This is a genomic window from Veillonella sp. T14073-2, assembly GCF_002959875.1.
GTDB lineage: Bacteria > Bacillota > Negativicutes > Veillonellales > Veillonellaceae > Veillonella > Veillonella infantium.
The window spans coordinates 519,045-634,387 of sequence record NZ_PPDC01000006.1; the positions used below are offsets into that span (position 1 = coordinate 519,045).

The window sequence follows — 115,343 nt, forward strand, 5'->3', positions numbered from 1 at the left end:
TCCTCATAAGGTTGTTCAGTTAGTTTATATGCATCCAATCGCCAGTCAGTATCACTATATCGTGATAGCGTTTGAATAGGGTATTTACCACTACAAATGAACATTACATCGCCACTTTGGATGCAGTTTAATTCGCTTACAATGTCCGCCTCAAATGGTGTAGCTACTTCAACATTAGTATACACACCATTTCGCCACACCCTAACATACCTATCACCAAATTCAAGCATGAATGATTGGTTCTTATTGGTGGTAAACTCAAACAGTCTAACAGGCTTATCATGGTATTTAGCATAACCGATAAACTGTGAACCTTGCCTACGTGCCACCGCTCCATAAGGTCTAATCACCGCATTTTCAGCAAGCAATAATGCACTTTTATATTGTTCTAAGTCAAATCGACTAGATACATCTGGGGATACTTCGCCAGTAGTAAATGCGACTTGTCCGATATACATAGGTTGCATATCACCAACTCCTTGCTTTTAGATAATTAGACACATAAGGCATATCTAATCTACGTTCTTTAGCACTCATAGATTTTGCCTCTTGTATTGCTGCTTGATACAGTTTGTACGCTTGGTCGAATAAACCACTATTACCAGTTAGTGGCATAGCCAAATCAGATGCCATCTTACACACTAACGCTTTAACGAATATAGGGTTCATTACATCTGCATCGGTTACATCGTACACATAATCAATGTGCATGAGTGGTACATCAGATACGATGTACTTTGTATTGTTATCAGTTAAGTACACATCATATTCACGTTGCTTTTCCGCTCGGTATCGTTCACCCTGTGGAATGACTGCCAAGATGCGAACGCACTTTTCAGGGTATGCATACACATAACCCCAACCATCTATCTTGTGTTCAGATAGTACCGCTCGTTCACGCTTGCGTGCAAAGTTCCATTCATATTGTTCTAACAATACTTTGCGTGTTAGATCATAATGCAATCTACATTGTCTAGCAGGTTCTGTTTCTTCCGTCATTGAACGGATGCGACCTGCATTGATAAGCGATAATGCTTGATTACAAACATCAGTAGGTGTCATATTTCCACCTTTCTATAAAAAAAGAGGGATGCATAAGCACCCCTCGTTCAATTATTCAGCAGTTTCTTCCGCTTTTTTACCACGTTTCTTTGGTGTAGTTTCCTCTACAGTTTCTTCTGCAGGTTCTACTTCTGCGGATGCATCACCTACAGGCTCAAATAAAGAGTTGAAATAGTCCTTATCGTATTCATCTACTTCATCTTTTGTGAATGTTACTGTTTCACCCTCGTGTAATAAGCCTAAGGTGTTGTGATAGCATTTTGCTTTAACAATATATTCCATTTATAACTCCTATACTAAACGAACATCAGGTGTTAAGAATGCGGTAATTGTACCTGCAGTCATGTTATTGGCATTTAGTTTTAAGTATTTCTTAGCACCGCTAGACAATCGCACCGCAACTTTAGTTCCAGCCTTAGCATTAGCTGCTAACGTAATGCCATGCAACAATACTGCATTGGCGATGTTTTCAGTATTGGATGTATACAAGTTAAATAATGGTGTACCAGTTACATCTTTGTCGATGCGAATTACTAACCACAAAGACTCTTCAGCATCACCGCCATTACCGTTCATAACTACATCAGATCCAGTATTAGCAGTTACAGCTTGTTTGTAGAAAAAAGTATTTTGTTTATCGATATACATATTTTATCCCCCTATTATTGTACACGTGCTTCTGTAGAGATTAACGCATCAGTCTTACGTACAGGAATGCCATTAGCACGTACTACTGTATGACCCATTTCTTGGTCTTCGGAAATAGTGTATTTGTGTGCCTCGTTCTTTTGCATACGTAAGAATGTACGTACAGTTGGGTTCATGTACCATACCGCACGACCCATACCCATATTAGGAATAAGTTCTTCCGCTTTAATCATCAAGTTGATTAAGTCAGCACCAGTTTTAGCATCTTTAGTTAATGCATTAACATCGATATTAGCGATACGTACAACATATCTCCAATCACGTACAGTCAAACCTGTATCAAGTTTGTAGTGTGTACGATAGCCTTGGTAGCGACCGCCATCAGCATCAAACAATGTTTGTTCACCTAAGTCTTTATGGGAAATACCACCCATAGAACCTTTAGGATAGATACCATGTACTGTGTTTTTACCCCATACTACAAGGTAGATAGATGTAAGATTTGCAGTACCGCCTGCATCGATAATGTTTTTACCACTTTCTGCAGCTTTGTCATTGTAGCGTGCTGCCAAGCCTACAAACTTTTCAGGGGAATTTTCATCACCATAGAAAAGAGTAGATGCCCATTCTTGGTTCATTGCTTCCAAGAAAGCGTAATCTTCTGACAAGCGGAACGCTGCGGAGTTGCCGTTAAGGTCTGCCAAAGATTTATCAATCTCTGCATACGCTTCCAACATACCGCAAGTATCTGTTACTTGTTTTGTTTTAGATTTACTAGGTTTAACACCATAGTTAAGCATACGCCATGTAGCTTCTGGCAAGCCAGTACGTACAGTTGTTTTATGACCTGTAGGTAAGTTGCCCTCAACCATAGTCATATCTTGTACGATTTCATTTGTTTGGTTCATCATTTCAATAATTTGTGCAACTGCATTATTAGGATCTAATCTAGATTGCACATCCAAAAGTGTTGGGTTCATAGTACCGATTGTAGCCATGTATTACTCCTTTTAATCAATTACTTACTCATAGATGGGTAAAGCATTTTTGCTCGTTCTTCTTCTGTGATATACGTATTACCAGCTTTACCATTGTTAGAATTGTTATCCTCACCTGCCATATTGGCGATGTGTGCGAATAATTGAATTACCTCTAAACGATTACCTAGTCCGTTTTGAGATAAGATTTCACGAATGTTTGGAATTTCCTTTTCTACTGCTTCCACACCTACAGATGCTTGCGCTACTGTTTCGTCAAACTTAGCACCTAGCACCTCTTTGGTATGTGCTGCATAGTCCGCATATTGTTTCTGTTCTGCTTGTTGCCGTTGTTCCTCGTAAGCGGTTACAAGGTTTGTACCATATTTAGAACCAAATTTAGCTAACTCTACAGCTTGTTCCTGTGTTGCATTTACACCATGCAATAGCTTGGTAAATTCATTAGCGATGTTTTCATCAACTACACCATCTTCAAATGCTGGTGCAAAATCATATTTGATTTGTTCTGCTGGTGCAGTTTCTTGGTTAGCACCATCAGGGTTGCTACCTAGCAAAGTACCGCTATCATTCGTGTTTTGTTCTTGTGGTGTACCACTTTCCGCACTCGTTGTGTTATCATTCGTGCCTTGTTCTAATTCTTCTGCCATTGTGGTTATTCACCTTTCTTTGTTAATTCTTCAAATATTTTTTGTTGTTCGATATATTCAAGTTGTGCTTGGTGATATTTCTTAACACCCTCTACCCCATCACCAATACTTCCTAAATCATTCATGTACGCTAACCCTACTTTTCGTTTTCCCTCGTTGAAGAATGTTTCGGAATTACCTGTGAATGATTGTTTTAAAATATTGGTTCGGTCTAAAAGCCTACAAAAAAACCACCTACCAAGTTCAGAACTTAGTACGTGGTTAAGTGCATCAATATCACGATCACGAATATATTCTTGTTTTGTTTTCATCTACACCCCCATACCCATTAACTGTTGCATTACTGGGTTTCCATCATTGGCTGCATCTGTTGCTTGTTTAGCAGCACCAGCCATTTGAGGTGCTAGTTGTGCCATTTGTAATGCTTGTGCTTGTTCCTCTTGCTCTTGTTGTGCTTGTTGTTGTTGTTCCATGATTTGTTGATACTCATCGTTGGAACGAATAACCTTAATAGGTACACCCAAGTTCACACCATAAATATCGGCTGCTTCTTCAAAGTTGAATTTCTGAACGATGTTAGCATTGCCCTGTGCTAATGACATGATGAACGCATAGTACTGTTCAATATTAACCAAGGATGACATTTTCTGTGCTTGTGCTAATGGTGAAATGTATTCAATCTTCACATCCAAACCATTTAGCATTTCCGCTGCTTCATCGTCAATCGGTGGAAATATTCCAGCTCTATCCAAGATGCCATAAGTACGTTCAATGATTGGGTTTAAAAACTCACTTTGTAATCGTTCAACGACAGGACCTAATTGTTGCATCTTTTCTTGTGTGCGCTCCATAACCTCACGTGCGGTCATTTGCCCTGCATCAAGGTTATCAAGCATTAAGAATAAGTCAGCACTATAAGCACGTTTAATGCTTTCAGATACAAACTGTATCTTAGCTTGTACGTTAGCAACATCAATTCCTACATTGAAGATTGGTTCTACCTTTTCGTTAGTGTCTACTTCCGTTACACCGCCCGGAAATAGATTTACACTACCGATTACACCAGATGATGCACTCATAGGTGGTTTAATACCAAGTTCAATAGCCGTTACTAAATCTTTCTCTAAGAGTTGTAACATCTGTGCATCTGACTGTGCGAACCATGCACACCCTTTACCATAACCGCTTAGATCATGTGTAGTGTGTCTTGCGATTGGTATTGCCCATTCCTCAAACCCACTATGTCGCAAAATTTCATCTGTGTTACTACCCTCTACCCAATAGATAGAGGAATAAGGCATATTCTTATTGCCTAGTTTTCCGTTGCGGTCTTTGTTAGGCATAACCAACCAGCATACAACAAAAGTACTTGCATTACCTTTGCCATCGTCATATGCACGTTTGACTTTATCAGGGCAAGCATCATAACCAAACTCTTCCACTAATTGGTCAGTAGTCATGCGGTATCGTCTACCAAATGTATTTACATCACCATTACTGCCACACTCTAATGCATATGTACCGATAGGGTAAGATGTGAACCGCACACCTACTTTTGCATCTGGCATGATACTCATAGGTGCTTGGCCAAATGGCAACTCCATATAGGTTTGATGTACTGTGTTGTAGAAATTAGACTTAGCAAATACTGCGTATAATATCTGTTCCCTATCGTCTAATACTTCCGCCACCTTACTATTAGCAGCTAATTCAGCGTTTTCTAGCGTGAGTTTAAACCACTTACGGCTAGGCGGTGTCATGCCACTCATTACACCACTAGCAAATATTTGGCAACTTTCCCAAGCCACACCATTATTAATCTTATCGGTGTAGACTTTCGATTGGTCTTGTTCATCATCAAACACACCTAGGAAAGGCAACTGATAATCTCGAATGTCTTTCCACCTAGATATGTACTTCTGACGATTATCGAACATCGACTTAAACTTCGCTTTGATTTTGCTATAGTCTTTCTTCTGCGGTAGTTTGTCCGTAGGTTGTCTAGCAAGCGTTGATAAAATAGTACCTTGCATTATTAACCCCCTAATGTTGTTTTAGTGCCAGTTGCCGTAGATAAGATAGTACTATCAAAGCCTTTCTTATTCTTCTTTTTCTTGGAATACCATTCCTCACCAGTTGTTGTAGTAGCATCATCTGTTTGTACAGTCGGTGCTGGTGCTGGCATTGGCGTATCAGGCATCTTATTTTTCATGCACATTTAATCACCCCTTATCTTTTAAATGGATCATACTCTGTGTTAGCATGAACCCTACTCCCTGCATTCACTTTTTTATTGACCTTGAATGCAAAGGTCAAGGCTAACGCATCGCCTTTGTTTGGAGATGGTAAGCCACGTTCTTTCATATCCTTTTTACTTTCAAGTTGTATTCGTCCATTCTTATCGATAATAGCCTCTGGACTTGTTAAATCGTCATATAACCCTTGGTCATTAGGTGGAATAGAACCGCCCTCTTTTAGCCAGTCTTTCATTTCGCCCCACATATACGCTCTCATGTTGAGATACATATCATTAGGTGCCTTACCCCCAAACGCAACTAACCGCCACTTTCTACCCATTGATTTACCGATACTGTATATACCAGTTCCGTAGCCTTGGTCAATGAACACCGCATCTGCTTTGTATTCATCCTCGAATTGTGCTATTAGGTTAGCCATTCGCATATCATCGTCATTCTTTTCAATGGTTGCCAAACACTTCATTGAATAGCCTTGTCGCATTACGATTTCTAACGTATCGCCACCAGTCCATGCTGGGTCAACACCAATAATCGTTGGTAGATTAACAAAATCAGTAGGCTTATATATTCGCCTTTGTGCTTCATCTACGATTGATGCGGATATAAACTGTGTATCAGATGCACTAGGGAATAACCCTCTAACACGCACCTTTACAAAGTCGCTATCCTCACCATGTATATCCACCCATTCTTGCAATTTGGCTTTGTTTGAGATTTTAACAGTACGGCTATCAATTTGATAAGTAGTCCAATAGTTACGATGTTTTCTGAAACATTCTCTAAACCTACCACTATTACGTGTAGGGTTACCAAATACACACCAGATAATTTCTGTTTCCTTATCTGTTAATGCACCCTCTGTTACTTCCCATATCTTGTCAGATATTGCGGATGCTTCGTCAAAGATGATAAGTATTCTGTTACCTTGATTGTGTAAGCCTGCAAATGCTTCAGGGTTGCTTTCACTCCACGGAATAGCATCTATCCGCCATGTTTTCTCATACTGTTTATCAGCACTAAACAAAGCGGTTGCAGTATAGGTGAATAGTTCCTTACCTATAAACAAGTTGTACCACTTATTTAACTCAGCCCAAGTCTTAGACTTTAACTGTGTATCAGTATTAGCAGTAACTACACCCCTTGTATTCTCATGCGTAGCAATAGCAAACAAAATTAACAATGAAGAAAAAGCGGACTTCCCAATACCATGACCTGATGCAACTGCAATTTGTATTGCTTTAGCTAATGACTTTCCCTTACGTAGTTCTTCACTTATTTTCTTGAAAGTCTTAACTTGCCATTCGTCAGGACCATCAAAGTTTTCTAAGGGTGTTCCTTTTTCACCCCAAGGGAAAGCGAAATATACAAAGCCTAATGGATCATGAGTAAACGAACCCAACGCATCAATCAGTTGTGCCTTGTTGTACTTCATCTGATTTCACCCTTGCTTGTTTCATCCTATCGGATATATCAATCTCTATTTCTGCATCTAGTTTCACCTTATCAGTAAATAGCATATGCCGTTTGCCTAATAATTCCGCTGCTTTTGTTCTATCCGCTACAGATACATCTAGTCCAAATGCATCTTTTTCTTCGCCGTTCATAACCTTAGTTAGGTACTCCAATACTTCGTCAGCCGTTGCGATTGTGTTTTTACTACGTTCTGACATCACCGCATCTATATATTGGCGTACCTTAGGTTTTCTTAGCATCTTACTCCCTGTTACACTTGCACTATTTTCTGCATATCCAGCCTTAATAGCACTCTGTGTTGCGTTGGTAGTCTTGATATATTCATCTGCAAATATTCGTTCTTTTTTTGTTAGTTTACTAGCATCTGCCATATATCAATCACCACCTTTATATGTTCTAACTAAAAATAGCAGTACTTCATGTTGCTTAGTACTGCTATACTCACTTTCTTTCTTATAGAGTTGTTTCTCTTTAAAGGTCTTACCTTTTTTGTACTTATGAGGAAATGTTAGTTTGTACTCTTCCTCTGTGTACATTCGACTGACAATATATATCTTGCACGGCTTATCGTATTTACTCCATGATTGCCTTGTATCGACTACATATCGTCTACCATTCATCCGTAATGCGGTTAATAGTTTCTTTATCGTTGGTTGATAATTCACATCCAACACCACACAATGCCGATTAAGATTAGTACCGCACATACAATAGCTAGTCCATCGATGATTGTAATCATGTTATCGCCACGATGTTCGTATGCGTATTTAGCTTTAGCCTGTAGTTCTTTATCGTTTAAGTTCTTTGCTGCTTGTTTGAATAGTTTTCTATCTTCAATGAATTGTTTAATTGCTTTAATCATTTCAGTACTTCGCCACCTTTCCTTTTTAGTTTGCCATGTGATCTAACACATAAGCCACATTTATTTTTGCTTGCGCCACTATGCGCAATATATGTTTGGCATCTTCCGTTGTATTCGATTACGTTGGCAGTACAGATGCCATATTTGTCATTGTTTAGACAATGTTTTCTATCGCAATGTATCTGTGTCATTTTGCGCCCTCTGATAGATTTATACAAAAAATGAGATATATCCACGTAGATATACCCCATTTTGTGATAAGTTTATTCATTTTGTTTATGTTAATTATTCAAAACCGAAGTTATACCATCGCTCTCTTGTCGATGTAACACATAGGAATTAGCATTTCTTCTAAAACTCTATATCGTGTGTTAAGTACCTAGGAAACAAATATAACTCCAGTTTTCAATAATCACTCAAAACTAGGTGTGTTGATGATATGACAATTTACGCAATTTGGAGTTCAACTGTGAATAAAGAAATACAAAGTTGGAAATAACACACCTAGTTTTCAACAATCATTACACACTCAATACCAACAACTAACAATTTGATGGATCGTAATCGTGTTAGGTTAAGTAACAACAAGAATATGAATAAGTTTCTTTTGGAGGCTGCTAGTTGTCAGTATTCAATGTGTAACCAATAAAGGGTAAGTTCGTATCTGTAAATGTATAATGTATAAGCTATGCTCGATGATATTCGACTCACCCTGTATCAGTTTGCAGTAAAATTCACATATAAAGTTTTTGTCTTAACACATACTTCAAAATTGAAATTAGAAAAAAGTATAGTGTTGTTTCCTTAGTAATCAATTATGGTTGCGCTGCTACTCTGTGTCCATCGATGAATTTTTCTACACCACATTTCGCCCATATACAACAAAGGCACGCTCTTTTATGGGCGTGCTTGTTGTTGTGTTTGATGTCCTAAGGAAAGAGTGAGTAGTAGTCGCTTAGTGGCAACTTCTACATATATATTATACCTAATAGCAAACTATAGGTATATGGACATTCACGGACATTTGCGGACATTACTGGACAAGTTTTCGCCCAAACTCCAATAATGCTTTTTGCTTGTATCGTTTCGCCTGTTTAGTTGAGTAACACCCAATCATCTTATAAGCATCTTCTGTTGTATTGTTGAGTACAAACTCATAACGCAAGATGATTGCCCCCAGCTTTTCGTCTAGGCTATCTATCTTAGTGATCGCATCGCATTTTAACTTTGATAATTCATCAATACGCTTATCACGTTCAGCGACTGTATCAAGAAATCTAGCTATGCTACCCTCTAAGCCTTGCGGAGTTCCACCGCCTGTTACTCGGTCTTTTGAGTAATCAATAGCACCTATGGATGTAAGGTTCGCTCTTAGTTGATTGATTTCTTCCTTGATAGATGCAATCTGTACATCAATTAGCTTTACTGGTTGTAGGTACTCAACCGCCATTTCTATTAGTTTCTTTTCGTCATATTCTCCCAAACACTTCACCTCACCCTTTAAATGCTAACTCCGCATATCCCCAAGCAACAGGTCTATCAGATACTACATTGCTCCAAGATGTCTTTCCATCACGCCACGTATACACTTTTCCATCTTCATATTCGGCAAAATACCTACACTTCCACACTTCGGCAATGCTATTTCTTACAAAAATCGGTGTATCAACTTCTACTTTCGACCAATCAACAATACCTAATTCTTCTGCAATGTCTAACACTTCATTACGCTCTATTTTAGGCATTATTTTGCTTATGTTATTAATACACTTCACATGACCGCCACTATTTATATCTAATATGCCGTCATTCATAATTGGTCTTTTGGTTGTTACAAATGCAGTATCACCGATATTCTTAACATAATATTTCCAGCCATCATCATATAACTTTTGAAGTAACCACTCTCTACCTTGTTTATCTGTGATCATACTTTTTTCACTCTCCTTTACAAAGAACCCTTTGGCAAATTGTTTGATACTTTCAACTTTTTCATCAGTTGCATTTTCAATACCACACAACAAACACTCAAATCTAACCCACTTTTCTTTATGTTTATAGAAGAATATGCACTTACACACATCTTCTTTTATGGTTGGTTTACATACTTCACCATTAATATCTATTGCGAATTTATCGTTATTGAAAAAAATTCTATCTCCAATCAAGTCCTCACCCACGCTCCTTTATCCTCATTCCAAACAAACATCACTTCATCTTCCAAGTAAAAATCATATCCATCATCTACAACTTTACCGATATAAAATGTATTCTCATCACTCTCTACCGCAAGCTGGCACAAGAAATCAAATGCATCTTGGTAACTTTGAGGTCTTATGTAAAAGTCGGAGTGTTCAACATAACCGCTATAGTTCGTCATCTAACAATATACCTTTCTGACATAGAGTTGTAGATTTGGTGTTTTATTTTAAGAGTAACTTTTTCTACAAAGAAATCTAACCTAAAACATTGTTCTATTTCAAACACAGTCGATAACTCTGTGATAGTCATCCCTGAAAACTCATATATGATTTTTACACTACCATCATTAACTTCAATTTTAGGTTTAATAATGGTATCTGCTATAACTATTGTTAAAGCACTAGATAACAACTCTAAATTAATCATACACACCGCCATATTGTTTATCGATTTCATATCTATATTGTGATATAACTCGTTTCTTTATATCCAACGCAAGCTGCTCTAATGTAAGATTTAAACCTCTTAATTCAATCAGCGGTAATTCTATACCTATATTTATATTGCCGTATTTGTAGATTAACCTAAATCTATCAAATTCATGGATAATTTTAGGTTCTAGCAACTCATCGTTATAAACAAATGTCAAAGCACGTTGCAATGTGTAAATCGTATCTTTTATGCCAATTCTTTCTATATCGTTATAAATTCTCATACTCACCTATTATGATAGGGCGGATATTTCACCGCCCATATCCTTTACTTAAATAATGGTAGAAACATCATGATTGTTATACAAATCAATAACACGAACACCCATATCAATGCACCTGTTGATAAAAGCGTAAACAAGTTTTCATTTCTACACTTTCGTTCTGCATCAAGCATTGCTAAATTTCTTGCCATTGCAAGTCTTGATATTCTACGTTCATTTTCTAACCTTGCGATTTCACATTCAATATTTATTTTTCTAATATCTCGTTCAATATCATTCATTATTTACTCGCTTTCAATGTTTCCACTTCTGCTACTAATTGATTAACCAAGGTTTCAAGTTCTTTGATTTTGCCTTTGTGGTTAAGTTCATATTCAGAACCTTTACCAAGTCGGAAGTTTACACTAGCATTTACCATACGTTCACTACCTAATGTTGTACCTACGCTAAACATTACGTGTTCATTTGGTGCATAGAAACCACCAAGTGCTACTGCGCTATGTCCTTTGTAATGACCATACCCTACGGAGAATGTCATTTTATCGTCTTTGTTGTAGCCTAGATAGTGCAATGCGGATAACGCTGCATTGGCTGCACCAGCTTTACCAATTTCACGGTCTACATTGTTAGTCAAACCACGTTCTAAACTTGTAATGCGGTTTTCATGGTCTGCAATAGCGTTTCCGTGGTCAACTAATGTTTGTTCGTGAGATTGTAAAACTTGTGCATGGTTGTTAATGATCGTTGTGTGATTATTAATAGCATCTGTATTCGCCTTGATGTTGCCAGCGTTTACTTTAATTGCATCAGTATTAGCATTAATTAATGCTCTATTCCCTTGAATAGCTTTAGAATTTACCCCTACACGCTCGTTTGTTGCGTTGATAGAGTTAGTAATCGTTGTGTAATTGTTATCCACCTTATCGGTTAAATTCTTGATGTTATTTACATTGCGGTCTACACGGATATTCAAGCACTTAATATCTTTATCGTGTTTCGCAAGTTTTGCACCCATAGATGCGATTTCATCATATGCAGCGTATAGTTGACTACCATTTACCGCATCTGTAGATGCTGCATCAACTTGTCCTGCTGCTACATTTGTAATTTGGCGATTGTAATATTTCACACCACCGAACCCTGCTCTGTCTTTAGAACCTACACTCACTACAGATTGAGGGTTTTCCCCAGCGAATACATGGGTTACCCCATTCAATACTACTTGTTGTGTAGGTACTGGGTCATCTGTTACGGAATTAGTACCCAATGCTACACTATTACTTTTATCTGCTACTGTGTTATTACCAATAGCGTAAGCATCCCATGCCGTAGCTTTACCATGAGTGCCTACTACTGTTGCACCTTGACCAGCGGTTTCAGAATTAGCACCAATCACCACTTGCTCTTGGTTGCTATTTGTTTTGTTATTATAACCAATGATTGTCGTTTGGTTCGCACTTACTGTGCCATTGTTAGCACCGATAACTGTTGTATCGTTACCGCTAACTTTATTATCTCGACCTAAAACGATTGTACTTGTACCTGTAACTACTGTATTTACACCTAATGCAGCGGAGTTATAACCGCTAACTACTGGTGCGGTAGTGTTCGGTTCCACTTGACCTACCACCAAACCATTTGCAAACGTGCTACCTGTTACTGCCATTACTGCCATTGTTGCTACTACTAATTTTTTGTTCATGTTAATTTCTCCTTTTATGTTAATTAATTTATTTACCAGTACTGCCATAACCGCCAGAACCTCGTTCTGTTTCGGTTAATTCATCTACTTCTAATACATCAACCATTGCTACAGGTACGATGATTAATTGTGCGATGCGATCACATCTAAAGATTGTGTAGTCATTACAAGATACGTTTTCATATGCAATGCTTAGTTCACCTCTATAGTCAGCATCAATAATGCCTACACTATTGGCACATCTTAGCGGTGTTTTGCTCATACTGCTACGTGGCACTAATAACCCCATATGCCCCTTTGGTATTTCTACCGCCACTCCTAGCGGTATTTTCTTTTGACTATCTGCAGGCACTTTAATATGAAATGGACAATACAAATCTAAACCAGCTGCATCTTCACTACCTCTTGTTGGTAGTTGTGCGTATTCACTAACCAATTTTACTTTTATTTGTTCAATCAAAATTCCACCCCTAACATCATCAATGCACGTTTTACTGTTTTATAATCTGCTCCTACTTGATAGCTAATTGCCCTTAATGACATTCCAGCGTTGTGCATTTGCAATAATGAATTTCCATCTAAATCACTTACACGTGTATATGTTTTCTGTGGTTTTGTGCCTTTTAAGCCTAAACAACACAACGCTCTGCCAGCACTTATATTTCCGTATACACAAGCTGCTAGTGCTAACCAGTTAAGGTTATTGTCAGGCACAAACTCACTCATATTAACCGCCATTGCTCCACTCACTTTCCTTATATAATCTAAACCAATCATCTGCACTCATGATTACAAGCCATTTCTGATTGCTTTTCTTCCATGCCACAATAGGTATATCTCCATTATCAGCAGCTATTGCATCGTGTTCCGCTTGTTCATAGGCTTTACGCACATTTAGGTTTTCAACGAATTTGACCTCTTGATGTATGTTAGGTAGTCCGATGCAGTCGCTGGCATCGCCTGTGTTACCGCAATATTGTGCAGTTCGCCGTACTTTATCGAACCCATTGGCTCTACATACATCACGCCACATTCGTTCGCCACGTTTACCTTTATCCTTACTGTTTATTGGCAATGATCATCACACCTCTTTAAAATATCCTTTACTAACTCCAACGGAATATGCGACCTCATGTTGTATCGATTTATCCCTTTTATGTTCAACTTGTTAAATTTGATTTGGTTTTTCATATCATCTTTGAGTAGTTTCAAATCGATATTACTACCAAACTTTGTAGGTTTCTTAACTGGGTAATCGTAGTTGTTGTAATATGTTAGGTTCTCATAAGGAATATCGAACCCTATTACATTCTCGATATACTCCCATATCCGCCCATATGCTGGGTTTTCAATCACGAATACCCTAGGCTGGTATCGCTCAATGATTTTCAATGTATTATAGATACACATTTCACCATTGATGCGTGTTAAGAATGACTTGTCATACTTGAATTGGTAGTTTTCATAGTCAGCATGATTTCTGATTGTGAATTTACTGCCTTGTTCATATTCACCAAACAAGTTGATAGTCATATCCTTTTCTTGTTTCCAACACGCATTGCCACCTTTCATGGCACTTGCTACGCTCCAACTTTCACAAGGCGGACTTGCTAGAATAACATCTGGTCTATCTAGCTTGTCCAACTGTTCCCATAGTGCGTTAGGTTTATGTAGCGTATTAACTGCAAGGTCTTGGTTGATACACGCATCACCAATACCTATTGATGTGATTGAGTGTTGCCCCCCCCCACATTCACGTTATATTCATCTACCGCTTGACGATAGCAGCCGTTGCCATCATCAAATAACCCCCATATATGCATCCTCTGTTTCACTCACCTCTAGTCATTCACAGTACATCCATATTTCGCCTTACGCATACGATGTTTAACTTTCTTTACGTTATTTCCCAAGTACGCTATTACATCGTTTCGTTTGATTGCGTTTTCTTACATCGTTTCCCTTTTCTGCTTATACATTCGGTAAGCTGGACACTTAACGTGGCAAGCTACCTCTCTGTATTCGCATCCCTTACATGGTGCATTCATTTTTCAGACCTTATCATTAAAAGGGTTTATAGTTTCAAATACTACAAATGAAGTATTGGTGTATCCATGGCGTTTTTCCCACTTACGAAATACATCGGTTAATTCCTTTTGCAATTCGTCTATATGTTCTTGTTTTACATCTAGCAAATAATCTTCCGACCATTCCGCAATTTCATCGTCAAGATCACTACTATAAATATCTTCAATTACACGCTCTGCATCAACAGTAGGAACATAATAATACGGGTTCCCAACTCTAAGTTTTGGTATCTCATCAGCTGGGTAAGTATCCGTAACTTCCTTGACCGCATCTTCAATGCTTTTATGCGGATATCCTACATACTCATCAATGCACCAACACCACTCATTCTCGTTTTTTACTAGCATATTTTCACCTCTTAAAACGGAACGTTTTCATCTTGTGGTTGCTCAAAACTATCAAAGTTACTAGATGCACCATCATCATTTGTTAGTGATGTACCTACAAAGTTTGCCACTACTTCTGTTACATATCGTTTTTGTCCATCTTGTGTTTCGTATGAACGTGTTTGAAGTCTACCCTCAACGAACACTCTATTGCCTTTACGCAAATTACCAATGCTTTCTCCTAGCTTTCCCCATGCTACACAGTTGATGAAAGCGGTTTGTTCTTTTGTTTCACCATCGCTCGATGTGAAAGTATTGGTTGCTGCTACGTTGAAAGTGGCTACTGCTTTTCCAGATTGTGTGTAGCGCACTTCTGGATCACGTGTTAAATTACCTAAGATTTGTACTGTATTCATTCATTACTCCTTTAAATCTTTTGTTCGATGCACATTGTGCCTTTGTATACCTTGATGATTTCCTCTAGGCTTTCAAAGGTTCTTGCATCCGCTTTCATAATCATTTGCATCTGTTGAGTTGCCTCTTCTTGTGTTTCCACGTTTAGAGGTATCTCAATAGTTATAACCATTTTTCTTTTTTTACTTAGCATTTATCCCCCTAAACATAATCTGCGATACGATATATTTTTGTTCCTAGCACTACATACCCTATATTCTCGTATCTATGGCGTTTTTCCCATGCTTGGAATACCTTTGTTAATTCTTCACTTAGTTCATCAATATGTTCTTTTTTAACATCTTTCATGTAATCGTCTGACCATTCTGCGATTTCATCATCCAAGTCATAATCACATACATTCCAAATTACACGCTCGCCGTCTACTTCTGGCACATAATGATAAGGATGACCTATTCTTACTGACACAATATCATTTTCACCTAAATAACCACGATCACTATCACACGCACCAAACGAATCTTTATTGTATTCTAAATAATCTTCAATAGCCTCTTTAATGCTATCTTGTGGTTCGCCAGCTACTTCATCCTCAACCCAGCAATATTTTGTTTCATCTTTAACTAACATAATCTATCACTCCTCACCAATAACTAAGCTGGTTTAGTTCAGCTTCACAATCATCTACGTACACATCATAGTTAGGATGAATGTGGCAATCGACTGTTGCTTCGTTACGCATGATTTCAAGTAGGTTTTCAATCTTTACCATCGCTTGTGCCTCGTTATTTGCCAACACTTGAAAGATAACATTGAAATTAACATTCACGCTTACATCAAACTCTTTCACTCTTTCCCTCATGTTTACCCCCCTATTGCCTGTTTAAGTAACGCTTTCCCTTTATCGGATATTTTGCTTTTATTGATTATTTCTGCTACATCAACTGGCTCTTTTGCGACCTCTACCAAATTTCCAGTAGAGGTCATTTCTATTTTCTTTTGACCTGCACCAATCAATGCACGTTCACGTTCTGCTTTTTCTCTTGCTTTTAATAACAAGTGATTATCTTTAATTGAGTTAGACAATCTCAATCGTTCACGTTCTCTTGTTTCTTGCACTTCGTAGTTTTTAACAAACTGCGCCCTGCATGATGTTTCGTTGAAGTTATCGCCGTTTTGAGGGTCAAACGATTTCCAAATTGCTTTGGCACATTGTTTTGTTATCCCCTCTAATTTGTCTAACCCCTTTTCGTAGCCATATGATCGTGCTACTTGATACACCCTTTCCCATGCATCTTGTGCAGTCGGTAGTTCCTCATGTGCATTTACAAAGGCACTTAATGCGGAACATTCCTCTCTAATTTCTGCAATCGTAGGCAAGAATTTACATCTATCAATCAGATTGCTGATTGCCTGTTCAAGTGTTACATGGTTCACATTAGATAACTTTGTTACATATAACATCATGCGTTGTTCTGACATATCAGTAGACCACGCTATCTGTAACATCGATAGTGCTTTCAAAGTCTGTTGTTGGTTGTTCAGTATCTACACCCCCTAACTTATTCATCAAGTTATTAACTACATTGATTGCATCTTCCTTGCTATTCTTTTTAGAATTAGGTTTTCTGTATTCACTACGTTCCCAAGTCCGAACGGCTGCTTTCCAATCTTTCATGGAGTTCTTTCCTACTTTCCAACCGTTGCTTTCATAGTAGTCAAAGAATTGTTCAGCGTTTACATTGTTATTTCTTTCAATGCAGTATGCTTTTATTTCAGATAGAGTAGGTTTTTCAAAACGCTTGCGTTTTGTTGTAGTGCTTTTTGCACTACTATCTATCTCTATCTCTAACTCTTTCTCTAACTCTTTCTCTATCTCTCCGTTACACAAATGTTTCACTTGTGTTACATCGGTGTTACATTGTAACGCTTTTTTCTTTTCTCGATGCCTACGAACCCTGCTAGCTACTGCGGTTTCGCACCCTGTACTATCTTTGGTATCTGGTAGATAGTATTCTTCATCAGAACGTATTTCTAACAATCCTGTTTTTAATAGGTATTGTATGGTGATTTTTACGTTTTCTTCATCTTCATCTAGGTCTAATGCTAGTTCAGATGCGAAATCATCTTCTAAGCCGTCAAAGAATAGTTTGCCATCATCCATGATTGAACGGAGCATCATTTCTAGGTATATGATCGTGTATGTATCACCGCCAGCAATCTTACGTAATCGCTTTATCTCTTTTCTTTTGAAGAAATCTTTATGCAACTTCAACCAAAAATATCTTTTAGGTTCTGCCATAGGCTATTCCTTACTTAATTTTTCTTCTACAACTTCACGTAAGAATGAGTTCAACCCAGCATAGACAACTTCATTGATACACTCTAATTCGTCGATAATATCTTGATGAAATGTTTTATCTCCTTGTTTACGTTTGTAATAACCAAGTCTTGCATTGATTAATGCTCTTACCATATCCAATTTTTCATATCCATTAATTTTGCATTTTTTCATATTCATCAGTCCTCTTTTCTATTTCCTCTAATAAGTGCTTGCGTATCTCTTTTGCAAACACTCCATGTGCTTGATTGTGGCATTGCATACACAAGCAAGCTAGATTTCTTAAATCACTTAAACCACCTTGTGAACGGAATACTATGTGATGGCATTGTTCTGCTCTGTAGCCACATATAACGCATTGTCCATTATCACGTTCATAGGCTTGTTTTCGTGTTACTGAATATAATTTGTTATCCCTTTTCTTTCTGTTGTTCACTCTCCCACCCCTCTATGAGTGATTGAATGTACTCACTAGGTTCTAACTTAATACCTAGTTGTTCACATTCATCCGTTAAACAATCAATAAGCCTTGCCATTTCTTTTGTGTTGTATACGCTGCTGCCGTGGTAACACATTATGTTGTGATACCCTTTTAGACTTTGGCATTCGCCAGCATCTTCGGCTATCCACCCTATTCCGTGTCCTTGCCATATTTGGATGTATCTCTCTATGGCATCTTCACGTACTGGCACATAACTAAAGTGGCTACAATCTTTAATTGCTTTTCTATACACATCTTCTTTTGATGTGTACCCTGTCTTACTTAACTCTTCCGCTATCTTTTGACATAGAACCCAGCAGTATGAATTAGCGTTCATACTACGTGATTTTGATTTCTTTTTAATCTCAATCACGTATTCTTTGTCTTTATCTAGCTTGTTTAGATCATTGTCATGTGGTGCTGGTATTACTACCATTACACCAAGCGGACTTCTTAATGTTTCGATGTTATTTGTTGTCCACTTCATAACCTTTTACCCAGTCATAAAGTTTTGACATTTGATTTCTTGTAATGTTATCAATCACACCAACACCAAACATTTCTGTTAATTGGTGTGCTACTTGCTCTTCGTTTAACCCATGTTCATTTGCCATCTTCAATATGATTGCGTATGCATTGTGAGGGTCAAATTCTTTTTCTTTCTTTTCTTTTTCGGCTGCTGCATTGATTTTCGTATCTTGTAAACCTCGGTATACATCAGCACCTACACCAATCATTTTTGCTGCAGTACCTAGTGCATCTGTAACAGCCATTTTGAAAGCCTCATCATTTCCGTGGTAACCATTTTTATCTTTGTATATTAAGAAATCACCACCATAACCGGGAATTGGTTTACTCCACTCATTCCCCTCTTTGATATATAGATTTACTTTTACATAAAGCATTGTTTCGCCAGTAGCCTCGACAAATACTTGTTCTGTATCTACAATGTCAAAGTACCAACCAACACCACACATCCCATAAACTTCGGTTAATATTTCCCATCGCCATTGAGGAGAAATGTCATATTTCCCTTTCAATTTCCCAAAGTCAATTATCTTTAATGCTGATTGCGGTACAGTTTTTACCGCATTATATCTACTATCCATTTATACCTCTTTGTACTTGTAACCACGCATTTCTAAGAAATCAGTTAAATCTTTTACATCATCTTCCGTTAAATCATAAACAGTTACTGTAAAACCAGTTTTAGTTTCTACAACTTCGATTTTTTCAACTGTTTCATTTGTGATGCTTGCTCGTGCAGCCTCTTCCATTTCGTTGCGTTCAGCAAATTTTGCATTAATCAATTCTCTTGCTTGATCTAGTGGCATATCTTTTACAACATCCCAACATTCATCAAATGTAATTGGTGTTGCTAATTCGTATTGTTGGTTGCAAGTATCTACAACAAACTCAATCATGCCTTTTTTCTCTGCTAAGATTTGTTTGTAATCATCATCCGATTGTTGTCTTTTTGAAATCTCAATCATCATTCCCTCAATAGAGATTTCAATGTCTTTCATCTTTGCAGTTTTATTTAACCAGCGTTTATCGTGTTGAAGTTGATTTGCGTATTCTTCACGCACTCCATATTTTTCAACCATCTTTTCGATAAACTTATTGATAGCATCCGTTTTAGCTTGTGCCTCTTTTTCATCAAAGTATTTGATTTGTTCTGCAAGTGGTTTTTCTGCATCGTAAACAACTTTCAATACTTCGTTTACTTCTTCCTCAAACAACTCAATCGGTCTTTTGAGTTCTCGTTTTTTCTCTTTACAGAATTTATCAAGTGTTGTTCTGTATTTAACGATTTCATTTTTAGCACTTACCATCTCTTTATAGTTATCTTCTGTAACTACAAGTCCTTTGTATTTTTCTAATTGTGCCTCAAAGTAAGATTTGATTTCATCTTTATTCCACTTGAATACTTGTTGATTTTGACTAACAATCGGCGTTAAATTAATTTCCATTTAATTCTCCTTATATCTGTGCTAAAATATAAGTAGAGATATTTCACATATTCTCTACCAAGTCCGCTAAACTTCTTCTAACACTTTTCATAGCGGACTTTTTTCTTTTCATAAAATTTACATTCATCTAACCAATAGCCAGTTAATAGCCATGTGGTTATACCTAACATCATTTGTAAAAACCCAGTCCATAAACCTATTTGGTCTAGTTCTATACTTCCTACCGCACCAATAGCAAGTAACCCTGTTATTGTTCTTAGTGCGTAACACAACTTAATCATCTAAATCATCTCCTACAATCACTAGCATTTGGCTGGTGATTTTTTTTATTTCACTCTTTAACTTATGATTTTCTTTTCTTAGGCTTTCCACCTCGCTTTGTAGTTTCCTGTAACCGATTGCGTTATATTCATCTTCAACACCTGCTAGTGCTTCAACCTCTCTTCTGTTAAATCTCACACCACTTATATTTGGTAGTTGTGTTAGCTTTCCATCATTTCTTAGGTTGTATACAGATGTTGTTGAGATTTGTAACAGTTCGGCTACTTGCTCTACTGTGTATACAAGGCTCTCCATATCTCATCCCCTTATGTGAATTTAATTCACTATTTTATTTAAAAAAAATATCTTTAGTTTCCTTGCTAGTTAGTTTCAATAATTCAACCAACTTTGCAATTTCAGATGCCTTAAACTCTGTATCACCTCTCAACTTCTTGTAAAACCCCTCTCTAGTAAGGCTTAACTCACTAGCTACATGGGATAACTTATACCCCTTGTTATCAATTATTTGCTTTAAGATGTTCATTCTACACCCCCTTTTCGTATTTTGTTATGTGTGAATTTAATTCACACTCATAATATAACATTATGGTGAATATGTGTCAACACTTTTTATTATAAAAGTTGATTTTTTTTCACGTTACATTTAAAATCATAATAGATAATAGCGTTAAGAGGTGATACGACATGACATTATATGACAATATAAAAACATTAAGAGAAAACTTAAAAATGTCGCAAGATGATTTAGCAAGAAAAGTCGGTTATAAAGATAGAACCAGCATCGCTAAAATTGAAAGCGGTAAAATTGATTTAGCTCAATCTAAAATATTTGCTTTCGCTAGAGCTTTAAATACAACACCAGAAGATTTAATGGGTTTGAAATATTATGATGATCGTGAAGTATCTGAATACGCACAAGCGGTAAAAGATAACCCTAATTTGAAATTACTATTTGATGCTAGTAAGGATATGTCCAAAGATGATATTGATTTTGTAATTAATACGATTGAGATGTTAAAGAAACGTGAGGGCAAATAATATGGAATTACTATTCTCTGTTATATCTATTGTGGCTTATTTCTTTGGTTACCCTACTGTTGCAGGTGTTGTAGGTATCGTAGCCACTATATTATTTATATTACTCTATTCCAAGCTAGAAAAATCATATACTGCATTCGTTCCGTGGTTGGTTATTTCTGTACTATTAAACGTATTATTTATTAATTACAAACCCAACTTTGTATTAAGTATAGGCATAGTTTCTTCAATGTCTATATGGCTAACTTCTGTATTGGTTTGGATATTCCATTCAATCACAAATAAATAATGCGAAAAATTATACACATAAGATGATATACAATACTCCCATAAGGGGGAATGTATATGAATATAGTTTTGATTTACACAAAGTTAAGACCAACTCAAAATGCAGTATTAAAACTAAACGATGATAGCACTTATACCATTTTAGTTAATAGTGATAAACCTATTGATGTACAACGAAAAGGTATATTACATGAGATAGGTCATATTCTAAATGATGATATGTTCAGCCACGCTAACATTGATTTATTAGAAAAAATGGCACACGCAAGGGAAATAGAGTTTGAGGGTATCAACTTCTACACGCATATATTATGAGGTGAATTATGCAATACAATTTCACTATCAGAAAAAAGGATAAAGGCTTTCAAATCATTGTAGCCTATAAAGACGGCTATAAATGGAAACAAAAGTCTAAACAAGGTTTTAAAACTAAACGTGAGGCTAAGGAATACGGACACGTTATAGTTAAAGAGTTGGACAAAACTGCACTCTTAACCAAAGATACAGAATTGAAAGAATTAACTTTCAAGGAATTTGCGGATATGTTCCTTGAAATAAAAAAGGCACACGTTACGCACAATACATTAGTTATGTATCGTCATGCGGTGTGTGCTTTCAAATCTATCCATGATATGAAGTTATCAGATGTTAAACCGCTACATATTCAAAATGTGGTAAATAAAATGGCTAACTCACCTACTACCATTAATTCGTATTATAAGGTAGTGGAAAGGATATTCTATATAGCTATCAACCCATACAATATAATTAGTGATAACCCATGTGATGGTGTTAGGTTGCCACGTATTGAACGAAAGAGTATGATCCATACAATCTCTGATGATGATTTAAACCAATTCGCCAAGTACATAAGGGAAAAATATCCACAAGCATATTACTTTTTACAAATAGCACGATATACTGGCATGAGGTTTAGTGAGGTGTACGGACTAACTTGGAATGATATATCCCTAGAAAATCGCCAAATTCACATCAACAAGCAACTTTCTTTCAGAAAAGGTGTTATCACCTTTGAGAAAACTAAAACCGCCAATTCGGTGCGAATTTTGCCAATTCCACCTATATTAGAAAACATACTTATAGAGTATAAATCTCATGAATTAGAATTTGAATATGGTTTAGTTTTGAACCCCTATAAGAAAAATGGTGTTAAATGGCAAATAAACACATACTTAAAACGCTTTGGAGATAACCTATCAGCACATAACCTAAGACATACCTATGCTACAAAGCTATTAGCTAATGGACTAGATGTGAAAACTGTATCATCATTACTAGGCGATACACCTGCAATGGTGATGAAAACGTATGTGCATTACAATGAAGAAATGAAAGCAGCAGCATCAAATGCAGTTGCTAAAATTTTTGAATAATTTTTTGACGATTTTTGACGAATTGGATATTCAACCATTAAAAGATACTGTGATTAAGCACTTCTTAATACATACATCTTTAACGATCATATAGAGCTGCGTTGCATTTTTAATTATTTGAATATCTGCCGTTTCCTTCGCATTTCGTGCTCTATCAGCAGCCGATAAGAATTGAGGCATCGCAATAGCTGCCAATATGGCAATAACGGCTACCACAACCATTAACTCAACAAGGGTAAAGCCCCCTTTTCTCGACTTCTTGAGATTTTCCCGAACACGAGAAATATGTAAGTGGTCTAAAACCCATTGACCACATAGTTCTAATCGAGAATTTAAACCATGAACCATATGTATAACAGAACTCATAATATCCTCCTTATAATGATTAAATAACAGCTATCCATTTATATTGACCTCTATTGTGCTAACTATAAATAGCTATTGTCCTCCCAACTTAGCAATAGACGTAAATAATGGATACATAACAGATACAACTAAAACGGCTACACCAATTCCCATTACAGTTAGCAAAATTGGTTCTAAAAGTCTCTCTAGTCGGGCGATATATTTTGAAAGTATAGATTCATAGTAATATCCACAATGATGTAGCATCTTAACGAGCTCTCCACTTTCCTCGCCAATAGAAATCATTTGCCATATAAAGGAATTTCCAATATTCTCAGTTCTAAGGCTTTCTTCAAAAGAATGGCCAGTTAATAACTTTGCCTCTACTTTCTCACTACATTCGGCTCCATACATATTGCCCCATAAAGGTCTTGTGATATTCATAGTATGAATAATAGAAATTCCAGAGTCTAACAAAAGGGCCCAAACCTTTAGCATACTTGTATAGTAAATGCAGGTCATCCATTGGTATCGGTGAGCCAACAGCCAAAGCCAACGATGTACTTTGCGTTTTATACTATGTTGATGGTATGCAAAGACCAAAGCACCTATCCCTACACACTGCATAATAAAGACTAATATAGGATGACTCTTTAACCCTTGTCCTAATGCAAAAAGGGCTCGCGTCATCAATGGTAATGTAATATGCATGGTAGTAAAAACCTTTTCAAAGGATGGGATAATAAACAAGATGGTAACAAGAAAAAATATATTCATTAATACAAGTAGAAATAACGGATAAGAAATAGCACTGATAACCTTTTGCCGCAATTGTCGTTCCCAGTCATAGTGACGTGAAATGTATTGTAAGCTTTCACCTAAAGTGCCTGCTGCCTCTCCACTTTCTAGTAGTGCTAAGGCTATTGCAGGGCAGCCTTCACTACGCAATGCTTGTGATAAGGTTTGGCCTCTCTCAATCGATTCATAGAGGGCTGTGTATAAAAGCCCTCGCTTCCCATTACATAGTAACTGTAATGCCCTCCGTAAAGGCACACCAGACTCGATGAGTAGTCCTAATTGATAGGTTACATCTACCACCATGGTATGATCCCACTTATGCTTGTTCTTATTTACTTGTAAAGTGATTTTATAAATCTTGTATCCATCGCGCTTTAACCGTGTACCGACCTCCTGTTCTGAATCTGCCCACATTAAACCTTTTACTGTTTCATTATTCTCATTTTTTACGACATATTCATAAGCCTCCATATCTGCACCTACGATAATTGTTGATCTAATAGCGTATGTAGTTGATGCTGCGTTCCATATTGTGCTTTTACATCTCGTACGGCCATTTCTAGTGTTTTCATAGGCAGTTGTGTTTCTTGAATAGAGATAATTTGCGGTTCCTTACGAGTGCGTATTAAATTTGCTACTGCATGAGTGTTTAACAAAATATCACGAATGGTAATAAACTTTTTATTCCACCTAAGGAGTCGTTGACATATAACAGCACGTAACACTTGAGATATTTGACTGCGAATCTCCTCTTGTTGTTCACCAGGAAATAGTGAAATCATGCGGTGAACAGCCATCACAGCCCTTTGCGTATGCATAGTGGCCATCACAAGATGCCCCGTTTCAGCCGCATGAAGTGCAGCCTCCAAGGTTTCTCTATCGCGCAGTTCCCCTACCATAATGACATCTGGGTCCTCCCGCAATGCATCTCGAATGCCGTCAGACATAGACTTAATATCGGCACCTAATTGACGTTGATGAATTAAAGATTTCTTAGGCTTAAACTCAAATTCTATGGGGTCTTCTAAGGTAATGATATGGCGCTCCATAGTTTGATTTATATAGTCAATACAACAGGCTAAGGTAAAACTTTTCCCACTACCTGTAGGTCCGCATACAAGCAATAGACCATCATGTGCTTCACATAGTTTTTGAAGTAAATGTCCTTCACTGTTATCCTCTAGCTTAAGTTGTTGATGGCACAATAACCGCAGTGTCCCACATATCGTTTGATTAGCCTTATATAGATGAACACGTATACGCACGCCACAACAGGAACAAGCTTCATCGAGAGATTGCCATTCATAAGAGGCTATACCACAACGTCGTAAAATATCTTCAATTAAGATAGTAGTACATATAAACGAAGTAGCCTTCAATCCATCACCATGTCGCAAATAGATAGGCTCACCACATTGTAGATGAATATCTGTGGATGATAATTGTATTGCTTGTTCAACAATGGTTTCTAAATTTCCACTATTACAGCATGAGTCCACAACGATGCACCTCCTCTATCGATGTAACATGCTGAGATACAGCTTCACGAGCGGAATCCTCTAGTGATAAAAGTAAATGTGCTTCTAATTGATCCCAGTGAACTGAATTGGTTGGTATTTCTAAATATTCAAAGAGCGCAGTCCGTCCATGATACGTGGTGCCATCAAATTTTCGAACTAAACGTTGCGCTATTGCCCCCATTAAAGTAGCCCGTATTAAATACGGTTCTACCCCCATATCCATGAGACGCGTTACAACACCAATAGCTGTGTTAGTATGAATTGTAGATAACACTCGATGCCCTGTTAAAGCAGACTTAACGGCCAGCTCTGCAGTCTCCTTATCCCTGATTTCACCAATCATAATCGTATCTGGATCTTGCCGTAGCACTGATCTAAGCCCTTTGGCAAATGTAAAGCCAATCTTCTCATTAATGCCAATTTGTATGGCTCCTTTAATTTCAGCCTCTACGGGATCTTCAAGACATATGAGCTTTGTTTCCTCTAGATTTAACATGCGTAACATGGCATATAAAGTAGCCGTTTTACCACTACCTGTAGGTCCACAGATTAGAAGTAAGCCATAAGGACGTTTTAGTAATTGTTTAATATGCTCAAAAATATCTGCACGCATACCTAATGCTGTTAAGTCTTTGTGACTTCCTTCATTTCCCATAAGTCGGCAGACCAAAGTCTCACCATATAAGCTGGGCAAAGTAGATACGCGCATAGTTACGGCTTTGTCCTTATGGCTCCAAGCCCATCGACCATCTTGAGGCAATCTCTTTTCACTAATATCTAATGCACTACAAACCTTGATGCGGTTGATAATAAGTTCAGCCTCTTCAGAAGACACAGTCATATTTGTTCGTAGTAATCCATCTTGTCGTAACCGAACTTGGACACCACTTTTTGTGGGATCAAAGTGAATATCGCTGACATGATGTTCTAAAGCATATAGGATAATGTCGTCTAATGTTACGTCTACATACATGGTCACCTCCTATACCTTGCGGTATGTTTTTACCTCACACTAGCGTATGGCGTTATAGGTTTCGACATCATCCCCAAAATCCCTTTTTTATTTTTAAAAATCCACGAAGCGAAAACTTTTCTATTTTAGGACATATAAAAAAGGCGCCCCGAAGGGCGCCATTATTGGACTTTTAGATAAGACGATTTTTATTTTAAGTTATAGAAAACGTCATTACCTTTATATTGTGCTGTTTCATATAACATTTCTTCAATGCGAAGCAATTGGTTGTATTTTGCTACACGTTCAGAGCGCGCTGGTGCACCAGTCTTAATTTGACCAGCATTTACAGCTACTGCAATATCAGCGATAAATGTATCTTCTGTTTCGCCAGAGCGGTGAGATACTACACATGTATAACCTGCGCGTTTAGCAAGTTCCATAGCGTCGAATGCTTCTGTTAAAGTACCGATTTGGTTTACTTTTACAAGAATAGAGTTACCTACACCAAGCTCAATACCGCGAGCCAAACGTTTTGTATTAGTTACGAATAAATCGTCACCAACGAGTTGTACGCGATCGCCAAGGCGTTCTGTCAACAATTTCCAACCATCCCAATCTTCTTCAGCAAGACCATCTTCGATGGATACGATTGGGTATTTGCCTACTAAGTATTCGTAGAATTCCACCATTTCAGCAGCTGTTTTAACTTTGCCTTCGCCAGCTAAATTGTATTTGCCATCTTCATAGAATTCAGAAGATGCAGAATCAAGAGCTAATTTAAAGTCTTTACCAGGTTCATAACCTGCCGCTTTAATAGCTTCACAAATTACTTCTAATGCTTCTTCGTTGGATGCCAAGTTAGGAGCAAAACCACCTTCGTCACCTACGGCGGTGCTAAGACCTTTATCATGAAGTACAGATTTCAATGTATGATATACTTCTGCACAGCTACGAAGAGCTTCAGCGAAAGATTCCGCACCTACAGGCATAATCATAAATTCTTGAATATCTACGTTATTATCCGCATGTGCGCCGCCATTCAAGATATTCATCATAGGAACTGGCAATTCTTTTGCGTTGAAACCGCCAAGGTATGCAAACAATGGCAAATCTAAAGATTCAGCTGCTGCACGAGCTACTGCCATAGATACACCAAGGATTGCATTAGCACCTAAGTTAGATTTATTGTCTGTACCATCTAATTTCAACATCAAGTTATCGATTGCTACTTGTTCAGTCGCATCATAACCAATAATGGCAGGACCGATTTTAGCATTTACATTATCGATAGCTGTTAATACACCTTTACCGGAGTAACGGGATTTATCACCATCACGTAATTCTACAGCTTCAAATTTTCCTGTGGAAGCACCAGATGGAACGGCTGCTGTAGCAATAGTGCCATCTTCTAAACATACTTCAACTTCAACAGTTGGGTTACCGCGGGAATCTAAAATTTCTCTTGCAATGACTTGTTCAATTACTGCCATTTCTTCACCTCATAAAAATCTAATGGGATAACTGTCATGCGACAGATATTATATATTGAGCAAAACCATATAGGTTATAACTCTAGTTAACCACTAATATAGTGAAAGTTCTATATTATGCTTTTTGTACTAAACTATGACCTGTCATAGATTCTGGTTGTTCTATACCAGCCAAGTCTAATAATGTAGGAGCAATATCACATAATTTGCCAGCCTCTAATGTAGCTGTTTTTAAGGTATCACTCATTAAAATTAAAGGAACCAAGTTTGTTGTATGCGCCGTATGAACTTTGCCAGTTTCATGATTAACCATAAGCTCAGCATTACCATGGTCTGCCGTAATTAACAAGTGGCCATTCTTACTGCGTATAGCCTCTACAATGCGACCTAAACAAGTATCTACAGCCTGAACTGCTTTAACAGCTGCTTCAAAACTACCTGTATGACCTACCATATCTGGATTTGCAAAGTTCAAGATAATCATGTCATACGTTTCATCTTGAATGGCTTCTACAACCTTATCAGTTACTTCATAAGCACTCATTTCCGGTTGCAAATCATAGGTTGCCACTTGAGGAGATTTCACAAGTATGCGGTCCTCACCTTCAAATGGATCCTCTTTACCACCATTGAAGAAATACGTTACATGAGCGTATTTCTCTGTTTCAGCAATACGCAATTGACGGTAGCCACCTACGCTTAGTACTTCGCCTAGTGTTTCGGATAAAATGTCCTTTTCATACACAATATGAACTGGTAAATCATCTTCATATTTGGTCATAGTAGCCATGTATAAAGATAATGGTTCACGGTTAAAGCCATCAAAGTCTGGCAACACTAAGGCTTTTGTAAGTTCTCTGCCCCGATCTGGGCGGAAATTACAGAAGATAACAGCATCGCCATTCTTGATCGTTCCTTCAGCATCAATTACTGTAGGAAGAACAAACTCATCTGCTGCATCTTTATCATAGGACTGTTGCACCGCTTCACAAGCAGAACCTGCCGTTTCGCCTTGACCATGCACAATGGCATTGTATGCTAATTCAACACGATCCCATCGATTATCGCGGTCCATCGCATAGTAACGACCGCTCACGGTAGCAATCTTGCCACAATTTAGCTCTGCCATATACGCTTCTAAGTCTTTTAAATAGCCTTGTGCACATTGAGGGGCTACATCACGACCATCGAGCAAGGCATGTACATAAACGTGCTCAATACCATGATCATGAGCCCCTTTGATAACTGCCTTAATGTGCTCTAAGGAGCAATGTACATTGCCATCTGATACTAGACCGATAAGATGTAAGCTTTGTTTTTTACCGACTTTGTATAGTTCCTTTATAACAGGGCGATTATAAAACTCTCCAGATTCAACGTCTTTAGTAATACGTGTCAAATCTTGGTACACAATGCGACCAGAACCAAGGTTTAAATGGCCCACCTCAGAATTCCCCATCTGTCCTTCTGGAAGTCCTACTGCTAGCCCTGATGCTTCTAATTTTGTATGTGGATACATATCCCACAATTGATTAAAACAGTGCGGCTTCGCCTGTACTACAGCATTGGTTGTATCTGATTGATCTCCCATGCCAAAGCCATCTAGGATGACTAGCATTACGGGAGCCTTTAATTTAGCCATTTTTAACCTCATATTAAGCGCTTACTTGATTCGCCGCTTTAATAATATCAATAAATTCATCAACTACTAAGGATGCACCACCTACTAGGGCACCATCAATATTTGGTTCCCCAAGGATTTCACGGGCATTTTCGGATTTAACACTACCACCATATTGGATACGCACGGCATCAGCAGTTTCATCATCGTACAAAGAGCGAATATACTCGCGAATTTCTTTACATACTTCTTCTGCTTGATCAGCGGTTGCTGTTTTTCCAGTGCCTATAGCCCAAATTGGTTCGTACGCAATAATCAATTGGCTAACTTGTTCCTTTGGAACGTCAACCAGAGCCCCTTTAAGTTGAGACGTAATCCAGTCAAGCGTATGACCGGATTCACGTTGTTCTAAACTTTCACCAACACATACAATAGGAGTCAAATTATGATGGAATGCACTTTTGATTTTTGCATTTACCGTCTCATCTGTTTCACCATAATATTCACGGCGTTCAGAGTGACCAATAATAACATAATTGACGCCTACCTCTGTAAGCATAAGTGGTGAAATTTCACCAGTGAATGCACCAGCATCATGATAATCCATAGTTTGTGCGCCTACTTCAATAGCTGTATCTCGTGTTAGTGCTACAGCACGTTCAATAGCTGTGAAAGGAGGGCAAACAACTACATCACAGGATAATTCCATATCTTGTAACACGCTGTTAAACGCTTCGATCAGAATTGATCCAGACGCAATGGTGCCATTCATTTTCCAATTTCCTGCAATAATGGGTTTTCTCATATTATGCCTCAGACAATGCAGCAATACCTGGTAGAATTTTGCCTTCTAAGAATTCTAAAGATGCACCACCACCTGTGGAGATATGGCTAATTTTATCTGCTAAGCCACTTTTTTCAATAGCCGCTACAGAGTCGCCACCACCAACGATAGTCATCGCATCGGATTCAGCTACAGCTTTTGCTACTGCATTAGTACCAGCTGCAAAGTTTTCCATTTCAAATACGCCCATAGGACCATTCCAAATAATAGTCTTCATTGGCGCCAATGCTTCTACATAGAGCTCCCGTGTTTTTGGACCAATATCTAGAATCATCCACCCATCTTCAATATTTTCAACGTCAACGATTTTAGTGTTTGCGTCGTTGCTGAAAGCATCAGCTACTACAGCATCGATAGGTGTCAATAATTTAGCACCTGCTACGCGAGCTTCCATAACAAGATCTGTAGCAATAGCTTCTTGACCTTCTTCAAATAAAGAGCTACCAATGTTGCAGCCTTGTGCTTTTATGAAAGCATTTGCCATACCACCGCCGATAATCATTACATCAACTTTAGGCAAAAGGTTTGAAATAACAGAAATTTTATCTGTTACCTTAGCACCGCCGATAATAGCTGCCATAGGTGTTTTAGGATGAACTACAGCTGCACTTAATGCATCAATTTCTTTTTTTAGCAAGAAACCTGCTGCCATAGGGATATAGTCTGCAATACCAACTACGGATGCTGCATTTCGGTGAGATACACCGAATGCATCATTGATTGCTACATCAGCAAGAGATGCCAATTGTTTAGCAAATTCAGGGTCGTTTTTAGTTTCTTCATTATGGTAACGCAAGTTTTCAAGCATCAATACATCGCCTGGTTGTAATGCTTTTACAGCCTCTTCAACCTTAGGGCCAATGCAGTCATCTACGAATGCTACTGGCTTGTTGATAAGCTCAGATAAATGTTTTGCACATGGTGCCAAAGACATTTCAGGTTTGCGTTCCCCTTTTGGACGACCAAAGTGAGAAGCAAGAATTACCTTTGCCCCTTTTTCAATTAAATAATTGATAGTAGGTAATGCACTACGAATACGAGTGTCATCAGTGATGACACCGTCTTTCATAGGAACATTAAAATCAACACGAACAAATACTGTTTTATTATCTACTTGTAAACCTTCGATTGTTTGTTTCATCAAAGCCTCCCGATTATAAGCCTTTGCTTGCTACGAATGCTGCCATGTCGATAAGACGTTCGGAGTAACCCCATTCGTTATCATACCAAGAAACAACTTTTACCATGTTTCCATCCATAACCATTGTTAAATCAGCGTCAACAATGGAGCTACGTGGATCGGAGCTGAAGTCACAAGATACTAATGGCACATCAGATACACCTAAGATACCTTTTAATTCGCCAGCTGCTGCTTTGCGGAATGCTTCATTGATTTCTTCTTTAGTTGCAGGTTTTTCAAGTTCGCAAACAAGATCTGTAGCAGATACGTCTGGAGTTGGAACGCGCAATGCAAAACCATCAAGTTTACCTTTCAATTGAGGCAATACTTTAGCAACAGCTTTTGCTGCACCAGTAGTTGTAGGAATGATAGACATAGCTGCTGCACGAGCACGGCGAGGGTCTTTATGACGTGCATCAAGAATTTTTTGGTCATTAGTATAAGAATGAATAGTTGTCATCATGCCGCGTTTAATGCCGAATTCATCACATAATACTTTAGCGAATGGAGCCAAGCAGTTTGTTGTGCAAGATGCGTTGGAAATAATGTGGTGTTTTGCAGGATCGTACATATCTTGGTTAACACCCATAACCATAGTTAAGTCTTCGTTTTTACCAGGTGCAGAAATCAATACTTTTTTAACTGTAGGTTGATTTAAATGAACTTTTGCTTCTTCTGCATCGCGGTATTTACCTGTACATTCCATAACGATTTCTACGCCTTCTTCAGACCAAGGCAATTTGGAAGCATCGCGGTCGTGGAATACGCGGATTTTTTTACCATCAACATAAATGTTGTCTTCATCGAATGTTACTTCGTTAGGAATTGTACCATGTACAGAGTCGTATTTTAATAATAATGCAGTACCTTCATTATCGCCAGTAGCATTGATTGCTACAACTTCTACGTCAGGATTGTTAATCGCTGCACGTACTACACATTTACCAATACGACCAAAACCGTTAATACCAACTTTTACTGCCATTGTTAGATCCTCCTAATAACAAAAATATTCTAACAAAATATTTAACTACTAACTTCATTTATAACGCTGAAATTTGTAACAATTGACGCATACCTTCTGCAGCTTGCTCATCAATGATAAGTATGCCTTTTTGACAAGCTCTCATAACACCAATAATGGCACTCGATTTGTCTTGGCCACCAGCTACAGCAATCACATTTGGAATTTTTGCAACATCCGGAAGTGATAACCCAATATTATTAGTGGAGTAAATCAACTTACCATCTATATCGCAATATTGACCAAGAGCTTCGCCAACAGCATGATTATCTACTAACTGCTTACGCACATCATCAGCTATATGGCGCTGATCCGCCATGCGCATAGCTGTACCAATACCAAACAACAATACGTCAGTCCTACTAATGAGATCCCCAATTTCCTTAATTTGAGGTTCACAAGTCATGAGCATATGCAATGAGTCTTGTGAAAGCCCATCAGGTAAATGGAGCATTTTATAGGTCCCACGAAGCCGTTCAGCAAGCACCGAAGCAATTACGTTAGCTTGATATTCTACAACCTCACCAACGCCCCCACGGGCAGGTACAACAATAGGATTAAATGGTAATACAGGCATTTCTTCAGCTACTGCAGCCATTGTACTACCACCACTGATAGCAACTACAGAGTCAGGTTCTAATAATTCCTGTAATAGCTTTGCTGCTGCAAAACCTAACTTTTTAACCATCAACGTTCCTTCTGTAGGCGTAATGATAACCCTATCGATATGAAGTGCTTCAGTCAATCGATGTTCTAGCTCGTTAATACGATCTAATTCATTTAAAAAATTTCGCAACTTTGGAACAATTGCATGTCCCTCATCAGTGAGAAAAATCCCTGGTTTATAAATGTCTACGAGACCATTAGCACGCATTAACTCAATATGACTTCGTACGGTTCGCTCTGGAAGGTCCGTTGCAGTAGCTAATGTCCTACGGCCTATAGGCTCTTCATAAACTAGGTGGTTTAATATTTTGTATCGCTCCTTTAATACACTAACGATTTCAGGAACAATACGTTCACATATCATTAGAAACTCGTTCATCGGGTCCCTCCTTTACCCGTTGGGATTGTATGAATCGTTTTTCGTCCCATGTGAACAAAATTCGTCCCACCTAAAATAAAAAAATACTTTTACATCTGTATTGTATACCCTATGTAGATTTTATTCAAGACTTTATAGGAGAAAACGACATAATTTAGATATTTTATACAACTTTGTACCTAAATTATGTCGTTTTATATGATTATATTATTTTGTACCGAAGATGCGGTCACCAGCATCGCCTAAACCAGGCAAGATGTAACCATGATCATTAAGTTTTTCATCAAGGGCCGCTACATAAATAGGAACATCAGGATGTTCTTTATTCACTGCTTCCACACCTTCAGGAGCCGCAACAAGACACATTAACTTAATATTTTTAGCGCCTTTTTCCTTTAACAATGTAATAGCAGCTGCTGCACTACCACCAGTAGCTAACATTGGATCTGTTACTATAAAGTCGCGTTCACCTACATCAGAAGGTAACTTACAGTAGTATTCTACTGGTTTCAAAGTTTCAGGATCACGATATAAACCGATATGACCAACCTTTGCAGTTGGAATCAAGTTAAGCATACCATTTACCATACCTAGGCCAGCACGAAGAATTGGGATAATACCCAATTTTTTACCTGCAATACGTTTGCCAGTCATTTTAGTTAAAGGTGTTTGTACTTCTACATCCTCTAATGGAAGGTTACGAGTAATTTCATAACCCATCAACATAGTAATCTCATCAAGTAATTCTCTAAAATCCTTAGAGCCTGTTTCTGCATCACGCATCAATGTAACTTTGTGTTGAATCAATGGATGTGTCATAACATTAACTTTCATGACTGTCCTCCTATAAATAATTTACATACCCTATCGGTATCCATTTAATATTCATATTTACTCTATCACAGATTGATAAATCATGCCATAAAAATATTAAAAGGGATATGCCTAGGCACACCCCTTTTATGCTACTTATAGGTTTATAGGACTACAAATATGTAAGTGCTATAGTTAATCTAATAGATTAATATAAAGGATACGCTTCACAAAGAGCTGCCACACGTTTGCTTGCTTCTTCATGAATTGCTTTATCTTCAGGATTTTTAAGAACAGTTGCAATGATGTCTGCAATTTCTTCCATATCTTTTACTTGTAAACCACGTGTTGTAAGAGCTGGTGTACCAAGACGGATACCACTTGTTACAAATGGGCTAGCTGGATCAAATGGAATTGTATTCTTATTACATGTAATACCTACTTCATCAAGTAAGTGTTCTGCTTCTTTACCTGTTAAACCAGTATTGCGAACATCTACAAGCATAACGTGAGTATCTGTACCGCCAGAAACAATTGTTAAGCCTTTTTCTTGCAATGCAGCAGCCAATGCTTTTGCATTATCGATAACTTGTTGTGCATATACTTTAAACTCAGGTTGTAATGCTTCACCAAATGCTACAGCTTTAGCAGCGATAACATGCATCAAAGGACCACCTTGAATGCCAGGGAAGATAGCTTTATCGATTGCTTTTGCATATTTTTCTTTGCAAAGAATCATACCGCCACGAGGACCACGCAATGTTTTATGAGTTGTTGTAGTAACGATATCAGCATATTCTACAGGATTTGGATGTAAACCTGCTGCTACAAGGCCTGCGAAGTGAGCCATATCTACCATGAAGATAGCATCAACTTCATGAGCTACATCAGCCATTTTTTTGAAGTCAATTTGACGGCTATAAGCACTACCACCAGCGATAATCAATTTAGGTTTTGCTTCTAAAACGATTTTACGGAACTCATCATAATCGATTTGTTGAGTTTCTGCATCTACACCGTAAGGTACTACATTGAAATATGTACCAGATACGTTAACAGGAGAACCATGAGTTAAATGACCACCATGGGACAAATTCATGCCCACAATAGTATCACCTGGTTGTAATAATGCGAAATACACACCAAAGTTTGCTTGAGAACCAGAGTGAGGTTGTACGTTAGCATGTTCTGCACCGAACAAGCGTTTTGCTCGTTCAATAGCTAATGTTTCGATAACATCAACATTTTCACAACCGCCATAATAACGTTTACCAGGATACCCTTCTGCATATTTGTTAGTTAATACGCTACCTTGAGCTTCCATTACTGCTTGAGAAACAAAGTTTTCAGAAGCGATCATTTCTAATTTATCGCGTTGGCGTGCTAATTCTTGATTGATAACAGCTTGAATATTAGGGTCTTGTTTTTCTAAGAAACTCATGAGTATCCTCCTCGTGCAAAACGAATATATATAGGTAATGATGTATTACTTCTCTAATGCTTTAATTTTCTCTACACGGCGTGCGTGACGACCACCTTCGAACTCTGTTTCCATAAAGATGGCAACAATATCATTAGCTAGGCCAGGACCAATAACGCGTTCCCCCATTGTGAGAATATTAGCGTCATTATGTTCACGACATGCATGAGCAGAGAATGTATCATGACAAAGAGCAGCGCGAATACCTGCAATCTTATTTGCTGCAATACCGATACCAATACCAGTACCACAAATCAAAATACCTCTGTCTGCTTGACCAGATACGACTGCATTTGCTACAGGTACAGCAATATCAGGATAGTCGCAAGAATCAGCTGTATGGCAGCCAAAATCCTCTACTTCATGTCCCAATGCATTTAACAATTCCTTAACGGATGTTTTTAAATTTAATCCGCCATGATCACAACCAATTGCAACTTTCATAATTTCATCTCCTACGCCTTCTGAGGCACTGATGTAAGACCAGCCTCTACTAAGTGATAAATTTGTTCCGCACATTGATTATATACGGTTTGATCAGACCCATATGGGTCCGTAACATCACCATCTTGACCACCCCACTCGGAAATCGTTTTGATTTTACTTTCCTCAAACGGGAATTGGCGAAGTAGTACAGATTTGTGATCTTTCGTCATACCAATGATAAGATCTGCTGCATTCACGAGCTCCATCGTCAATGGTCTCGATTCATGATCAGAAATATCTGCAATGGAACGGACGGCTTCCACGGCTTGTTCAGTTGGTTTTGCTCCATAAGCGGCAAATAAACCAGCTGATACAGTCGTCACATCCTTATGTTGCTCCGCTGCAAGGGCCCGTGTAATACCTTCAGCCATAGGGCTACGACAAGTATTACCGGTACATACAAATAAAATATTCATAATAACATCCTTACTTAATCACATTTTGTGATTACTTTATACATTATAGCAAATCCATCCAATATGTAAAGACATATTTCTATTATCAGTGGACATTTTTATTTCAGTAAATTTACTTATAAATGATATGATGACTCGATGCCTTTTCCATGCGGTTCATAATAGCAACACCAAAACCGTCGTCATCAACACCTTCTGCCAAGATTAAGGTAACATGATTTTCGTTAAAATATAATAGGCTTTTATAAAAGTCATGGCCTAATGATAAGGCATCACCATAATTGCCAAAACAATGGAATATAAAGCGTGTATCCTCTTTCATAAGGTTATACGTTTCATGACTCACTAAACAACCTATAGGACCTTCTATCTCCTTTGATAGCTCTTTAAAAGTACTTGCCACCCGCTCTGGACTACCTACAACAACTGTCATAGGTGCATCAGGAGCATAATGGGTATACTTCATACCAGGAGCTTTAGGCTTAGTTGTTGCATTAACGAGAGCAATATCATACTCAACCGTAGATACAACAGCTTCAAGTTGTGCTTTTGTTATTCCACCTGGTCTCAATATAATGACCTTGTCATCATGTACTTCCACAACAGTAGACTCTACACCAATCATACATGGTCCTGCATCTAAAATATAGGAAATACGGCCCTTCATATCATGGTAAACATCTTGTGCCGTTGTCGGACTTGGACGTCCAGATATATTAGCACTAGGAGCTGCTACCGGTACACCGGTACGCTCTAATAAAGCTCGACAAATTGGATGATCAGGACAACGTAAAGCAACACGAGATAAACCGCCTGTAGCACGATCTGGCACTAAATCTGATTTAGGCAATGTGATTGTCAATGGACCAGGCCAAAATGTATCCATTAATAATTGTGCCGTATTTGAAACCTCTGTTACTAAAGGTTTTATACTTTCACTATTAGGAACATGTAAAATAAGTGGATTGTCGGATGGGCGACCTTTAGCGGCGTAGATTTTATCCATTGCCTCCGGATCAAGCCCATTAGCGCCAAGTCCATATACAGTTTCTGTAGGAATGGACACTAATTCGCTATTACGCAAAGCGCGAGCAAGCATATCTAGTTCTTGATCTGATGGATTTGTAATAATTTGAGTATCCATATTATCCCTCATATATAGCTGTTACAACGCGGTCATTTCCGCCGAGGTCAGTAATACATCGAATATTAGAGTACTGCCCTGTTTCTTCTAATAAAGCCTTTACAGCCTCAGCTTGATCAAAACCTATTTCAAAGGCAATATGGCCTCGCGATTTTAAATATGTGCCACATGTCTTAGCCAAAATACGATAGAAATCAAGGCCATCTTCACCGCCAAACAAGGCAATATGGGGCTCATTTAATACGTCCTGAGACAATAATTTAGCATCCCCAGCACGGATATAAGGTGGATTTGATACGATGAGATCAAACTGTTCATTTTTACCATCTAGAACAGAAAACATATCAGACTCTAACAATTGAACACGATCATTTAAGTTAAATCTTTCACTATTTACCTTAGCCAATGACAAAGCATCGGTAGATATTTCAATACCCATGCCACACGCATTCGGCAAATAGTGTAATAGACTTAATAATATCGTGCCAGGGCCCGTACATACATCAAGGATGCGAATATTACTATCCTTTTGATACGTGCCTAGTACATGCTCAATCAACGTTTCTGTATCAGGTCGTGGAATCAATACCTTATCATTAACCTTAAAGGTCAATCCCATAAAGTCCTTCTCCCCAATAATAGCCGCTACACAATGTCCCTTAGCTCGTTCTTGAACGAGAGGTCTGAAAGCATCGAGTTCCTCTTGGATAAGCGGTTGGTCATAATGGGTATATAGATAAATACGATCCTTGCCTAAAACGTGAGAAAGCAGTACTTCCCCATCAAGTCGAGGTGTATCCATCTCCTTGCTTTGAAAGTACTGCTCTGTCCACTGGAGAATACGACCGATTGTCCAAATCTCCTTATACATTTGTATTAGCCTCCTGCATTTTTGCTGCTTGGTCAGCAGCATTTAAGGCTTGAATGATTTCATCTAGATCGCCATTTAAAATAGCATCTAATTTATACAATGTTAAGTTAATACGATGATCTGTTACGCGACCTTGTGGATAGTTATAGGTACGAATACGTTCACTACGGTCACCTGTACCAACTTGGCTCTTACGGTCTGCTGCCATGCTAGAAATAGCCTCTTGTTCAGCTTGGTCTTGCAATTTTGCACGCAATACACGCATAGCTTTTTCACGGTTTTGTAATTGAGAACGTTGGTCTTGACATGCTACAACGATACCAGATGGTAAGTGGGTAATACGAACAGCAGACTCAGTTTTATTGATATGCTGACCGCCCGCACCACTCGCACGATAGGTGTCGATTTTTAAGTCTTTTTCATTAACTTCAATATCAACATCTTCCATTTCTGGCAACACCGCTACTGTAACGGTAGATGTATGTACACGGCCTTGTGTTTCCGTAGCAGGTACACGTTGTACACGGTGTACACCTGATTCAAATTTCATCTTGGAGTATACATTTTCACCATCTACGGAGAAAATAACCTCTTTAAAGCCACCTAGTTCAGGTTCATTGGCATCAATAATCTCGCAACGCCAGCCTTGGCTTTCCGCATATTTTGTATACATACGGAACAAATCGCCTGCAAATAATGCCGCTTCATCACCACCGGCACCACCACGAATTTCAATAATAATGTTCTTATCATCATTAGGATCCTTAGGCAGTAAAAGGATTTGTAATTTCTCTTCTAATTCCTCTTTTTGAGGTTTTAGCTCTTTTAATTCCTCTTGTGCCATTTCACGGAATTCTTCATCCATGGATTTATCTTCAATAACTTCCATAGCTTCATCAATACCAGCTAATACTTTTTTATAAGTACGGAATGTTTCAACTGTTTCAGATAATTGAGCATGTTGACGTGTTAATTTACGCCATTCATCTTGGCGTGCAATCACTTCAGGGTCACTGATGCGCTGCTCCAGGTCCATAAATTTATCTTCAATAACTTGTAATTTATCTACTAACATGTTTATTCCTCTTCATATGCATCACTCTCAGGAGGTCGAACCTCTTCAAGAGCTCGTATAGCGACTTCAATTTGATCATCTTCTGGTTCACGTGTGGTCATGTACTGTAATGCAAGACCTGGTTTGATAAGAGCTTTCACAAAGGAATGCTCACTACGACCAGCAAGACGAATAACCTCGTACGCAATACCTGCCACTACTGGCATGAGAAGTACGCGGCTTACGATACGTTCCAACAAATTAGGCCAACCTAAAAAGGCAAATACAAAGATACTCACCACCATAACGATGAGTAAGAAATTTGTACCACATCGAGGATGTAAACGACTTTGTTTGCGAACGTTTTCTACGGTAAGAGGCAAGTCTAATTCATAGGTATGAATCGTTTTATGCTCGGCCCCATGATATTGGAAAACTCGTTGAATATCCTTCGTAAGCCCAATCCCCCAAATATAGAGTAGAAAAAGAACTAAACGAATGACACCTTCAATGAGATTTAATACTACATGATTATCCTGTACACCAGGAATGAATTTTACGATAAATGTAGGCAATGCCAAAAATACAGCTATCGCAAATATGGTGGAAATAACCATAGTAATGGCAATTTCACTATTAGACATTTCTTCCTCTTCATCGCCAGCGGCTTTAGCGGAGAAGGACAATGCCTTCATGCCAATGACTAAAGATTCATAGAGGGCTACACAGCCCCGAAGAAATGGTTTTTTCAAAATTGGATATGTGTCAGCAATAGATTTTGTAGGCTCTTTTTGAACTACAATGGTTCCTGATGGTTCTCGTACAGCTGTTGCTGTAACACCAGGCCCCCTCATCATGACACCTTCGATCACAGCTTGTCCACCGACAAACTTTTTAATACGTTCTGTGTTCACAAGAGCTCCTCTCATAAACAAATAGAGGCAGAGCCCATAGCCCTGCCAATAGATGCTACATTACATGACAAATTATTTGCCGTAACGTTTGTTAAATTGTTCAATACGACCACGAGCTTGAGCTGCGCGTTGTTGACCAGTGAAGAACGGATGGCATTTGGAGCAAACGTCTACACGAAGGTCTTCTTTTACAGAGCCAGTTTTGAATGTGTTGCCACAACCGCAAGTTACTGTAGCTTCTTTATAGTCTGGATGAATACCTTGTTTCATTCTATACACCTCTTTCCGACAATCAATATTATTCTTATAGATTATAGCATGACATATGCACAAATGCAAGTTGCCAATACTATTCCTTGGATGCTTGTTTTTCTTCAATAGACTCAGCTAAGATGGTCTCTAAGTCACTTTCATTAAGGATGTCACGCAATGCGATGAGCTCCTCTAAGGAAAGGGTAATACCCTTTTTCATGCTTGTATATTCACTATCCCAAGCGCGAAGGTCAAACTTAGGATTATATTTACCCCAGCTAGTGCATGTTAATTGTTTTTTCCAACCGTCTTTATCTTCAGATAAAGTACCAATAACTTTGAAGATTTCAAAATTAATAACAGCCATGGGTCCTCCTTTCTTACACATTCGTGTAGTATGTTTCATACCTACTATATTTAGTAGTTTATATTTTTTAGGATACGATATATTTTAAACTAAATATTAGACTTTTACAATTAGTTTTTATAATCGCTATAATCTTCAATATCAATAGATGTTGTTGGTGGCATAACTTGAGCGCCTAATTCATCTACTGTAGATTTCCAATCCTCTGTCGCTTCTGTCACAGCCTTGATATACGCTTCATCAGCTGCTTGAACAGATGTGATTAGTTGAGCCTCATTGTTAACATCTAACACGCGTCGACGTACACTGCTAAGCATATAACCGAATGACTCATCTGTTTGAACGAGCATGGAAACTTCTTGAATCAATGTTTGACCAATAGTGCTACAGAAGTATGCATACCACATATAGGCTAATTCAGCATCTGGGAACATCCAATAGATGTCCTCTTTTGGTGCTTCTGTAGTAATATCTACATCTACATGGTCTGTATGGCGTTTAAATGTTAGGAAATAAGCGCCATTTTCAATAAGAGCATTACGACCTAATTCAGAAACTCGGCTGTCGATACAGTAAATACCATCTTGTCCTAAGGCTACATCAGTTTGACCACCTGGCAATAAAATAGAACGCAAAGACAAGCCATAATTTAATACGGTAAATACGGGCAATTGCGCAAATACACCATGAGGCAATGGAATATAATTAATCGTTTTCCATTCTTCGCCAACGCGTTCACGAAGGCCAACACGCATCTTTTTAACATCATATTTGCCATATACAATTTCATAGGCTCCTAATGGAGTCCACTCACGGATAGCTTCCACACGCTTTTGGTTCAAGAAAAATTGTAATGCCATATTATTCAAGCCCAATTGATTTTGAGCCATCGTTGCAGGTAAGAATAATTGTGCAGTTCCTTCCGGGACAAGATTATGTAAACCATTAGCCACTTCTTCCACAATATCTTCAGAGGATTGGAACATGCCAACCGTTCCTGTAAAGATATGATCAAAATAGCTGCGATGAGGCCATTGATTAATAATTTGCGCCATCGGATATAAACGTGTCAAAATGCTATAGCACACTGGAGATGCCGTATAAAGCACAACTTTTTTATCTTCATAAGATTGAAGGATTTCTTCAATCATACCTGTGTATTCTTCTACATAAGCATATAGAACGAGTTCTCCCGTTTTACTATGGGCTTCAATACTTTCACGAACAGGAGTCTCCCAAATAGTACCAACATCTAGACCATCTAAAATACCTGTGTCGCTAATAAAATCAAATAATTCGACTCTAAAGGAAGGACCATATAGAGCTTGGAATGTATTCAAATCATATGGAACAGGGCCAAAAGACTCTACTGTAGATTTTTCCGCTAACGCATATAAATCATCAGCCGTAACGCCCCACTCACGGGAGCTAGCATTACTAGAAATTAATTGATCTAACACTTTAAAACGCATTAACTCATTTACAATATCAATACCTTCAATGCCATGAGTAGCACAAAGGGCAATAAATTCTTCGTTATTTACTTTCATATTAAACCTTTCCAGCTGAAGGACATAAGTGATTTAAAAAACATTCTTCACATAAAGGCTTACGAGCCTTACATAATTTACGGCCATGGTAAATTAACCAGTGATGGGCAGCAGCCCAATCCTCTTTAGGAATAGCCTTTTGCAATTTCTTCTCCATCTCTTCTGGTGTTTTAGCAATTCCCAGTTTTAATCGGTTAGACACACGGAATACATGAGTATCTACAGCAATCGCTGGCGTACCAAACAATACAGATACAACCACATTTGCAGTCTTACGACCTACACCAGGTAATTCAACGAGTTGGTCAAACTCCCGTGGCACTTCCCCATGGTATTGTTCTACTAGAATCTGACAAGTTGCAATCAAATTTTTGGCTTTAGATTTATAAAGGCCACAGTCCTTAATCAGAGTTTCTAATTTGGTAACCCCAACTGCTAGCATCTTAGCCGGATGATTTAGTTCAGGAAATAACCGTTTAGTAACGATATTAACTCTCTCATCCGTACATTGTGCAGATAATACAACTGCCACTAATAATTCAAATTCATTTGTATACTCAAGGGCAGGTTTTGCATCAAAATAATGCTCTTGCAATAATTTCAATTGCTCTGCCTTTATTGCTTTTGTTACACGCATACAGCTCTCCTTTCTCACTTGTGAAAGTACAGTCGCGTACAACTTATATCTTACCATACGTATTCATTTAGTTCTATGTTATAATAAATCATGTTATTCTAATATAGAATACAGGAGGTCAATATGAGCAATATTAACGATACATTAAAACGTATAAATGAACTAGCAGGAAAGAAAAAATCTGGGCAACAACTCACACCAGAGGAATTAGCAGAAAAAAAAGAACTTTATGAGATTTACTTAAGCTTCATTCGAGGCCAAATCACAGATACATTGGACCGTGTTGAATTCGTGGATCCAGAAACAGGTGAACGTACAGCTCCTAAACGAGCACTTGAAAACTTAGCTAAAGAAGCTGACAAAGATATTAATGAACATAAAGACATTCACTAATGCAAGAAAAGCCACTTGATACATGGATCAAGTGGCTTTTCACATAAGTTTTACTTATCTATTATAATTTACCAAGGCGTTTCATGGCATTATAAATTTTTTCGGCAAGACCTGTCATTTGGAATTTAGGAATACCGCATGCTGCAACGCGAATACCATTTGCTAAAGCGATAACATAAATATGTTCTTTCTTCAATTCTTCGCAGATAGCATTAGCAGAATCTGTAGGAATCGTAATAAAGAAACCACCGCGATATGGCAACATAGGAAGACCAACTTGTGCTGCTTCTTGTTTAAATATATCAGCACGATCGCGAATCAATTGATAATAGCAATTACGTTCATCTTCATAAGCTTTAAACTTAGCTGAATCAGCTACAATATTTGCCATTGTACGCATTGCAGGGCGGCAAATATTAGACCATGTAGCACGGCTTGTAGATTTGTTGATTTCTAAAAATTCATCAGCAATTTCTTCATCATCAGAAATACCAATCAAGGCACCTACACGTTGACCATACATAGTGAATCCTTTAGACAAGCTATAGCAAACACATGTAAGGATTTCTTTTGGCAAATGACTGAATTTACTAAAGAATGCACGAACCTCTTCTTTTTCACCAGAATAATCAAGGTATGCTACATCAATGCCAATGATTACATTATTACGGCCTATAGCAACCAGTTCTTTCAAGAAGTTAAGGATAGATTCCCAATCTTTATCCTCAATAGAATAGCCAGTTGGGTTATTACCAGGTGTATTAAACACAATTAAAACATTTGTTTGTTTCGCAGCTAATTCATTTACACGATTTTGGAACGCTTCATGGTTAAAGTTATTATGTTCATCAAATAAAGAATAGGTAACAAGTGTACGACCTACATCGCTACAAATTATACGATAGGCACCCCAGAACCAATCAGCAGTCAATACTTCATCACCAGGTTCTGTATAGTTATGAATTAAGTGATGGATACCGCCAGTACCACCAGCTGTAGCGATGCTACGGATGTGACCTTCTGGACGAGAATTACCAAAACATTCTTTCTCAGCAGCTGCTAAAAACTCTGGAATACCTGCAATTGGGGCATAACCAATATGTTCAGTGTCATTAAGACCCAAATATTCTTCTTTAACGGTTTTGAGGAAAACTAATTTGCCATCTTCATCGTGAATAGCACCTAAAGTACCATTTACAACGTTCTCTCGACCATTTTCTTTAGCATCAGCTAATGCTTGTCCAGCAGTTACAAAGATCACATCTTTAAGTTTTTTCCCTTTCGCATGCTTTGCAGCAACACTTGTCATAACTTACACCATCCTATCTAAAATGAATTATTACATATTTATCATACCTAAACTTATTTAATTATACAATGTGTATTTAGAAAATATATTGTATACATAAGAAATAATATTAACTACTAAAAAATATATTATAAAATTAAGGTGTATAGCATAATAAGAGATTTCATACAAAAAATATTTATAAATAATATATCATTTTTTGTATATAAAAAAAGACCACTCATTTGAGTGGTCTTTAGTATCCTTAGAAGGAGTAGCCTACACCAGCGTGTAAACCATTTACAGTTTTATCGTTGTTGTTTACGCTATATTTATCATAGCCATAGTATACGTTCAAGTCTACATCAGGGCGAACTTCATATTGAGCACCTACTTGGTAAGTTTGTTTAATATCGTTACCCCAACCAGCTTTAGCAAAGCCGTTTACTTTTTCTGTCAATGGCACATGACCAATAACACCAGCTTGGAAACCTAATTCTGTATCATTTGTACGAATTGCAGTACCAGCACCATATACATTTACGTTTGGATGCACTTTATAAACTAATGCTAATTGATGATCTTTAATGTCGCCATTTTTTGCATTCAATTTATCATAAGAATATTGAACTGCAGTTTTATTGGAAAGATCGTGTTGCAAAGAAACACCGAAACCGTCGTTGCTATTGCCGCCACCTTTAGATACATGTTGTTTAAATGCATAATCAGCTTGTACTTTAGTGGAACCGTCGCTAATTTTTGTTACAGGTGCCGCTGCAAATGCACTACCTGCCACAACTGTAGCTGCTAGAGTTAATAATACTAATTTCTTCATTTGTACCTCCTATACACATATCTCAAGATATGTCTTACTAAGTTACTTATTTACGAATGTTTTTATTATACACTCTATAAATTAGCGTTTCATGAATACAGGGATATCTGGGATACCGCTGTTAGTTGTTGTAGTGGATGCTGGACGAGATGTAGTCGTTGTTTTACCGAATTCTGGTACGCTTTTAGCGTTATTTCCAAAACCAGTTGCTACAACAGTAACTTGAACTTTATCGCCCAAGCTTTCATCGATAACAGAACCGAAGATGATATTTGCATCAGGGTCTGCTGCATCAGAAATAATTTGAGCAGCTTCGTTTACTTCAAAAATACCCAATTCGGAGCTACCAGAAATATTAAGCAAGATGCCTTTTGCACCATCGATAGAAGTTTCCAACAATGGGCTATTGATAGCCATTTTTGCAGCGTCTGCAGCGCGGTTTTCACCAGTACCTTCACCAATACCCATCAAAGCTTCGCCTTGATTAGTCATGATAGTTTTAACGTCTGCAAAGTCAAGATTGATTAAACCAGGAATTTGGATCAAATCGGAAATACCTTTGATACCTTGACGAAGAACTTCATCAGCTTTGCTGAATGCATCAGATACGGAACATTTTTTATCTACAACTTGTAACAATTTGTCATTAGGAATAACAATAATTGTATCAACTTTTTGAGTCAAGAACTCAATGCCTTTTTCTGCCGCAGCACGACGACGTTTGCCTTCGAATGCGAAAGGTTTAGTTACTACGCCAACTGTTAATGCACCAACTTCTTTAGCACATTCAGCTACGATTGGAGCAGCACCAGTACCAGTACCACCGCCCATACCAGCAGTTACGAATACCATATCAGCACCTTCAAGAGCTTTAGTAATTTCTTCACGGCTTTCTTGAGCTGCTTCTTCACCGATTTGTGGGTTAGCACCAGCACCAAGGCCTTTAGTAACTTTTTCGCCGATTTGAATTGTTACATCCGCTTTAGACAATTCAAGCACTTGGTTTTCTGTATTAACGGCTAAAAATTGAACACCTTTAATTTGGTTATCAACCATACGATTAACAGCGTTATTACCGCCGCCACCAACACCGATAACTTTAATATTTGCAAAATCAGACATTGAACTTCCTCCTCTTATCGTTATCTATTGTATCAATATACGTCCCAATGTATCGATTTATATACTGACTATCTTATAACAATTACATTTATTTTACACTAAAATTTAAAAACTTTCCACTATATAGAATGGGATTTATTAGAACCGCTTAGTCATAATTATTTTGCGTATAGCGCCTATATTAATAAATACACGTAACCCAAATCCAATAAGAGCCACATAGTATAGGTTAATGCCTATTAAATCACCAACATATACAAGAATAACAGCTAATACCATATTTGAAAAGAACCCAATGACAAAGTTACTGAGATCAAAGGTTCTTTCCAATGCTGCTCGACTGCCACCAAATACTGCATCTAAAGCTGCTAGAACAGCTACAGAAGTATAATTCGAATAACTAGCGGGGATATGAAGTGGTGCTATCCATCCTAAGGTAGCCCCTATAATTAGGCCAATGATGGCAAAGATATAGATATTCATTCTTTACCTCCTAACTCATTAGGCTTCATATATTCTTCTCTAAAAGTACCTGTGAAAGCAGGAATCGCTACATCCTCTTCTTGCTTTATAGTTACCTTTATTCCCCAATGTTTAAGTGAATCTACTACACCACCGCGCATAGTGAGCGCAGAATTTAATGTCTTTGGATCTCCAATAGCTTTCACCGTAAAAGGAGCTCCAAAGACCTTCCCATTTACAGTAATAGTTGGTCCTGAACATCGTATTTCAGACGTTCCTATGAGGCGTTGATCATTAATAGCTATCGCTTCAGCCCCACCAGCACGTAATTCATTAACAATTCTTAGAATATCTTCATCATGAATTACATATAAATTGGGGTTTTCCCCACTTTGTACAGGTTTCAAGCTATCTTCAATCAACACACTAACGCCTGGCCCTTTAACATTTGTTAAAGCCGCTTTCATCATGAGCTGTTCATCAGCTTTACCACCGCCATTGGCACCAGATTTTTTTAGTGACTCAATTTGCTTTAACAAAGCATCACGTTCACTCTGGGCCTCTCTCAATTGTACCGCCAAATCGCCAGTCCGTTGTAAGCGAATATTTTCTTCTATATTATCTTGAGTCATCTTATATTGGGTAACAACCATGAACCCTAATATACAGCTGACTATGGCAATTGCCCACCGTTCGTGTCTCACGACAATCATCTACCTTTATATTCAACATGACCTTATCTATCTTGTTTTTTATCATCCTTCTTAGTAGATGAATTTTCTGTAGTCGGTGCTCCATTCTGATGCTTTTTAACTTCAGGCATCACATCGGTTTTAATGTACGGCGATGAAACATTAACATCTATATACTGTACATTACCATGTGTCTTTTTAATATCTTGTAACATCGACTGAGTTAGCTCTGCTTTTTTAGCTAAGTCTTTGCCATCCCCCAGTCGAATCTGTATACCTGAAACAGTATATGCCATTATCGCATCAGGATCTCCAATATTAATCTCTGCAATATTCTTGAATGTCTCCTCATCAAGTGAGTTCAAATATTCAAGAGCCGCCAATATCGGTTTATCTACTACCGTATCACCTAATAGTATATTTCCAGCTTTCACACCAGAAATCATAGGAACGGATGTGTCTTGTATAGCTGGCTCAGATGCAATCACTTGACCCTTACTATCAAGGGTTAAGTATCCAAACTGAGCCGGTACGACTGCAACTGCCTTGCGTTCTACTACATTTACCACCATTGTCAGTGGCAACTGATAGCTAATTTGAGCCTCTTCGACACGTAAATCTTTCGATAATCTAGTTTTTAATTTTTCTGTACTAATCTGCAATATATTAACAGGTTCATGAATATCACCAGCTACCATTACATCTTGTACAGTTACCTTATCCGATCCAGTAACTTTTAAGGATCCAAAAGGAATAGGTAGTGTAAACAACCCCACCAACACGAGAGTAACTGCACCACCGATTTTTAACACTCGTTTTCTAAATACAGCCCGTTCATCACGAACAGGTGTAGAAGACTGCATCTCCCCAGAGTTGGATGGATGGTTTTGCTTATCATCCATAGTTAACTCCTTATCTTCTATTAGCCCTTAAAATTTCCCTATACTAGCTGTTAATAGAATTTTTTCACATAATGTTGGGAAGTCAATTCCCATTTCTTTTGCTGCTTTTGGTACTAAAGATGTTGCTGTCATACCAGGCACAGTATTGTATTCAAGAACATACATATTATCTGCATGGTCTGTCATAACATCAACACGAATTACCCCACTGCCTTGTACTTCACGATACACAAGCTCCCCAATGCGTTGCATTTCAGCAGTCATTTCTGCACTAATAGGCGCTGGCACTAAATACTCAGTAGCACCTACAGTGTACTTACTCTTGTAATCATATTCACCAGAATGTGGACGAATTTCAATAACAGACAATGCTTTACCATCTAATACAGATACTGTAAATTCACGACCATCAAGAAATTGTTCTACCACAAGAATAGGGGCATATTTTAGAGCTTCCGTTACAGCCTCTTCTAACTGAGCTTCATCGCGAACAATGGTAACCCCAATGCTAGAACCTTGCGTAGCAGACTTCACAACTACTGGAATTGTAAAATCCTTACGAATATGCTCAATAATAGCTTCTGCAGATTCAAGATTACCATTAAAGGACTCGGATGCTGCAGTAGGAATATTGGCACCTTTAAATACATCTTTACTTACTTTTTTATTCATACCTACTGCATGAGCCATAATACCTGACCCAGTGTATGGAATTTCAGCCATTTCTAATAGGCCTTGCAACGCACCATCTTCGCCGTAACGACCATGAATTGCATTAAATACAACCTCGCCACCTAAGTCTTCAATATCTTTTAATACAGTGCGCGGATTGAGTTCTAAAGTTTGGGCATTATAACCTTTACTTTCAAGTGCTTCTGCAATAGCAGCGCCAGTACGACGAGATACCTCAGCCTCTTTGGAAGGACCACCCATTAATACGATTATTTTTTTATCTTTCATTGTAAGCCTTCCTCCAATATAGCTAATAATTTTGGTCCATATTGATTAATAGAACCTGCACCCATGGTGATAACTAGGTCATTAGGTCTTACTATTTTCGCTAATACCTCAGGCAAATCGTCAACAGATGGTACATAATTTACGTCTTGACCTGTGGCCGCTTTAATAGCACTTGGAATCGTATTGCCATCAATACCAGGGATTGGATCTTCACCAGAGCTATAAATATCTGTCATATATACTTCATCAGCGCTTGTGAAAGCAGTAGCAAATTCATCCTTTAACAAGCTTGTGCGGGTAAAGCGATGTGGCTGGAATACACAGATAACACGATGTTTTTCCAACTCTTTTGCTGCTTTCAATGTTGCTTTAATTTCTGTAGGATGATGAGCATAGTCATCAACAACCCATACGCCGGCTACATGACCTTTAGTTTCAAAACGACGCTTTGCACCGATAAATTTGCCTAAGCCTTTAGTAATAACACGTGTTTCTACGCCACAACAATCATGAGCCACAATAAAAGCAGCCAAAGAGTTCAATACATTATGTTCACCAGGAACTCGTAAGCGAATGCGCTCAACATTCACACCATTATGGTATACATCATATACCAAAGTAGAGTCTACATAGTGAATATTTTTAGCTACATAGTCATTATTATCACTTAAGCCATATGTAATGAAATTACGATTTACACGGCTCATTACATAACGAATATTCTCATTATCGCCACATACAATTGCTTTGCCAGATTCTGGTAACGTTTCGACAAACTCACAAAATGCATTTAACAAATTATCCATTGTTTTGTAATGATCCATATGATCATCTTCAATGTTAGTAATAACAATAGTATGTGGGCGTAGTTTCAAGAAAGACCCATCACTTTCATCTGCTTCAACTACAGAGAAATGCCCCTTACCTAGACAACTACTACCTTTTAAATAATCTACTTCACCACCGATAATAACTGTTGGATCAGCTTCTGCTTCTACTAAAATTTGACCAATCATGGATGTAGTAGAAGTTTTGCCGTGAGCACCAGCTACTGCAATGCCATCTGTTACGTCTAATACAGCTTTTACAATATCGGAACGGTGTAAAATTGTAATACCTTGCTCTTTTGCAGCTACAATTTCAGGGTTATCTTCGCGAATAGCCGTAGAACGGACTACAGCATCAACGCCTTTTACATAATCTTTATTATGACCAATATGAACTGTAGCGCCCATATTTCTGAACTTTTCAATAACTGCAGAATCAGCTACATCTGAACCAGATACGTCATAACCTTTTTGAATTAAAATATTCGCTATAGCACGCATGCCAGACCCACCTATACCAATAAGATGAATCTTATGAATACCGTCTAACATAAAACCTCTCCTTGTTACTTTGCAATAGATAATGCTAATTTTGCAATATCATGAGCCGCATTAGGTTTACCTAACTGCAACGCTCGTTCTCCCATTTGTGACAACAAATCACGATTGGCCATAAACATTTCAATTTCCCCTATCAAATCATGGGCACTTAACATTTGATCAACAATCATATGCGCTGCCCCTTCTTGAACAAAAATACGGGCATTATAGGTTTGATGATCTTCCGCTGCATATGGATATGGTACCAATACAGACGGAATACCTCGAACTGCTAGTTCAGCAAGACCGATAGCACCAGACCTAAAAACTGCTAAATCAGCTGCCGCCAATGCTTTTGGCATATCGTGTAAATATGGCAAGATCAAAGAGGAATTACCTAAACCATCACCATCGGTAATACCAAGCTGAGATAACACAGATTGATATTCCCCATCCCCTGTAATATGGATTAATTTAATTCCTTCTGTTCCTTGAAAATGCTTATGTACATCAATCATAGCATTATTGATAGTTCTCGCCCCACGAGAACCACCGGCTATAAGAACAGTGAACGTGTCATCACTTAAATTAAAATAATTACGTCCATCTTCCCTAGTATCAACTAATACATCAGGACGTACTGGATTACCAGTATATACTACGCGTTTTGCCTTTGAAAAAGATGATTCTGCATCCTTGTAGCCCATAGCGACTACATCAACAAAACGGCTTAAAATTTTATTTGTAATGCCTGCAATGACATTTTGTTCCTGTATCAACGTTGGAATATTGCGCAATGCTGCGGCCATAAGAATAGGACCACAAACATAACCACCCGTACCAATAACTACATCAGGCTTAAAGTTGGAAATGATTGTATTAGCTTTCACAAGAGAAAAAGCAGTCTTGCCTAACGTCACCAACGTACCAAAAGATAATTTACGTTGCAAACCTTGTACAGGTAATGTAGTAAATTCAATGCCTTCTTTAGGCACTAAGGTAGCCTCTAAGCCCCTTTCCGTTCCTACATATAAAACCTGTGCATCAGGGTTCTGTTTCATAATTTCCTTATATATAGTTATTGCTGGGTATATATGTCCACCAGTGCCACCACCTGAAATAATGATACGTTTCATTAATGGTGTCTCCCTTCTTGCAACATATGAACACAGTTTTTGAAATCATCGCCACGTTCTTCAAAACAGCTATACCAATCAAAACTTGAACAAGCTGGCGATAATAATACAATATCACCTTGGTCAGCCAATTTATAACCCTGTTCCACAGCATCTTTCATAGATGAAGCTCTATAAATAGGCTGAACACCAGCCTCTTTTGCAGCAGCTTCAAATCGCTCCGCCGCTTCCCCCATAAAGATAACAGCTTTTGTATGATGTTTAACAAGCTGCATAAAGTCTTCTAACGGAGTCATTTTATCATGACCACCAGCTAATAAAATAACGGATTGATCAAAGGATTCCAATGCTTTTACAACAGAATCTACATTAGTAGCTTTAGAATCATTATAGAATGTAATTCCATCAAGAGTTTTAACTCGTTCTAATCGGTGTTCAACACCATGGAACTCACTTATAATACGATGAATGGTTTCTACCGGCACACCTAATGCATAAGCTAAAGCGATAACAGTTAAAATATTTTCAATATTATGACTACCTGGAATGTGGATATCAGCACTACCAATAACAGGTGTTGCTGTACCATTCTTTGTTACATAACATTGTCCTTTATCATAGTAAGCACCATTTGAAACCACTTGATGTTGACTAATTTCAAGGATATGGCTAGGTACACGATGTTTCATGTCTGCTACAATAGGATCATCAATATTAAGCACCATAAAATCTGTACTCAATTGATTTTCAAAGATGCGTTCCTTCGCAGCAATATAATTTTCCATTGTCTTATGACGAGCTAAATGATCTGGTGTAATGTTAAGCATAATAGCACCAATCGGTCTAAAATACTTAATTGTTTCTAATTGATAGCTAGATAACTCAGCTACCAAAAAACCATCTGCTGGCATGGAATAAGCTACTTCACTAAGAGAATCGCCGATATTGCCACCAACGCGAACTGGCTTTCCAGTTCCTTCCAATACCTTAGTTAATAATGTTGTAGTAGTGGTCTTACCATTTGTACCTGTAACGGCTACAATTGGCGATTTAGATAACTCATAAGCCACTTCTACTTCACTAACCACATCAATACCACGAGCTTGAGCGGCTTTTACAATGGGAATATCTAGAGAAATACCTGGAGAAATAACAATGCGATCCACGCCATCAAGCAAGGATTCATCTTGTCGACCTGTAATAATATCTACACCTGCTGATACAAGTCTTTTTTCCTCATCTGCAGGCAGTGTAACAGGCTTATAATCATTTAACACTACATGGGCCCCAACTTGAGCTAATACCCAAGATGCGCCTATACCGCTGGCACCAGCGCCAAGTACAAGTATATGTTTATCTCCGTATTCCATCTATATCACCTAAATTATCAACAAAAATAATGTATTCCTATCTTATAAGCATACCATTATTTGCGTGTTCCGTTAAGTATTATCTTACAAAGTTATAGTCGCTAAAACGACGCCAATAACAGCTAATACAGCGCCACCAAACCAGAAGCGATTAACAACAGTTTGTTCAGCCCAACCAGACAACTCAAAATGATGGTGAATTGGGCTCATTTTAAATACGCGTACACCACGAGTTTTAAAGGATATAACTTGAATAATAACAGACAATGCTTCCATAACAAAAATGCCACCAATTACAACGAGTAGCAATTCTGTTTTAGTCAAAATTGCCATAGCTGCAAAAGCACCACCTAAAGCTAAGGAGCCAGTATCCCCCATGAACACCTTCGCAGGGTTTACATTGTATACCAAGAAACCAAGGCATACAGCGGCTACAATGGCGCCAAAATAAGCAACGCTTTCAGCACCAGTAGAGTTTGTTGTAGATGCAGCCATAAGACCAATCACGGAGAAAGCAATGGCAGCTACAGCAGAGGTACCACTAGCTAATCCATCAAGACCATCTGTAAGATTTACTGCGTTCGTAGCACCTACGATAATTAAAAACGCCAAAACATAATAAGCCCAACCTAGTTGAAGATGTATATCTGCTACAGGAATCCACAATGTGGTAGGAATAACCATAATTTCAGTAATACAGTAACAGAATATGGCCGCCAAAATAAATTGACCTAGCAACTTTTGCTTAGCTGTTAAGCCAAGATTACGTTTTTTAACGGCTTTTACAAAATCATCAAAGAAGCCCAATAAACAATGGCCCAATGTTAAAAATAATAACATGCCTGTACCTACATTCCATGGTGCGAAAATAGCAACACCAAGAACAAGGGCAATCATCATGAAAGCACCACCCATTGTTGGCGTACCCGCTTTCGCTTGATGACTTTCTGGACCCTCTTCACGAATACTTTGTTGTGCGTGTAAAGAACGCAACATAGGAATAGCAATTTTACCTAGCACTACTGTAATGATAAAGGTCACTACAAAGGCTAATAGAATATGATATATCATATGAACCCTCTACTCATTAATAAACAGATGACGGCTAGATATAACTAGCCGTAACCTTTTATTCTCGATCTTTTAACTCTTCAACAACCCGTTCCATTCGCAAGCCTCGAGAACCTTTGACAAGGATAACATCCCCTTTTTCACGAATATCGCTATAGGCATTAGCCATTTCTAAATGACTATTACAACGGAATGTAGTTAAACCTGCTTTTTTTGCTTCCTTAGCTATAAAGGCCGCAGCATCACCAAATGTGAATACTACACTATAGCCTTCTTCAGCAAGCAATTGACCAATTTCACGATGCGCTTGTTCAGTATAATCACCAAGCTCAAGCATATCACCAAGCATAGCGATTTTACGTTTGCCTTCTAGTTGACCTAATGCTTTAATCGCTTCAGCCATAGAGGAAGGATTTGCATTATATGCGTCATTTAAGATAACAATATCTTCAAATGGTACGATTTCTTGGCGCATAGGAGTGCCGGTAAACTCACTTAAGCCTTTACGAATAGTATTGGATTTAATCCCCAAAACACGACCTGCTACGATGGCTGCCAATGCATCATATACATTGTGTTCACCAATCATAGGTAAGAAGATATCGAAAACTTCGTCATAACATTTGCAAGTAAACTTAATACCGTCTTTTTTATAACGCAAATGGCTACCAATACAGGTAGCATTACGTTCGATACCATAAGTAATAGTTTTACCTTTAGCAAGGCTATCCATAGCCTTAACATATGGATCATCTTCATTGAGAATAGCCACACTATTTTCAGGCAAACAACGAATTAATTCACCTTTAGCTTGTGCAATGGCTTCACGAGAGCCTAACAACTCAATATGGCTAGTACCAACATTGGTAATAATGCCCATAGTTGGTTCCGCAATCAATGCAAGCTCTTCAATTTGACCAAGGCCACGCATGCCCATCTCTACGACACATGCTTGATGTTCTGCAGTTAAGCGCAACAATGTTTTTGGCAAACCAATTTCATTATTAAAGTTTTTTTCAGTTTTCAAAACATTAAATTCTGTACCAAGTACAGCGGCCACCATTTCCTTTGTTGTAGTCTTACCAGAAGAACCAGTTATAGCCACTACAGGAATATCAAAGCGACGGCGATGATACCGTGCCAAATTCTGATACGCTACCAAGGTGTTTTCAACCTCGATACATGCGATACCTTTTACGGCACGACCTTTTTCTACGATTGCACCTGTAGCGCCCTTTTCAATGGCCGTGTTGATGAAATCATGACCATCAAAGGTATCACCTTTTAATGCTACAAACAAAAAGCTTGATTCAATCGTTCTTGTATCAGTAGATACATCTAAAAACTTAATATTGTCGGTATGTGTACTCGTCCCTTCTGTGGCTTCTACCACTTGAGACAATGTAAATTCTGCCATATTAGATCTCCTTGAGGGCTGCTCGCGCCTCTTCACGATCATCAAAATGAATCGTTTTATCCTTTAAGATTTGGTAATCCTCATGCCCCTTACCAGCAATTAGTACAATATCCCCAGGTTTTGCATTTTGTATTGCATGTTGAATCGCTTCCCGACGATCAACGATTACTTCATAATGAGAGCCTTCACGAAGGCCTTCTTTAACGCCTACTTCTACATCTTTCACAATTTGTACAGGATCCTCTGTACGAGGATTATCAGATGTTACATATACTACATCACCATATTGTGCAGCAATACGACCCATGATAGGGCGTTTTGTCGCATCTCGGTCACCACCACAACCAAAGACTACAATAATGCGATTTTCTTGAATAGCCTTTGCAGTTTGTAGAATATTTTCTAGCCCATCTGGTGTATGTGCATAATCTACAACCACAGCAAATGGTTGACCTTCTTCAATGAGCTCAAAACGGCCAGGCACAGCGCTAAATGTTTTCAACGCTTTATCTATATCTTCCATAGATATGCCTTCTAATAGACAAGCACCAATAGCAGCCAAAGTATTATATACATTAAATAAACCTGTGGTATTCATAGCTACTGTATAGTCATGACCATCATAAGAGACAGTGTAACGACTAGACTTAGGTGTCATTTCTACATCATGAGCATTCAACGTACCTTTACCATCAATACTGTAAGTAATGATAGGTGCCGTTGTTTTCTCAATTACACGATGACCATATTCGTCATCGATATTAATGATAGCCCCTTTACCAGATTTACTTTGATTAGGTGCGCTAACTTGTTCAAATAATTTACACTTAGCTGCCAAATAATTTTCAAAGGTCTTGTGAAAGTCCAAATGATCTTGTGTTAAGTTTGTAAATACCGCTGTATCATATTCAACACCAGAAACTCGCCCCAATGCCAATGCGTGTGAAGAAACCTCCATTACGCAATGTGTAACACCTTCCTCTACCATTTGATGAAGAATATGTTGCAAATCCACTACATCAGGTGTCGTATTATGAATTGGATATGTTGTATCACCAATCATAATATGAACAGTACCAATAACGCCCACTTTATGACCTTGAGCTTTCAAAATATGACGAATCATATGCGTTGTAGTCGTTTTACCATTCGTACCAGTAACACCAATCATACGCATGGAATTTGCTGGATAATCAAAGAAATACGGCACACACGCCATCATAGCTTTACGAGTGTCCTCTACAGTGATAACACAAACATCACCACTTACCTCTACCGGTTTAGATACAAGTACTGCTACTGCGCCAGCTTCTACGGCTTTATTTACATAATTATGACCATCTACAGTGGCACCATCTAAAGCAATAAATAAACTACCTACTTTTACAGCACGAGAATCAGCTGTAATATCTAATACATTAACAGCTGTATTACCTTCTACATGCGTTGTTTGTAAGGTTTTTACTATATCTTGTAATTGTTTCATATACAATCTCCTTTACACGCAAAGGAAAGCAGCCCAATACGAGCTGCTTTGCCTGCTAGTCTATAATTTGCTGTTTCTCTTGTACAGTGCGTTCAGTAACAGCGCTTTTTGTGCTATAAACAAAAGAATCAGGCAAAACCATCCCTAGTTGTTGTTCTGCGATTTGTTGGATACGAACAGGAGACTTCAAGGAAGCCACTTCAACATCCAAAGCATCATTATCTTTTGTTAATTGTACTACAGCTTGCTGTGTTTTAACTACTTCGTAGCCCAATTTTGTGCTGTACGCATTCATAACCATCATAATAAGCAAAAATGCAACCAATGCAGCAATACCATATACAACTTGCCACATCATAGGACTCAAATCTAGAGCCACACTTGCACTACGTTTTCTCCCTTGTGAAGCGACCAACACATCGCTTTTTACCTGGCCCACAACAGCCTTTCTCGCTAACATAAACACTAACCCCTTCCAATTCTACAACTTGACGGCTACGCGCAACTTCGCGCTTCTAGCCCTCGGATTAACCTCAATCTCCCCTGCACTTGGCTCTATAGCCTTATTCTTCGCCTTCACAACAGCTTTGTGGTTACATACACACATCGGTAGTTCTGGAGGACATATACATGCTGTACTCAACTCTTTGAAAGTTTGTTTTGTAATTCGATCTTCCAAGGAGTGGAATGTGATAACCCCAATTTTCCCCTTTGGTTTCAACATGGATACAGCATCTACAAAACTATCATGCAAGATAGCTAATTCTCTATTTACTTCAATGCGAATTGCTTGGAACGTCCGTTTTGCCGGATGCGGTCCATCTTGACGCGCCTTCGCAGGTATTGCTTGTTTAATAATTCTAACTAAATCACCAGTAGTGGTTATTCGTTTTTCTTGACGTGCATTAACGATGAATTCAACAATCCGCTTAGCCCATCGTTCTTCACCATAGTCACGGATAATCTGCAATAGTGCTTCAGCATCATATTCATTAACAACTTCCTCTGCTGTTAATGGTGCTTCCTTATCCATCCGCATATCAAGTGGACCATCATTCATATATGAAAAGCCACGTTCTGGTGTATCTAATTGATAACTTGATACGCCAAGATCAAAGATAAAACCATCTACTTCATAGATGCCCTCATTTTGAAGAGCTTCCTTTAAGTTAGAAAAGTTTGTCGGTATCGTTAACACCTGACACTTTAAATCAGATAGACGCTGTCGAGCTACGCTCAATGCATCTTCATCTTGATCTAAACCGATTATCATGCCTTCTGGGTCAAGCATTTCGCCCACTGCGTGCGCATGTCCTGCCCCACCAAGGGTACAGTCCACATAAATGCCTTTTGGATTAGTTACGACGGAGTCCACCGTTTCGCGTAAAAGTACGCTGGTATGATTAAATTCCATCATAGCCTCCTATAACATAATCCCTTCAAGCCCTTCGACTAATTCTTCCATACTTTCAGCCACTTGATCATCATAGTAATCATATTTTTCGCGGCTCCAAATTTCAACGTGATCCCCAGCACCAACAATAACGGCCTGTTTATCAAGGCTAGCATATTCACGTAGTGGTACAGGAATGAGGACACGACCTTGTTTATCATATTCAAGCTCAGCAGCACTACCAAAAACAAAACGTTTTAAGGCACGTACGCTAGCTTTAGTGGAGGATTGTGATTGTAAAGCTGTAGAAATTTTCTTCCACGCTTCTTCGGTGTAAATAGCCAAGCAGTTATCTAGGCCCTTAGTAACAATACATACTTCGCCTAGTTGTTCACGTATTTTCGCGGGTATAATCATCCGCCCTTTTGTATCAATGGTGTGATTATATTCTCCCATGAACATACGTATCACCGCCCTTTACTATTCCTTATCCACCACTATATGGTAAATTTTACCACAATTCCCCACTATCCACAATAAAAAATCCATTTTTATCCCACTTTTTTATATTTTTCTTTCATAATCTTTATTTTTCTCATTTTTTCTTCGATACATATGTTCGAAGGTAAATAATAATTGGATCATAAAAACCACTATCTACCACCAAGAGGATTTTTTTAGTTCTATCTGTATCTAATCCCCACTACAAGGTAGCTATCCACTCCATTACACTAAATTAAAAAGGTATATATGGAAATAATCACCACACATCCACACAAAACAAAAAGAAAACCGCGTAGCATTTCTGCTACGCGGTTTCTATACCTACGATAGATTATTATGTAACCCATCGGTTGGGAGGCATATTATTTAGTTGTTTTTACAGCTGCTTTTGGAGCTTGTTGTGGTTGTTGTGCAATCACTTTATCAAGAAGTTCACGAATTTCTTTGTTTTGTGCTTGCAAATCAGCCACTTTGTCTTCAAGAACTTTTACAGTTGCAGGAGATGCTTTAGGAGCTGTAGGAGCATTACCAATACCGATTGTTACACCAGCATTTGCCATTACGCTATGGTCACCACCATAAGCTGCACCAGCATGGATTAACAAATCAGGATTTGCATAATGAGCTACACCCAACGCAGTAGATGTTTTACCTTTGTAAGTACCAACAGCGGCCATAATTTGAGCTTTTTGACCTTCATGGTATTCGATAGGTTTCAATGCTGCCAAAGCTGCTGCATTAGCACCTACAACTTTAACATCACGTTCTACGCTGCTAATGCGGCGAGAGTTTTCTGCGATTTGTGCATCATGTTGTACAAGTGTTGCATGATCTTGTAATGCAATGTTAGAAGCTTTCAAGCTATAATTTGCAGCTTCTGCTAATGTACTGATATCTTGAGTATTTTTATTTACTTGTAAGCCCAATACATTAACTTTTTCATTATTTTCTAATGCAATAGCACCAATGTTTTTAGTTAATTTAACGTTTTCATCAACTTTAGTATTTACATTTGCAATTGCTGTTGCATTGTTAGAAATGTCTTCTGTATTTTTGTTTACTTGTAAACCTAATACACTAACTTTTTCATGATTTTCTAGTGCTAGAGTACCAACAGCTTTAGTTAATTGTGCATTTTCATTAACTTGGTTAGCTACTGTAGTTACACGGTTATCTACCTTAGTGATATTTGTAACATTAGTATCTACTTTAGCATTTAGAGTGTTGATGTTTGTAGTATTTGTATTAACTTGGCTAGATACTTTACTAATATTGCTTGTGTTTGCATTAACTTGGTTAGTTACATTTGTAATATTAGTTGTATTTTGGTTAACAACATTATTAATATTAGCAATATTAGTTGTATTAGTATTAACTTGTTTAGATACATCGTTAATAACTTTACTATGTTCATCAACTTTGTTGATTACTTTTTGTACAGTTACATTAGTATTTTGAATTGCTTCAGCATTTTGCTTGATCGCTGCTTTGTTAATATTGATGTTTTCAGTGTTATGTTTGATTGCTTCAGTATTAACAGAAACTTGGCTTTGAACATTTTTAATGCGTTCTTCGTTAGCATTTGCTTTTTGAGTATTAGCATTAACTTGTTCTTTCACTTTGTTTACATCAGCGCTTACATTTTGTAAGTTCTTAATTGCTTCAGTATTTTTGCCAACTTGGTCTTTCAAACCAGATACATCAGTTTTGATATTGTTGATTACAGTATTTTGGTTATTTACTCTTACATCAATATCATTTACCTTACTATCAATATTAGTTACTTTGCTATCGATATTAGTTACTTTATTGTTAATAGTAGTAACTTTGTTATCAATGTTTGTAACTTTAGCATCAATATTCTTCACATCTTTTTTAACGTTAGTAATATTGTTGTTTACAATATTGATTTTTTGATCAACTTTAGCATTGATGTTTGTGATATCAGCTTTAACTACTGTCACATCAGCTTTAATATTGTTTACATTCTTTTCAACGTTAACAACATTAGCTTTGATGTTATTAATATTGGAAGTGTTATTTTGAATGTTTACAGTATTAGCTTGGATGTTACTGTTTTGAGCGTTAATGTTTTGAGTAATATTTTCTACTTTTTGAGCTACATTAACGATTGTAGTATTGCCTTTACCAACTTGACCTTTCAAGGATTCAATAGCTTGAGAGTTAGCATCAACTTTACCAGTTAAGTTATTAATAGCTGTTGTATTAGATTCAATACGACCAGTATTAGCATTTACTTTAGCAGTTACATCTGTGATGTTAGCAGTGTTGCCAGCAACTTGTTTGCTAATGTTTGCAATATCTGTTGCATTGTGAGCAATGTTAGTTGTATTATTTGTAACTTGTTTGCTTACATTAGCAATAGCTGCAGTGTTATTAGCAATATTTCTAGTGTTAGACTCTACTTTATTGTTAATATTAGCAACATTTGCTTTGACGTCAATAATAGACTTGCTATTATTAGCAATTGCATTTGCATTAGCTTCAACTTTAACATTTACTTCATTAACTTTGTTATTAATTGTGTTATTAATTACTGTATTATTTTCAGCAATCTTAGCATCAATATTTTGATCTACTTTGTTAATGATTGTTTTGTTATTTTCGTTGATTGCAGTTTCAATGTTTTTGTTAATAACAGTGTTGTTATTAGTAATTGCAGTGTTGATATCGTTTCTAATTACTGTGTTGTTTGCTTCAATCTTAGCGTTGATTGTGTTTTCAACATTAGTAACTGTTGTACCAACTTGACCTTGTAATTTCTTAATAGCATCTTCATTAGCACTAATGCGTCCAGAGTGATCAACGATATTGCCTTGTAAGTAGTCTAAACGTTCATCATGACGATCTACACGACCTTTAAGGCCATCCAAATCACCTTTAACGCCATCAATCTTAACATTTACATCACCAATCTTAGTATTGATTGTATTGTTGATTTGTTTGTTATTTTCATTGATTTTTACATCGATGTTTTTATCAACTTTGTTAATGATTGTTGTGTTATTAGCAGTAATCTTAGCATCGATATTTTGATCTACTTTGTTAAGAATTGTAGTATTATTAGCTTCAATCTTGTTATTGATAGTAGATTCGATGTTAGTGATAGTAGTACCAACTTTGCCGTTCAATGCTTCGATAGCTTTTGTATTCTTGTCGATAGCAGCTTTGTTATTGCCAATGAATGTACGATTTTCGATAGCAATTGTACCAGCTACATTGATATCTTTTTCATTTTGGTCAACACGTTTAGTAAGACCACCCAAGTCACCTTTAATGCCTTCAACTTTAACATTTACATTGTTGATTGTATTATTAATCGTTTTGTTGTTTTCGTTGATTGCATTTGCAATGTTTTGCTTAATTACAGTGTTATTATTAGTAATTGCAGTATTAATATCTTTTCTAATTACTGTGTTGTTAGCTTCAATCTTAGTATCGATATTTTTATTAATAACTACATTGTTTTCAGTAATTTTGTTATTAATAGTAGTTTCGATATTTTGAACTGTTTTACCAACTTGACCTTTTAAATCATCAATAGCTTTTTTGTTATCGCCAATGAATTTACGGTTTTCCATTGCAATTGTACCAGCTACATTGATATCTTTTTCATTTTGGTTAACACGTTTAGTAAGACCATCCAAATCACCTTTAACACCATCAACTTTAACATTTACGTTGTTAATTGTTGTAGTATTTTTAGCAATATTAGTTGTGTTATTAGTAATATTTGTAGTGTTTTCAGAGATACGTTTGCTATTATCAGCAATTGCCACTACATTAGCTTGAATGTTTGTAGCATTAGTAGCAATGTTAGTAGCATTATTTTCTACTTTACCATTGATATTAGTAATTTGGGTTTTAATATCATTGATTACTGTAGAAGATTTACCTACTTGACCTTTTAATTCATCAATAGCTTTTGCATTAACATTGATATTTGTAGTGTTATTTGCGATGTTTGTAGTGTTTTCAGAGATACGTTTGCTATTGTCAGCAATTGCTGTTACATTCGCTTGGATGTTAGCAGCATTGTTAGCAATATTAGCAGTATTTACTTTAACACTGTCTTCTACTGCTGTAATACGAGTAGAGTTATCTACAATGTTGTCTTGTAAGTAGTCTAATCGTTGATCATGACGATCTACACGGCCTTTCAAGCCTTCTACATCACCTTTAACACCATCAACTTTAACGTTCACTTTGTTAATCGCAGTTGTATTGTTAGCAATGTTAGTAGTGTTAGCATCAACTTTAACGTTTACGTTGTTAATCGCTGTAGTATTTTTAGCAATATTAGTTGTGTTATTAGTAATATTTGTAGTGTTGTTTTCTACTTTACCGTTGATATTAGTAATTTGTTTCTTAATATCGTTGATAACTGTAGAGGATTGACCTACTTGACCTTTTAACTCATCAATAGCTTTAGCATTAATGTTGATATTTTTAGTATTGTTTGCAATAGCAACTTTATTATCGCCAATGAATTGACGGTTTTCCATTGCAATTGTACCAACTACATTAATATCTTTTGCATTAGCTTTAACACCATCTTCAACTACGGAGATACGTGTGGAATGATCATTAATATTATCTTGTAAGTAGTCTAAACGTTGATCATGACGATCTACACGACCTTTAAGGCCATTCAAATCACCTTTAACACCATCAATCTTAACATTTACATCACCAACTTTTTTGTTGATTGTATTGTTAATTTGTGTATTATTTTCGTTGATTTTCACATCAATGTTTTTATCAACTTTGTTAATGATTGTTGTGTTATTAGCATTGATTTTAGCATCAATATTATTATCTACTTTATTGATAATAGTAGTATTGTTAGCTTCAATCTTATTATCGATAGTTTTATTAATTACCGTATTGTTTTCATTGATTTTATTAGTAATTGTATTTTCGATATTTGTGATTTGATTACCAACATGACCTTTTAACTCATCAATAGCTTTTTTGTTAGCACCGATAAGTGTACGGTTTTCAATAGCAATTGTGCCAGCTACATTGATGTCTTTTTCATTTTGAGCTACACGTTTAGTAAGACCATCTAAGTCGCCTTTAACACCATCAATTCTTACATTTACATTGTTGATATTATTATTGATTACTTTATTATTTTCAGTAATCTTAGCATCAATGTTTTGGTCTACTTTATTAATGATGGTTGTATTATTATTATTGATTTTTTTATCAATATTTTGGTTAATAACAGTGTTGTTAGCCTCAATCTTAGTATCGATATTTTTATTAATTACTGTATTATTTTCATTGATTTTATTAGTAATTGTGTTTTCGATATTTGTGATTTGTGTGCCAACATGGCCTTTTAAATCATTAATTGCTTTTTCATTGTTGGAAATACGAGTGGAGTTTGCATCGATGCGTTTGCTATTATCTACAATATTTGTAGTATTAGCTTTCACACTATCCTCAACAACAGAAATACGTGTAGAGTTATCTGCAATATTATCTTGCAAGAAGTCTAAACGTTGATCATGACGATCTACACGACCTTTAAGGCCATCCAAGTCACCTTTAACACCATCAACTTTTACATCAACCTTGTTAATTGCAACTGTGTTTGCTTCAACTTTATTGTTGATATTAGTGATGTTGTTTTTAATATCTTTAATATCTACTTGAACATTACCAATATTTTGACCAACTTTACCTTTCAAATCAGCAATATCTTTAGTATTGATATTAACTTGATTTTGAGTGTTAGCTACATCAGTTTTAATAGTTTTATTGTCTTGTTCAAGCGCCTGGATACGACCTTCATGATCAGCTAAAGCTTTACCATTATAATCAACTTTTGCGCTTACATTATTTACAGTATTATTAATATTTGTAATATCAGTTTTAACGGCATTGATCTTAGTATCAACATCATTGTTTACTTTATTAATAATAGTTGTGTTGTTAGCTTCAATCTTAGAATTAATTGTTTTGTTAACTTCACTAATAATGTTAGTTTTGCTATCGTTGATTTTAACATCTACATTGTTATTAACTTCATTGATGATCTTAGTGTTATTTTCACTAATTTTATTATCAATAGTTGTATTAATATTATTGATTGTTGTGCCAACTTTACCTTTCAAGTCATCAATGGCTTTTTTGTTCTCGTTGATAGCTTTTTTGTTATCACCGATAAGTTTACGGTTTTCCATGATGAAAGTATTATTAGCGTCAATATTTTGTGTGTTATTTTCAACTTTAGTAGTTAAATCAGCAATAGATTTGCTATTATTATTAACATTTACAGTTAAGCTGTTAATAGCCTTTTTATTATCATTAACTTTAACATCTACATTATTGATATTTTGATTGAGTTCATTTTTAACATTAGAAATGTTAGTATTTAACTCATTTTTCGTATTATTGATAGTTGTTTTAATATCATTAATCTTAACATCTACATCTTTGTTCACATTGTTAATAATAGTAGTGTTATTATTTTCAATTTTTTGATCTACTTGATTAAGAATTGTAGTGTTATTGTTTTGTATTTCATTTTTAATATTTTGATTTACTTGATTAATAATATTAGTATTATTAGCTTCAATATGTTTTTTTACACTAGCATCAATGTTAGTATTTACATTATTAACAACATTATTTGTAATATTAGTGATTTTATTATCTATTTTTACATCAATATCGTTGTTAATTTTAGTAAATTTAGCATCAATATTATTGTTAATATTTGTGATGTCTTGCTTAATATTAGTGATTTGAGTGCCAATATGACCTTTTAATCCTTCAATATCTTTGCTATTTTTATCAACTTTAGCGTTGATATTAGTAATATTAGCATTGATTTTATTAATATCAGTTTTTACACTCTCAACCTTATTATTAACAGTATTAATATTAGTAGTATTAATATCTACCTTTTTATTTACAACATTAATGTTATGTGTATTTTTCTTAACATTTTCAACATCAGTAGTTACAACTGTATAGTAGTTATTAATTACGGTATTGCCATTGGAACCGCCTTTTTTAGGGATTTGTTGTTGCTGCTGTTGTTGTGGCACTTGTTGTTGCCATTGTTGCTGTTGTTGCTGTTGTTGTGGCACTTGAGGATGTTGACGTCGCTGTTGCTGTTGTTGCGGCACTTGCTGTTGCTGTTGTTGCTGTTGCTGTTGTTGCTGTTGATCTAATTGTTGTGGATCAACTTGATGTTGATCTTGCATATGACCCCAAGCATTTTGATCAGGTGTTAACCATCTTTGGCTACCAATAAGATCAGCTCTAGCCCAATCCTCAGGGCTGGATGCATTAGCAACACCTCCAGAAAAGCTAGCCGCCAAAATAACGGCTGCTACAATTGTAGTGGCAGATTTTTGGTGAGACTTAGCTAACTCAGACGTTACGACATAAGCGTGCTTAGTTGCACTCCATACAACTTTGAATACCTTATTCATATTAAGTTCCCTCCCAACATTTGTGGCTCTCACCCCACAATGAAGAAATAAATCAAATATTGCACTCTTTTCACTAAATATTCACAATATTTAACATAATACTATCATATATTATTTTAAATTTCCATTAAAAAATTAATAAGTTAAACTTATGCTTCATTTTTTACTCATCAAAAAATAAGGAATCATCAGCATAAATACTGTGTTATTAATAATATTGAATTATGTAAAATGAAAATTTATATTTTAATTTAATTTTATATTTATACTATACTTTTTATTTACTTCTATAAAAACCATGAAAAAAACCTCATCAACGTATACTTTATACATTGATGAGGTTTTTTTTCCTCTATTTATATAGTTTTATACCGATTATTAGAATTTAGATTCAATAGCACCTTGAAGATCGCCTTTTGGCAAGAAGCCAATTTTGCGGTCTACTACTTCGCCATCTTTTAAAATAACGAATGTTGGCAACACTTCAACTTGTAAGTTACGTGCTAATTCAGGTTCTTCATCAGCATTTACTTTTACAAAGTTAGCTTTACCTTCAAGCTCACCTGCGATTTCTTCGATGATTGGCATCATACGTACGCAGTAACCGCACCATGGAGCCCAGAAATCAATAACAGTAACGCCACCTTGATTTACTAAATCTTGATATTCAGCAGTTTTTAATTCTTTTAATTCGCTCATTGTACCCTCCTACGGTAGTTGAACTAATACACAATCTTGAATGACATGCAGGTTTAAAGCATGTGCTTTTTCAACAACAGATGGTTTATCCGCTCCCGGTTGTAACCACACAGTAGGAATGCCAAGTTCTTTACATTCATCTAATGCAGCTAAACCCGCTGCTTCTGGTACAACAAAATCCACAACAGCTGGTACAACAGGAAGTGCAGAAAGACTAGAGTAACATTTATTTCCATCTATTTCTGCAATATTAGGATTAACTGGATATACTTCATATCCGTGATCTTTAAGACATTTATAAATCTTATAGCCGAACTTTTCGGTTTTATGAGTGGCTCCAATAACGGCCCACACTTTTTGATCTAAAGCTTGTTGAATTGTCATTTTGACCACCTCTTATTTACTATTATAACAGGATATCGAATATTGTCAATATAATATATCGAATTTTATAGTTAAAGAATTATATTCTTTTAGCAAATATTTCAGAACTAAAATCAATCTATTATCGCTTAATGACAATTGTTTTTCGTCTTAAACTAGAACACGATAGATCTAAATTCATCAACTCAGAAAGGTTTATTTCTCCATGAGTATATCTGTCTCCATCTATAAGACCACCAGCGACAGCTAATTCCCATAAAATTCTGGATGCAGACCATTGCTGTTCTCGTAGTTCACGGATTGTAATACTCTTTTGACGCTTAGAAAGTCTATTTCCATCTGCATCTACTAAAAGTGGTGCGTGACCATACTTAGGAACTTCTATATGCTTATGGGGATAGCATTGTTGTAATGTATTATATAAATATAATTGCTGCCCGGTTGTATCTAGTAAATCATCACCGCGAATCACTTCAGTTATTCCCATAGCTATATCATCTAATACGACTGCTAAATTATATGCGTACATACCATCACCACGACGTAGTACATAATCATCTAATTCGCATTCTAAATGGATATGTTGAACCCCCTGCCAACGATCAGTAAAATTTAAATCACAAGTATTCACAGCTAGGCGCAAGGATGGCTCTTTAGTATTACGTAAATCTTGTATTTCAAAATCACGTAAATGCCTACATTTACCATCATAACGATGAACCACTTCTCCTGCATGAGGCGCTGATGCAATGGATTGCAACCTCGCTCTATTACAGAAACAAGGATAAATTAGTTTTTCTAATGCTAGATATTCTAGTATGTCTGAATAATATGTTTGTCTTTCACTTTGCCAATAAGATACCTCAGGTCCACCTACACGAGGCCCTTCATCCCATTCAAAGCCCAGCCATTCTAAATCATCTAGTAAAGCTTCACCTAATTCTCGTTTTGACCGTTGCAGGTCTATATCCTCCATCCGTACAACATATTTTCCTTTTTGTTGGCGTGTGGAGATATATGATAAAAGTGCTATCCACACATTACCAAGATGAATATATCCTGTTGGACTAGGCGCAAATCTACCTTTCATGAGAACTCTCCTATAGCAGAAAACAAGTGGCATATTCATTATGAATATGCCACTTATCCATCCAAAGATATGTCAAACTAAAAATTAAAGCAATATCATTTATAGATATGAAATTATTTATCCTAAAGAAACAATGTTATCAAAAACATTACCAGCATCTTTAATTTTTTGTTCGTTACCCATTGTGCAAATATGATTATCATTCAATACAGGTTCTACTACATCTGCTAGTGCAACAATATCTTCTGGCTTACATGCAATCACTTGTTTACGGAACTCTACTTTGTCTTCTAATTTAGCACCACTGAAGTACATCCCCATTGCACGTGGTCCACGCAACGCTGGCGTCATTGGCAAGTCCAAAGAACTCATAGTACCAATAATATATTTACGCATTTCACGATCAGTCAATGTGAAGTCACGAAGGTATTGAGGCAACTCTTTATATACATCTAAAGTTTCTAACAAGTTAGGATCACGATAACTACAGAAAATCATATTGCCATCATCATAGAAATTAGCAAATGCTCCGTAAGCACCACCTTGAACACGAATACGAATCCAAAGGTATTCATAACGTAATATCGTTTCTAATACGCTCATTGGACCAACATGTTTGAAACCATGATCGATAAAATTACCACCTTGAGCTACGTATTGAACCTTACCAGCTGTAACGATACCATCATTGCCGGAAAGACGAGTGATTTGTAACACATCATTACTCAATTCAGTAGTATCCCAAGTCTCAACAAATGGTTTCATTAGGTTTTCAAAAGCTTCTAATTCGCCTTCTTCACCAACAAACATAATATCTACATTATTAGCACGGAAAATTTTACGAGCTACTTCAGCTAATTTTTCTGGTAATAATGGCAAAGCTGCTGGATTAGATGATAATTCACTGATTTTTTGATAGTACCCTAAATTGCCATTATCTCTAAACTTACCAACTGCAGAAACTTGAGCCATAACACGTTGACTCACGATAGAATTACCGCGGCGGAATGCCTCATTATCCCAAATAGCTTTGCTTTCTTGAACAAGCTCAGTTAAACGACTATCATCACTATAATCTGCCTTTTTTACGACTTCATTAATCAAGCGGCATAAATCAGGTAGTTTAGCATGTAATGCTTTTGCACGCACAATCATAAGAGGTGTAAACTCATCGCGCTTACCATCTTTACTGATGGCCGTAATGTCAGAACTCAATCCACCTAAATTCATATTGATATCTTTAGCCAGTGCTTCATAACCGCGCTCAGATGTGTCAACACGACCGAGGATATCACTTAAAATATCGGCGTAGAATAATTCCTCTTCTGTAAGACAGTTCAATTTAAAGTACAAGCCTACATAATTGATACCTTTTGTGAAAGTAGGTACAAAATGTACTGTCGTATTACTAATTTTACTTTCACGGCGTTCTACAGCTTCCATATTAGGATTTAAATCAGATAACTCGAGCAATGGAATAGACGCTAGAGCTTCATCACTATCTGGAGTTTCTTGACGAATTTTAAGGCGTTTTGTTTGTTCTATAATCGAGTCAATCTCCTCTTTTGTCATATTCGCTTTTACAGCAGCTAAATGTTCTTTAACCTCTGCATCTTTGCGCTCTTGAAGGCCACGTTCAGGATAGATAGATACAAGAACCTTATGGTCATTATTCAAGATAGAATGACGAATTAAATCTTCAAAATATGTACCAGCCAAACCTTTGCGAATATTCGCTAACGCCTCTTCATAGTGTAATAACTCTAATGGATCATTATCATATAACCAGTTATCCATCATGCGGATGACATAGGCAAGACCGATTGGACGACCACCAAAGTCGCTTTCACGAAGAGCAAACTCAATGCTATTCAAGGAAGCTTCTAATAATTCTTTATCTAAACCTTTGTCACAAAGATCTTGTAATGTAGATTCTACGATTCGTTGCAAGTCAGCTTGTTTATCTAGATTAGAACCCGTAGCTTGTACAGTCCACATAGGTTGGCGAATGCTATCTAAATAATAGCCACTCACGTCAGATCCGATACCGGCTTTTATCAAAGCTTGTTTAAGAGGCGCCGCTGGAGATGTCAACAAAGCATGTGTTAACACTTCAAAAGCCAAGCTATGTTCAGGTGTTACATCAGTCAATACATAAGCAAAGGAATGCAATGTACGATTATCTGTAGGCTCTTCAGAACCTACACTATACGGATAGCTCACTACTTTACCTTCTGTAAATGGAGCTTGTAGATTTACCTCAGTATGAACCTCAATAGCATCAAAATGACTTAAGTACTCATCATTCAAAAATGCTAACTGCTCTTCAATATTCATATCACCATATAAGAAGATGTAGCTATTAGATGGATGATAGTGGACACGGTAGAACTCTTGGAATTCTTCATATGTTAAATCTGTAATATAATCAGGGTCCCCACCAGAGTCAACACCATAAGTCGTATCTGGGAAAAGCTCGCGCATCATTTGGCGTTCCAATACGGAGTCAGGAGACGAATAAACACCCTTCATCTCATTAAATACAACGCCTTTGTAGGTGAGTTCATCATCTGCATTTTCTAGCTCATAATGCCAACCTTCTTGCATTACGATTTCTGCATCTTCACGAACACGTGGATAGAATACTGCATCAAGATATACGTCCATCAAATTATGGAAGTCTTTATCGTTCTTGCTGGCTACCGGATACATTGTTTTATCCGGATATGTCATAGCATTTAGGAACGTGTTTAAAGAACCTTTTACCAGTTCAACAAAGGGCTCTTTCAATGGGAATTTTCGAGAACCACACAGAACAGAATGCTCCATAATATGTGCCACACCTGTACTATTGTGAGGTGTTGTTCTAAACGCAATATTGAATACTTTATTAGAATCTGGTGAATCAATATAAATTAAACGAGCACCAGACTTTTCATGCTTCATTTCATAAGCGGTACCATTGATCTCATCAATGCGCTCAATGCGGTCAAGGCGAAAGCCAGAATAAACCTTATTTATTTCCATGCTGTCCCTTCTTTCTATATAAATATAATTAATTTCTTCCTAACAATTTATTATAACACATCGACAACTCTATATATAGATGTTAAGAATAATTATCGAAATTCAAAACCCCATAGGCATTACCGCCTATGGGGTTCATTTTATTTATTATGTTGCATTTGCCACTTTTGATTGCGGCGCAAGGTTAATAAGCCTTCTAACACTGCTTGGAATTGTACAAAGCTTAACGTATACGGTGGGTACATATCAGGTACCACCTTATAAGAAATAGTAACTTCGGCCTTATCATAATCGTAGAAAATGCCATGTAAATTACTTACCGTAGTATAACCAGTTTGAGCTTGCTCCAACGTTGGAATAGGCTGATTTTTTAGATTTCCTAGTAGATCGCTAATGAAACCTTCCTTACGACCTTGGTCATTGAGCATTTCATCCATAAAACTACGTAGACTATCCATAAATAGATTAACCTCTTTGGTCTAACAATAAGCCATTGTGAATTACACGAACAGCATCTTTAACGCGGTCTTCAGCAACAAGGCAAGAAATACTAATTTCAGAAGTAGAAATGATTTCAATATTGATGCCCTCTTGGCTCAAAATATCAAACATTTGAGCTGCCACGCCTGGTTGACCTAACATACCTGCACCAATGATAGATACTTTTGCCATTCTTTCGTCAATATTTACAGCTTCAATATCAACAGTTTTTTGTAATTCTGCTAATACTTCACGAGCTAGTACAACATCATCCATAGCTACAGTGAAGATGAGGTCAGTTTTAGGTTCACCTACGGCGCGGATAGATTGAACAATCATATCAACATCCACGTTTTTTGCAGCCAATGCTTTGAACACAGTTGCTGCAACACCTGGTTTATTTTCAACGCCTACAAGGGCTACTTTTGCTGTATTAGTATCATCAGCTACGCCAGTAATTACGTGTTTATTTGCTTCCACAGTATAATCCTCCCGAATAATAGTACCTGTATTGTCACTAAATGTTGAACGTACGTGAATAGGTACACCATAACGGAAACCCATTTCTACGGCTCGAGGTTGCATTACACCTGCACCAAGACGTGCCATCTCAAGCATTTCGCCATATGTTACTTCTTCTAATTTGAAAGCCTCTTTTGCAACGCGAGGGTCTGTAGAGTAAACGCCTTCAACATCTGTGAATATTTCACAAACATCAGCTTTCATGGCGCCTGCCAATGCAACAGCAGTTGTATCAGAACCACCGCGACCTAAAGTAACCATATCACCATATTCAGTAATACCTTGGAAACCTGCAACCACTACAATATTGCCTTCATCCAAAGCTTCAAATACGCGATTTGGATCAACGCCTAAAATACGGCCTTTATTGAATGTATCACTACTTGTAATACCTGCTTGGTCACCTGTTAAGGACATAGCTTTATGACCACGTTCGTTGAAAGCCATCGCCATTAATGCAATCGTTACTTGCTCACCTGTAGATAACAAGCGATCCATTTCACGACCATAAGGCTTAGATGTTACTTCTTTAGCCAATGCTACCAAGTCATCTGTTGTATCACCCATAGCGGATACAACAATAACGATTTTATCGTCTTCTTTCTTCTCACGAAGGACGCGATCAACAATATTAAATATTTTTTCTGGTGTAGCTACGGAACTACCACCAAATTTTTTAACGATTAAGGCCACAATAATCCCTCATTTAACTTATCTACTAAAAATCAATATGCATATACTTTACCACAAACAAATAGCACTGTAAAGGGATACAAGGCAATTTATCCACTGCGCAAAAACAAAACTCTTTCGAGCACGGACACAACTTTAGTATAATTATTTCAGTTATTATTAAGATTTACATACAAAAAGACCAGCCTTATGGCTGGTCTTTATTAGTTGATTAAGTTAATTAAGCAACTGTGATTTCTTTTTCGGATTCCCACAAACCGTGGATGTTGCAGTAAGATACAGCAATCAATTTACCAGATTTGTTCAAGGAAACTGCCAAAGAACCTTCAGAAATTGCATGTACAGGGCCTTCGTTTGCAGTTGCGCCATCACCATGTACGTTGAAGGAAATTTCACCAACTTCGAATGGCAATTGAGTACCTTCAGCTACGAAGTACAATTTGATCCATTCAATATGATGTTCTACAGTGTTAGGATGTGCGATATCTTTACCAACGGACAATGTTACGTGGAAAGTTTCACCTGCTTTTACAGTGTCAACAGTCTCGATAACAGGAACGTGTTTTTCAGTAGCAAAATCGCCGGATTTAATGTAATCATGTACAGCCATAGTTAACCTCCTGGTTAGTGTTATATACATACTTAATGTCAAGAATATTTAGCACCTTGTGCTTATGACTATATTATACATTTTCGATATAGTTTTAGCAAGAACTTTTTCGAAATTTTTAGATTTATTTATATTCAAGCTCTGCGTATTAGAACTCAATCCCTTTAGCAGCCTTAATTCCTTTTTCATAGGCATGTTTTACTACATTCATTTCTGTTACTGTATCAGCTATATCAATGATTTCAGGCTTCGCATAACGCCCCGTTAAAATAACGTGTAAACGCTTAGGTTTATGTTTAAGCATATCTACTACAGAATTTACATCAATAAGTTCATAATTAATGGCATTGTTGATTTCATCCATAATAATAAGATCCCATCGGTCGGAATTTACCTCTTCAACCAGTGTACGCCAAGCCTCTTGAGCTGCCTCTTTGTGACGTGCCAATTCAGCGTCGCTAACCTCATCCCGTTTATAGTAAATAAAGCCTTTACCCATGGAGCGAATTTCTACTTGGTCCCCTAATCTAGCAAGACCTGCTAGTTCGCCATAGCCATTACCACTTTTAATAAATTGTAGTATGAGAACCTTAAAGCCTTGACCAACAGCACGCAATGCAACACCTAAAGCGGCCGTAGTTTTTCCTTTACCATTGCCAGTATTAACTAAAATTAAGCCTCGTTCACTCATATTTAGCTCCTTTTAGCTTTATAGTTAGCACATATATCAACAAAATGTTGTGCACCTTCATCAGAACCAGCAAAGTTCAAATGTAAATACGATGCTAATACATTATCCGTAGCATAGCCGCCATCATAAGATTGAGGTTTTCGGCCTCCTTCTAGGTGGAATGCCCACGGGAAGTCTTCTACTGTGGGTTCCATCGTAGAGAAATGGAACTCATGCCCTCGAAGAGATGTATCTGCAGCACCTAATAAGGTATCTCTCTTAGCTGTAGCCGTAACATACCCTACTTTTTGTAGCTTTTGTTGCATAATGCAATTAGCAGGTACAATACCTACTGTATCGTATACAGCACCCTCAAAATCGTGGATACTTTCACATAAATACATGAGGCCACCACATTCTGCATAAATAGGCATACCTTTTTCATTAGCTTCACGGATAGATTCCTTCATTGACTCGTTACTAGAGAGTTGAAACAAGAACATTTCAGGGAAGCCACCACCAAATACAAGGCCATCTACTTCGGGGATCACTAAATCATTAAGAGGGCTAAAATAAACGAGCTCGGCCCCCTTTTCTTCTAAGGCAGCTAAACTTGCGGGATAGTAGAAAGAGAATGCCTCATCATAGGCAACACCAATTTTAACTCGCTTTTCAACGGATTCAGCATCTACAGCCTCTGGCAACTCAATAGCAGGTGCACTAGACGCAATGTCCCACAATTGATCTAGATTTACCATTTTCTCAACGGCTTCGCGAATCGTGTTGATTGCCTCTGTTGGATCAATCTCAGTAACAGGCGTAAGTCCTAAATGGCGCTCAGGAGAGTGCATACGGTCATCTCGATAAATAGCACCAATAACAGGTACACCTATTTTATCCATGCCTTCACGAACCATACGCTCATGGTTGGCAGAACCTAAGCGGTTCAAGATAACGCCGCCAAAGTTTACCTCTGGATCATAATCACGGAAACCTTTAGCAATAGCTGCCGCACTTTCACCCATCGCCTTGCAATCTATAACAAGCACCACCGGTGCATTCAATTGCTTAGCAATTTGAGCTGTGGAGCTAACGCCTTCTCGACCACCATCATAAAGGCCCATAACACCTTCAATAATAGCAAGGTCTACTCCATGCGCCATAGTAGCAAAGAAAGGATTTAATTTGTGAGGTGGCACGAGCCACGTATCTAAATTATAGCTGTCACGGCCGGATGCAATTTTATGAAAGCCCGGATCAATATAATCCGGGCCTACTTTAAAGGATTGCACCGTACGTCCACCATTTGCATAAGCAGCCAATAAGCCCGCTACGATAGTTGTTTTACCTACACCAGAGTTAGTGCCAGCAATGACAACACGTGGAATATGTACTGTGTTCATAGATATTACCTCGTAATACGACGTGTTTGTTAACGGTCCTTACGTTTTGCAAGGATTGTAGACAAGTAGTTGAGTTTAGTATCTTTTGGCATGTTATCGAGGCCTACGTATACTTGCTCATCCGGCAAACCTACACGGCTAATCATAACCGCATCATCTGCCATATTGTGTTTAAGCAATGTTTCTTGTACTTCATCAAAGTTTTTGTACACTTTCATGATTACTGCATCATCAGCTACGGCTAATACAGCATCGATTTTTTCTTTAGGTGCTGTAGCAGGAACGATAGCTAATACTTCTTCCTTCTCTACGATTGGATAACCAAGGTGGGAACCAATAGCACAGAAAGCAGTAACGCCAGGAATTGTTTCGATTTCATGACCAGTATTTTCAATCAAGCGATATACATACATGTATGTGCTGTAGAACATAGGATCACCCAATGTTAAGAACACAACGCTTTTACCTTGATCTAAGTAGGACAAGATAATGCGTTTTGCTTCTTGCCAGCCTTCCTCTTGTGTAGCATCATCCAATACCATTGGGAATACTACAGGAACGATTTCTGTATGTTCTTGAATGTATGGGGAAGCAATATTAAGTGCTACAGAACCATCTTTCTTTTCTGTTTTAGGTGTGATGATAATATCTGCTTCACCTACGATACGAGCAGCTTTCACAGTCATTAATTCAGAATCGCCAGGGCCTACGCCAATGCCATATAATTTACCTTTCATGGGGTTCTCCTATTCTTATAGTTACATTCTATTTATAATTACAATATCTTTTATTATAACTAATTTATGCAAGATATACAAAACTACTATTTAATATTTGGAATTGTTGGACGATGTGGACTACGTTTGCCATACAAATCATCAATACAATCTTGCACATGTTGACGGAAGATATCTTGTATTGCTTCATATTCACCAAGTGCTCTATGGATTGGTTTAACATCATAACCATAATCGGCAAGTTCATTAATAACGCTATCTTCTTCGTCACCAAAGAGATCGTTTTGTGCATGATCTCCAAGAACTAATAATAATGGGTGCACATAAATTGTATTTGGACGCTTCCCATCAAGCCATTCCCATGGCATAGCTACGTCAGCCACATAAGGAGCATTCTCTAAAACGGCGATACGTACATTTGTGAGGCCATCACGAATCAATTTGAACTGTAAATTACCATACGAGGAGTTGCCGGAGCCTAGGCCACCATGACCAACTAGTAATAAACCGTCGTCCTTAGAAATGTTAAGAGATTTAATGAAACGGTTAATTAAGATTTGGTAATCATCTGGATGGTCTTCTTGCCCTATATAATATACGAGAGGTCTACCTACACGCAATACTTCTAGTTGCCCCTCCCCTTCATGAGCAAGGATATTATTTTTCAATTTATCAAACTCTTCACCGCCAGTGAAGTGAAGTGGTTGTACATACACATGTGTATACCCGTCTTGGATAAGTTTTTCTAACGCCCCTTGTTCAGTAGGCACCTCAATACCGCGTTCACGTAAACGTTTAACGATAATACGAGAAGAAAATGCTAATTCCACAGTATAATCTGGATAGGATTTACGGATATGCTCCACAACGGAATCAATATTATGTTCACGAGCACTGTCAACAGTGGACCCAAAAGCAACAACTAAAATAGCTTGTTTCATGGAAGTCTCCTTATCTAATTAATAATGTATCTTAATCATACCATAGACGACACATTAGGGGCATACCATAGGACGTATAAAATGGATATTATAAATATTTTTCATAGTAAAAGTAAAAATCCTCCTCATTGGATTTCCAACAAGGAGGACTTTTACGTATATAAAGGAGTGTGGAGAGATGTATGTCTAATTATGTAAGAGATCAATCTAAGAAATCATACCTTGTGCTTCCATACGAGAGTTTGTCATAACAGGTTTTACAGATTCACGAGGCATGGGACGCTTCCGATCAGACATGCGGATAGCTTGGCCTAAATGTTTCAAGAATAAATCTTGTACATAAGGGTTTTCACCAAGACCTTCATTCCAAATATCTACATTGTACCCTTCTTCAGCGAGCAATGCATAAATGGAGTCAGAGCGTTCACCGCCAAGGTAGTCCATTAAATGTGTAGAACCAATAAGAGCTAATGGTACTACTAACAAGTCTTTATGACCCATACGATCTAATAATGTAAGTGCTTGTTTAAACGTAGGGAACCCATTTGTAGTAAATACTACTACATTTGGTGCTGCACCGTACATAGCTTTTAATTGTAATGTACTGAACTCTAATTGATTTTGACCATTTGCCATGAGCACTACAGATTTATTAAGTGCTTTTGTATTAACATGACGCACAATGCTTTCCAATGTTGCTTCATAATCGTCAGCATAGTTTTTTACACCTAATGATGTAAGTAACGGTTTACCAATATTTACTTGATTAAAACCATATTCATTGCTATGTAAAAACTTCAATGCTTGTTTACGCATTTGTTGGTAACACTGATCTGCTACTAATGTTACAGGTTGAATGTATACCTCATCAATGCCCTTGCGAGCAAAATCTTGCATAGCCTCTGTGAAAGAAGAAATCTTTTCATCATATTTCTCATTCCACTTCTCTACTAATGCATCAGATAAGAATACACGGCGTACCTCCATATCGCTATACATGGAACGTACTTTTTTCTCTATACTGCCGATGGATTTCTCCACAGCATCTTGATAAATTGATCCAAAGGATGCAATAATTATGCCTTTCATATGTGACCTCCATATTGCTCATACATGATACAACCCTCATAACTGAAAATTGTTATCAACTACTATGTAATAATAGTACAAGATTCACGAATATAAGTCAATGAGAAATAATATCAAAATTTATCCAGATAATAAGAAAATAAAATTACTTATATATTCATATATTCATATCCATATAACTAAAAAGAATATAATTATAAAAGCTAATACTATGCTATACTCATCACATTATTCTCTTAAAAACACCTTATTTTTCCTATACTTCTAGGGGTATGGGGTTTATTGACACCCCTATTTCCCTTTGTTACGATTGGCGTAAGGTTATATATATGCAATTAATCTATAGTAGTCTATAAATCTATAATTATTTATATTAGTTTATCTACACTACTAAGATTATTGCATAGACTGTAGTTTAGTTATGGATAGGAGTATTAAAATGAAAAAACAATTAGCATTAGCATCCGCCATTTTAGGTCTAGCAGTATCCGTTGGTGCACCTGTTGTATCTCACGCGGCATACCAATTAAATGAAGAAGTAAAAGATCCTACACCAGCATTGAAAGAAGCATCTACTATTGGTGTTCGCACACATGAAACTAAAGAACTTCAAAATCTTCAAAATAAAGATGCCATCGTTGTTATGAGCTTTGGTACAACTTACAAAGATACTCGTGCTAAAACTATTGATGCTACTGTAGATGCTATTAAAGCAGCTCATCCAAACACAAAAGTAGTAACAGCTTTCACTAGTCATATCATCCGTGATCGTATCCAACAAAAAGAAGGTATTACATATCCTACACCTGAAGAAGCGTTAGACCAATTAAAAGCTGAAGGTTACACTCGTGTAGCTTTAACATCCTTGGATGTTATTCCTGGTATGGAATATAACTATGATGTTGCTGTTTACAACTTATACAAAAATAACTTCAAAAAAATGACTCTTGGTACTCCACTTATGTACTGGATGGGTCAAGAAGGTCAAACTGATGAAGTTGTACAAACAATTAAAGCTGTTCAATCTCAATTCCCTAAATTAGGTAAAGAAGATGCACTTCTTATCATGGCTCATGGTACTCCAGATCCTTCCAATGCTTACTACTCTGTAATCCAAGATCGTATCCATTCCCTTGGCTTGAAAAATGTATACATCTACACTGTAGAAGGTACTCCAAATCTTGAACAAGTTGTACCTCAATTGAAAATGCACGGTATTAAACATGTTACATTGATGCCATTCATGATGGTAGCTGGTGATCATGCTAATAACGACATGGCAGGCAATGAACCAGATTCCCATAAATCCATCCTTGAAAAAGACGGCTTCAAAGTAGATACATACCTTCATGGCCTTGGTGAAAACCAAAATATCCGTAATATCTTCGTTGAACGTGCTAACGAAGCTTGGGATGCATTAGAAAAATAATTTACTTAACAATTAAATTGTATCGTTAAAAACGTACATAGGAGTACATCATGAAAAAACTACTACTTGGTAGTATCGCTTTGGTTATGATTGTACTAGCACTAGCTGGGTGTGGTAAATCCACATCCAGCTCTTCTGCTACTACAAAGGAATTGACCTATAACGGTCAAACCTATACAGTACCAAAGGATCCACAAAAAATTGCTGTATTATCTAATTCCGTTTTATCTATGCTTTATGCTGTCGATGGTAAAGCCATTAGCCGTGCCAATACAACTGATAAATTACCCCCAGAATTAGAAGCTCTACCCGCTCTTGGTCAAACTGCAAATATCAACATGGAACAACTATTAGGCTTGAAACCAGATTTGGTATTGGGTTTAGTAAATCAACATAAAAAATATGAATCCCAATTACAAGCTAATAATATTCCAACCGTACTTTTTGATTACGATGGTATTAAAGATAATGTACCAATGTTAACATTCCTTGGAGAATTAACCAATCATCAAGACAAGGCTAAATCTGTTATTACTACCTATGAAAGCAATATCACCAAGGTAAAAGATGCAGTTAAAAATCAACAGCCTGCACGTGTTGCCGTGTTACGTGCCACAGGGAAAGGTGTAACTGCCGAAACTGATGAAGCAGTGACTGCATCTATGGTAAAAGAACTAGGTATGACAAATGTTGTTGCCTCCCACCTAGAGGGTACAACCAAGGATAAAACAGTACCTTACTCCTTAGAAACATTAACAGCAGATAATCCTGACATTATCTTTATTGTAACAATGGGTAAAGAAGAAGAAATTACAAAAGCTATGAAAAAAGCCATGACAGATAATCCTGCATGGGCTAACTTGAAAGCAGTACAAAATAATCGCGTTATTTATTTACCTTCTAAACTATTCCTATTAAACCCAGGTCTACAAACACCTGAGGCTATGGCTCGTTTAGTAAAAGAAGCATACGGTATAGACGTAACGTTTTAAAAACCAAAAAGGGACTATAACAGAATGCATTTAGTACATTCTAGTTATAGCCCCTTTTTTTATTCGTATCTATTATTCAAACTTATTTATATTTTGATAACTATCATTTCATGCTTTTCATAATGTTTGTTACCACTATAATACTAGTTATCAATCAACAGCTACAATAAACCCTTCACACGTACATATGGTTTATTGTCAAAGTTATCTACTTGCACGTCTACAGAGAACACCTCTTTAAAAAGTGAATCCGAGGTAATATCCTTTGTGTTCCCTGCGGCAATTAAGTGACCTGCTTTGATAACAGCCATATAGTCAGAGTATTGTACCGCCTGTGTTAAGTCGTGTAGTACCATGAGAACTGTTAAACCTTGCTCTTTGTTAAGGCGTTTTAAAAGTTCCATAATTTCAAGTTGGTGATTGATGTCTAAATAGGTTGTTGGCTCATCTAATACAAGGAGTTTTGGCTCTTGTGCTAATGCCATAGCAATCCAAACCCGTTGCCGCTCACCACCAGATAGAGATGGTATCAGTTGATGACGAAGATGATCTGTTTTCGTAATAGACAATGCATAATCTACGATTTCTCTATCCTCTTTTGCCGTATTCTTCCACCAGTTTTGGTACGGATAACGACCACAGTACACCAGCTCCTCTACGGTCATATCCTTTGGCATATTCGGTACTTGTGGTAAGAATGCCATTTGACGAGCCAGTTTATTTTGTGAATAAGAGGATAATGGCTTATCAAAGATGGTTACGCACTCACTAGGACTAGAAATATAACCGATCATAGAACGTAAAAGTGTACTTTTACCACATCCATTAGGCCCTATTAAGGTCGTAACTTTTCCCACTGGAATCGATACTGAAATATCGTGTAAAATATGACGATTTCCTAGGGTAACGGATAGCTGTTTTACAGCAATAGCAGAATTATTTGTACTCATCAGCTATCCCTCCTTAATAGGTACAAGAAGAACGGCGCCCCAAAGAAGGCCATGATAATGCCTACAGGAATTTCAATGGGACTCATGAGAACGCGCCCTACCGTATCGCTCACAACGAGAACAAAAGCACCTAATAGGGCAGACCCGGGCAATAGATACGCATAGTCGTTACCGATAATAAGGCGTAGCATATGAGGAATAACAAGACCGACAAAGCCGATAAGGCCCGCTATACTAACGGCACCCGCTGCCAACAAAGCTGCTACGGCAGTCATCATAAAACGAGTCTGTTCAACCTTAAGACCGAGACCTTTGGCCGTCTCATCACCAAGGCTTAAAATGGTAAGTCGTTTTGCCCCTAAGCAAGCTAGGAAAAGGCCAATCATGGCATATGGGAATAATACCTCCACTTGAGGCCAACTACGAGCCGACAGGCCTCCGACCATCCAAAGCAATGCACCTTGTACGCGGTCCCCGTAAAATACGAGAAGCGCAGAAATACCAGAGCCTAAGAAGGCCGCCACAGCTACACCAGCTAAGATGATGCGACTAGGTCGCACTCCATTCTTCCAAGCCAGTGCATATACCATAAGAGCTGCCCCCATCGCACCTAAGAAGGCTACGAGAGGAACGATGTAATCGTATCCTGGGAACAAAATCAGTACGATAACACCGGCAAGACCTGCACCAGAGGATACCCCTACAATTTGTGGATCCGCCAGTGGGTTTTTCATAACCGCTTGTAATATAGCCCCCGATACTGCAAGACAGGCCCCTACCAAAGCAGCCACAATATTACGGGGCAAGCGAATATTCCAAATAATCTGTGAAGCCGTATCTGTTAATTCATCAACCCATAACGTTCTCCATATCTCTGCTAGCGATACAGGTGTAGAACCCCAAATAAGAGATATAATCATACAAGCTATAACGGCTATAAGTAAGATAAAAATCACTGATAAACGAAAAGCTTTTCGTTCATTAATTGATGCCATACGAACCCCCTCTCCATACCGTCATATATCGAATAAGTTATTTTTTTAATACTAATTTTTTGACTTAGTACCACCTATTATAGAGATACTACCAGTTAAAAATATTTATTTTTAACTGGTAGTATCTGTAAAAAGATAATATTTAAGACCAATGCATTACTTTCAACTGGTGGTATCTCAAAAATCAGCTATATTACAAGAAAACTAATCTATTATATTGCAATATATCAGTAACTTATCATGAAAAATATATACAGTAAAACCCGAATCGCAAAACTACTAACATACGATTCGGGTCATATACTATTTAGACTCTTTGCCTTCTACGAAGAGCATGTCATTGCGTTTAACGTCTGTGTAAAGCAATGCATTACATACGGAAGCAGCGATTGGGCTACCACCTTTGTTACCTTTTACAGTGATGTAAGGAACTGGGGATACTTCCATCAAATAGTCTTTGGATTCTGCAGCACCTACGAAGCCTACAGGGATACCAATAATAAGAGCTGGTTTAATGCCTTCTTCAAGAGCTAAACGCAATACTTCGTACAATGCTGTTGGAGCATTACCGATAGCAACGATTTGGCCTTCTAATTGTTTGCCAAATGTACGCATAGCCGCGATAGAGCGAGTCACACCCAATTCTTTAGCCATTTTAGCTACGTTTTCGTCTTTGATCAAGCAGTGTACTTCATTACCGCGAATTTTAAGAGCTGGTTTAGAGATACCTGTGCGCACCATTTCTACATCAGTGTAGATATTAGCACCATTTTCCAATGCTTCGATACCCTTTTGAACAGCACCAGGGCTCATTCTTACGAGTTGAGCGTATTCAACGTCACCAGAAGCATGTACAGTACGGGATACTACACGTACTTCATCATCGGTTAAGCCTAAATCTTTCACATAATCGTAAATGATTTGCATACTTTTATCTTCAATCTCTTTAGGATTTTTAACGTAATCCATTAGTGTCCTCCCATAATTTGAAAAATTCATCATTCGATGATACCACGTGGCTTTCAATCTTAACCCGTGGACGATCGATAACAATAACATGGATGCCAAGATCCATGGCTGCTTGTAATTTTGTATCAGCACCACCTACAAGGCCAGAGTTTTTCATAACTACAACACTAGCCTCTGTATCGTGGAACATAATGCGATTCATATCGTAAGAGAATGGACCTTGCACTGCAACGATGCGCTTTGGACTCACATTGAGGTCTTCCATCATTTGTAACACCTCTGCAGTTGGCAAAATTCGTGTCCATACTTCGCAATCTTGCAAGGCTTCAGATTTGGCAAAGATGTGCATTGTTTTACTACCAGTAGTCAAATACACATGACTGTTATTGTCCTTCGCTAATTGGCCAGCAAGGTTAGCTGCTTCCACTTCGTCTACTACGATATGTAATTTATCATACTCTGGTAATGGTACCTCTTTACGTTCAAAGCGAACAAAAGGTATACCTTCAGCCTTTGCTGCATCTTGAGCCGTAGCTGTAACAATAGCAGCATACGGATGACTTGCATCAATTAAGAGTCGTACATTGTGCTCTTTAATCAAGTTTTGCATCGCCTCTTGGTCAAGACGGCCCGTATGTACGGTAATGCCTTTATGGGCAGCAAGCTCTGCACCATATTGACTAACAACCGTAACAAGCACATCTTCACCAGTCCGTTTTTGGATTTCTACTGCTAAGGTACGACCATCCAAAGTACCGGCAATGACCCAAATCATAATTTGTAGCCTCGAGGTGTAATCATGCGACCATTTTCAACATAGGTTTGGCTGTTACCGATGATAACAAGTGTTTGCATATCTACTTCTTCATTAGTGAAGTTTTCAAGGTCAGAAATTACCATTTGTTGACCTGGACGACCTGCTTTTTGCACGATCCCAACAGGTGTTTTAGGGTCGCGGTATTTAAGAACGATTTCGCGAACTTCATCTAAGTGAGTAACGCGTTTTTTACTACGTGGGTTGTACAAGGAAATAACCATATCGCCTTGTGCACAAAGGTCAGCACGTTTTTTAATAAGATCCCATGGAGTCATCAAGTCGCTCAAGGAAATTACTGCAAAGTCATGCATCAAAGGTGCACCCAATACAGATGCTGCTACGTTTACAGCACTAAGGCCAGGTACGATGTCTACGGAAGGGCGTTTTTCTGTTGGTACTTTGTTAGCAAGTTCTAACACGAGGCCTGCCATGCCGTATACGCCAGAGTCACCAGAGGATACTACAACTACTTGATGACCTTCTACCGCCAAATCAACGGCTTGTTGGCAACGATCTACTTCTTGCATCATCGCTGTACCTACAGTTTTTTTACCTTCGATAAGGTCTTTAATCAAGTCGAGGTATGTCAAATAACCTACAACGCGATCAGCCGCTAAGATAGCTTCGCGCGCTTGCGGTGTCATAAACTCTTCATCGCCAGGGCCGATACCGATTACTTTGATGTTACCTGTGCAATGGCTACCGTTGTTTTGGGATAAATTGTTTTGTGCTGTATTAATGTTCGGCTCTTGGCCGCTAGTAATGCCGTTGTCTCGCATACGTTTCCTACTCCTATAGTTCCTTTTACAAAATTAGATTCTTTTAATTCTTCTTCTTCAATGAGTGGTGCCATCTCGTGCTGTGTATAGAACACGATAGGCCACCCCATAATTTGCATAGCCTCTAAGAGGCCTACTTCATCTTGTTTAACAATGACCGATGCTGCCGTTACAAGGCTCTTTGGTGAAAGCTTATGCGCTGCCAGCGACTGTTGTATGGCGTCAAGAATTAATTCCTTCGGCGTATCTCTTCGGCAGCCAATGCCCATCGTATAGGTACGAGGACGCAAAATCAATTGATGGCCATACTCGGCAATTACTTTGTCCGTAATGACCACCCGAGAAGCACCCTCTTCAGAGCTTTCATTTTTACATGGCATAGACTCTAGTTGATCTAAAGAAATAACGTGAACCATACCATGTTCACCAATATGAGCTTTTGTAACTTCCGCTAAATGCTCAGCATTCTCTAAGCTTGCATCGATATAATAATCAATGCGCTCTCCCCCAACGATAGCAGAGTTCACATTGATCAAGGTTTGGAAATCATCCACCAACAGATGCTCGTGGCGCGCCAACACGTCAGGCGCTGGCAATCCATTTACATCCGTTGCAGTTGTAATGACTGGGTCCGCATCGATGGCCAGCGAAATGGACTGCGTCCATTCGTTGGCGCCCCCAAGGTGACCAGATAGCAAGCTAATCACATGGTGTCCTACTTCGTCCATAACGACTACAGCAGGATCCTTGGATTTATGCTCAATATATGGTGCAATCATGCGCACTACGATACCGAGTGCCATAATACATAACACTTGGTCGTAATCTTTGAAAATCTGTCCAATATGGTTTTTGAGGGAATCAAAATAGATAGCCTCACCACCAGATGGACGGTTTTCTTTTTCAAAGCAATCTGCATGAGGTGCCACCAAAGACTTAATGCGTTGACCTAACTTTGCACCTCGTTCAGACACAGAAAGAATAGCTGTTCTATTCTTCTTGCCTCCCGTCAAAGGCGCAACAGTTTCTAGTTCTTTCATCATACTAGTCCTTAGCACTGCGGTACATGTGAGCAAAGCCTTTGTCGTAAAGCTTAGATAATTCGTATTCACTATCTAATACATGGCTTACTACAATCATAGCTTGGCGCAATACGCCTTCTTTTGCTACGATGTCCGCAATGGTTTCCAATGTGCCACGGATAATGCGTTGGTCAGGCCAAGACGCTTTTACCACGATAGCCACTGGAGTCGTTTTGTCGTAACCGCCCTCGATGAGTTCAGCTACAACCTTATCTAACATTTGAACGCTAAGGAAAATACACATAGTAGCTTCATGAGATGCTAACATGCGCAATTTTTCCTTTGGAGGCATTGGTGTACGGCCTTCCATGCGCGTAATGATAACTGTTTGAGATACATTAGGTAGTGTATATTCTTGTTTCAAAGCCGCCGCTGTAGCAAGGAAAGAACTTACACCTGGCACGACTTCATAAGAAATACCCATGCCAGCCAGTGCATCCATTTGCTCTTGAATAGCACCGTAAATAGCAGGGTCACCTGTGTGAAGGCGAACTACGCTTTTACCAGCCTCAACAGAAGCTTTCATAACAGCCAACACCTCATCAAGGTTCATAGTCGCACTGTTATGGATTTCACAGCTTGGTTTACAAGCCTCTAAAATGGCAGGGTTTACCAAGGAGCCAGCGTAGATAACAACGTCTGCCTCTTGCACTAAACGATACCCTTTGCGAGTAATTAACTCGGGATCCCCAGGGCCTGCGCCTACGATATGTACGTCAACCATATTACTCTCCTTCTGCGATACGCGTTGCAGATACAATGAAAATCGGACTCAATGGGTCTAACAAATGATAGGGACCCGCCTTGCGGTAACGACTGATGGACATTTGGTACCCTTCATAGGTGAAAGGACGACCTTTCAATTCTTTTAAGATAGTATAACCAGTTTCCATCGTTACCGCAGTAACTACTAAACGACCGCCTACTTTTAATAGACGTTGTGCTTCGTCCATGATGCCAGTCATACCACCAGCACTACCGCCGATGATAACCGCATCAAGGTCAGGCAATTCTTCCATGCCTTCAGGAGCTTTGGACTTAATCACTGTCATATTATTTACATTGAACTTCTTCATGTTTTCATTGATAAGGTCGATGCCTTTATCAAAGCGTTCAATCGCATATACATGCCCTTTAGGAGCTGCCAAGGCTGCTTCGATAGAAATCGAGCCCGTACCAGCACCTACGTCAAGGACGATGCTATCCTCTTCGATGCGTGCCTCGTTCATAACAGCTTTGCGAATCTCGCATTTCGTCATCGGCACGTCGCCACGGATAAATTCGTCATCAGGAATTCCGAAAAAATGTCTCATCCTAGTACCACCATTACAGAATGACCAAAGCCTTCAAGCTCAGTTAACACCTCAAGCGTGGAATCTACGATTTTTTCATCATCATAGCTCAAGCGCTCAAGGGCCGCTGCTCTCGTTTCTTTTGGCCAACCTGCATCTATTAAAATACGCGCAATATGCGCCGGATTATATTCAGGATCCGTCAGGAACCCCATCTTTTTACCTGCTTCATATACGAGTTTCTCTGGTGCCGGTTGGCGACCATGAAAGCTCATTAAATCCGCATCATGCCACACCTCATTGAGTCGAGCAAAGGCAAAGGTCATAGAACTAATGCCTGGCACAACCTCAATAGGATTAGCAGTAAATTTCTTTTTCAAATACGGTAACAAGCTATAATAGCCTGTATCACCGCTTACCATAACTACTACATCATGGTCGTTGAGCTCACGCTCAATTTGCTCAGCCAGTAAACTAAGCTTACCTGTTACAGGGTATGTAATTTGGCCAGGCTCTTGAAAGTCCTCTAGGGCCCGTTCGCTACCGACCAATATAGTGGCATGTTTAATTAAATTAAGGCCTCTAGGCACCACATAATCAGGATTACCTGGACCAATGCCTACGATATACAAGGTATGTGCCATTGTTCAAGCTCTCCTATCTCTTTTGCATGCTTATCCATTGCCAAAATCTCACCTTTTAAGGTGGTAATAATGATACCTACCTCCGCTTCGTTAGCAATATATCGCTCACTACGCAAAGATGCACGATCTACAACACGTTGGTATACGCCAGTCAGTCCTTCTCGTTCTAAAATAGGGAACGTAGACTCTGTGGTTTGGCAATTAAATAACTCTTCACACACCGCTTGAGATGCCCCTTCTAAAGCAGCGTAGGCCACAATACTTTCCATGCGGCCATCACTCATGCGATTGTGGGTATGGAAACTACCACTAGCTAATTTTATGAGCTTACCAATATGACCGATGATCAAGATACGATTGAAGCCAATTTCAACTGCCTTTTCCAGCATAAAGCCGATAAAGTTACTCGTTTCTGCCATTTGGTTCTTATGAATACCCAGTACTTGCTCTGCCAGATCCTGACCAATACGGCCCGGCACGAGAACAGCCGTTTCACAACCATTAGCTTTCATAACTTTTAACTGAGGCACCAACGAGTTTTTGAACCCTTCTTCACTCATAGGCTTAACGATACCTGTAGTACCGATAATGGAAATACCACCTTCGATACCTAGGGTATGATTTAACGTTTTCTTCGCTAATACAATACCATTTGGTACGCTCACCGTTACTGTTACACCTTGGCCATGTACACAATGCTCTTCAAAGACGATTTTCATCATCGCCCTAGGCCCTGGATTGATAGCCGGTTCTCCTGGCGGCATAGCAAGGCCCGGTTTAGTCACCGTCCCAACGCCAAAGCCCGCTCGGAACCGTAGTTCACCAGTATCATCAAGGGTTACTGTCGTTTCTACATCATTGCCATGGGTTACATCAGGATCATCGCCGCCATCTTTCATAACGGTCACCTTAGCCTCTGTATCGGATATAACCTCTACGGCTTTAATAGGCACTTCAATATACTGACCTTGAGGATTTTCAATGACCACTTGGTCCACGATGTTCTTATCTAAGAGGGCCAATAAACCAGCTTTCATACCTGCCGTAGCACATGAACCTGTGGTATAGCCACCCTTCATGTCCTCTACTTTCATAAGGCCTCCTACACCGATAGGGTTAGCGACTTCAATGAATCAAACTAACCCTATCTTATGGACATATGTTATTAGGAACGGAAGTTAACGAATTGCAATTCTACAGGGATATCCAATTGTTTTAACATTTGGATTACTGCTTGCAAATCATCTTTATCCTTACCAGATACACGCACTTGATCCTCTTGGATAGATGCTTGTACCTTGATTTTCATGTTTTTGATTGCTTTTACTACTTCTTTAGCATTTTCTTTTGTAATGCCTTTTTTAATAGTAATGATTTGGCGAACTGTAGCACCAGCAGCTGGTTCAACTTTGCCGTAATCAAGATTTTTAATCGCTACGTTACGTTTAACCATTTTGCCTTTTAAAACATCGATAATGGCATTCAATTTATATTCATCATCACCGATGATTTTGATAGTGTCACCTTCAAGACTAATTTCCGCTTTAGAACCACGGAAATCATAACGCGTACCAATCTCTTTTTTCGCTTGATTTACCGCATTATCTACCTCTTGCATATCCACTTCGGACACAACGTCAAAGGAACAATCTTTAGCCATTTTATACCTCCTACACCTGAACCCGTTGGGCATGGGGTTCATAGCATTACTTTCATCATCCTCATATTCCAAGTGAAAGTGTAAACCTACACCAAATCGGAATATATCTCTATAATTATACCTTATAACAGGCTTATTTTCTAGGTAAATCGATTTTTTTAAATCATAACCACCCGTAGAACGGGTGGTTTGCTCTGACCCTATAAGGGTCTTTCTCTAGTGGTGGCCCTCTAAAGAGGGCATTGAATGATCTGACAACCACTCTATTACCACTGGCTGCCCCCTACTCGGGGGCTTTTATTTTGCCTATTTTACTGGCTCACCCGTAAACGGGTCAGTATACTCTTTAAAGTTTAATGTATCTTGCGCTATATCTTCTTGTAATTGATTGCGAATATACTCTTTTATCGCTCCTTCATATCGTCCTACCGTATCCACATAATATCCTCTACACCAGAAATGTCTATTTCCATACTTATATTTTAAATTTGCGTGTTTATCGAATATCATGAGGCTACTTTTACTTTTTAAATATCCCATAAAACTCGATATGCTTAAATGTGGTGGTATTGTTACTACCATATGAATATGATCTGGGCAGCATTCCGCTTCTATTATCTCTACATTTTTTCTCTTACATAGATCTCTTAAAATTTTACCTACATCAGCTTTTATCCGACCATAAATTATTTGCCTTCTATACTTTGGAGCAAAAACAATATGATATTTACATCTCCATTTACTATGTGATAAGCTTTTTACGTCATTCATTGACATTGAACCTCCTATATTAAAATGTTGTGGTTGCCAGACCAACTTCATTTTATCACTAGGAGGTTCTTTCCTTTTCTCTAAGAATTTTTACCGACCCCCAGTTTAACTGGGGGTTTAGTCATGCCTATTCGGCGTACAATAGAAAAAGACTGCACTCTTACAAGTACAGTCTTAACATAATCATTATAAAATTGTAATTTCATCGTAAGAAGGTTGAACTACTAACTCACCTTTAGAATTAATAATCCCCCATTTACCTTTGATTTTTACTGGGCTGTAACCATGAGAGAAGCTACCAGTACCAGAAATATCTTTCATAACTGGAGTTTCTGTCACAGTACCATCAAGGGATAGAATCTTATAATTACCGTCTTTGTTATATACCCATGTATACGTATCACCAAGGAACGTTTTTACGTTCATAGATTTATCGCCTTTATAGATAACGCGACCAGTAGCCATATCTACTACATAACGATTTGTATCGTTAGTAACAGACATTTCATGCTCACCTACAAAGTCTATAGTATCGTATTTTAACGGTACCTCTTGTTTACCTGTTTCCATATCGAAAATACCATATTTATTAGTATCTTTATTTTTTAATGTTAACAACACGTTGTTTACATCGATTGTACCAGCTTCATAGTTACCAGGTTGAATAACATATTGACCTTGGCGATTCATGAAGCCTAATTTACCTTCATTACGAACCAAAGTGCCATGCTCTTCCATAGGGTATACATAATCGTTCTTGCTATCGATTACAATCGCACCATTACGATCAATATAACCGCGTTTCATGCCATCATCGACAAGACCACCAAGGCCCTCAAGATATACACCACCATGATTATACAAGTAGCCCATACCTACAAGACCTAGTATACCACCTAGACCAAAGTGACTTACCTTACGGCGGAATTCAGCCAAACCATTTTTATATGGATATACTTCATTAGATGGAGCATTAAACAGTACAGTACCTTTACCATCGATAGCAACCACTTTGCCGTTAGCTTTTACAAAGGCACGATCCTCACTAAATTTAGTTTCTACATCAGGTAATGCTTTAAATTGAGGCTGAATTACTACATTGCCATTAGCATCTTTAAATCCTAATTTACCTTTTTCTGTGAAAGCTACATAAGAATCACTTGGATAGCTTTGGCTAACAGTTTTAGGATCAAAGTCATTTAACTCTTTAACAGCCGTATTCTTCTCATTAAGGCTGCTATATAAAGCTTCTTGTGCTTCTTTACCAGATTCTAATACAGTGCCATCCGCTTTAATATGAGAAATTTTATTTTTACCTTCTTCAACAAAGAAAGTACCATCCTTCTTGCTAGATGCATCTAAGGATTTATAGGCTGGAGCGAGTACGACTTGACCATTAGTACCTACGATACCCCATTTACCCTTTTCTTTTACAAGCCCTAAATAACCTTGTTGTAGTAAGGAATCGTCTTTTAATACCTTCATAGCTTTTTTTACACCTGCTGGTGGCTCTTTAACAGCCCCAGAAATAGGTACAAAAGTATCTAGTCTGCCAATACCTACACCTACGCCTACAGAAGTACTACTAGAACGGCTTGAAGATTTTTCTGTAGTCGTTGTTTTGAATGTAGATACAGTAGAACTATGTTGCTCACGAGTCACATGTGTACTAGTAGATGTTGGTGTATCTTGGTTCGTCACTGTTGTACTAGTAGTAGATGTTGTTGTAGATGCTGCGAAAGCACTTGTAGACATAGCCGCCAACACACAAGCGACTAATAAGGATTTCTTGTTAAGATTCATAAACCTCTCCTTTTACAAAGCAAACCATATTAACTCTACATATGGTTCAAAGAAATTGAACTGCTAAAATGAAATTGCAGTACCATAAAAAGCTTACATGCTTACATATAAAAAATATATAAAATACATTAATAAAGATTATACTATACGAGACTATATAAATACAACAAATAATGAAAAATTCTTCATTTACTATTTATTTGATATAATAAAAGCTATGAAAACAGCAACGATAATCGACTTGATTGTAGATTTTGATGTACTTACACAATCTATGAATCATATTATAAAACAACAACATATTTCACAGCGCATGAGGCGGCGTTTACGAAACGAGGGCATCATAACGGTTAATGATGAGCCTGCTACATGGAATACTCTGGTTCATGGTGGCGATCATCTTGTTATGAAATTAACGCCAGAACAGGAATTCAGCCTCAGTCCTATGGATTTAGATATCGTCTATGAAGACGAGCATATTTTGGTCATTAACAAAGCAGCTGGTGTTCTTATGCATCCCACCTCTACGGTACGAGATCATACCTTAGCAAATGGCGTTCTACATTACTACCAAGAAACAAATCAGCATTATGATTTCCACCCTGTTCATCGATTGGATAAGGATACCTCTGGCATTGTTATCATCGCTAAAACCTCTGTAGTACAACATGCGTTTGATAAAAAGCGAACTCATTTTCATAAAAACTACGATGCTATTGTAGAAGGTCAATTACCTACTAATTCTATAAGCATTCAGTGGCCTATCGGACGTAAACCAGGTAGCATTATTGAGCGTTGTTGTACAAGCGAAGGTAAACCAGCTCACACAGATATAACGGTTCTTAGTAGTAATGCCATTAGTCAAAATATGGGAGACCAATACTTCACACATGTTCAATGTTTGTTACATACAGGGCGAACCCATCAAATTCGGGTCCATCTATCTCAACTGGGATATCCTCTGGCGGGAGATGATTTATATGGTGGTCATTTAAACTATATTGGACGCCAAGCACTCCATGCATCACGCGTTAGCTTTTACCATCCCATGACAGATGAATGGTTAGAACTACAGGCACCAATACCATCGGATATGAAGGCATTACTGACCTACTAAGGTGATCAATATTTACTAAATAAACACTAATACATAAAAATTAACCCACATGGGCCATAAAATTTGACGAATTTTATGCATAAGTTATACAAAAAATATTGGCCCTTTATAGTGTTTCTTGATATACTTAACTTGAATTGATATATGATTGCAATAACACTAGTTTTTTATCTAGCTCATATGCGCTAGAAATACTAGCAGTCACAGTATTAATAACATGATATGACAGGCCTATGGCCAAGGAGGACAACATGCCATTAGTTACTACTACAGAAATGTTCAAAAAAGCCTATGAAGGCGGCTATGCTGTTGGCGCTTTCAATGTAAACAACATGGAAATCGTACAAGGTATCGTAGACGCTGCAAAAGAGGAACAATCCCCTCTTATCTTGCAAGTATCTGCAGGTGCTCGTAAATATGCTAAACATATTTACCTTGTAAAACTCGTAGAAGCAGCTCTTGAAGACAGCAACTTACCTATCGCTCTTCACCTTGATCACGGCGATTCCTTTGAGATTTGTAAAGATTGTGTAGACGGTGGTTTCACATCCGTTATGATCGACGCATCTCACCATGATTTCGATGAAAACGTAAAAATCACTAAACAAGTTGTTGAATATGCTCACGCTCATGGCGTTGTAGTAGAAGCAGAACTAGGCCGTTTGGCTGGCGTTGAAGATGATGTAAACGTATCTGATGCAGATGCTCGCTTCACAGATCCAGAACAAGCTGCTGAATTCGTACATCTTACAGGCGTAGACTCCTTAGCAATTGCTATTGGTACTAGCCACGGTGCTTACAAATTTAAAGGCGACCCTTACCTTGACTTTGACCGTTTGAAAAAAGTTGGCGAATTGTTGCCTGACTTCCCTATCGTATTACATGGCGCATCCTCCGTATTGCCTGAATTCGTAGCTAAATGTAACGAATTCGGTGGCAACATTCCTGGTGCACAAGGCGTACCAGAAGAAATGCTTCGCAAGGCAGCTCAAATGGCAGTTTGCAAAATCAACATTGATACAGACCTTCGCCTTGCAATGACTGCATCTGTACGTGAATACTTGGCTCAAAATCCATCCGAATTTGACCCTCGTAAATACTTAGGACCTGCTCGTGATGCTATTAAAGGCATGGTAGCTCACAAAATTAAAAATGTATTAGGTTCTTCCAATAAACTATAATCAATGGCTAGTGGATTTTTAAAAGGAACCTTAATTTTAACCATTGCCGGTTTCGTAGTGAAAGCCATCGGTAGTATTAACTGGATTCTTCTATCTCGCATCTTGGGTGGTGAAGGCATCGGTATCTACCAGATGGCCTTTCCTATCTATTTGTTACTATTACAAATTTCGAGCGCAGGTGTGCCAATTGCCATCTCTATTTTGACGGCAGAACGATTAGCCTTACACGACTTTGGTGGTGCTAAGAGAGTATTCAATATATCTTTTACAATGTTAACCATTACAGGCTTTATCGCCAGTCTTGCCATGTACTTTGGTGCAGATTGGCTAATCTCTAGTGGTCTCATTGCTGAAAGCCGTGCCTACTACTCTATCATCGCGCTCGCTCCGGCAGTATTCTTTGTAACGTGGATTTCCTGCTTCCGTGGGTATATCCAAGGCTATGAAATGATGACGCCAACGGCGGTCAGCCAAATCGTAGAACAACTGTTACGTGTTATCGTCATGCTCGGTGCCGCAGCTATCTTGTTACCTTATGGTCTACCAGCTGCTGCAGGTGGTGCTAGCTTAGGTGCTGGTGTCGGTGCCTTTGGTGCCTTTCTAGTGCTCTTGTACTATTACTACAAATTGCCTAAGGCAAGTAGCACTGGTGAAAGTTATGATGGTCCTCGTGAATCAGCTAAAGAAATTTTGTCACGACTCTTAACATTGTCTATTCCAATTTCCTTAGCAAGTATCATGTTGCCATTAACAGCCAACCTCGATTTGCTCATCGTACCACGTCGACTCTTAGATGCTGGTTTCCCCATGAATGAAGTAACAGAACTGTTCGGTTATCTTACAGGTATGGCGGTGCCACTCATCAACTTGGCAACTATTATTACTGCGGCTCTTGCAACAAGCATTGTCCCAGCTATCTCTCATGCCTTTGCCAAACGCGATCAAGAAGGTATTTATGACCGCACTGCAGGTTCTATGCGACTAACATTTATGGCAACTGTACCATTTACGGTGCTATTATATGTACTCGCTGCACCTACAGTAACCTTGATTTATAATGCACCTAAGGCAGAATTGGCAACGCAAATTACTGCGTTCTCTATCTTCTTCCTCGGTGTGCACCAAGTAACAACAGGTATCTTACAAGGCCTCAACAAGCCGCGTATCCCAGTAGTTAATATGGGTATTGCTCTAATAATCAAGGTCATCCTTAACTGGACATTAACGGCCATCCCATGGCTTGGTATCGGCGGTGCTGCTTGGGCAACAGTTGCTGATATTGGCTTTGCTGCATTGCTTAACTTGATTTATATCAAAAAATACACAGGCTACTTCCTCGATATTTCCTTACTTTGGAAAAACGTGGTCAGCGCCGGTGTTATGGGTATCCTCATCTTCTTGAGTTACCACTACTTAACAGATATCTTACCAATGTGGGTTAACTTCATACTCACAGGTATCGAAGGCTTATTACTCTACGTTATCATCATGGTTCTTTTAAAAGGACTTAATAAAAACGATGGTGCTGGTATGCCGCTCATTGGTAGATTCTTTAGATAAGGTGAATATACTTACAAAATGAAATAGGTTCCCAATAGTCACCTATGTGACTATTGGGAACCTATTTTTTAAATACATTTTCGAGAAGCGAGAGCTGGCTACCAACCATTTATGCCCTGCTTATGGATACATTGTACCATAAAAATAAGGAGAAGGAAATGAACCTTCTCCTCATTTTATGCCGTTATTCCTATCATAGTTAAAATTTCCATAATAATTGGTATAGCTACCACAAATAATATAGTACTAATCATGACAAGCCCTGTAGCAAAGGGCAGATCAGATTTTGCTTCGTTAGCTACGATTGGTAATACTGCAATAACGGGACCTGCCGATTGTACAACAAATGTAATAATCGCTATTGGTTCTAGGACAATACCTGCTCCATATTGCAATCCCATAATGACACAGAACATGATAATCGGTGAAATCACAAAACGACCTATAATACCGCCAATAGAATCTTTATTGAGCTTCATGCTTTTTAGGCCCGCATCATGAAGTACGATACCAATATAAATCAATGATAATGGCGTTACCATATCACCTAAGTAATTCAATGTAGTATGTAAAATTGGTGCTAAAGGAATTTCAAAGAATAAGAATATCAATGCTACAAAGAACCCTAACAATGGTGGAGGTAATAACTTCTTCAAATCAAATTTAAACTTCTTACGCTTTGTTTCTGTATCTACTGTGCTATTACTTATGCCATCCGTTTTACTATTATCAAAACCTAATTCGGCATTAGGCAGTGGATCTAATTCTATAAGGAATACCCCTACCATCCATACTGAAATAGTGTTACCGATATAATATAACAAGAAATATGGTAGCGCATCTTGACCAAAGAGGGCGATTTGCACTGGCAATCCAATAAATAAGCAGTTATCATTTACTACCATATTGATAAAAATACCACGCCTACCTCTAGGTACTTTCAGAGCTTTCATCATGATAAAAGCAACGATATACGCAATTACATAAGTTAATGTAACGGCTAGCATCCCATATCGAAGATCCCATAAATCCGATGTATGTAGATGATGCAATACAGATACGAATACACCGGCTGGTAACGCAACAGACATGATAAATCTAGATAGGTTACCACTAAATATAGGGTGAAACATCCCTCGCCCTTTTAGTATATACCCTAGCGAGATTAGCAATACAATAGGTATGATGCTCTGTAAGGATGTAAGAAAAACCATAGTAAACCTCCCGTACAGTTTATTCGTAATCTATCATACCATGTTTTTAACAAAACATATATGTATATAATTTTCCTACAAAAGCAATATGAATTTTAGAAAATGTATCATTCTTAACATATTTTAGTACGTATAAGTTTTATAATTAATTACAATAGTAGTATTATTTATTCACGAATATTTGATATACTAAAATTATACTAATTGTACAATATTTTACACATATGAGGTGATATTATGACAAAACCATTTATTGGTGTATCTGGTAATATCTTACGAGATACTAGTGGTGCCTATGTAGATTTGTTACGTTCTTACGTAAACCAAGACTACCCACGCTCCATCGAAGAAGCTGGTGGCATTCCAGTTATTATTCCTTTTACTAAAAATCTTGATGTGGCTCGCGAAACAGTATCAAAACTAGATGCCTTATTATTATCTGGCGGTCACGATGTATCCCCACTTAATTATGGTGAAGAACCATTGCAAGGTTTAGGTGATGTATTTCCAGAACGAGATCAATTCGATTTTGCTTTACTGAAAGCAGCAGAAGAAAAACAAATTCCTATCTTTTGTATCTGTCGAGGCATCCAAATTTTAAATGTATATCGTGGCGGGTCTCTATACCAAGATTTGAAGTATGACGAAAACTGTACGATTAAACATTCCCAAAATCAAACGCCTTCTCTTGGCACGCATACGGTAGACATTGAGTTTGAATCTAAATTAGCTAGTGCCATTGGCCGCTCCACATGGATTACAAATTCTCACCATCATCAAACAGTAAAACATGTTGGTAAAGGTTTACAAGTGGTAGCAAGAGCTAAGGATGGTACTGTAGAAGCGTTAGAAGATTCTTCCTATCCTTGGTTAGTAGCCTGCCAATTCCATCCAGAAATGATGTCTGAAAACGACGAGAATGCAAAACGTTTATTTGCTGCCTTTGTAACAGCAGCTCGAGAAAATATAACTAAATAATAGGAAGGTTTTAGTATGAAAGAAACAGGAAAATTTGGCTTTTGGAGTATTGTACTCCTAGGCATCAATGGTATTGTAGGGACTGGTATCTTCCTACTACCAAACAAAGCGTATTCTATCATTGGTTCCGCTAGTTTAGGCGTCCTACTATTTGACGCCGTTATTGCAGGTTGTATCGCCCTTTGCTTTGCAGAAGCAGCTAGCCTATTCACACGTAATGGCGGTCCTTATCTATATGCAAAGCACGCATTAGGTGACTTTTGGGCCTTTGAAGTGGGCGTTCTCAAATGGATTGTAACTGTTATTGCTTGGGCGGCGATGGCCGTTGGCTTTGCTACCGCACTCGGCGCAGCAGTACCAGCATTAAGTAATGATTTTGCAAAAGATGTCATTTCAGGTATCTTAATCATAGGTCTTACGATTGTAAATATCTTTGGTGTTAATGTATCTAAATTCGTTAATAACTTAATTACTATTTCTAAGCTCGTCCCTCTTGCTTTATTCATTGCCATTGGTATCTTCTTTATAAATGGTGCTAACTTTACACCAGTCTTCCCTCAAGACATCTATGTAGATGGATCATTTGCACAAGCAGCAGTTCTTCTATTCTTTGCCTATACAGGATTTGAAGTTATTGCCATTGCCGCAGAGGATATGAAAAATCCTAAAAAGAATTTGCCACGTGCGATTATCATGTGCATGCTTCTTGTATCTGTCCTATATATGGCTATCCTTGCTGTATCAATTGGTGTACTTGGTACTGACTTAGCAAATACAAAAGCTCCAGTACAAGATGCGTTTAATGCAATCGTTGGTCCTGTTGGTATGTATATCGTATTAATAGGTACCTTAATCTCTATGGGTGGTATCAACTTTGCAGAAGCTTACTATGCACCTCGTGTAGCAACATCCATGGCAGAAGATGGTATGTTGCCAAGTGCTCTAGCCAAACGCAATCGTTACAATGCACCATATGTAGCAGCTATTGTTACAGCCATTGCTAGCGTATTACTCGCATGGTCTGGTTCCTTTACTACACTAGCAGCTATTAGTGCGGTATCTCGTTTTACACAATACCTACCAACATGTTTGGCCGTTATTATCTTCCGTCGCAAATGGGCAGATAAAGCTCGGTCCTACACCATCCCTGGTGGCTACTTAATCCCAGTCATCGCTATTGGCACATCCCTTTGGATGCTCGCCCAAGCACAAACTAACCAATTATTATGGGGTCTAGGTGGCTGTATCGTAATCTTGCCATTCTACTACTCCTACTGGAAAAAGAAAAAAGCAGGTCTCATTAAGGACCATGACGAAATGTAGAAAAGCTTTTGGTTCTCTTACATATATCTATTTTAAAGATACTACCAGTTAAAAATAATTTCAGGTATCTCATATATACCCTTTTTTGAGATACTACCAGTTAAAAATAATTATTTCTAATTAAATTTAAAACTACCAGTTAGTCATGTTATTTGGTAAACCGATCTTCAATAACAGGAGGTCGATCTACTACAACGTGAAATTAACTGGTAGTTTTTTACATTTCTAGACTAAATATAATACTTTTAACTGGTAGTATCTCATTAATCATATGTAGTTAGACTAAACATAATTCTTTTAACTGGTAGTATCTCTCTAACCATATATATTTAGACTTAGTATAGTACATTTTACTGATAGAGTTAATTAAAATAAATCTTCTTCAGTAGTTGTTATTTTAGTTAATTCTTCTTCGATATAGCCAACTTCATCAGTAGCTTCGTCTTCGTCGCGTGTGTCGATATAGATACTGATAAGAGCTAGTGCGCCCTCTTCATTAAGAGTAGCAATGGCACTCATAGGACCATAAGTTAAGATAAGACCATCTTCTTCATCACGAATGATATGAGGAACCGCATCAAAATGTTGATTCATTAATTGATCAAAGTAATCCTCTACATCAAGGCCACTTTCAAGAGTAATCGATTCAGCATCCCCCTTTTGGAATACAACACGTGTGTCTTCATCGATGTACTGATAAAAATCATCCACATCAACATTCGCTGTTTCAAGCCACATACTTAAGGCTGTAAGCCAGTCTTTTACAGTTGTAGGAGCAGTAATAAAGGCGTACTCATTTTCATCATCACCAAAGCGAAGATCATCATACTCAATGCTATAATTTTCCTGACTAGAAACGATGCGATCTACAAGGCCCTCATCATTTACGTCTACGAAAATCATGTACACATAATTGTCGCCGCTTTCATAAGAAACAGTCAGACCATGACGGTCCTCGTGAAATAAAGAGTCCTCTTCGTACACATCGGTAATATGCATCACCTTGCATGTAACAGGCACATTATCTGCCTTGATGGACTCAGCCATAGATGACAAGAACTCAATCGTTTCATTGCGATTACGACCAATTATGCCACGACCTGTGGACATGTATTCGCAATCCTCGGCTAGAATATTTTCAATACCGTGAATATCTGCGGATTCGAGAATCGATTTTATCAATAAAAGAGCTTGTATTTCAGTCATACTGCGCCTCCTATACACTGTAATTAGTACTGCTACTATTGTAACATAATTTATATTAGGTCATGAGCCTATTCACTTGATTTTCCCCATATTTATCTTATACTTATAAAGTACATGTAGATTTTATATTGGAGGTCCCCATGAAATATACAACCATCGTTTTCGATTGTGACGGCACTTTACTCGACACGGCTACAGATTTAGCTAATGCCGTAAATCATGTACTACGTACACACAACTTCCCTGAAAAAACTCTAGCAGAAGTAAAAGCAGCTCTTGGTAACGCAGTAACCTATTTAATGCGTCAATGTTTACCAAGTTCTGTAGCAGATAGCGAATTAGAGCCATACATTGAGGAATTTAAAGCATACTATGGTGAGCATTTAAAAGATACAACAGCTCCCTACCCAGGCATCCTAGATATGCTTGATGTATTGCGTGAACAAGGTTATAAACTTGCCATCGTATCTAATAAAATCCAAGAAGGCGTTACACCACTAAATAAAGAATACTTTGGCGATCGTTTGCCTGTTGCCATCGGTGAAAGACTGGGCTTACAACGTAAACCTGCTCCAGACATGGTGTTACAAGCTTTAAAGGAATTAAACTCTACCCCAGAAGAATCTATTTATGTTGGCGATTCCGAAGTAGACGTAGCAACTGCAGAAAACTCCGGCTTACTTTGCATCGGTGTTACATGGGGCTTTAGAGAGGAATCTCTACACCAAGAACTAGGCGTAACACATATTGCCCGTAAAGCAGAGGATATTCTAGGCATTGTACAAAACTTAAATAAATAATATCCTACATTATAGTCATAACCTATAACAAGTTCATATAAATCAATCGATTTACGAGTTAAAACAAAAAAAATAATCCATTCGGCTCCATTGTATTTGGCATAACTGTATTCCCTTTGGGTAAAAGTATCTTATAATAGATTAATAACTATATAAACTCTTGCACAATAAAAGAGGTTCCCTATGCTCACAAGTTGACTAAGGGGAACCTCTTTTCTATTTACTTTCACGATACCTATTTACCAAACTATTATACATCCACTAATATAGTGATCTGCTCGAATATAAAAACCTGAAGCAATATAGCTTATTTATAACTGAACTGCGCATCCATAATCATTTGGCGCAACTGTTCTATACGAATATCTTCAGGTAACTTATGTCGATAAAACTGTAAATTATAGTAGTATCGAGTATCTTCATAATCTGTCACCAATACCATATCCGTGCGATACTCTAATGGCCACCCATACATAAATTCAGTTAGTAAACTACGCACGCCATCATTGTTGACCTCTATTACATTATGCGTAATAGGTAATACCATCTTTACGGTAGGTTCAGGAATCGTTCTATCTTTAACAAGCTCATTAACCTCAGCATCTAACGTGGAACTCGTACTATCGATAGATCTAGCCTTTACATGCATAAATACCCCATCAGAGGTTCTAAATGCTCTACCATCAATGTCCTTTGTTTCGCCTTGCGTTTCAATAGCATCCTTTAATACTCGAAATTGATACGGTCCATAAAACTTGGTGTCAGTAATAGCATCTAATGCCTCATCATATTGACCATTATGTACATGCGTAACTCGTATAACTGGCTTTATATCGCTAGCTTGTGAAAGCATAGGTGTTGCTAAAAATAAACCTAAACCTAATAACATAATATAACGTTTCATATGAGTCTCCCTCTCCATAAAAACTATTATTTTATTTTTATTGTAACATAATTAAACTATTCTATTATAATAATTACAAAACGAAAGAGGTTCCTAATAGTCACATAGGTGACTATTAGGAACCTCTAATCTATTTACTTTTATTATTGACAACACTATATTGAACTTGAGGCCTCTAAATGGGTCCAGCCTTTGCTAATCAACTCGAGGATTGGCGGTGATCAATATGAGTACATACAAAGTATTATCGTTAATGATTTCCTTTGGCATACTTGTGGCGACCATTATCATGGCAGCAAAGTGATTGACCTCTAGCTAAAAGCTAGCTTTCTTATCGTGGCATGAAAAAAGGCCCGACAGTGGAGTCAGACCGTTTCTTCAATTTCATTTTCGAGAAGCGAGAGCTGGCGACCAAACCATTTATGCCTCACTTTGATATAATTATATCATATCTAAACAGGGAAAGGAATCATATGGTTCCTTTCCCTATTTTCAATTATAAATGTTCTGGTGCATACGATAGTGACTTACATCACCGACAAGATATTCTCTCACTTGCTATATTATTAATATATTCCTACTGGGCTGACGGATAAGTAGAATTGACTACATGCACAGTAGCACACATCGTGTGATAGCCGACCGTCTGGGCAAGCTTTTGTTCAGACGGTCTTTTTTTGTGCTCTCATAGCAAATATGCTAGACAATCTTTAATCATCTCACCTATATGAAAGGAGTTTTCTTATGAGAAATCGTTGGCTTATTGCACTAGCAGCTATTGGTCTACATATATCCATCGGTAGTGTGTACGCGTGGAGCGTGCTTACACGACCTATCATGGCTGATATGGGCTTCACCATGTCACAAACAACATGGACCTTCTCCTTAGCTATTTTGATGCTTGGATTATCTGCAGGCTTTTTAGGATCTTTTGCAGAAAAAATAGGTCCCAAGAAAAGCGGACTTCTTTCCATGGTGTTCTGGGTGGCAGGCCTATTTGGTACGGCCTATGCTCTTAGCATTCATAATCTCACCTTACTCTATCTCTTCTATGGTATCATCGGTGGTATCGGACTAGGTATTGGCTATATAACACCAGTATCTACGCTCGTAAAATATTTTCCTAAGCGCCCAGGATTTGCTACGGGATTAGCCATTATGGGATTTGGATTTGCTTCACTCATTGCAGGACCGCTTATGCAATTCCTTGTAGCTCAAGTAGGCTTAGTGAATAACTTCATTATTCTCGGCATAATTTATCTCCTAGTTATGAGCACCTCTTCGCTTTATTTGAAAGCACCGCAACAAAAACAACCTACTCGAACTACGAAAGATAAATCCACTATGTATGTTCATAACCATGGTATGCTAGCCAATGATGCTATGAAAACTTGGCAATTCGGTGCCCTTTGGTGGATCTTCTTTGTTAATATTACCTGTGGTATAGGTCTCCTATCCTTAGCGTCCCCTATGGCACAAGAAACCATTGGTATGACACCTGCAGCAGCTGCATCACTAGTTGGTATCATCGGTATATTCAATGGTGGAGGTCGCATTGCATGGTCTACTATCTCCGATTACTTTGGGCGAGCGCAAACTTACATACTGTTTTTTATTATACAAATCATCGCATTCTATTTACTCTCCCAAACCAATAGTGCCCTCACATTCCAAATTTTAATCCTTCTTATTATCACCTGCTATGGCGGTGGCTTCTCCTGTATGCCAGCATATCTTGCAGATCTATATGGTATACGCCAACTCTCCACTATTCACGGCCGTATTCTAACGGCTTGGGGATTAGCAGGCATCGTTGGTCCTATGCTCGTATCATACTTTCACGAAGCAGGATATGGATATACTACAGCCTTAATATGCTTTGCACTTCTATTCATATTAAATACAATGATTGCTATAATCTTAAAAATATACGGCAAACGAGGGCTGCATAACTGATACTTTATCCTAGTACAATAGAAATTGTAAGTGAATTATCACAACCAAAATATCCCGAACTAATTACAAATCGAAAGAGGTTCCCATTAGTCACCTAGGTGACTATTAGGAACCTCTAATCTATTTACTTTTATTATGGACAACACTATATTGAACTTGAGGCCTCTAAATGGGTCCAGCCTTTGCTAATCAACTCGAGGATTGGCGGTGAGTGAACGCATGAAAAAAGGCCCGACATAGAAGTCAGACCGTTTCTTCAGTTATAAAAATTTAGAAGCGAAGTCTGGCGTCCAAACCATTTATGCCTCACTTTGATATAAATTATATCATATCTAAACAGGGAAAGAAATCGTATGATTTCTTTCCCTGTTATCATTGTACGCCAAATAGGCATATATATGTTTATTAGGCTCTACTATTTTATTACTTTATTGCAATTCAAAATAAGCTAAGACTTTAATCTTAGATTAAATAAGTCAATATCTCTATTATACATATCTCCAGTATTTAACAACTTTACATCTAACAACATATTTTTTAGTTGCTCCAAAGTATAATAGCCATTTACTTGATATGAAGCAATGTGACGATATTCATAGTCTTTATCGTGTGTAATAAATTCTAATCTACCCTCTCCATTAGATAATTCATAATCCAATAATAACCCCGGAATACCATCAAACCAGACGAAACTTTTACTAATCCGAGACAATCTAATCTCTTTATTTAAGGTATGACCATATAAAGAATTAATATACTCAATATGGGTCTCAAAGTTATATGGATCATCTGGTTTGGCATTCAATAAAAAATGCTGTTGCTTATCATGTAGTGGAATCATCTGAAGGACTTGATTTACTCCATGTGGTCCTTTATGCGTTACAGTATAAGATTTAGATCCATATATACTGTCCTTATCTGTCGATTCTGTACGAGTTGAACCATTTAGTACCCGATACTGTAAATTCTTCGACATCGTAATAGTAGAATATTCGTTAAGTCTATTCAACGAACGTACCGAAGGCAACACATAATTGGCAAGAATTCTATTCGCTTTTATATTACGTTCTGACTCTGATTCAGATCCTGCAACATACGTACCAATACTATGACTAGTATTAGGATTATCTTTGCTTGTAAAAGTAATGCCTACAATAGTACCTTGATTTGATTTATCCAAATTAGTAACGTTTAGATTCCAATATTTTGTATTATCTAATTTTTTATAAATAAATGTTCTTTCAGAACCACCTTTTTCAACAACATTATAATCTCTAGCGACATATGTACTGCCAGTAAGACCTTCTAAGGTATAGTTATGTTCACTATTTTGAATCTTAAATACACTTGAAAATGGAACTGTGAGCTGTATCCCACTATTTTCTGTATGTTCTATTATTTCTGTTTGTCCATCTATTGGCGTCATAAACTGCTTAAAATCATGGCGTAACGTTTTCTCCAATTCAGCATCATCAGATATCTTACGCCATTCTTTTAATTTTTCAAAAGTGCCATCAGCTTTAATTTGATTAATCATAGCCTGTGTACTAGCAATTTGCTCCAATGCGATTTTAGGACTAAGATATACATAATCTTTATACTCATCTTCAGGTATTTTGGAGTTTGCACCAGGTAGGTCTACATCTATAGCATGACAAGATACACAAATTGAACTCAATACAATAGCACTTAATAATAATCGTTTTAACATATACATCTCTCCACAAATAGTAATTTTAACTGTATTGTAACATAATAAGAACACAATTATGAATACGATTACAAAACGAAAAGGGTTCCTATTGGTCACCTAGGTGACTATTAGGAACCTCTAATCTATTTACTTTTATAATTAACAGCACTATATTGAACTTGAGGCCTCTAAATGGGTCCAGCCTTTGCTAATCAACTCGAGGATTGGCGGTGATCAATATGAGTCCATACAAAGTGTTATCGTTAATGATTTCCTTTGGCATACTTGTGGCGACCATTATCATGGCAGCAAAGTGATTGACCTCTAGCTAAAAGCTAGCTTTCTTATCGTGGCATGAAAAAAGGCCCGACAGTGGAGTCAGACCGTTTCTTCAATTTCATTTTCGAGAAGCGAGAGCTGGCGACCAAACCATTTATGCCTCACTTTGATATAATTATATCATATCTAAACAGGGAAAGGAATCATATGGTTCCTTTCCCTATTTTCAATTATAAATGTTCTGGTGCATACGATAGTGACTTACATCACCGACAAGATATTCTCTCACTTGCTATATTATTAATATATTCCTACTGGGCTGACGGATAAGTAGAATTGACTACATGCACAGTAGCACACATCGTGTGATAGCCGACCGTCTGGGCAAGCTTTTGTTCAGACGGTCTTTTTTTGTGCTCTCATAGCAAATATGCTAGACAATCTTTAATCATCTCACCTATATGAAAGGAGTTTTCTTATGAGAAATCGTTGGCTTATTGCACTAGCAGCTATTGGTCTACATATATCCATCGGTAGTGTGTACGCGTGGAGCGTGCTTACACGACCTATCATGGCTGATATGGGCTTCACCATGTCACAAACAACATGGACCTTCTCCTTAGCTATTTTGATGCTTGGATTATCTGCAGGCTTTTTAGGATCTTTTGCAGAAAAAATAGGTCCCAAGAAAAGCGGACTTCTTTCCATGGTGTTCTGGGTGGCAGGCCTATTTGGTACGGCCTATGCTCTTAGCATTCATAATCTCACCTTACTCTATCTCTTCTATGGTATCATCGGTGGTATCGGACTAGGTATTGGCTATATAACACCAGTATCTACGCTCGTAAAATATTTTCCTAAGCGCCCAGGATTTGCTACGGGATTAGCCATTATGGGATTTGGATTTGCTTCACTCATTGCAGGACCGCTTATGCAATTCCTTGTAGCTCAAGTAGGCTTAGTGAATAACTTCATTATTCTCGGCATAATTTATCTCCTAGTTATGAGCACCTCTTCGCTTTATTTGAAAGCACCGCAACAAAAACAACCTACTCGAACTACGAAAGATAAATCCACTATGTATGTTCATAACCATGGTATGCTAGCCAATGATGCTATGAAAACTTGGCAATTCGGTGCCCTTTGGTGGATCTTCTTTGTTAATATTACCTGTGGTATAGGTCTCCTATCCTTAGCGTCCCCTATGGCACAAGAAACCATTGGTATGACACCTGCAGCAGCTGCATCACTAGTTGGTATCATCGGTATATTCAATGGTGGAGGTCGCATTGCATGGTCTACTATCTCCGATTACTTTGGGCGAGCGCAAACTTACATACTGTTTTTTATTATACAAATCATCGCATTCTATTTACTCTCCCAAACCAATAGTGCCCTCACATTCCAAATTTTAATCCTTCTTATTATCACCTGCTATGGCGGTGGCTTCTCCTGTATGCCAGCATATCTTGCAGATCTATATGGTATACGCCAACTCTCCACTATTCACGGCCGTATTCTAACGGCTTGGGGATTAGCAGGCATCGTTGGTCCTATGCTCGTATCATACTTTCACGAAGCAGGATATGGATATACTACAGCCTTAATATGCTTTGCACTTCTATTCATATTAAATACAATGATTGCTATAATCTTAAAAATATACGGCAAACGAGGGCTGCATAACTGATACTTTATCCTAGTACAATAGAAATTGTAAGTGAATTATCACAACCAAAATATCCCGAACTAATTACAAATCGAAAGAGGTTCCCATTAGTCACCTAGGTGACTATTAGGAACCTCTAATCTATTTACTTTTATTATGGACAACACTATATTGAACTTGAGGCCTCTAAATGGGTCCAGCCTTTGCTAATCAACTCGAGGATTGGCGGTGAGTGAACGCATGAAAAAAGGCCCGACATAGAAGTCAGACCGTTTCTTCAGTTATAAAAATTTAGAAGCGAAGTCTGGCGTCCAAACCATTTATGCCTCACTTTGATATAAATTATATCATATCTAAACAGGGAAAGAAATCGTATGATTTCTTTCCTTGTTTTATTGTTATAACTTAAAACTTTTCCAATCAAAAACTTCAATAACTTCTCTTAGTTTACTATCAATATCTCGTACCAAATTTATAAACAGTTGTCCTTTATTTTCACCCCAAGAGACTAACACTGGTTCAATACCAATATGAATCAAAGTATTTTCATAATAGTTACCATGTTGAGGTCTAGTGACACATTGATTATAAGCACTACTTAATGTCTCCAATTCATTCGAAATGGTTTCATCAATTATAGTATTAAGCTGAGCATATACCCTTTTACGTAATACCTTCCCAGCTTCACTTGAGTCATTATTATAATATCGCAGCGATAAATATAAACCTTTTGAGTCATGATCTACACGCCAAAACATCCAAGGCTTAAAACAAGTTGGAGGATCAGACCAGATAGCCTCTGATTCTGCTCGACACCAAAAACGACGGTTGGTCCACGGACTGCCTCCCTGATTTGTACCGGTACTATATTGATTAGGATATGCACTCATATCTTTCCATAGCCAGGAACCATCTATATTTTCGTTATCAAATACAATCTGCAATAGTCCATGCTGTGTGATACGTTCCCAATTTATATAATACCCGCCATCTTCATACTTTCCATTAATTTTAGATACACTTTGATACCACTCTAGTTGATGCTTTAAATGCTCACAATAACTTTGTAAAATATCACTTTCACAGTCATGATAATGCTTCAAGATATCCCAAAACATAGGGCCAGTTAAATAGTTATCCACCGAATCGCTATGAGCTACTTGCCAATCATAATCAAAGTAATATCCTGTCTTAAAATAGACCGTATGAATATGATAATTTGCTATATCAGCATGGTCTATATTAAGATTTACTGACTTAAAAGCTTTTTCTAGTTTATTATAAGCATTCCAAGGTTTCTTATTATCAAAAACTGTCTTAAGTGAGCCTCTATAAAAACTAATTTGATTATCATGTTCACTAGTACTTGTTTTATCTTCTATGATAATAGCTAAATTATATTGAGGAATTATAGCTAATACATCAATATTTAACACTTGTTGAACTAAAATAATTTTATCTATTGAATTGATATCGACATCTAGTAATTGATTTCTTTCTGACAAGTTAGCTATTAGCTTAGTTAACAAATCTAAACCAAGTTGACGATATCTATGTGTAGTTATATTATCTGGTTCATTAATCCAATTTTAACACCAGCAAATAAATGCATCTTGAGATAACTCACCTGTAGCAAAAGAAAATATATTATTCATATTTTTATTTCAACCTAAAACCGACTTTTTTATAGTTATACGATATAATAGTATTAATTTATTATACTATTCTTCTATAAAAAATGAAAACAAAATGAATTTAAATGGATTAAAACTATAGGTTTAAGAAAAATATATGATTATCTATTCTTCTACTAAACAATCATTCATCCAAGATTTCGAGCAAGGTATCTTGGTAAAAAAATTGCATCAAACGTTAACAGAAAAATATCGTCGTGTTGGTGAATCTGAGATTCATTCATGGCAAACTTCTTTATCTTATATGGCTAATGTTATGCGTGATCTTGCCATACCAGACTTAGCTGGTGTTGCGATTGAATATATTGTTCCAAATACTCAAAAACGAGTAGACTTTATTATTACAGGATTAGATCAACAAGATAAAGAACATGTAGTTATTGTTGAGCTTAAACAATGGGGCGAAGCTTTCAAGGTAATAGATAAAGATAATATTGTATCAACCTACCTTGGCGGTGGAATCCGTGAAGTAACCCACCCTTCTTATCAAGCTTGGTCATACTGTAGCCTTATTGAAAATTTCAATGAAGATGTACAAACTCGACCTATTGAACTACATCCATGTGCTTTTTTACATAACTTTGATGAAAGTATCTCACCTGAACTCCGTGATCCAATCTATAGCAATATTTTAGATATCTCTCCTATGTTCACATTGGGACAAATGGACGGCTTACGTAACTTTATCAAAACCTATATTCCAAAGCCAGACACTACTAACATTATGGAATCTATTGAACATGGTAAGTTAAAACCGTCAAAATCCCTTCAAGATTCTATTTTAAATATGTTAAAAGGCAATAAAGAATTTGTTCTAATCGATGACCAAAAGGTAGAGTTTGAACAAATAAAAAAAGCAGCTTTGGAGGCCATTAAGAATAATCAGAAAACTGTATATATAGTACGTGGCGGTCCTGGTACCGGTAAAAGTGTTGTGGCTATAAATTTATTGGCAGAATGTATTCATAGTGGTTACATGGCACAGTATATTACTTCAAATGCTGCTCCACGAAATGTATATAGTGCCATGCTACAAAAAGGATTAAAAAAAACAGAGATTAAAGCACTATTTCAAAGTAGTAGTACATTCCATACACGTTCTAAAAATGCACTTCAAATTGCAATTGTCGATGAAGCTCATCGACTACGTGAAAAATCTGGAATGTACCAAAATGAAGGTGAAGATCAAATCAAAGAAATTATTAATGCATCTCTATTTAGTGTCTTCTTTATTGATCGAAATCAGCGTGTTACCTTCAAAGATTCCGGTACTATCGATAAGATATTAAAGTTTAGCCATGAACATAAAGCACTTATCTATGAAGGAGCCTTAGAATCTCAATTCCGGTGTAATGGCTCTGACGGTTATTTAGCTTGGCTAGACAATGTTCTTCAAATTGCCGAAACTGCAAACTATGATGGTTTTGAAGGCGATTATGATTTTAGAATCTATGATAATCCTAATGAAATGTATGATGCTATAAAATCAAAAAATGAAATAAATAATAAATCTCGAATTCTAGCAGGATATTGTTGGAACTGGCCAAAAGAAGGTCGAACAACGACTCTCGTAAAAGACATTCAAATTCCAGAACATAATTTTGGAATCAGTTGGAACTTAGGAAATTCTACCACATATGCAATAGACCCAGACTCTATTAATGAAGCTGGATGTATTCATACTACTCAAGGCCTTGAATTTGAATATGTAGGTGTAATTATTGGTGATGATTTACGTTATGAAAACGGCAAACTCATTGTAGATATTAATAAACGCGCTAAAACTGACCAGTCCATAAAAGGTATTAAGAAGCTTTTTAAAGAGAATCCTGAAGAAGCACAACGTATTGCTAATGAAATTGTCAAAAATACATATCGTACATTGATGACGCGTGGGCAAAAAGGTTGTTATATCTATTGCACAAATAAAGAGTTAGCTAACTATTTTAAATTGGCCTATAGGCATCAATTAAGCTATACCTATAATAATGGACAAATACTTTTAGAATCACAGCCTAAAGCTGCTGACAATAACAGTAGCAATTAATAATAGTTATGTCCTTGTAGTACATGTCACCCATAAAGGTAACATATATAATCAAAAAGCCTGTGAAACTGATTCTTCAGTTTCACAGGCTTTTACGTTTATTAATGACTTACCTTATTTAACAGTTGACCTTTCATACATTCCCTTTGGTATAGCACTCATACCGGCCATTCGTTTTGAATATTGTTCTTTATCATTTGAATTTTCAGCATATTGAACAACATCTCTTAATTCTTTTGATGGAATTTTAATATCTAAGTCTGTCATTATAAAGTGGGTATATAAATATTTATCATCATATAGAGATTGAATATACATTTTTGATGCAGATCGTTCTACTTCCATATAAATAGCTGGAGTAGCATCATTCCATACAGTAGCATATTGGATTGGTTTATATCCTGAATAAGGCTTATACATCGTAAAGAACTCTATTACTTGCGCAAATAATTTATGTTTATTAGCTATCTCTGTTGGAGTTAATTCTCTTACCATAACACCCTCACGATACCCTTTACCATCATAACTATAGATAGCATCAGCCTCAGTACCGCTATACGTTAAATTACTCGATTTAAGTGTTTGAAATGTAAATCCCTTTATAGTAAAAGGTTTAGTCTTTGAAAGTACTTGTTTTGCTGGTTCAATTGACGGTAATACATAATTAACTAATGGTGACATTAGCTCTTTATATACATATTCTTGATTATGATTCTTTAACAATTCTAACTCTCTAGACTTACTTAAATCATAAGCAACTTGGTAAGATAATGAAGGATCATCTTTCATTCTAAAGCTTAGGACTCCTTCTAAAGTTCCCTTTTGATTTTGTCTTACTTCCCATAAACCATTTTTAATGGTCGGATATGAGAATGTATTGGCCTTAGATTTCCCTTCTTTTTCCTTGTGAATCGAGTATTTTAAATTACCTTCATTAAAGATAAAATTGCCCCGTCTTACTTCTGTAGTCATAGGATCTCCTTTAACAGTTACTCCAAATCGACTACTTGAAGGAATGGTAAATTTTATATTTGCTCCATCATTCTTTAAAATAAACACAGAAGATGAAAAGCCTGCAGAATGATTTAATTCCTCTGTAAAGTAAACTAATTCATCTATAGTCCAAGTTTTAGGCTTATTATCAGCATATTGTTTTCTTATCATAGTATTTACGTCGGACTCCATTTGCTTAGCTGTAGCATCCGACTTACGATAGTTTTGATATGCATCCTTTGAAATTGTAGGATCTGCACCTGGTATATTAATATCAATTGCTTGGCTACCTAATGTCACAAAACTAAACCCTAGTGCAACCATTAACGC

The 115,343-nt window shown here is 37.6% G+C and carries 124 protein-coding genes, 1 pseudogene and 2 riboswitches (2 of these 127 cut by a window edge); of the genes and pseudogenes, 18 read left to right on the plus strand and 107 right to left on the minus strand.

The window, feature by feature from the left end:
- The 37 genes from VCHSUH04_RS05900 to VCHSUH04_RS06095 form a co-directional block, all read right to left on the minus strand.
- Window positions 1–467 carry the start of a hypothetical protein gene (locus tag VCHSUH04_RS05900; protein WP_105085748.1) on the minus strand. The gene continues 1,852 nt to the left of window position 1, outside the view, so only the first 467 of its 2,319 coding nucleotides appear in the window; it begins with the start codon at window positions 465–467; the stop codon falls past the left edge of the window.
- Window position 468: 1 nt separating this feature from the next.
- Window positions 469–1,062, minus strand: a complete 594-nt coding sequence (locus VCHSUH04_RS05905) for a hypothetical protein (protein WP_105085749.1) — start codon at window positions 1,060–1,062, stop codon at window positions 469–471.
- A gap of 51 nt (window positions 1,063–1,113) precedes the next feature.
- On the minus strand, window positions 1,114–1,344 hold the full coding sequence (locus tag VCHSUH04_RS05910; RefSeq protein WP_105085750.1) for a hypothetical protein: 231 nt from the start codon (window positions 1,342–1,344) through the stop codon (window positions 1,114–1,116).
- Window positions 1,345–1,353: 9 nt separating this feature from the next.
- A complete protein-coding gene (locus VCHSUH04_RS05915) occupies window positions 1,354–1,710 on the minus strand; it encodes a hypothetical protein (RefSeq protein WP_105085751.1) in 357 nt (118 codons plus the stop codon).
- Window positions 1,711–1,724: 14 nt separating this feature from the next.
- Entirely contained in the window at window positions 1,725–2,708 is a 984-nt protein-coding gene (locus tag VCHSUH04_RS05920) for a major capsid protein (RefSeq protein WP_105085752.1), read from the minus strand.
- A 20-nt stretch (window positions 2,709–2,728) separates the two neighbouring features.
- Entirely contained in the window at window positions 2,729–3,355 is a 627-nt protein-coding gene (locus VCHSUH04_RS05925) for a hypothetical protein (protein ID WP_105085753.1), read from the minus strand.
- A gap of 5 nt (window positions 3,356–3,360) precedes the next feature.
- Complete coding sequence (locus VCHSUH04_RS05930) at window positions 3,361–3,666, minus strand: hypothetical protein (RefSeq protein WP_105085754.1); 306 nt, start codon at window positions 3,664–3,666, stop codon at window positions 3,361–3,363.
- Entirely contained in the window at window positions 3,667–5,388 is a 1,722-nt protein-coding gene (locus tag VCHSUH04_RS05935) for a portal protein (RefSeq protein ID WP_105085755.1), read from the minus strand.
- Between the two features lie 2 nt (window positions 5,389–5,390).
- Window positions 5,391–5,573, minus strand: a complete 183-nt coding sequence (locus tag VCHSUH04_RS05940; protein ID WP_105085756.1) for a hypothetical protein — start codon at window positions 5,571–5,573, stop codon at window positions 5,391–5,393.
- Window positions 5,574–5,584: 11 nt separating this feature from the next.
- Window positions 5,585–7,045: a terminase gene (locus VCHSUH04_RS05945; RefSeq protein WP_105085757.1), complete on the minus strand. Its 1,461-nt coding sequence runs from the start codon at window positions 7,043–7,045 to the stop codon at window positions 5,585–5,587.
- Window positions 7,017–7,457, minus strand: coding sequence for a terminase small subunit (locus VCHSUH04_RS05950; RefSeq protein ID WP_105085758.1), 441 nt, complete (start codon window positions 7,455–7,457; stop codon window positions 7,017–7,019). Before VCHSUH04_RS05950 ends, VCHSUH04_RS05945 begins: the two co-directional genes overlap by 29 nt.
- A gap of 290 nt (window positions 7,458–7,747) precedes the next feature.
- Window positions 7,748–7,948 (minus strand): hypothetical protein, encoded by a 201-nt coding sequence (locus VCHSUH04_RS05960; protein ID WP_105085760.1) that lies wholly within the window; start codon window positions 7,946–7,948, stop codon window positions 7,748–7,750.
- A 1,033-nt stretch (window positions 7,949–8,981) separates the two neighbouring features.
- Window positions 8,982–9,431 carry a hypothetical protein gene (locus tag VCHSUH04_RS05970; protein WP_105085762.1) on the minus strand — a complete coding sequence of 150 codons (450 nt, stop codon included), beginning with the start codon at window positions 9,429–9,431 and terminating at the stop codon, window positions 8,982–8,984.
- A gap of 10 nt (window positions 9,432–9,441) precedes the next feature.
- Window positions 9,442–10,128: a hypothetical protein gene (locus tag VCHSUH04_RS05975; RefSeq protein WP_105085763.1), complete on the minus strand. Its 687-nt coding sequence runs from the start codon at window positions 10,126–10,128 to the stop codon at window positions 9,442–9,444.
- A 196-nt stretch (window positions 10,129–10,324) separates the two neighbouring features.
- A complete protein-coding gene (locus VCHSUH04_RS05985) occupies window positions 10,325–10,576 on the minus strand; it encodes a hypothetical protein (RefSeq protein ID WP_105085765.1) in 252 nt (83 codons plus the stop codon).
- Entirely contained in the window at window positions 10,569–10,865 is a 297-nt protein-coding gene (locus VCHSUH04_RS05990) for a hypothetical protein (RefSeq protein WP_105085766.1), read from the minus strand. Before VCHSUH04_RS05990 ends, VCHSUH04_RS05985 begins: the two co-directional genes overlap by 8 nt.
- Before the next feature lie 44 nt (window positions 10,866–10,909).
- Complete coding sequence (locus tag VCHSUH04_RS05995; RefSeq protein WP_105085767.1) at window positions 10,910–11,146, minus strand: hypothetical protein; 237 nt, start codon at window positions 11,144–11,146, stop codon at window positions 10,910–10,912.
- Entirely contained in the window at window positions 11,146–12,567 is a 1,422-nt protein-coding gene (locus VCHSUH04_RS06000; protein ID WP_158251479.1) for a YadA-like family protein, read from the minus strand. Before VCHSUH04_RS06000 ends, VCHSUH04_RS05995 begins: the two co-directional genes overlap by 1 nt.
- Before the next feature lie 28 nt (window positions 12,568–12,595).
- Window positions 12,596–13,027 (minus strand): dUTP diphosphatase, encoded by a 432-nt coding sequence (gene dut / locus VCHSUH04_RS06005; protein ID WP_158251480.1) that lies wholly within the window; start codon window positions 13,025–13,027, stop codon window positions 12,596–12,598.
- Window positions 13,024–13,344, minus strand: a complete 321-nt coding sequence (locus VCHSUH04_RS06010; RefSeq protein WP_146104565.1) for a hypothetical protein — start codon at window positions 13,342–13,344, stop codon at window positions 13,024–13,026. The genes dut and VCHSUH04_RS06010 overlap by 4 nt, the downstream gene beginning before the upstream one ends.
- Window positions 13,295–13,642 (minus strand): hypothetical protein, encoded by a 348-nt coding sequence (locus VCHSUH04_RS06015; RefSeq protein ID WP_105085771.1) that lies wholly within the window; start codon window positions 13,640–13,642, stop codon window positions 13,295–13,297. Before VCHSUH04_RS06015 ends, VCHSUH04_RS06010 begins: the two co-directional genes overlap by 50 nt.
- On the minus strand, window positions 13,633–14,211 hold the full coding sequence (locus VCHSUH04_RS06020; RefSeq protein ID WP_199176434.1) for a hypothetical protein: 579 nt from the start codon (window positions 14,209–14,211) through the stop codon (window positions 13,633–13,635). Before VCHSUH04_RS06020 ends, VCHSUH04_RS06015 begins: the two co-directional genes overlap by 10 nt.
- 407 nt (window positions 14,212–14,618) lie before the next feature.
- On the minus strand, window positions 14,619–15,002 hold the full coding sequence (locus VCHSUH04_RS06025; RefSeq protein WP_105085772.1) for a hypothetical protein: 384 nt from the start codon (window positions 15,000–15,002) through the stop codon (window positions 14,619–14,621).
- 11 nt (window positions 15,003–15,013) lie between these two features.
- Window positions 15,014–15,397: a single-stranded DNA-binding protein gene (locus VCHSUH04_RS06030; RefSeq protein ID WP_105085773.1), complete on the minus strand. Its 384-nt coding sequence runs from the start codon at window positions 15,395–15,397 to the stop codon at window positions 15,014–15,016.
- Window positions 15,398–15,408: 11 nt separating this feature from the next.
- Window positions 15,409–15,588 (minus strand): hypothetical protein, encoded by a 180-nt coding sequence (locus VCHSUH04_RS06035; RefSeq protein WP_105085774.1) that lies wholly within the window; start codon window positions 15,586–15,588, stop codon window positions 15,409–15,411.
- Window positions 15,589–15,596: 8 nt separating this feature from the next.
- Window positions 15,597–16,025: a hypothetical protein gene (locus tag VCHSUH04_RS06040; protein ID WP_105085775.1), complete on the minus strand. Its 429-nt coding sequence runs from the start codon at window positions 16,023–16,025 to the stop codon at window positions 15,597–15,599.
- 13 nt (window positions 16,026–16,038) lie between these two features.
- On the minus strand, window positions 16,039–16,257 hold the full coding sequence (locus tag VCHSUH04_RS06045; protein ID WP_105085776.1) for a hypothetical protein: 219 nt from the start codon (window positions 16,255–16,257) through the stop codon (window positions 16,039–16,041).
- A gap of 2 nt (window positions 16,258–16,259) precedes the next feature.
- Window positions 16,260–16,877: a hypothetical protein gene (locus tag VCHSUH04_RS06050; RefSeq protein WP_233188306.1), complete on the minus strand. Its 618-nt coding sequence runs from the start codon at window positions 16,875–16,877 to the stop codon at window positions 16,260–16,262.
- Between the two features lies 1 nt (window position 16,878).
- The gene (locus VCHSUH04_RS06055) at window positions 16,879–17,697 is read right to left on the minus strand and encodes a phage replisome organizer N-terminal domain-containing protein (RefSeq protein ID WP_105085778.1); all 819 of its coding nucleotides are present in this window, start codon (window positions 17,695–17,697) and stop codon (window positions 16,879–16,881) included.
- A gap of 3 nt (window positions 17,698–17,700) precedes the next feature.
- Window positions 17,701–17,916 carry a hypothetical protein gene (locus VCHSUH04_RS06060; RefSeq protein ID WP_105085779.1) on the minus strand — a complete coding sequence of 72 codons (216 nt, stop codon included), beginning with the start codon at window positions 17,914–17,916 and terminating at the stop codon, window positions 17,701–17,703.
- Window positions 17,891–18,172, minus strand: coding sequence for an HNH endonuclease (locus tag VCHSUH04_RS10430; protein WP_105085780.1), 282 nt, complete (start codon window positions 18,170–18,172; stop codon window positions 17,891–17,893). Before VCHSUH04_RS10430 ends, VCHSUH04_RS06060 begins: the two co-directional genes overlap by 26 nt.
- The gene (locus VCHSUH04_RS06070) at window positions 18,147–18,704 is read right to left on the minus strand and encodes a hypothetical protein (RefSeq protein ID WP_105085781.1); all 558 of its coding nucleotides are present in this window, start codon (window positions 18,702–18,704) and stop codon (window positions 18,147–18,149) included. The genes VCHSUH04_RS10430 and VCHSUH04_RS06070 overlap by 26 nt, the downstream gene beginning before the upstream one ends.
- Window positions 18,685–19,326 (minus strand): hypothetical protein, encoded by a 642-nt coding sequence (locus VCHSUH04_RS06075; RefSeq protein WP_105085782.1) that lies wholly within the window; start codon window positions 19,324–19,326, stop codon window positions 18,685–18,687. Before VCHSUH04_RS06075 ends, VCHSUH04_RS06070 begins: the two co-directional genes overlap by 20 nt.
- Window positions 19,327–20,190, minus strand: a complete 864-nt coding sequence (locus VCHSUH04_RS06080; protein WP_105085783.1) for a DUF1351 domain-containing protein — start codon at window positions 20,188–20,190, stop codon at window positions 19,327–19,329.
- Window positions 20,191–20,267: 77 nt separating this feature from the next.
- The gene (locus VCHSUH04_RS06085; RefSeq protein ID WP_105085784.1) at window positions 20,268–20,471 is read right to left on the minus strand and encodes a hypothetical protein; all 204 of its coding nucleotides are present in this window, start codon (window positions 20,469–20,471) and stop codon (window positions 20,268–20,270) included.
- Window positions 20,464–20,766: a helix-turn-helix domain-containing protein gene (locus VCHSUH04_RS06090; RefSeq protein WP_105085785.1), complete on the minus strand. Its 303-nt coding sequence runs from the start codon at window positions 20,764–20,766 to the stop codon at window positions 20,464–20,466. Before VCHSUH04_RS06090 ends, VCHSUH04_RS06085 begins: the two co-directional genes overlap by 8 nt.
- Window positions 20,767–20,800: 34 nt before the next feature.
- Window positions 20,801–20,995 (minus strand): toxin-antitoxin system, antitoxin component, Xre family protein, encoded by a 195-nt coding sequence (locus VCHSUH04_RS06095; protein ID WP_105085786.1) that lies wholly within the window; start codon window positions 20,993–20,995, stop codon window positions 20,801–20,803.
- A gap of 161 nt (window positions 20,996–21,156) precedes the next feature.
- Here VCHSUH04_RS06095 and VCHSUH04_RS06100 point away from each other — a divergent pair, with 161 nt between their 5' ends.
- The 4 genes from VCHSUH04_RS06100 to VCHSUH04_RS06115 are packed head-to-tail and all read left to right on the plus strand — an operon-like array spanning window position 21,157 to window position 23,192.
- A complete protein-coding gene (locus VCHSUH04_RS06100) occupies window positions 21,157–21,510 on the plus strand; it encodes a helix-turn-helix transcriptional regulator (protein WP_105085787.1) in 354 nt (117 codons plus the stop codon).
- A gap of 1 nt (window position 21,511) precedes the next feature.
- Window positions 21,512–21,799: a hypothetical protein gene (locus VCHSUH04_RS06105; RefSeq protein ID WP_105085788.1), complete on the plus strand. Its 288-nt coding sequence runs from the start codon at window positions 21,512–21,514 to the stop codon at window positions 21,797–21,799.
- A 56-nt stretch (window positions 21,800–21,855) separates the two neighbouring features.
- Window positions 21,856–22,113, plus strand: coding sequence for an ImmA/IrrE family metallo-endopeptidase (locus tag VCHSUH04_RS06110; protein WP_105085789.1), 258 nt, complete (start codon window positions 21,856–21,858; stop codon window positions 22,111–22,113).
- A gap of 8 nt (window positions 22,114–22,121) precedes the next feature.
- Window positions 22,122–23,192, plus strand: coding sequence for a tyrosine-type recombinase/integrase (locus VCHSUH04_RS06115; RefSeq protein ID WP_105085790.1), 1,071 nt, complete (start codon window positions 22,122–22,124; stop codon window positions 23,190–23,192).
- A gap of 72 nt (window positions 23,193–23,264) precedes the next feature.
- Here the strand turns inward: VCHSUH04_RS06115 and VCHSUH04_RS10320 are convergent.
- The 22 genes and pseudogenes from VCHSUH04_RS10320 to nth all read right to left on the minus strand — a co-directional run.
- Window positions 23,265–23,558 (minus strand): annotated as a pseudogene (locus tag VCHSUH04_RS10320) (prepilin-type N-terminal cleavage/methylation domain-containing protein); the annotation flags it as partial.
- A 72-nt stretch (window positions 23,559–23,630) separates the two neighbouring features.
- Window positions 23,631–24,806: a type II secretion system F family protein gene (locus VCHSUH04_RS06125; protein ID WP_105085791.1), complete on the minus strand. Its 1,176-nt coding sequence runs from the start codon at window positions 24,804–24,806 to the stop codon at window positions 23,631–23,633.
- Between the two features lie 8 nt (window positions 24,807–24,814).
- Window positions 24,815–25,834 carry a type IV pilus twitching motility protein PilT gene (locus VCHSUH04_RS06130; RefSeq protein ID WP_024065660.1) on the minus strand — a complete coding sequence of 340 codons (1,020 nt, stop codon included), beginning with the start codon at window positions 25,832–25,834 and terminating at the stop codon, window positions 24,815–24,817.
- The gene (locus tag VCHSUH04_RS06135) at window positions 25,818–26,828 is read right to left on the minus strand and encodes a GspE/PulE family protein (RefSeq protein ID WP_105085792.1); all 1,011 of its coding nucleotides are present in this window, start codon (window positions 26,826–26,828) and stop codon (window positions 25,818–25,820) included. Before VCHSUH04_RS06135 ends, VCHSUH04_RS06130 begins: the two co-directional genes overlap by 17 nt.
- A gap of 188 nt (window positions 26,829–27,016) precedes the next feature.
- Window positions 27,017–28,300 carry a phosphopyruvate hydratase gene (gene eno, locus VCHSUH04_RS06140; RefSeq protein ID WP_105085793.1) on the minus strand — a complete coding sequence of 428 codons (1,284 nt, stop codon included), beginning with the start codon at window positions 28,298–28,300 and terminating at the stop codon, window positions 27,017–27,019.
- Between the two features lie 115 nt (window positions 28,301–28,415).
- Entirely contained in the window at window positions 28,416–29,942 is a 1,527-nt protein-coding gene (gene gpmI, locus VCHSUH04_RS06145) for a 2,3-bisphosphoglycerate-independent phosphoglycerate mutase (protein ID WP_105085794.1), read from the minus strand.
- Window positions 29,943–29,955: 13 nt separating this feature from the next.
- Window positions 29,956–30,726, minus strand: a complete 771-nt coding sequence (gene tpiA / locus VCHSUH04_RS06150) for a triose-phosphate isomerase (RefSeq protein ID WP_105085795.1) — start codon at window positions 30,724–30,726, stop codon at window positions 29,956–29,958.
- A 1-nt stretch (window position 30,727) separates the two neighbouring features.
- Window positions 30,728–31,906 (minus strand): phosphoglycerate kinase, encoded by a 1,179-nt coding sequence (pgk, locus tag VCHSUH04_RS06155; RefSeq protein ID WP_105085796.1) that lies wholly within the window; start codon window positions 31,904–31,906, stop codon window positions 30,728–30,730.
- A 13-nt stretch (window positions 31,907–31,919) separates the two neighbouring features.
- Entirely contained in the window at window positions 31,920–32,930 is a 1,011-nt protein-coding gene (gene gap / locus VCHSUH04_RS06160) for a type I glyceraldehyde-3-phosphate dehydrogenase (RefSeq protein WP_105085797.1), read from the minus strand.
- 58 nt (window positions 32,931–32,988) lie between these two features.
- The gene (locus tag VCHSUH04_RS06165) at window positions 32,989–34,014 is read right to left on the minus strand and encodes a sugar-binding transcriptional regulator (RefSeq protein WP_060924221.1); all 1,026 of its coding nucleotides are present in this window, start codon (window positions 34,012–34,014) and stop codon (window positions 32,989–32,991) included.
- Between the two features lie 207 nt (window positions 34,015–34,221).
- Window positions 34,222–34,848, minus strand: coding sequence for a uracil phosphoribosyltransferase (gene upp, locus VCHSUH04_RS06170; protein WP_060924220.1), 627 nt, complete (start codon window positions 34,846–34,848; stop codon window positions 34,222–34,224).
- Between the two features lie 187 nt (window positions 34,849–35,035).
- Window positions 35,036–36,268, minus strand: a complete 1,233-nt coding sequence (gene glyA / locus VCHSUH04_RS06175; protein ID WP_105085798.1) for a serine hydroxymethyltransferase — start codon at window positions 36,266–36,268, stop codon at window positions 35,036–35,038.
- Window positions 36,269–36,313: 45 nt separating this feature from the next.
- Window positions 36,314–36,751: a ribose 5-phosphate isomerase B gene (gene rpiB, locus VCHSUH04_RS06180; protein WP_105085799.1), complete on the minus strand. Its 438-nt coding sequence runs from the start codon at window positions 36,749–36,751 to the stop codon at window positions 36,314–36,316.
- 11 nt (window positions 36,752–36,762) lie between these two features.
- Window positions 36,763–37,209, minus strand: coding sequence for a low molecular weight protein arginine phosphatase (locus tag VCHSUH04_RS06185; RefSeq protein ID WP_004696171.1), 447 nt, complete (start codon window positions 37,207–37,209; stop codon window positions 36,763–36,765).
- Between the two features lie 112 nt (window positions 37,210–37,321).
- A complete protein-coding gene (locus VCHSUH04_RS06190; protein ID WP_105085800.1) occupies window positions 37,322–38,353 on the minus strand; it encodes an L-threonylcarbamoyladenylate synthase in 1,032 nt (343 codons plus the stop codon).
- A 1-nt stretch (window position 38,354) separates the two neighbouring features.
- Complete coding sequence (gene prmC, locus VCHSUH04_RS06195; protein WP_105085801.1) at window positions 38,355–39,224, minus strand: peptide chain release factor N(5)-glutamine methyltransferase; 870 nt, start codon at window positions 39,222–39,224, stop codon at window positions 38,355–38,357.
- Window positions 39,217–40,299 (minus strand): peptide chain release factor 1, encoded by a 1,083-nt coding sequence (prfA, locus tag VCHSUH04_RS06200; RefSeq protein ID WP_005386269.1) that lies wholly within the window; start codon window positions 40,297–40,299, stop codon window positions 39,217–39,219. Before prfA ends, prmC begins: the two co-directional genes overlap by 8 nt.
- Before the next feature lie 2 nt (window positions 40,300–40,301).
- Window positions 40,302–41,207, minus strand: coding sequence for a DUF1385 domain-containing protein (locus VCHSUH04_RS06205; RefSeq protein WP_105085802.1), 906 nt, complete (start codon window positions 41,205–41,207; stop codon window positions 40,302–40,304).
- Between the two features lie 57 nt (window positions 41,208–41,264).
- Window positions 41,265–41,462: a 50S ribosomal protein L31 gene (gene rpmE, locus VCHSUH04_RS06210; RefSeq protein WP_004696185.1), complete on the minus strand. Its 198-nt coding sequence runs from the start codon at window positions 41,460–41,462 to the stop codon at window positions 41,265–41,267.
- A 79-nt stretch (window positions 41,463–41,541) separates the two neighbouring features.
- On the minus strand, window positions 41,542–41,811 hold the full coding sequence (locus tag VCHSUH04_RS06215; protein ID WP_005386267.1) for a YdbC family protein: 270 nt from the start codon (window positions 41,809–41,811) through the stop codon (window positions 41,542–41,544).
- Between the two features lie 110 nt (window positions 41,812–41,921).
- Complete coding sequence (locus VCHSUH04_RS06220) at window positions 41,922–43,361, minus strand: hypothetical protein (RefSeq protein ID WP_105085803.1); 1,440 nt, start codon at window positions 43,359–43,361, stop codon at window positions 41,922–41,924.
- Window position 43,362: 1 nt separating this feature from the next.
- Window positions 43,363–43,998 (minus strand): endonuclease III, encoded by a 636-nt coding sequence (nth, locus tag VCHSUH04_RS06225; RefSeq protein ID WP_105085804.1) that lies wholly within the window; start codon window positions 43,996–43,998, stop codon window positions 43,363–43,365.
- Between the two features lie 123 nt (window positions 43,999–44,121).
- Between nth and VCHSUH04_RS06230 the strand changes: the two genes are divergently transcribed.
- A complete protein-coding gene (locus VCHSUH04_RS06230; RefSeq protein WP_105085805.1) occupies window positions 44,122–44,391 on the plus strand; it encodes a DUF896 domain-containing protein in 270 nt (89 codons plus the stop codon).
- Window positions 44,392–44,452: 61 nt separating this feature from the next.
- Here the strand turns inward: VCHSUH04_RS06230 and VCHSUH04_RS06235 are convergent, their stop codons facing one another.
- From VCHSUH04_RS06235 to VCHSUH04_RS06375, 29 genes are all read right to left on the minus strand, one after another.
- Entirely contained in the window at window positions 44,453–45,700 is a 1,248-nt protein-coding gene (locus tag VCHSUH04_RS06235) for a pyridoxal phosphate-dependent aminotransferase (RefSeq protein WP_105085806.1), read from the minus strand.
- A gap of 244 nt (window positions 45,701–45,944) precedes the next feature.
- Window positions 45,945–46,514 carry an outer membrane beta-barrel protein gene (locus VCHSUH04_RS06240; RefSeq protein WP_105085807.1) on the minus strand — a complete coding sequence of 190 codons (570 nt, stop codon included), beginning with the start codon at window positions 46,512–46,514 and terminating at the stop codon, window positions 45,945–45,947.
- An 81-nt stretch (window positions 46,515–46,595) separates the two neighbouring features.
- Window positions 46,596–47,636, minus strand: coding sequence for a cell division protein FtsZ (gene ftsZ / locus VCHSUH04_RS06245; protein ID WP_105085808.1), 1,041 nt, complete (start codon window positions 47,634–47,636; stop codon window positions 46,596–46,598).
- Between the two features lie 138 nt (window positions 47,637–47,774).
- Window positions 47,775–48,119: a small basic family protein gene (locus tag VCHSUH04_RS06250; RefSeq protein WP_105085809.1), complete on the minus strand. Its 345-nt coding sequence runs from the start codon at window positions 48,117–48,119 to the stop codon at window positions 47,775–47,777.
- Complete coding sequence (locus VCHSUH04_RS06255; RefSeq protein WP_105085810.1) at window positions 48,116–48,811, minus strand: DUF881 domain-containing protein; 696 nt, start codon at window positions 48,809–48,811, stop codon at window positions 48,116–48,118. Before VCHSUH04_RS06255 ends, VCHSUH04_RS06250 begins: the two co-directional genes overlap by 4 nt.
- A 23-nt stretch (window positions 48,812–48,834) precedes the next feature.
- On the minus strand, window positions 48,835–49,692 hold the full coding sequence (locus VCHSUH04_RS06260) for a cell division protein FtsQ/DivIB (protein ID WP_105085811.1): 858 nt from the start codon (window positions 49,690–49,692) through the stop codon (window positions 48,835–48,837).
- Between the two features lie 27 nt (window positions 49,693–49,719).
- Complete coding sequence (locus VCHSUH04_RS06265; protein WP_105085812.1) at window positions 49,720–50,652, minus strand: D-alanine--D-alanine ligase; 933 nt, start codon at window positions 50,650–50,652, stop codon at window positions 49,720–49,722.
- Complete coding sequence (gene murC, locus VCHSUH04_RS06270) at window positions 50,649–52,031, minus strand: UDP-N-acetylmuramate--L-alanine ligase (RefSeq protein WP_105085813.1); 1,383 nt, start codon at window positions 52,029–52,031, stop codon at window positions 50,649–50,651. The genes VCHSUH04_RS06265 and murC overlap by 4 nt, the downstream gene beginning before the upstream one ends.
- Before the next feature lie 14 nt (window positions 52,032–52,045).
- Window positions 52,046–53,155: an undecaprenyldiphospho-muramoylpentapeptide beta-N-acetylglucosaminyltransferase gene (gene murG, locus VCHSUH04_RS06275; RefSeq protein WP_105085814.1), complete on the minus strand. Its 1,110-nt coding sequence runs from the start codon at window positions 53,153–53,155 to the stop codon at window positions 52,046–52,048.
- Entirely contained in the window at window positions 53,155–54,525 is a 1,371-nt protein-coding gene (gene murD / locus VCHSUH04_RS06280; RefSeq protein ID WP_105085815.1) for a UDP-N-acetylmuramoyl-L-alanine--D-glutamate ligase, read from the minus strand. The genes murG and murD overlap by 1 nt, the downstream gene beginning before the upstream one ends.
- Before the next feature lie 84 nt (window positions 54,526–54,609).
- Entirely contained in the window at window positions 54,610–55,596 is a 987-nt protein-coding gene (gene mraY / locus VCHSUH04_RS06285; protein ID WP_105085816.1) for a phospho-N-acetylmuramoyl-pentapeptide-transferase, read from the minus strand.
- Window positions 55,597–55,654: 58 nt separating this feature from the next.
- Complete coding sequence (gene murF, locus VCHSUH04_RS06290; protein WP_105085817.1) at window positions 55,655–57,013, minus strand: UDP-N-acetylmuramoyl-tripeptide--D-alanyl-D-alanine ligase; 1,359 nt, start codon at window positions 57,011–57,013, stop codon at window positions 55,655–55,657.
- A 1-nt stretch (window position 57,014) separates the two neighbouring features.
- A complete protein-coding gene (locus VCHSUH04_RS06295) occupies window positions 57,015–58,499 on the minus strand; it encodes a UDP-N-acetylmuramoyl-L-alanyl-D-glutamate--2,6-diaminopimelate ligase (RefSeq protein WP_105085818.1) in 1,485 nt (494 codons plus the stop codon).
- A gap of 55 nt (window positions 58,500–58,554) precedes the next feature.
- Entirely contained in the window at window positions 58,555–58,959 is a 405-nt protein-coding gene (ftsL, locus tag VCHSUH04_RS06300; protein ID WP_060924202.1) for a cell division protein FtsL, read from the minus strand.
- A 21-nt stretch (window positions 58,960–58,980) separates the two neighbouring features.
- Window positions 58,981–59,913 (minus strand): 16S rRNA (cytosine(1402)-N(4))-methyltransferase RsmH, encoded by a 933-nt coding sequence (rsmH, locus tag VCHSUH04_RS06305; protein WP_105085819.1) that lies wholly within the window; start codon window positions 59,911–59,913, stop codon window positions 58,981–58,983.
- A gap of 9 nt (window positions 59,914–59,922) precedes the next feature.
- Window positions 59,923–60,354 carry a division/cell wall cluster transcriptional repressor MraZ gene (mraZ, locus tag VCHSUH04_RS06310; RefSeq protein WP_060924200.1) on the minus strand — a complete coding sequence of 144 codons (432 nt, stop codon included), beginning with the start codon at window positions 60,352–60,354 and terminating at the stop codon, window positions 59,923–59,925.
- Between the two features lie 404 nt (window positions 60,355–60,758).
- Window positions 60,759–67,871, minus strand: a complete 7,113-nt coding sequence (locus VCHSUH04_RS06315) for an ESPR-type extended signal peptide-containing protein (protein WP_199176435.1) — start codon at window positions 67,869–67,871, stop codon at window positions 60,759–60,761.
- Window positions 67,872–68,249: 378 nt separating this feature from the next.
- A complete protein-coding gene (trxA, locus tag VCHSUH04_RS06320) occupies window positions 68,250–68,570 on the minus strand; it encodes a thioredoxin (RefSeq protein ID WP_005386226.1) in 321 nt (106 codons plus the stop codon).
- 9 nt (window positions 68,571–68,579) lie between these two features.
- Window positions 68,580–68,954: a CoA-binding protein gene (locus VCHSUH04_RS06325; RefSeq protein ID WP_105085821.1), complete on the minus strand. Its 375-nt coding sequence runs from the start codon at window positions 68,952–68,954 to the stop codon at window positions 68,580–68,582.
- Window positions 68,955–69,075: 121 nt separating this feature from the next.
- Complete coding sequence (gene gluQRS / locus VCHSUH04_RS06330; RefSeq protein ID WP_105085822.1) at window positions 69,076–70,044, minus strand: tRNA glutamyl-Q(34) synthetase GluQRS; 969 nt, start codon at window positions 70,042–70,044, stop codon at window positions 69,076–69,078.
- A gap of 117 nt (window positions 70,045–70,161) precedes the next feature.
- On the minus strand, window positions 70,162–73,071 hold the full coding sequence (locus VCHSUH04_RS06335) for an insulinase family protein (RefSeq protein ID WP_105085823.1): 2,910 nt from the start codon (window positions 73,069–73,071) through the stop codon (window positions 70,162–70,164).
- 140 nt (window positions 73,072–73,211) lie between these two features.
- Window positions 73,212–73,529: a hypothetical protein gene (locus VCHSUH04_RS06340; protein ID WP_005386222.1), complete on the minus strand. Its 318-nt coding sequence runs from the start codon at window positions 73,527–73,529 to the stop codon at window positions 73,212–73,214.
- A gap of 7 nt (window positions 73,530–73,536) precedes the next feature.
- Entirely contained in the window at window positions 73,537–74,766 is a 1,230-nt protein-coding gene (locus VCHSUH04_RS06345; RefSeq protein WP_060924195.1) for an aspartate kinase, read from the minus strand.
- 220 nt (window positions 74,767–74,986) lie between these two features.
- Window positions 74,987–75,376, minus strand: coding sequence for a class II SORL domain-containing protein (locus tag VCHSUH04_RS06350; protein ID WP_005386220.1), 390 nt, complete (start codon window positions 75,374–75,376; stop codon window positions 74,987–74,989).
- Between the two features lie 148 nt (window positions 75,377–75,524).
- A complete protein-coding gene (gene cobO / locus VCHSUH04_RS06355; protein WP_105085824.1) occupies window positions 75,525–76,067 on the minus strand; it encodes a cob(I)yrinic acid a,c-diamide adenosyltransferase in 543 nt (180 codons plus the stop codon).
- A 2-nt stretch (window positions 76,068–76,069) separates the two neighbouring features.
- A complete protein-coding gene (locus VCHSUH04_RS06360) occupies window positions 76,070–77,449 on the minus strand; it encodes a cobyrinate a,c-diamide synthase (RefSeq protein ID WP_105085825.1) in 1,380 nt (459 codons plus the stop codon).
- A 29-nt stretch (window positions 77,450–77,478) separates the two neighbouring features.
- On the minus strand, window positions 77,479–78,186 hold the full coding sequence (cobI, locus tag VCHSUH04_RS06365) for a precorrin-2 C(20)-methyltransferase (protein WP_105085826.1): 708 nt from the start codon (window positions 78,184–78,186) through the stop codon (window positions 77,479–77,481).
- A gap of 86 nt (window positions 78,187–78,272) precedes the next feature.
- On the minus strand, window positions 78,273–79,127 hold the full coding sequence (locus VCHSUH04_RS06370; protein WP_105085827.1) for a sirohydrochlorin cobaltochelatase: 855 nt from the start codon (window positions 79,125–79,127) through the stop codon (window positions 78,273–78,275).
- Between the two features lie 207 nt (window positions 79,128–79,334).
- On the minus strand, window positions 79,335–80,216 hold the full coding sequence (locus tag VCHSUH04_RS06375) for a sirohydrochlorin cobaltochelatase (protein ID WP_105085828.1): 882 nt from the start codon (window positions 80,214–80,216) through the stop codon (window positions 79,335–79,337).
- 439 nt (window positions 80,217–80,655) lie between these two features.
- Between VCHSUH04_RS06375 and VCHSUH04_RS06380 the strand changes: the two genes are divergently transcribed.
- Together VCHSUH04_RS06380 and VCHSUH04_RS06385 are read left to right on the plus strand one after the other, a co-directional pair.
- Window positions 80,656–81,645: a sirohydrochlorin cobaltochelatase gene (locus tag VCHSUH04_RS06380; protein WP_105085829.1), complete on the plus strand. Its 990-nt coding sequence runs from the start codon at window positions 80,656–80,658 to the stop codon at window positions 81,643–81,645.
- 50 nt (window positions 81,646–81,695) lie between these two features.
- Entirely contained in the window at window positions 81,696–82,637 is a 942-nt protein-coding gene (locus VCHSUH04_RS06385; RefSeq protein ID WP_105085830.1) for an ABC transporter substrate-binding protein, read from the plus strand.
- A 161-nt stretch (window positions 82,638–82,798) separates the two neighbouring features.
- Here the strand turns inward: VCHSUH04_RS06385 and VCHSUH04_RS06390 are convergent, their stop codons facing one another.
- From VCHSUH04_RS06390 to VCHSUH04_RS06450, 13 genes are all read right to left on the minus strand, one after another.
- The gene (locus VCHSUH04_RS06390) at window positions 82,799–83,587 is read right to left on the minus strand and encodes an ABC transporter ATP-binding protein (protein WP_105085831.1); all 789 of its coding nucleotides are present in this window, start codon (window positions 83,585–83,587) and stop codon (window positions 82,799–82,801) included.
- Entirely contained in the window at window positions 83,587–84,582 is a 996-nt protein-coding gene (locus VCHSUH04_RS06395; protein WP_105085832.1) for an iron ABC transporter permease, read from the minus strand. The genes VCHSUH04_RS06390 and VCHSUH04_RS06395 overlap by 1 nt, the downstream gene beginning before the upstream one ends.
- A 303-nt stretch (window positions 84,583–84,885) precedes the next feature.
- On the minus strand, window positions 84,886–85,551 hold the full coding sequence (locus tag VCHSUH04_RS06400; protein WP_105085833.1) for a precorrin-8X methylmutase: 666 nt from the start codon (window positions 85,549–85,551) through the stop codon (window positions 84,886–84,888).
- On the minus strand, window positions 85,538–86,326 hold the full coding sequence (cobK, locus tag VCHSUH04_RS06405) for a precorrin-6A reductase (RefSeq protein ID WP_105085834.1): 789 nt from the start codon (window positions 86,324–86,326) through the stop codon (window positions 85,538–85,540). Before cobK ends, VCHSUH04_RS06400 begins: the two co-directional genes overlap by 14 nt.
- Entirely contained in the window at window positions 86,323–87,012 is a 690-nt protein-coding gene (gene cobJ / locus VCHSUH04_RS06410; RefSeq protein ID WP_233188323.1) for a precorrin-3B C(17)-methyltransferase, read from the minus strand. Before cobJ ends, cobK begins: the two co-directional genes overlap by 4 nt.
- A gap of 29 nt (window positions 87,013–87,041) precedes the next feature.
- Window positions 87,042–88,187, minus strand: a complete 1,146-nt coding sequence (locus tag VCHSUH04_RS06415; RefSeq protein ID WP_199176441.1) for a cobalt-precorrin 5A hydrolase — start codon at window positions 88,185–88,187, stop codon at window positions 87,042–87,044.
- A 4-nt stretch (window positions 88,188–88,191) separates the two neighbouring features.
- Window positions 88,192–88,953: a precorrin-4 C(11)-methyltransferase gene (gene cobM, locus VCHSUH04_RS06420; RefSeq protein WP_009351723.1), complete on the minus strand. Its 762-nt coding sequence runs from the start codon at window positions 88,951–88,953 to the stop codon at window positions 88,192–88,194.
- Between the two features lies 1 nt (window position 88,954).
- Window positions 88,955–89,542, minus strand: coding sequence for a precorrin-6Y C5,15-methyltransferase (decarboxylating) subunit CbiT (gene cbiT / locus VCHSUH04_RS06425; protein WP_105085836.1), 588 nt, complete (start codon window positions 89,540–89,542; stop codon window positions 88,955–88,957).
- Window positions 89,539–90,165 carry a precorrin-6y C5,15-methyltransferase (decarboxylating) subunit CbiE gene (gene cbiE / locus VCHSUH04_RS06430; protein ID WP_105085837.1) on the minus strand — a complete coding sequence of 209 codons (627 nt, stop codon included), beginning with the start codon at window positions 90,163–90,165 and terminating at the stop codon, window positions 89,539–89,541. The genes cbiT and cbiE overlap by 4 nt, the downstream gene beginning before the upstream one ends.
- On the minus strand, window positions 90,141–91,259 hold the full coding sequence (gene cbiD / locus VCHSUH04_RS06435; RefSeq protein WP_105085838.1) for a cobalt-precorrin-5B (C(1))-methyltransferase CbiD: 1,119 nt from the start codon (window positions 91,257–91,259) through the stop codon (window positions 90,141–90,143). Before cbiD ends, cbiE begins: the two co-directional genes overlap by 25 nt.
- Before the next feature lie 71 nt (window positions 91,260–91,330).
- Complete coding sequence (locus VCHSUH04_RS06440; RefSeq protein WP_004696277.1) at window positions 91,331–91,825, minus strand: YajQ family cyclic di-GMP-binding protein; 495 nt, start codon at window positions 91,823–91,825, stop codon at window positions 91,331–91,333.
- A gap of 306 nt (window positions 91,826–92,131) precedes the next feature.
- Complete coding sequence (tnpA, locus tag VCHSUH04_RS06445) at window positions 92,132–92,596, minus strand: IS200/IS605 family transposase (RefSeq protein WP_105085059.1); 465 nt, start codon at window positions 92,594–92,596, stop codon at window positions 92,132–92,134.
- A 186-nt stretch (window positions 92,597–92,782) separates the two neighbouring features.
- Window positions 92,783–94,399: a WG repeat-containing protein gene (locus tag VCHSUH04_RS06450; RefSeq protein ID WP_105085839.1), complete on the minus strand. Its 1,617-nt coding sequence runs from the start codon at window positions 94,397–94,399 to the stop codon at window positions 92,783–92,785.
- Between the two features lie 217 nt (window positions 94,400–94,616).
- Between VCHSUH04_RS06450 and VCHSUH04_RS06455 the strand changes: the two genes are divergently transcribed.
- The 3 genes from VCHSUH04_RS06455 (at window position 94,617) to VCHSUH04_RS06465 (ending at window position 98,257) form a co-directional block, all read left to right on the plus strand.
- On the plus strand, window positions 94,617–95,516 hold the full coding sequence (locus tag VCHSUH04_RS06455) for an RluA family pseudouridine synthase (protein ID WP_105086012.1): 900 nt from the start codon (window positions 94,617–94,619) through the stop codon (window positions 95,514–95,516).
- 251 nt (window positions 95,517–95,767) lie between these two features.
- Entirely contained in the window at window positions 95,768–96,697 is a 930-nt protein-coding gene (fba, locus tag VCHSUH04_RS06460; protein ID WP_060924176.1) for a class II fructose-1,6-bisphosphate aldolase, read from the plus strand.
- A gap of 3 nt (window positions 96,698–96,700) precedes the next feature.
- Window positions 96,701–98,257 carry a polysaccharide biosynthesis protein gene (locus VCHSUH04_RS06465; protein WP_105085840.1) on the plus strand — a complete coding sequence of 519 codons (1,557 nt, stop codon included), beginning with the start codon at window positions 96,701–96,703 and terminating at the stop codon, window positions 98,255–98,257.
- 176 nt (window positions 98,258–98,433) lie between these two features.
- On the opposite strand, the gene VCHSUH04_RS06470 is transcribed toward VCHSUH04_RS06465, so the two are convergent.
- Entirely contained in the window at window positions 98,434–99,471 is a 1,038-nt protein-coding gene (locus tag VCHSUH04_RS06470; protein ID WP_105085841.1) for an AEC family transporter, read from the minus strand.
- A 237-nt stretch (window positions 99,472–99,708) separates the two neighbouring features.
- On the opposite strand from VCHSUH04_RS06470, the gene VCHSUH04_RS06475 reads away from it, so the two are divergent.
- A complete protein-coding gene (locus VCHSUH04_RS06475; RefSeq protein WP_105085842.1) occupies window positions 99,709–100,449 on the plus strand; it encodes a gamma-glutamyl-gamma-aminobutyrate hydrolase family protein in 741 nt (246 codons plus the stop codon).
- Between the two features lie 15 nt (window positions 100,450–100,464).
- Window positions 100,465–101,772 (plus strand): APC family permease, encoded by a 1,308-nt coding sequence (locus tag VCHSUH04_RS06480; protein WP_105085843.1) that lies wholly within the window; start codon window positions 100,465–100,467, stop codon window positions 101,770–101,772.
- A gap of 366 nt (window positions 101,773–102,138) precedes the next feature.
- On the opposite strand, the gene VCHSUH04_RS06485 is transcribed toward VCHSUH04_RS06480, so the two are convergent.
- Window positions 102,139–102,978 carry a hypothetical protein gene (locus VCHSUH04_RS06485; protein ID WP_105085844.1) on the minus strand — a complete coding sequence of 280 codons (840 nt, stop codon included), beginning with the start codon at window positions 102,976–102,978 and terminating at the stop codon, window positions 102,139–102,141.
- A gap of 140 nt (window positions 102,979–103,118) precedes the next feature.
- On the opposite strand from VCHSUH04_RS06485, the gene VCHSUH04_RS06490 reads away from it, so the two are divergent.
- On the plus strand, window positions 103,119–103,778 hold the full coding sequence (locus tag VCHSUH04_RS06490) for an HAD family hydrolase (protein WP_105085845.1): 660 nt from the start codon (window positions 103,119–103,121) through the stop codon (window positions 103,776–103,778).
- Between the two features lie 307 nt (window positions 103,779–104,085).
- Here VCHSUH04_RS06490 and VCHSUH04_RS06495 read toward each other — a convergent pair whose 3' ends face one another.
- Window positions 104,086–104,682 carry a hypothetical protein gene (locus VCHSUH04_RS06495; protein ID WP_105085846.1) on the minus strand — a complete coding sequence of 199 codons (597 nt, stop codon included), beginning with the start codon at window positions 104,680–104,682 and terminating at the stop codon, window positions 104,086–104,088.
- A 253-nt stretch (window positions 104,683–104,935) separates the two neighbouring features.
- Between VCHSUH04_RS06495 and VCHSUH04_RS10435 the strand changes: the two genes are divergently transcribed.
- Both VCHSUH04_RS10435 and VCHSUH04_RS06500 read left to right on the plus strand, forming a co-directional pair.
- Complete coding sequence (locus VCHSUH04_RS10435; RefSeq protein WP_353511575.1) at window positions 104,936–104,986, plus strand: hypothetical protein; 51 nt, start codon at window positions 104,936–104,938, stop codon at window positions 104,984–104,986.
- A gap of 267 nt (window positions 104,987–105,253) precedes the next feature.
- Window positions 105,254–105,341: riboswitch (ZMP/ZTP riboswitch) on the plus strand.
- A gap of 85 nt (window positions 105,342–105,426) precedes the next feature.
- A complete protein-coding gene (locus VCHSUH04_RS06500; RefSeq protein WP_105085847.1) occupies window positions 105,427–106,638 on the plus strand; it encodes an OFA family MFS transporter in 1,212 nt (403 codons plus the stop codon).
- 448 nt (window positions 106,639–107,086) lie between these two features.
- Here VCHSUH04_RS06500 and VCHSUH04_RS06505 read toward each other — a convergent pair whose 3' ends face one another.
- The gene (locus VCHSUH04_RS06505) at window positions 107,087–108,349 is read right to left on the minus strand and encodes a hypothetical protein (protein ID WP_105085848.1); all 1,263 of its coding nucleotides are present in this window, start codon (window positions 108,347–108,349) and stop codon (window positions 107,087–107,089) included.
- 248 nt (window positions 108,350–108,597) lie between these two features.
- On the opposite strand from VCHSUH04_RS06505, the gene VCHSUH04_RS10440 reads away from it, so the two are divergent.
- On the plus strand, window positions 108,598–108,648 hold the full coding sequence (locus tag VCHSUH04_RS10440) for a hypothetical protein (RefSeq protein ID WP_353511575.1): 51 nt from the start codon (window positions 108,598–108,600) through the stop codon (window positions 108,646–108,648).
- A 267-nt stretch (window positions 108,649–108,915) separates the two neighbouring features.
- Window positions 108,916–109,003, plus strand: a riboswitch (ZMP/ZTP riboswitch).
- Between the two features lie 85 nt (window positions 109,004–109,088).
- Window positions 109,089–110,300 (plus strand): OFA family MFS transporter, encoded by a 1,212-nt coding sequence (locus tag VCHSUH04_RS06510; protein WP_105085847.1) that lies wholly within the window; start codon window positions 109,089–109,091, stop codon window positions 110,298–110,300.
- A gap of 377 nt (window positions 110,301–110,677) precedes the next feature.
- Here VCHSUH04_RS06510 and VCHSUH04_RS06515 read toward each other — a convergent pair whose 3' ends face one another.
- A complete protein-coding gene (locus VCHSUH04_RS06515; RefSeq protein ID WP_105085849.1) occupies window positions 110,678–111,784 on the minus strand; it encodes a hypothetical protein in 1,107 nt (368 codons plus the stop codon).
- A 286-nt stretch (window positions 111,785–112,070) separates the two neighbouring features.
- Between VCHSUH04_RS06515 and VCHSUH04_RS06520 the strand changes: the two genes are divergently transcribed.
- Window positions 112,071–114,020, plus strand: coding sequence for a DUF2075 domain-containing protein (locus tag VCHSUH04_RS06520; RefSeq protein ID WP_105085850.1), 1,950 nt, complete (start codon window positions 112,071–112,073; stop codon window positions 114,018–114,020).
- Window positions 114,021–114,134: 114 nt separating this feature from the next.
- Here VCHSUH04_RS06520 and VCHSUH04_RS06525 read toward each other — a convergent pair whose 3' ends face one another.
- Window positions 114,135–115,343, minus strand: partial view of a hypothetical protein gene (locus tag VCHSUH04_RS06525; protein ID WP_105085851.1) — the 3' portion only. The gene runs 12 nt beyond the window's last position; 1,209 of the gene's 1,221 nt are visible here — the last part of the coding sequence; the start codon falls outside the window, past its right edge; the stop codon is at window positions 114,135–114,137.

Bases quoted from the DNA above. Each gene is read 5' to 3' on its own strand.
- VCHSUH04_RS05905 (WP_105085749.1), bottom strand. From the start codon at position 1,062: ATGACACCTACTGATGTTTGTAATCAAGCATTATCGCTTATCAATGCA.
- VCHSUH04_RS05910 (WP_105085750.1), bottom strand. From the start codon at position 1,344: ATGGAATATATTGTTAAAGCAAAATGCTATCACAACACCTTAGGCTTA.
- VCHSUH04_RS05915 (WP_105085751.1), bottom strand. From the start codon at position 1,710: ATGTATATCGATAAACAAAATACTTTTTTCTACAAACAAGCTGTAACT.
- VCHSUH04_RS05920 (WP_105085752.1), bottom strand. From the start codon at position 2,708: ATGGCTACAATCGGTACTATGAACCCAACACTTTTGGATGTGCAATCT.
- VCHSUH04_RS05925 (WP_105085753.1), bottom strand. From the start codon at position 3,355: ATGGCAGAAGAATTAGAACAAGGCACGAATGATAACACAACGAGTGCG.
- VCHSUH04_RS05930 (WP_105085754.1), bottom strand. From the start codon at position 3,666: ATGAAAACAAAACAAGAATATATTCGTGATCGTGATATTGATGCACTT.
- VCHSUH04_RS05935 (WP_105085755.1), bottom strand. From the start codon at position 5,388: ATGCAAGGTACTATTTTATCAACGCTTGCTAGACAACCTACGGACAAA.
- VCHSUH04_RS05940 (WP_105085756.1), bottom strand. From the start codon at position 5,573: ATGTGCATGAAAAATAAGATGCCTGATACGCCAATGCCAGCACCAGCA.
- VCHSUH04_RS05945 (WP_105085757.1), bottom strand. From the start codon at position 7,045: ATGAAGTACAACAAGGCACAACTGATTGATGCGTTGGGTTCGTTTACT.
- VCHSUH04_RS05950 (WP_105085758.1), bottom strand. From the start codon at position 7,457: ATGGCAGATGCTAGTAAACTAACAAAAAAAGAACGAATATTTGCAGAT.
- VCHSUH04_RS05960 (WP_105085760.1), bottom strand. From the start codon at position 7,948: ATGATTAAAGCAATTAAACAATTCATTGAAGATAGAAAACTATTCAAA.
- VCHSUH04_RS05985 (WP_105085765.1), bottom strand. From the start codon at position 10,576: ATGATTAATTTAGAGTTGTTATCTAGTGCTTTAACAATAGTTATAGCA.
- VCHSUH04_RS05990 (WP_105085766.1), bottom strand. From the start codon at position 10,865: ATGAGAATTTATAACGATATAGAAAGAATTGGCATAAAAGATACGATT.
- VCHSUH04_RS05995 (WP_105085767.1), bottom strand. From the start codon at position 11,146: ATGAATGATATTGAACGAGATATTAGAAAAATAAATATTGAATGTGAA.
- VCHSUH04_RS06000 (WP_158251479.1), bottom strand. From the start codon at position 12,567: ATGAACAAAAAATTAGTAGTAGCAACAATGGCAGTAATGGCAGTAACA.
- VCHSUH04_RS06010 (WP_146104565.1), bottom strand. From the start codon at position 13,344: ATGATTGGTTTAGATTATATAAGGAAAGTGAGTGGAGCAATGGCGGTT.
- VCHSUH04_RS06025 (WP_105085772.1), bottom strand. From the start codon at position 15,002: ATGCTAGTAAAAAACGAGAATGAGTGGTGTTGGTGCATTGATGAGTAT.
- VCHSUH04_RS06030 (WP_105085773.1), bottom strand. From the start codon at position 15,397: ATGAATACAGTACAAATCTTAGGTAATTTAACACGTGATCCAGAAGTG.
- VCHSUH04_RS06035 (WP_105085774.1), bottom strand. From the start codon at position 15,588: ATGCTAAGTAAAAAAAGAAAAATGGTTATAACTATTGAGATACCTCTA.
- VCHSUH04_RS06040 (WP_105085775.1), bottom strand. From the start codon at position 16,025: ATGTTAGTTAAAGATGAAACAAAATATTGCTGGGTTGAGGATGAAGTA.
- VCHSUH04_RS06045 (WP_105085776.1), bottom strand. From the start codon at position 16,257: ATGAGGGAAAGAGTGAAAGAGTTTGATGTAAGCGTGAATGTTAATTTC.
- VCHSUH04_RS06050 (WP_233188306.1), bottom strand. From the start codon at position 16,877: ATGTCAGAACAACGCATGATGTTATATGTAACAAAGTTATCTAATGTG.
- VCHSUH04_RS06055 (WP_105085778.1), bottom strand. From the start codon at position 17,697: ATGGCAGAACCTAAAAGATATTTTTGGTTGAAGTTGCATAAAGATTTC.
- VCHSUH04_RS06060 (WP_105085779.1), bottom strand. From the start codon at position 17,916: ATGAATATGAAAAAATGCAAAATTAATGGATATGAAAAATTGGATATG.
- VCHSUH04_RS06070 (WP_105085781.1), bottom strand. From the start codon at position 18,704: ATGAAGTGGACAACAAATAACATCGAAACATTAAGAAGTCCGCTTGGT.
- VCHSUH04_RS06075 (WP_105085782.1), bottom strand. From the start codon at position 19,326: ATGGATAGTAGATATAATGCGGTAAAAACTGTACCGCAATCAGCATTA.
- VCHSUH04_RS06080 (WP_105085783.1), bottom strand. From the start codon at position 20,190: ATGGAAATTAATTTAACGCCGATTGTTAGTCAAAATCAACAAGTATTC.
- VCHSUH04_RS06085 (WP_105085784.1), bottom strand. From the start codon at position 20,471: ATGATTAAGTTGTGTTACGCACTAAGAACAATAACAGGGTTACTTGCT.
- VCHSUH04_RS06090 (WP_105085785.1), bottom strand. From the start codon at position 20,766: ATGGAGAGCCTTGTATACACAGTAGAGCAAGTAGCCGAACTGTTACAA.
- VCHSUH04_RS06095 (WP_105085786.1), bottom strand. From the start codon at position 20,995: ATGAACATCTTAAAGCAAATAATTGATAACAAGGGGTATAAGTTATCC.
- VCHSUH04_RS06100 (WP_105085787.1), top strand. From the start codon at position 21,157: ATGACATTATATGACAATATAAAAACATTAAGAGAAAACTTAAAAATG.
- VCHSUH04_RS06105 (WP_105085788.1), top strand. From the start codon at position 21,512: ATGGAATTACTATTCTCTGTTATATCTATTGTGGCTTATTTCTTTGGT.
- VCHSUH04_RS06110 (WP_105085789.1), top strand. From the start codon at position 21,856: ATGAATATAGTTTTGATTTACACAAAGTTAAGACCAACTCAAAATGCA.
- VCHSUH04_RS06115 (WP_105085790.1), top strand. From the start codon at position 22,122: ATGCAATACAATTTCACTATCAGAAAAAAGGATAAAGGCTTTCAAATC.
- VCHSUH04_RS06125 (WP_105085791.1), bottom strand. From the start codon at position 24,806: ATGGAGGCTTATGAATATGTCGTAAAAAATGAGAATAATGAAACAGTA.
- VCHSUH04_RS06135 (WP_105085792.1), bottom strand. From the start codon at position 26,828: ATGTATGTAGACGTAACATTAGACGACATTATCCTATATGCTTTAGAA.
- eno (WP_105085793.1), bottom strand. From the start codon at position 28,300: ATGGCAGTAATTGAACAAGTCATTGCAAGAGAAATTTTAGATTCCCGC.
- gpmI (WP_105085794.1), bottom strand. From the start codon at position 29,942: ATGGCTAAATTAAAGGCTCCCGTAATGCTAGTCATCCTAGATGGCTTT.
- tpiA (WP_105085795.1), bottom strand. From the start codon at position 30,726: ATGAGAAAACCCATTATTGCAGGAAATTGGAAAATGAATGGCACCATT.
- pgk (WP_105085796.1), bottom strand. From the start codon at position 31,906: ATGAAACAAACAATCGAAGGTTTACAAGTAGATAATAAAACAGTATTT.
- gap (WP_105085797.1), bottom strand. From the start codon at position 32,930: ATGGCAGTAAAAGTTGGTATTAACGGTTTTGGTCGTATTGGTAAATGT.
- VCHSUH04_RS06165 (WP_060924221.1), bottom strand. From the start codon at position 34,014: ATGAACGAGTTTCTAATGATATGTGAACGTATTGTTCCTGAAATCGTT.
- upp (WP_060924220.1), bottom strand. From the start codon at position 34,848: ATGAAAGTTAATGTTATGACACATCCATTGATTCAACACAAAGTTACA.
- glyA (WP_105085798.1), bottom strand. From the start codon at position 36,268: ATGAGTTTCTTAGAAAAACAAGACCCTAATATTCAAGCTGTTATCAAT.
- rpiB (WP_105085799.1), bottom strand. From the start codon at position 36,751: ATGAAAGTTGCAATTGGTTGTGATCATGGCGGATTAAATTTAAAAACA.
- VCHSUH04_RS06185 (WP_004696171.1), bottom strand. From the start codon at position 37,209: ATGAATATTTTATTTGTATGTACCGGTAATACTTGTCGTAGCCCTATG.
- VCHSUH04_RS06190 (WP_105085800.1), bottom strand. From the start codon at position 38,353: ATGGATACTCAAATTATTACAAATCCATCAGATCAAGAACTAGATATG.
- prmC (WP_105085801.1), bottom strand. From the start codon at position 39,224: ATGTATAAGGAGATTTGGACAATCGGTCGTATTCTCCAGTGGACAGAG.
- prfA (WP_005386269.1), bottom strand. From the start codon at position 40,299: ATGTTAGTAGATAAATTACAAGTTATTGAAGATAAATTTATGGACCTG.
- VCHSUH04_RS06205 (WP_105085802.1), bottom strand. From the start codon at position 41,207: ATGAGAGGAGCTCTTGTGAACACAGAACGTATTAAAAAGTTTGTCGGT.
- rpmE (WP_004696185.1), bottom strand. From the start codon at position 41,462: ATGAAACAAGGTATTCATCCAGACTATAAAGAAGCTACAGTAACTTGC.
- VCHSUH04_RS06215 (WP_005386267.1), bottom strand. From the start codon at position 41,811: ATGGCTGTTATTAATTTTGAAATCTTCAAAGTTATTGGTACTTTATCT.
- VCHSUH04_RS06220 (WP_105085803.1), bottom strand. From the start codon at position 43,361: ATGAAAGTAAATAACGAAGAATTTATTGCCCTTTGTGCTACTCATGGC.
- nth (WP_105085804.1), bottom strand. From the start codon at position 43,998: ATGCGTGTAACAAAAGCAATAAAGGCAGAGCAATTGAAATTATTGCAA.
- VCHSUH04_RS06230 (WP_105085805.1), top strand. From the start codon at position 44,122: ATGAGCAATATTAACGATACATTAAAACGTATAAATGAACTAGCAGGA.
- VCHSUH04_RS06235 (WP_105085806.1), bottom strand. From the start codon at position 45,700: ATGACAAGTGTTGCTGCAAAGCATGCGAAAGGGAAAAAACTTAAAGAT.
- VCHSUH04_RS06240 (WP_105085807.1), bottom strand. From the start codon at position 46,514: ATGAAGAAATTAGTATTATTAACTCTAGCAGCTACAGTTGTGGCAGGT.
- ftsZ (WP_105085808.1), bottom strand. From the start codon at position 47,636: ATGTCTGATTTTGCAAATATTAAAGTTATCGGTGTTGGTGGCGGCGGT.
- VCHSUH04_RS06250 (WP_105085809.1), bottom strand. From the start codon at position 48,119: ATGAATATCTATATCTTTGCCATCATTGGCCTAATTATAGGGGCTACC.
- VCHSUH04_RS06255 (WP_105085810.1), bottom strand. From the start codon at position 48,811: ATGATTGTCGTGAGACACGAACGGTGGGCAATTGCCATAGTCAGCTGT.
- VCHSUH04_RS06260 (WP_105085811.1), bottom strand. From the start codon at position 49,692: ATGGATGATAAGCAAAACCATCCATCCAACTCTGGGGAGATGCAGTCT.
- VCHSUH04_RS06265 (WP_105085812.1), bottom strand. From the start codon at position 50,652: ATGAAAGATAAAAAAATAATCGTATTAATGGGTGGTCCTTCCAAAGAG.
- murC (WP_105085813.1), bottom strand. From the start codon at position 52,031: ATGTTAGACGGTATTCATAAGATTCATCTTATTGGTATAGGTGGGTCT.
- murG (WP_105085814.1), bottom strand. From the start codon at position 53,155: ATGAAACGTATCATTATTTCAGGTGGTGGCACTGGTGGACATATATAC.
- murD (WP_105085815.1), bottom strand. From the start codon at position 54,525: ATGGAATACGGAGATAAACATATACTTGTACTTGGCGCTGGTGCCAGC.
- mraY (WP_105085816.1), bottom strand. From the start codon at position 55,596: ATGATATATCATATTCTATTAGCCTTTGTAGTGACCTTTATCATTACA.
- murF (WP_105085817.1), bottom strand. From the start codon at position 57,013: ATGGCAGAATTTACATTGTCTCAAGTGGTAGAAGCCACAGAAGGGACG.
- VCHSUH04_RS06295 (WP_105085818.1), bottom strand. From the start codon at position 58,499: ATGAAACAATTACAAGATATAGTAAAAACCTTACAAACAACGCATGTA.
- ftsL (WP_060924202.1), bottom strand. From the start codon at position 58,959: ATGTTAGCGAGAAAGGCTGTTGTGGGCCAGGTAAAAAGCGATGTGTTG.
- rsmH (WP_105085819.1), bottom strand. From the start codon at position 59,913: ATGGAATTTAATCATACCAGCGTACTTTTACGCGAAACGGTGGACTCC.
- mraZ (WP_060924200.1), bottom strand. From the start codon at position 60,354: ATGTTCATGGGAGAATATAATCACACCATTGATACAAAAGGGCGGATG.
- VCHSUH04_RS06315 (WP_199176435.1), bottom strand. From the start codon at position 67,871: ATGAATAAGGTATTCAAAGTTGTATGGAGTGCAACTAAGCACGCTTAT.
- trxA (WP_005386226.1), bottom strand. From the start codon at position 68,570: ATGAGCGAATTAAAAGAATTAAAAACTGCTGAATATCAAGATTTAGTA.
- VCHSUH04_RS06325 (WP_105085821.1), bottom strand. From the start codon at position 68,954: ATGACAATTCAACAAGCTTTAGATCAAAAAGTGTGGGCCGTTATTGGA.
- gluQRS (WP_105085822.1), bottom strand. From the start codon at position 70,044: ATGAAAGGTAGATTTGCGCCTAGTCCAACAGGATATATTCATCTTGGT.
- VCHSUH04_RS06335 (WP_105085823.1), bottom strand. From the start codon at position 73,071: ATGGAAATAAATAAGGTTTATTCTGGCTTTCGCCTTGACCGCATTGAG.
- VCHSUH04_RS06340 (WP_005386222.1), bottom strand. From the start codon at position 73,529: ATGGATAGTCTACGTAGTTTTATGGATGAAATGCTCAATGACCAAGGT.
- VCHSUH04_RS06350 (WP_005386220.1), bottom strand. From the start codon at position 75,376: ATGGCTGTACATGATTACATTAAATCCGGCGATTTTGCTACTGAAAAA.
- cobO (WP_105085824.1), bottom strand. From the start codon at position 76,067: ATGAGTGAACGAGGCTTAATTTTAGTTAATACTGGCAATGGTAAAGGA.
- VCHSUH04_RS06360 (WP_105085825.1), bottom strand. From the start codon at position 77,449: ATGAACACAGTACATATTCCACGTGTTGTCATTGCTGGCACTAACTCT.
- cobI (WP_105085826.1), bottom strand. From the start codon at position 78,186: ATGAAAGGTAAATTATATGGCATTGGCGTAGGCCCTGGCGATTCTGAA.
- VCHSUH04_RS06370 (WP_105085827.1), bottom strand. From the start codon at position 79,127: ATGAAACAAGCTATTTTAGTTGTTGCTTTTGGGTCCACTGTTGACAGT.
- VCHSUH04_RS06375 (WP_105085828.1), bottom strand. From the start codon at position 80,216: ATGAAAGGCATAATTATTGCATCCTTTGGATCAATTTATCAAGATGCT.
- VCHSUH04_RS06380 (WP_105085829.1), top strand. From the start codon at position 80,656: ATGAAAAAACAATTAGCATTAGCATCCGCCATTTTAGGTCTAGCAGTA.
- VCHSUH04_RS06385 (WP_105085830.1), top strand. From the start codon at position 81,696: ATGAAAAAACTACTACTTGGTAGTATCGCTTTGGTTATGATTGTACTA.
- VCHSUH04_RS06390 (WP_105085831.1), bottom strand. From the start codon at position 83,587: ATGAGTACAAATAATTCTGCTATTGCTGTAAAACAGCTATCCGTTACC.
- VCHSUH04_RS06395 (WP_105085832.1), bottom strand. From the start codon at position 84,582: ATGGCATCAATTAATGAACGAAAAGCTTTTCGTTTATCAGTGATTTTT.
- VCHSUH04_RS06400 (WP_105085833.1), bottom strand. From the start codon at position 85,551: ATGGATTACGTTAAAAATCCTAAAGAGATTGAAGATAAAAGTATGCAA.
- cobK (WP_105085834.1), bottom strand. From the start codon at position 86,326: ATGATTTGGGTCATTGCCGGTACTTTGGATGGTCGTACCTTAGCAGTA.
- cobJ (WP_233188323.1), bottom strand. From the start codon at position 87,012: ATGACACCGCAAGCGCGCGAAGCTATCTTAGCGGCTGATCGCGTTGTA.
- VCHSUH04_RS06415 (WP_199176441.1), bottom strand. From the start codon at position 88,187: ATGAAAGAACTAGAAACTGTTGCGCCTTTGACGGGAGGCAAGAAGAAT.
- cobM (WP_009351723.1), bottom strand. From the start codon at position 88,953: ATGGTTGACGTACATATCGTAGGCGCAGGCCCTGGGGATCCCGAGTTA.
- cbiT (WP_105085836.1), bottom strand. From the start codon at position 89,542: ATGAGACATTTTTTCGGAATTCCTGATGACGAATTTATCCGTGGCGAC.
- cbiE (WP_105085837.1), bottom strand. From the start codon at position 90,165: ATGGCACATACCTTGTATATCGTAGGCATTGGTCCAGGTAATCCTGAT.
- cbiD (WP_105085838.1), bottom strand. From the start codon at position 91,259: ATGAAAGTAGAGGACATGAAGGGTGGCTATACCACAGGTTCATGTGCT.
- VCHSUH04_RS06440 (WP_004696277.1), bottom strand. From the start codon at position 91,825: ATGGCTAAAGATTGTTCCTTTGACGTTGTGTCCGAAGTGGATATGCAA.
- tnpA (WP_105085059.1), bottom strand. From the start codon at position 92,596: ATGAATGACGTAAAAAGCTTATCACATAGTAAATGGAGATGTAAATAT.
- VCHSUH04_RS06450 (WP_105085839.1), bottom strand. From the start codon at position 94,399: ATGAATCTTAACAAGAAATCCTTATTAGTCGCTTGTGTGTTGGCGGCT.
- VCHSUH04_RS06455 (WP_105086012.1), top strand. From the start codon at position 94,617: ATGAAAACAGCAACGATAATCGACTTGATTGTAGATTTTGATGTACTT.
- fba (WP_060924176.1), top strand. From the start codon at position 95,768: ATGCCATTAGTTACTACTACAGAAATGTTCAAAAAAGCCTATGAAGGC.
- VCHSUH04_RS06465 (WP_105085840.1), top strand. From the start codon at position 96,701: ATGGCTAGTGGATTTTTAAAAGGAACCTTAATTTTAACCATTGCCGGT.
- VCHSUH04_RS06470 (WP_105085841.1), bottom strand. From the start codon at position 99,471: ATGGTTTTTCTTACATCCTTACAGAGCATCATACCTATTGTATTGCTA.
- VCHSUH04_RS06475 (WP_105085842.1), top strand. From the start codon at position 99,709: ATGACAAAACCATTTATTGGTGTATCTGGTAATATCTTACGAGATACT.
- VCHSUH04_RS06480 (WP_105085843.1), top strand. From the start codon at position 100,465: ATGAAAGAAACAGGAAAATTTGGCTTTTGGAGTATTGTACTCCTAGGC.
- VCHSUH04_RS06485 (WP_105085844.1), bottom strand. From the start codon at position 102,978: ATGACTGAAATACAAGCTCTTTTATTGATAAAATCGATTCTCGAATCC.
- VCHSUH04_RS06490 (WP_105085845.1), top strand. From the start codon at position 103,119: ATGAAATATACAACCATCGTTTTCGATTGTGACGGCACTTTACTCGAC.
- VCHSUH04_RS06495 (WP_105085846.1), bottom strand. From the start codon at position 104,682: ATGAAACGTTATATTATGTTATTAGGTTTAGGTTTATTTTTAGCAACA.
- VCHSUH04_RS06500 (WP_105085847.1), top strand. From the start codon at position 105,427: ATGAGAAATCGTTGGCTTATTGCACTAGCAGCTATTGGTCTACATATA.
- VCHSUH04_RS06505 (WP_105085848.1), bottom strand. From the start codon at position 108,349: ATGTTAAAACGATTATTATTAAGTGCTATTGTATTGAGTTCAATTTGT.
- VCHSUH04_RS06510 (WP_105085847.1), top strand. From the start codon at position 109,089: ATGAGAAATCGTTGGCTTATTGCACTAGCAGCTATTGGTCTACATATA.
- VCHSUH04_RS06520 (WP_105085850.1), top strand. From the start codon at position 112,071: ATGATTATCTATTCTTCTACTAAACAATCATTCATCCAAGATTTCGAG.